Origin of the sequence: Methylobacterium sp. 092160098-2 (genome assembly GCF_028920805.1) — a bacterium.
Classification (GTDB): domain Bacteria; phylum Pseudomonadota; class Alphaproteobacteria; order Rhizobiales; family Beijerinckiaceae; genus Methylobacterium; species Methylobacterium fujisawaense.
In genome coordinates, this window is sequence record NZ_JAQPZJ010000001.1 from 5,127,501 (window position 1) to 5,237,994 (window position 110,494).

Genomic DNA, 110,494 nt, shown 5'->3' on the forward strand with positions numbered 1-110,494 from the left:
CAGGCGCGCCGCCTCGATATGGGCGCGCAGCACCCGCTCCTGCACCGCCTCGGGGGCGGCGTCGGCGTAGTGGTAATCGAGCCCGGCCTCGCCGATCCCGACGCAGCGCGGGCTGGCCGCGGCGATCTCCGCGATCGTTCCGGCGGCGACGTCCGGCTCATCGGCGGCCCCGTGGGGATGGGTGCCGATCGTGTACCAGACCTCCGGATGAGCCTCGGCGATCGCCCGGTAGGTGTCGGCCTTGGCGACCCGGGTGGCGATGGTGAGCATGCCGGTGACGCCCGCGGCCTTCGCCCGGGCGATGACCCCGGGCAGGTCGGCGGCGAAATCCGGGAAGTCGAGATGGCAGTGGCTGTCGATGAGCATCGGGTCTCGGGGCCGTCGGGCGGCAAGATTCGTCAGGCGGACGGGGTCTCGGGGCGCTCGAAGCGCGGGAAGATCGGCGCGGGGGCGGCGAGCGCCGTGCCCGGCACGAGCCGGCCCCCCTCCCCCACGGCGGCGAGGCTGCGCCGGTCGGCCGGCACCGCCAGCAGGTCGAGGAGCTTGGCGGCCGCCCCCGGCACGAAGGGCTGGGTCAGGATGCCGAAGACGCGCAACGCCTCCAGCGTCGTGTAGAGCACGGCGTTCATCCGCGCCGGGTCGGACTTGCGCAGGCGCCAGGGCTCCTGGGCGGCGAAGTAGCGGTTCGCCTCCGCCACCACGGCCCAGATCTCGGCGAGGATGCTGTGCAGCGCGAGGTCGCCCATCAGGGTGCGGGCGCGCTCCGGCAGGGCATCGACCTGGGCGAGCAGGGCGCGGTCGGCCTCGTCCAGGCTGCCCGGATCCGGCACCGCACCGTCACAGTTCTTGGCCACCATCGAGAGCGAGCGCTGGGCGAGGTTGCCGAGGTCGTTGGCGAGATCGGCGTTGATCCGGCCGATGATCGCCTCGTGGCTGTAGCTGCCGTCGCCGCCGAACGGCACCTCGCGCAGCACGAAGTAGCGCACCGGGTCGACGCCGTAGGTGTCGGCAAGCTCGAACGGGTCGAGGACGTTGCCCAGCGACTTCGACATCTTCTCGCCCTTGGAGAGCAGGAAGCCGTGGCCGAAGACGCGCTTGGGCAGGGGCAGCCCGGCCGACATCAGGAAGGCCGGCCAGTAGACCGCGTGGAACCGGACGATGTCCTTGCCGATGATGTGCAGATCCATCGGCCAGAATTTTTTTCGCGGATCGGACTCGTCGGGGAAGCCGGTGACGGTGAGATAATTGGTGAGCGCATCGACCCATACGTACATGACGTGGTTCGGATGGCCGGGCACCGGCACGCCCCAGTCGAAATTGGTGCGGCTGACCGAGAGGTCCTTGAGGCCGGAGCGCACGAAGCTCGCCACCTCGTTCCGGCGGGTGTCCGGCCCGATGAAGTCGGGCTGGTCCGCGTAGAGCTGCAGCAGCCGGTCCTGATAGGCGGAGAGCCGGAACAGGAAATTCTCCTCCTCCATCCACACGACCGGCGTGTCGGTGGCGAGGCTGCGGCGGCTGCCGTCCTCCAGGAGCCGGGTCTCGGCCTCGTCGTAATAGGCCTCGTCGCGGACCGAGTACCAGCCGGCATATTTGTCGAGGTAGATGTCGCCGTTGGCCTCCATCCGCCGCCAGATCTCCTGGGCGGCCGCGGAATGGCCGGGCTCGGTGGTGCGGATGAAGCGGTCGTAGGCGCAGTCAAGCCGGTCGGCCATCGCCTGGAACCGGGCGGCGGTGCCGTCGACATACGCGCGCGGGGTGGTGCCGGCCCGGGTCGCGGCCTGCTGGATCTTCAGCCCGTGCTCGTCGGTCCCGGTGGAGAACAGCACGTCGTAGCCGTCGAGCCGGTGGAAGCGCGCGATGGCGTCGGCGGCGATCACCTCGTAGGCATGGCCGATATGGGGCGCGCCGTTGGGGTAGGAGATCGCGGTCGAGAGGCCAAAGGTTTTTTTCAGGGGCGCCGGGGCGTTGGACGTCACGTCTGTGGTGTTCCGGATGAGCGCGGGAAGCTGCCCGCGTTGTCGCGCGACCGGAGCCGGGACGCAACCGTCGCGACCGGCAAGACCGGCGCTGCCGCGACGGCGGCCGGTCCGGGAGGCGGCCGTCGTCAACCGTCTCCGGACATGCGTTATCGTCCCCGCGCGCCGGTGGCGCCGGGGGCATGGCCCGGGAGCGAACACGAGGGACGCGGGACGCCGCGGGAACCCAGGTGTCGGCCAAAGTCGCGCGGGATCCGATCCCCGCGGCGCCCCGCGGCATCGACCGGGCGCCTGCCCCGGCCGGTGCCGTCTTTCTCGTCGCGGCGTCTCCAGCGCCCCGGTCCTGCGACTCCCTGTTAGCGGTCTCGGGCGAGGCCCAGGCACGCCGTGCCCGCACCTCCGGAACCCGCATCAGCGCCGTGGCCTTCCAGCCGCCCCCCGCCTCGTAGTGGGCGGGTCCGCAGGTCGCTCAGGGTCGGCCCAGAGGCGGGTCGGCGCGGGGGCATTTCCTCGACCCCGCCGGGCAAACTGCCGCCCGGTCTCACGCCCGCTTCCGAGACACGCCCCGCACCGGTCCGCCGCCCGGGGCGATGGCGGCTGAAAGCCACCGACGCGGGCGCCGCCCCGCCCCCGGACCCGCCCGGTCAGCCACCGGGCGGGCCCCCGAAGGACGCCCCGGGATCGCTCCCGGGACGCCGCGGACAGGTGCGGTCAGGAAGCACAAAATAGGAACATTGTCAAGGTGCGGGCGGCGCGTCCGGTCGGTGAGGCCCTGCGCCCATCGATCCGCGCGGTCATTCCGGGGCGCCGCAGACGAACCCGGACCCGGAGGGGTACGCCGGAGCCGGGCGACCTGGGACACCGTCCGTGCGAGGCCGTGCCGCCTCGGCGTGTCTGGATCCCAGGCCCCGCCGGGCGGCCCCGGGACGACGGGATGCGGCGGCCTCGCGCGGCGGCCTCTCACGGCGCCCATCGCCCGCGGCACCGCCGCGTCCGGCCCTACGCCACCTCGGCGAGGTCCCCGAACAGGGACAGCATCACCGGGCGCCGGTCGAGGTTGTAGATCGCCGCCTCCCGGGCGGCGCGGCCGAACCGGTCGGCGACCTCCACCAGGGCGGCGAGGCGGGCGGGGGGCTCGTCCCGGCGCCGGTCGATCTCGGCCGAGACGAAGCGCAGCACCGCGTCCTGGGCGGCCTCGAACCGCGCCTCCGCGTCGCGGCCCGCCAGGGTCTCGGCCAGCTTGAGCACCCGGCCCCAATCGGGCGTGCGCGCCCGCGCCAGCAGGGTCTCGATCTCGGCCACGAGGCCGGCGGTGACCGGATCGAGCATCGCCAGCGCCCGGGCGACCGAGCCCTCGCACTGGGCCAGCGCCCGGGCCAGGGCGGTCTCGTCGGGTTGCGGGAAGGGCTCGGGCAGGCCGCGCACCACCTGGGCGACCGCCTCGGGGGACAGCGGGCGCAGCATCAGGACCCGGCAACGGGAGCGGATGGTCGGGAGCAGCCGGCCGGGCTGGTGGGACAGGATCAGGAACAGCGCCCGGGGCGGGGGCTCCTCCAGGACCTTGAGCAGGGCGTTGGCGGCGTTGGCGTTGAGATCCTCGGCGCTGTCGAGGATGCAGACCCGCCAGCCGGAATCCGTGGCCGTCGAGGCGAAGAGGTCAAGGGCCCGGCGCACCATGTCGACCGAGATCTTGGTCGGCAGCGTCTTGGTGCCGGCGGTCCGGTGGCGGCGCAGGACCACCAGATTCGGGTGCGACAGGCCCGCCACCTTGCCGATGACGGCATCGTCCGCCGGCACGTCGAGGCCCGCCGGCCCGCCGCCCGCGGGATGGGCGAGCAGGCGGCGCGCGACCCGGTAGGCCAGCGTCGCCTTGCCGATGCCGGGGGCGCCGCCGATCAGCCAGGCATGGTGCAGGCGGCCCGCCGCGATCGCGGCCGCGAAGGCGTCGGCCGCCGCCCCGTGGCCGACGAGCCCGAGGGTCTCGCGCGGGCGCGGGATGCCCGACAGGTCTCCGGGCTCGACGTCGTCGGCGGCGCGGTCCACGGGTTTCATGCGAGCCTTCGCTCCTCTGGCGGTTCCGGCACCGCTGCGCTTCCGGAAGCCCACGGGCGGTGCCCAGCGCCCCCGAGAGCGCCCCTCGGAACGCCCCTGGGCCGGTCGCACCGGCCTCGCCCGGGCCTCACCGACCCACCCCGTGCCGGTCGCGCGCGGCCCGGCGTGCCGAGCCTGCGTGCCGAGAATGGGCCTCTCCGGCATTCTCGCGCGCGGAACGAAGGGCGAGCGGAGGTTCCACCGCCGACGCGCCCTGCGCCCCGTGATCGTGCGCCGGCTCGACCTTGACGGGGCAGCGCCAGGGAGCGGCGGTTTCCATCCGGACGATAGCCCGAACGGGGCACGCCGCAAACCGGCCGCGGAGCGCCGCCGCTCACACCGCATCGCCGCTTCTGCCCGTCCCCTTCGGCCGGTCGGGCAGAAGCTCGGGCAGCCGGGACGCGACGACGGCCCGGATCGCCGCCTCGACCGTGTCCGGATCGCGGGACGCGTCGATCACCGCGCAGCGCTCCGGCTCGGCCCGGGCGATCGCCAGGAAGGCCTCCCGCAGCCGGATGTGGAAGTCGAGGGCCTCGGCCTCGAACCGGTCGGCCCCCTGCCCCGTCCCGGCGCCGCGCCCGGCCGCGCGGGCGAGGCCCGCCTCGGGGGCAAGGTCGAGGATCAGGGTGAGGTCGGGCCGGGTCGGGCCGACGACGACCCGCTCCAGGGCGTCCACGATCCCGGGATCGAGGCCGCCTGCGGCGCCCTGATAGGCCCGGGTCGAGTCGATGAAGCGGTCGCACAGCACGATCTCGCCCCGGCGCAGGGCCGGACGGATCAAGCGGTCGAGGTGGTCGATCCGGGCGGCGCTGAACAGCAGGGCTTCCGCGAAGGGGCCGTAGGGCTTGGCGACGCCGTCGAGCAGGGCCGTGCGGATCTCCTCCGCCCGCGGCGAGCCGCCGGGCTCGCGCGTCACGCAGACGGCCCGGCCCGATTGCGCGCGCAGGGTCGCGGCGAGGCGGGCGATCTGGGTCGACTTGCCGGCCCCCTCCCCCCCCTCGAAGGTGAGGAAGGCGCCGCCCGCCTCCGCGGGATCCCGGAGCCGCAGCACGGTCACGCGCGCGCCGTCACGAGGGGTTGGCCGCCCCGGCAGCACCCTTGTCCGTCCCCTTGTCGCCACCCTTGTCGCCGCCCTTGCCGGCCCGGTCGAGGGCCTTGCGGACGAGGCCGGTGCCGAATTCCAGCGCCGCATCCATCGCCCGCTGCGACAGCGTGCCGGGCTCCACCGAGGCGCCGGCGTAGAGGGGCTGGTCGAGGGCGACCGTATCGCCGCGCTGGATGCGCAGGACGCCGACCCGCCGGCCCTCCTCCACGGGGGCGACGAGGGGCCCGGTATAGATCACCTTGGCGCTGACCCGGTCGCTGGAGCCGCGCGGCAGCAGGACCCGCACGGGCTTCTTCGCCACCAGCGGCACCGAGCCCGACTGGCCGCCATACACGGAGGCCTCGGCCACGGTCTCGCCCGGCGTGAAGACCTGCCGGGGCTCGAAGGCGCGGAAGCCCCATTCCATCAGCTTGCGCGACTCGGAGGCGCGGTCCCGGGCGCTCTTCAGCCCCGAGACCACCAGAACGAGCCGCTGGCCGTTCTGCACCGCCGAGCCCGTGAGCGCGTAGCCCGATTCCTCCAGGTAGCCGGTCTTGAGCCCGTCCGCGCCGATGTCGAGGGCGAGCAGCGGGTTGCGGTTCTGCTGGCGGATCTTGTTCCAGGTGAACTCCTTCTCGGAGAAGATCTTGTAGTAATCCGGGTAGGTGTCGATGATGTGCAGCGCGAGCTTGGCCATGTCCCGGGCCGTGACCTTCTGGTCGGGCGCCGCGTAGCCGGTGGCGTTGCGGAAGGTCGAGTTCGTCAGCCCGATCTCCTTGGCGCGCTGGTTCATCAGCCCCGCGAAGGCCTCCTCGGACCCGGCCATGTTCTCCGCGATGGTGATCGCCGCGTCGTTGCCCGACTGCACGATCAGGCCGCGCAGCAGGTCCGCCATCTTGATGCGGCTGTTGACCTGCGCGAACATCGACGAGCCGCCCCCGCCGGCGCCGCCGCGCTTCCACGCGTCCTCGGTGACGGTGAACTCCGTGTCCATGGAGAGGCGGCCGGATTTCAGCGCCTCGAACACGATGTCGGTGGTCATCAGCTTGGCCATGCTGGCCGGCGAGAACCGCTCGTCGGCGGCCTTCTCGAACAGGACCGAGCCGGAATCGGCGTCGATCAGGATCGCGTGCGGGGCCGCGGTCTGGAAGCTCTGTGCGGCGGCGGCGGCGAGGCCGGCGCCCAGGGCGCAGGCGGCCGCGAGGAGGGTGAGAAGGGGTCTGCGCATTACCGTTCCGTCCCACGCCTGCCGCCGGCCCGGAAGCATCCCGGCCGTATCCCAATAACAAGCGTGACCATATTACGGTTTCGGCGCCGGATCGAACGCGAAATGCCGCATCGGCGGCCGAGACCCGGCCGGGATCCGGCCGAGGCCCCGATGGCCGACGCCGCGGGCGGCGTCAGTAGATCCCGGCCAGGCGGGCGTGATGGGCGCCGGCAGGGGCGGCGATCCTGCTCGGTGACGCCTTGCCGGGCGCCGCGGACTTGGCGGGCGCTGCGGACTTGGCAGGCGCCGCGGACTTGCCGGGCGCCGCCTTGGACGGCGCGGCCGCCGCGGGCTTGGCCGGCACGGCGGCGAGGCGTGCCATGGCGAGCTTGGCCGAGGCCGGCAGCGGCGCGGAGGGCGGCGCGGAGGGGCCCTTGGCGAGCTTCGTCGGGCCGGGCGCCGGAGCCCCCCGGCCGTGGACCTCGGCGAGCGCCGGACGGGCGGCCGAGCCGGGTTTCGAGGCGATTTTCCCGGCAGCGGCATGCCCAGGCGCCTGGGGCGCTCCCTGGGCGAGGGCCGGGTTGAGACCCGCGACCTTCAGGTTGCCGGCCCCGACGCCGCCACCCTTGGCGGCGGCGGTCTGGACGGGGGCGGGCCGGAACTCCCGCACCCGCGGGGCGGTGGGCTGCACGGCCGCCGGGACCGTCACGGCGGCGGAGGCCAGCATGATCGGCGCGCGCACCGGTGCCGTCCTCTCGGGCCGCGCGGCCGGGGTCTCGGCGGGCTCCGACGCGGAATCCTGGGCGGGACGGAAGGCCAGCGGCGCCGGGGCGGAGCGCGTGTAGCGCTCCGTGTCCTCGGTCGGGCCGAGATCGGCCATCATCACGGTCGAGCGGCCGGCCGGCCGGCCGTCGGTGCGCAGGCTGGCGAGCAGCTTGCGGTCGTCGCTGCCGGCCACCGAGGCCTTGCCGACATATTCGACGCGCACATGCGCGGTGCCCTTGCGGTGGAAGCCCAGGGCGTCGGCCGCCTCCTCCGACACGTCCATGACGCGCCCGGCATGGTAGGGGCCGCGGTCGTTGACGCGCACCACCATCGAGTAGCCGTTGTCGAGGTTCGTCACCCGGGCGTAGCTCGGCAGCGGCAGGGTGGGGTGGGCGGCGGCGATCGAGTGGCGGTCGAACACCTCGCCGTTGGCGGTCATGCGGCCGTGGAAGGCCGAGCCGTACCAGGAGGCGAGCCCCTCGCGCACGTAGCCGTTCGGATTCTCCTTCGGCACGTAGGTCTGGCCGGCGACCACGTAGGGCTTGCCGGTGTAGCGGCGGCCGCCGCCCTTCGGGATCACGTCGCCCTCGTTGTAGAGGCGCGGGCTCGCCTTGACCCCGTATTTCGGGTCGATACCGTTCCCGGCGGCGAGCTTCTGCTGGGGCGAGGTGGCGCAGTTGGCGGTGGCCAGGGCCACGCCCGAGACGGCCATGAGCCGCAGGGCGAGGCGCGCCGGCCGGGGAAGCGTCGTGCGCACCATCGTGGGGGTCACCAAACTCTACGCGTGGCCGGGGCCCGAACCGGACCGGATCCGGACGCGCCAAGAGGCCCGCGGCCGGGTCCACCCAGAATTGTAGGGATCGCGTAAAGGAAGCCTGAACGTTGCCGGAGGTCGGGGTTCAGGCGCTGCGCCCGACGGTGCCGGGCGGTTCGTGCGTGATCTCAGGATCGACGCATAAATGGCTGTTCGAGAAGGGGAAAGGCGCTCCCGGAGGGCATCTCCCTCCCCGCCGCGGGGGAGGGAGGCGGAGCCGCCTGCCCTCAGCGGGACTGCGCGTCGGTCAGCTGCGCGATCGACTGGGCGCCGCGCTGCTTGAACAGCAGGTCGAGGCCCTCCAGAATCAGGGCGTGCATCTTGGTCCTCTCGGCGTAGGCGAGGTCGCGCAGCTGGTCGTAGACCGGCGGCTCCAGATAGACCGACATCTGGCGGGCCCGCTGCTTGAGCGTGGCCGCGGGCTTCGGCACCGGAGGCGCGAGGGTCAACGACACGATCTCGGCGCCCTGCGGCCGGACCGCCGGCGCGGATCGGGCGAGGGGCTTCACCTGCGGGCTCGCCGAGGCCACGATCGCCGCGAGGCTGAGCTTAGGCGGCTTGGACATGCTGACCCGTCCTCAGGGGCTGCGTGCGGCGCTCGATCCAGGACCAGAGGCGGCGGACCTCCCCGGCGGCCTGGCCCTTCGGGTTGAATTCGGTGACGCCCTGCCCGAGGCCGATCGCGTCCTGGTGGTCGGTGCGGGCGACGATGTTCACGTCGGGCAGGATGCCGAGCACCGTCAGCCCGTCCGCGGCGTCGCGGACCCGGTAGGAGCGCGGCGGGGTCTGGTTCAGCACGAAGGCGAACTTCTTCTCCAGCCGGTAGACGGCGGCCAAGGTCGGCTTGAACGCCCGCAGGTCCGCGGGGGTCGGCCGGCACGGGATGATGCACAGGTCCGCCGCGCGGATCGCCGACAGCGTGCCGGTGGAATCGACCCCCGGCGTGTCGATGAACACGTAATCGTAGGCGGATTCGCGCAGGCGCTCCATCACGGCGTCGATCTGGGTGGCGTCGATCTGCGCCACCTCGGGGCCGTCGGCGGTGCGGTGGTCGAGCCAGTCGGAGATCGTGGCCTGCCGGTCCATCTCCAGGATGCAGACCGTGTGGCCGGCTTCCCGGGCGGCCACCGCCAGGGAGATGCACAGCGTGCTCTTGCCGCTGCCGCCCTTCTGCGTGACGAAGGTGATCGCTTTCATCCTGGGCGTCCTCCAGAAGGCCCCGTGCATCCGTTCGGGCGCCCGCGACCGCCGGTCGCTGCGCCGTCTGGATCAACCTCAGGTATGGAATTTGCGGCGTGCCGCGATCCTGTGACCCAAGGATGTCCCAAGGCAGGTTGCGGCCGACATGGTTAACGACCCGTTAAGACGGCGCGTCGTTCCGAAGATCCAGGCCCAATGCGGCCACAGGCTATCCATCTAAACTTCAGGTTAAGATTCTTAGCATATAGAGAGTTAACAGCCTTTCCAGCGGCGCTCGGATACCGTAGCGTGAGCGCGGGTGAGACGAGGAGTCCGATGGGGGTGAAAACCTCAAGTTTAAAAGCGGGTGTCGCCCCGGCGCGGACTGGCGCGGCCGAAGCCCCGATCCCGCAAGCCGTTCTGGAAGCCTCCGGCGTCGTGGGCACCTGGGCCCACGATTACTGGGCGGGGCAGCTGGCGCTCTCGGCCACCTTCGCGGATCTGCTCGGCCTCGACCCCGAGGCCGCCGCCGGCGGGGTGTCCCTCGAGGTTTTCCTCGATCACACCCATCCCGAGGACCGCATCCGGATCGAGAGCTACCTGCACGCGATGGCCGAGACCGGCGGTCCGGTCGAGGCGGAGTTCCGCACCCGCGACACGCGCACCGGGATCCGCACGCTCCTGATGCGCGGCCGGATCGAGCGGGACCCCGCCGGCGGGGCGACCCGGGGGCGCGGCATCGCCATCGACCGCACCGAGGAGCAGGCCGCCAATCTCGTGCAGAGCGAGCGGGTGGTGAACCGGATGGCCGAGCACATCATCGCCCTGCGCGACCTCGCCCGCGCCCTGCACCGGCCGACCCTCACCGACCGGATCGAGCACCTGATGATCGAGATCGGCTTCGAACTCGCCCGCTTCCTGCCCGAGCCCGAGGACGAGCCCCGCCACTGAGGACGCCCGCGCCCGCCCGATTGATCGCGCCCGTCCCGGCAAGCTACGGTCCCGGCAACATTTTGCCGGGAGGACGGGGATGGCCCGCGACACGATTTACGACCGCGACCTCGACCGCGTCCCGGCCAACCACCAGCCGCTGACCCCCCTGCTCTACCTGGACCGGGCCGCGCGGGTGTTTCCCGAGCACGTGGCGGTGGTCCACGGCCCCCTGCGGCGCTCCTACCGGGACCTCTACGCCCGGGCGCGCCGCCTCGCCTCGGCGCTGGCGGCGCGCGGGATCGGCCGGGGCGACACCGTGGCGGCGCTGCTGGCCAACACTCCCGAGATGATCGAGTGCCACTACGGCGTGCCGATGACCGGGGCGGTGCTCAACACCCTCAACACCCGCCTCGACGCCGGCGCGATCCGCTTCTGCCTGGAACACGGCGAGGCCGCGGTGCTGATCACCGACCGCGAATTTTCCCGCACGGCCGCCGCGGCGCTGGAGGGGCTGGAGACCAAGCCGTTCGTGATCGACGTGGACGATCCCGAATACGACGGCCCCGGCGCCCGGCTCGGCGAGACCGACTACGAATCGTTTCTGGCCGGCGGCAACCCGGAGCACGACTGGCGTCTCCCGGACGACGAGTGGGACGCGATCGCCCTGAACTACACGTCGGGCACCACGGGCGACCCGAAGGGCGTGGTCTACCACCACCGGGGGGCGGCGCTGCTGGCGCTCGGCAACGTCATCACGGGCGGGCTCGGCCAGCACCCGGTCTATCTCTGGACCCTGCCGATGTTCCACTGCAACGGCTGGTGCTTCCCCTGGACCCTGTCGGTGGTGGCCGGCACCCATGTCTGCCTGCGCCAGGTCCGGGCGGAGGCCATGTACCGGCTGATGGACGAGCACGGGGTCACGCATCTCTGCGGGGCGCCGATCGTGATGCAGATGCTGATCAACGCCTCCGATGCCGAGCGCCGGGACCTGCACAGGCGCGTCGCGTTCTTCACCGCCGCCGCGCCGCCGCCGGAGGCGGTGCTCGCCGGCATGTCGGAGGCCGGGTTCGACGTGACCCACCTGTACGGCCTGACCGAGAGCTACGGGCCGGCGGTTGTGAATGCCTGGCACGGCGACTGGGACGCCCTCGCGGCCGACCAGCGGGCGGCCAAGAAGGCGCGCCAGGGCGTCCGCTATCCGGTGCTCGAGGCCCTCGACGTCCGCGACCCTGAGACGATGGAGCCGGTGCCCGCCGACGGGGCCACGATCGGCGAGGTGATGATGCGCGGCAACGTGGTGATGCGCGGCTACCTCAAGAATCCCGCCGCCACCCAGGCCGCCTTCAAGGGCGGCTGGTTCCGCACCGGCGACCTCGGGGTGAAGCACCCGGACGGCTACGTGCAGCTCAAGGACCGCTCGAAGGACATCATCATCTCGGGGGGCGAGAACATCTCGTCGATCGAGGTGGAGGACGCCCTGTTCAAGCACCCGGCGGTGGCCGCCGCGGCGGTGGTGGCCAAGCCCGATGCGAAATGGGGCGAGACCCCCTGCGCCTTCGTGGAGCTGAAGCCCGGCGCATCCCCCAGTGCCGACGAGCTGATCCAGTGGTGCCGGGGGCGGCTGGCCTCCTACAAGCTCCCCCGCCACGTGGTGTTCGGCGAATTGCCCAAGACCTCCACCGGCAAGGTGCAGAAGTTTATCCTGCGCGAGCGGGCCCGGCAGGAGGGGACCTGACCGGCATCCGTCAGAAGATCCCGGCGGACGGCGCTGACGCCGCCCGCTCGGACCGATCAGGCCTGCGGCGGAATCCGGCGGTCGACGCGGACCGGGACCGGCACCGCCCTGGGGGCGGACCCGGCGTCGCGGAGGTCCGCGAGGATCTGAGCGACGAAGGCCTGGAGCGACACCAGGCTGAACAGGCTGATGGCGGCGACCAGGGCGGCGGAAACCAGGGTCTTGGCGGTTGCGGGATCCACGGCTGGAGTCCTTGGCTTTGCCCCGCCGCGGGTGATCCGGGCGAGGGGCGCGCGTAGCGGCGCCGATGCGATCCCAAGGTGGGCGTGCCGCCCGCGCCGCGCCAGCACCGCCGCGGGCGCGCCTGGCATGCGCCGGGGGCCGGGCTCGGCCGCGATCCGGTTGCCGTGACGCTTCGCCCGACCCCGCCGCGGACATCGCGGGCGGGATGGTGCAGCTTTCCCGGCTGGCCGAACGTTGCGTTTCCCGCAATAAGCGCCCGCGCTGAGTGGCGCGCATCCGGGAGAGACGGCATGGCCGGCAACGGCATCGCGAACGGCGCCCGCGCGGCGCTGCTCGCCGTTCAGGGGCTGAGCCTGTCTGCCGGGCTGGCCGCCGGGTTGGCGGCGGGACTGGCCCGGGCCCAGGGCCCTGTCCCGGCCCAGCCGCCGGCGCAGGCCGCCGCCCCCCAGAGCGTGGCGCCCGCCTCCGCCCCGGCGGGACCGTCCGAGCCGGTGACGCGCGCCGGCTATTTCTACATCGGCGGCCGCTACCAGAAGCTCGGCGACAAGACCGTGATGGTCGGCCAGATGTTCGTGCAGTCGCGCAGCCCGGCCCGGATCACGCAAGCCTACCCGGTGGTGATGGTCCACGGCCTCGCCCAGACCGGCGTGAACTACCTCGCCACCGCGGATGGCCGCCCGGGCTGGGTGCAGCGCTTCGTCGAGAAGGGCTACCCGGTCTACGTGGTCGACCAGGTCGGGCGCGGGCGCTCGGGCACCAACCCGGAGGTCTACGGCCCCTACGACCGGCTCGGCACCCGCAGCCTGGAGCGCACCCACACGGCCCCGGAGGTCTACGACCTGTACCCGCAGGCCAAGCTCCACACCCGCTGGCCGGGCGGGGCGGGCGTGCCGGGCAACGCCGCCTTCGATCAGTTCTTCGCCAGCCAAGTTCCCTTCCTCGCCAACAGCCAGCAGACCGAGGAGCTGGTCGATCCCGCCCTGCTGGCCCTGCTGGAGAAGATCGGTCCGGCGATCCTGATCACCCACGGCCAGGCGGCCCTGTTCGGCTGGGCGGCCTCGGATGCGCGGCCGGACCTCGTCAAGGCGCATGTCGCCGTCGAGCCGAACGGCCCGCCCTTCTTCGACGTGCAGTTCCGCGGCGGCAAGGAGTTCTGGGAGAAGACCGGGGACGGGCGCGCCCGGGCCTACGGCCTGACCCGCATGCCGCTGACCTTCGATCCCCCGGTCAAGGCCCCCGAGGACCTGATCGTGGCGCAGCAGGCCAAAGGGTCTGACGCCAAGGGGGGCGATCCGAAGGGGGGCGACGGGCGGATCCGCTGCTGGCTGCAGGGCGAGCCCGTCCGGGCCCTGCCGAACCTCGCGAAGGTGCCGACCGTGGTGGTGACCGCGGAGGCCTCGTTCCACGCCACCTACGACGAGTGCACCATCGCCTTCCTGACCCAGGCCGGCGCCAAGCCCGACGTGGTCCGGCTGGCCGATCAGGGCCTCCACGGCAACGGCCACATGATGATGCTGGAGACGAACAGCGACGCCGTGGCGGACGTCCTGGCCGGCTGGATCGCGGGCCGCGTGAAGTAGCCCCGGGCCGCCGGGCCGCGGGCCCGGTCGCTGCACCACCGATACGTGTTGAAATGGCAACAGCCCTCGTCTTCCGCGCGAAGGCTGCTTGCGGCCGCGCCCGGCTGCCCGTAGTCCGGGGCTGGAAAGATCAAGTATTACAGTAGTTTATCACGATTCTAAACAGCGCGGCCGACACGTCGGGGGCGAATCCGGCGAACGCGGCCGGCTGCCCGCAGCGTCGCATCCGGCAAGAGATCATGAGAGCCGCCCACCCCCTCCCCGGCGCCACGGGCATCGTCCGGCGCGTCACCCTGCGCACCCTCCTCGCCGGCGCCTCCCTGGCCGTCCTGGCGTGCAGGCCGCGCCGGGCCCGGCCCGCGCGCAGGACGCCGCGCCGCGCCGCGGTGCCGCCGCGGCGCCGGCCGGCAGCAGCGTGCAGCTCGAGGAGCTCAGCGTGGAGAGCCAGGGCGGCGGCGGGCCGGCCTCCGCGGTCCGCGCCGGGGCGCCCGCGCGCGCCGTGGAGAGCCCGACCGGCCCGATCGACGGCTACGTGGCCCGGCGCTCGGCCACCGCCACCAAGACCAACACCCCGCTGATCGAGACCCCGCAATCGATCACCGTCGTGGGCCGCCAGCAGATCGACACGCAGAACGCCCAGACCCTGCAGCAGGCGACCCAGTACGTGGCCGGCACCTATGCGGGCACCTTCGGCGCGGATTCGCGCCTCGACTATTTCCAGCTGCGCGGCTTCGTGGCGAGCGATTACGGCCTCTACCGCGACGGCCTGCAGCTCCTGAACTACGGATTCGCGTATTACCGGGTCAACACCTACGGGCTGGAGCGCGTCGAGGTGCTGCGCGGCCCCGCCGCGGTGCTGTTCGGCGCCGGCAATCCCGGCGGCCTGATCAACCAGGTCACCAAGCGCCCGACCGAGACGCCGTTCGGCTCCATCGAGGTCGGCGGCGGCTCCTTCGACCAGCGCTACGCCGCCTTCGACGTCGGCGGCCCGGCGGATCGGGAGGGCCACTGGTTCACCCGCCTGACCGGCTACGCCCGCAACGGCGGCACCCAGGTCCAGGGGGCGCCGGACGACAGCTACTACATCGCCCCGGCCTTCACCTATAAGCCGGACGGCGCGACCCGGCTCACGATCCTGTCGAGCTTCCAGCGCGACAACTCCGCCGTGACCTCGAACTTCCTGCCCTATTACGGGACGGTGAAGCCGACCGCGCTGGGCCTGCGCATCCCGCGCGCGCTCAACGTCGGCGATGCCGGCTTCAACACCTTCCGGCGCGACCAGGCCTTCATCGGCTACGAGTTCGAGCACGCCTTCGACGAGACCTGGACGGTTCGCCAGAACGCCCGCTACGCCTTCGCGGAGAGCTACCAGAACTCCTATATCGGCCAGCTCGGCTACGCCGATCCGCAGCAGACGCAGCTCGCCCGCTACCTGTTCCGGGACCACGCCAAGGTCGCCCAGCTCGACGTCGACACCCAGGCCGAGGCGCAGTTCTCCGACGGCTTCTTCCGGCACGACTTCCTGATGGGCGTGGAGTACCGGAACTTCCAGATCCACGACAACCAGGCCTCGGGCTTCCCGGCCCCGAACCTGAACATCCTCGCGCCGGTCTACGGTCCGCAGACGGTCTCCGCCTCGCCGTACCTGATCAACGCCGACTCGTTCCAGCAGGTCGGGCTCTACTTCCAGGACCAGATCAAGCTCACGCCGGAGCTGAGCCTGATCCTCGGCGGCCGGCAGGACTTCGTCGACAACCGGGTCTACGACCGCCTGACGCCCGCCAACAGCAACGGCCGCAACGACAGCGCCTTCACCTACCGGGCGGCGGCGATCTACAACTTCGACTTCGGCCTCGCGCCGTACGTGATGTACTCGACCTCGTTCCAGCCGCTGATCGGCACGGACATCAACAGCCAGACCTTCAAGCCGGAGACGGGCGACCAGATCGAGGGCGGCGTCAAGTTCGAGCCGCCGGGCCAGGGCTACTTCCTGACCTTCGCGGGCTTCGACATCCACCGCAACAACGTGCTGACGCCGAACCCGGCGAACACGCTGTTCCAGAGCCAGCTCGGCGCGGTGCGCTCCACCGGCTTCGAGGCGCAGCTGGTGGCCAACCTGTTCGACGGCCTCAACGTCGTCGGCTCCTTCACGGTCTTCGGGATCAACACCGTGCGGGGCACCGTCGACCAACTCGGGCGCGTGCCGGTCAACACCCCCGAAAACCTCGCCAACCTGTTCTTCGACTACACGATTCCGACCGGCGACTGGCGCGGCTTCGGCTTCGGCGGCGGCGTGCGCTACATCGGCCGCTCCTTCGCCGACGTCGGCAACACCCTGCGCCTGCCGGACTACGTGCTGTTCGACGCGCAGGTGCACTACGATTACGAGAACTGGCGCTTCCAGGTGAACGCCACGAACCTCGCCGACCGGCGCTTCGTCTCCTCCTGCCAGGCGCAGAATTCCTGCTTCTACGGCGATGCCCGGCGGGTGCTGGCGAAGATCAGCTACAAGTGGTGAGGCGGGGCGCCCGGGTTTCACGGTCCCGGTCCGGCGCAGGCTCCGGGCGACCCGGGTTCGGTTCGCGCCGCGGATCGCCGGCCGGCGCCCCGTCCGGGCCGACGTCACCGATCCCGCTCAGGTCGGCTCCGCCCCGGTGATCGGCTGCGGCCCGGAGAGCCGGGTCGGCAGGGCGTCGATCCGCAGGGACCGGCGCAGGGCCCGGGAGAGGGCGTCGACCGCCACCGTCACCAGGGCGGTGGCGGCGATCAGCACCACGGCCACGTCGAGGCGCAGCTCCGAGATCGCCGCGTCGACGTAGAAGCCCAGCGTCGTGACCCCCAGGATGCCGAAGATCGCGCTCTCCCGCAGGATCAGCTCCCAGCGGTAGAGCAGGTAGGCCAGGAACTGGCCGTAGAGGCGCGGCACCGTCTCGTAGGCGTAGAGATCGAGGCCCCGGGGCGCGTCGGCCCGGTAGGGGATCGCGTCGGCGTGGCGGCCCATCAGGTAGGCGACGATCCCGGCATTGTGCAGCGAAAGCGCCAGGATCGCCGGCAGCATCGAGGGGCCCAGGAGCTGCAGGCCGAGATAGGCGAGCACGTATTCCGGCGTGGAGCGCACCACCACCAGCAGCACCCGCCCGAGGGGCCGCCCGATCGGTCCGGCGAAGCGCCGCGCGGTCAGCGGGAACAGGACCAGCGCCCCGAGGGCGGTGGCCACCAGCGCGATCTGCGCCAGGATCAGGGTCTGCGCGGTGCCGGGCAGGACCTGCCCGGCGAGGATCGGGCGCAGCCAGGACCAGAGCCGGACCCAGGTCTCGGGCTCGGCGAGGGCGGCGTCCCGGAGCGGCGCCGGCACGATGTCGTGGCCGAGGAAGCGCGCGAGGCTCGGGCCGATCGCCGCGCTGCCGACGGTGGGCGGCAGCGCCAGCACGGACCCGACGAGGAGGAGAGGCAGCGTCCGGGCCCGCACCCAGAGCCGCCGCGTGCCGATCAGCGCGTAGAAGATCAGGAGCAGCGCCCCGGCTTCCGCATAGCGGCCCTGGCGGAAGGCGGATTCGAAGGCAAAGCCCATGGTCGGCAGGCCGATGAAGCCGAGCACGAGGCTGGAGCGCAGGCCGCATTCCAGGCGATAGAGGGTGTAGTCGCGCATCCGCCCGGCCACCTCGGGCAGGCGGGCGTACAGGAAGGCCGAGACCGCGCCGGTGCCCGCGGGCAGGACCCGGACGGCCGCGAGGTCGGCCTCCTCGATCAGCTCGGCATAGACCTTGGCGCAGATCCCCGCATAGGGCAGCGCGATGGCGAGCACGCCGGTGGTCGCCGAGAGCCCGAAGACCTGCATCAGCAGCAGGGCCCAGAACAGCTCGTGGACGGCGCGGACGCCCGCGCAGGCGAGCCGGACCGTGCGCGAGCGGGCGAAGGGGATCGCCAGCAGCAGCCCCGTCCCGGCGCCGAGCCCGACCCCGAGCATCGCGAAGGCGACGGTGTAGACGACGCTCCAGCCCTCCACCGCGGGGAAATCGGGCCGGATCAGGCCGCCGAGGAGGCGGGCGAGGTCGGCCAAGGGGTGGAGCGTCGTGACCTGCAGGTCCGCCACCAGCAGGCCGGCGAGCGCCGCGGCCAGGAACCAGCGGCTCACCGCCGCGTAGCCGGGCCGCGGCAGGAAGGCGGGGCTGCGCATCAGGCGGCCGCGTAGAACGGGTTGAGCCGCGCCGGATCGAGGCCCGCCGACGGGGCGTCGAGGACGATCCGGCCGGCCTCCAGCACCACGATCCGGTCGGTCTGGGCGAGGGCCAGGGCCACGTCGTGCAGCGCCAGGATCAGGGTCTCGTGGCTGCGGGCCAGCTCGGTGAGGATCCGCGCGCCCTGCTGGCGGTCGAGCGCCGAGACCGGCTCGTCCCCGACCAGGATCGGCCGGCCGTTGTAGAGGGCGCGGGCCACGGAGACGCGCTGCTGCTGGCCGCCGGAGAGTTCGCCGGCCCGGGCCCAGAGCCGGTCCGCGAGCCCGACCCGGTCGAGGACCGCTTCCACCGCGGCGACGTCCGCCCGGGCCGGCCGGACCAGGGTGCGCAGGTTGTGCAGGGTCGAGCGCCGGTCGAGGCGGCCCATATAGACATTGTGGAACACCGAGAGCGGCCGCACGAGGGCGGCGGCCTGGGGCACCAGCGCCACCTGCTCGGGCGCCTGGGCGTGGATCAGGCCGATCAGGGTCGACTTGCCCGCCCCGGAGCGGCCCATCAGCGCGACGCGCTCCCCCGCCCGCACGGTCAGGTCGAGGTCCGAAAGCACCGGACGCCCGCCATAGGATGCGGAGGCGTTCCGGAGGACGATGGCCGCCCGGGCTTGCGCGCCGCTCGCCACGGACGTCAGTCCAGCAGGCCGGTGGAGCGTCCGACCGCGACGAGGGGCTCGTAGGCGGCGTTGGTCACGGGGATGAACTTCGAGCGCCCGAACGGCTCCAGGATCGCCGGGTCGGTGATGCCGACGAGTGCCCCCCGCAGCCTTTCGGTGAAGCCGGCGCCGTAGGTCTGCTCCACGTCGCCCCGCACGGTCCACTGGTAGTCGGGGAAGGCCGGGCTCTCCCAGATCACCGAGACCGCCTGTCGGTCGACCTTGCCGGCCTTCGCGTCGAGGTCCCAGACCGAGTAGTCGACGGCGCCCACCGCGAAGGCGCCGGACTGGACCAGCTGGATGGTGCGGCTGTGATCCCCCGAGAAGCCGACCCGGGCAAAGACCTGCTCGGGGCTCTGCCCCGGGAAGGCCTGCCGGATGAAATACTCGGGCATCAGCCGCCCGGAGGTCGAGGCGCGGGCGCCGAACGTGAAGGTCTTGCCCGCGATGTCCTTCGGGAAGGCCTTGTCGGGCTTCAGCCCCGTGGCGGCGTTGGCGATGAGGTAGGTCTTGAACGCCGCGTCCTCGGCGCCCTGCGCGATCGCCTGGGCGCCCGGCACGGCCTTGCGCGCCTGGACGCCCGTGAAGCCGCCGAACCACGCGAGCTGCACCTGCCCGTTGGTGAAGGCGGTGACCGCCGCCGGGTAGCTCTTCACCGGGATGTAGCGCACCGGCACGCCGAGCTTGGCCTCCAGATAGGCGGCGACCTTGCCGAAGCGCTCGACCAGGCGGCTCTCGTCCTGATCGGGGATGCCGGTGAACACGAGGGGCGGGAGCGCCTTCGGGGCTGCCGTCTCCTGCGCCCGCACCGGCCCGGCGCCGGCCAGGGCCGCCAGGGCTCCCAGGGCGAGCCGCCCCAACCATCCCGATTCCCGCTTCGATCCCCGCTTCGATCCCAGCATCGTTTCCTCGTGGCACCGTGCCCACGCACGGTGGGCTGACAATCCGGCGGACGTAGCAGAAGACGCCCGGCCCGCCAGCCTCAATCCGCGCGATTCCGGCGCCCTGCGGCGTCGGAAGCGGCCGGGCGAGACCGAATGCGATCGGCGTGCCGTAGTCCCGGTCCTGCCCGGGCCGCCTCAGGCGCCCGGCGCCACCGTGATCGCCGCCAGGGTGAGGGGCTCCGGCAGGGCGGCGTCCGGCACCGGCACGGCCCGGATCCCGGCCGGGAGCACGCCGCCGAGCAGATCCAGAAAATCCCCCGAGGCGGCGAGCTCGATCTCGGCCGCCTTGGCCCGGGTCTCGATCCGCGCCAGGGCGTTCATCGCCGGACCCAGCACCGTGTACTCGGCCCGCACCCCGTCGTCGAAGACCCCGACCAGGAGGTCGCCCGCGTGCAGGGCGACCACGACCCGCAGGGGGAACAGCCCCTCCCGGGCGCGGGACGCGTTGAGGGCGGCGATCCGGTCGCGGATCGACAGGGCGCAGGCAAGCGCCGCCCGGGCCTGGGCGTCGGGGTGGCCGACGACGAACTGCACCAGCACCGCGTCGCCGATATACTTGTCGACGAGGCCGCCCTGCTCCGCCACCGCCGCCTGGGCGGCCGCCCGGACCGCCAGCAGGGCCGTGACCATGGCCTCCGGCGGATGCTCGCGGGAGAGCCGCGAGAAGCCGCGGATGTCGAGGATCATCAGGCAGGCGTGGCGCCGGTGGATGCCGAGGCCGGAATCCCCGTCCTCGGCGGCGAGATCGAGGGCGACCGTGTCGGGCACGAAGCGGGCGAGCTGGGCCCGCTCGTGCTCCATGCGCAGGGCCCGCGCCACCGCCGCGCGCAGGCGGATCATGCCGTCGACCACCAGGAGGCCCGCCGCCATGAAGGTGGCGAGCCCGGTGAGCTGCGCGGTCGGAAACGTCTCGGCGTTCGGGAACAGGTCCGGATGCAGCAGCCCGACCAGGAAGGCCGCGCTCCAGCAGAGGGTGACCACGCCGCAGAACAGCAGGGTCTGCGCCACCCGCATGCTCAGGCCGGTCTGGAGCAGGAGCAGGAAGGCGGGCAGGCGGCTCACCGCGTCGGCGCCGAGACCGGCCCCGCCGCCGGCCAGCATGTGCTCGATGATCACGTAGACGGCGAGACCGGCGTTGAGCCCGGTGCCGGCCCAGCTGTAGACGTTGGCCGCGGGGCCGCCGCCCCGCTCCCGGAGACCGAACCAGACCGTGCCGAGGCCGTAGAAGCCGAGGATGAGCCAGTGGCTCAGGGCATGCAGCGAGCCGTCATAGGCCTGGGCCGCCATCAGCAGCACCAGCACGATCACGATCCGCAGGCCGAGCAGGCGCAGGCCGCCGCCGGCCTGCATGGCCCGCAGCACCGCCTCGTCGTCCGATCCCGGATCCGCCCGGCCCGCCGCCGGCGCCCGCATGGTCTGCAGGCCGGGAAGCGGTGGATTGCCGAAGCTGCCGGAGGCCATCAACCGCCCCGGCCGAGGCGCCGGGCCGCCGCGAAGCGGTTGAGGAAGCGCGGCTCCTTCTCGGGGGCGATCCGGACCGCGAGATGCAGGGTGCCGTCGGCCTCCGACCGGCGGTCGAGGATCTCGGCGTTCTCGTACAGCCAGTTGAGCGCCGCCCCGTCCTCCGGCGGCAGCGCCACCGCGAAGCTCGCGCGGTTGCGCCCGATCCGCGCCTCGATCCGGGCCGTCAGGGCGGCGAGCCCCTCCCCGGTGACCGCCGAGACCAGGACCGGCGCGGCGCTGTCGCGGTCGTTGCGGGCCTTGGCCTGGCCGCTGAGGTTCAGGAGCCGCGTGCGCTCGTCGTCGTCGAGGAGATCGGCCTTGTTCCAGACCTCGATGATCCGGTCCGCCGTGGTCTCGATGCCGAGCTCCCGCAGCACCTCGCCGACATCCTCGGCCTGGGCCTCGGAATCGACGTGGCTGACGTCGCGCACGTGCAGCAGCACGTCGGCCTCGATGGCGTCCTCCAGCGTCGCCCGGAAGGCGGCGATCAGGGGCGTCGGCAGGTCGGAGATGAAGCCCACCGTGTCGGACAGGATCACGGTCTCGCCGTGGGGCAGCTTGGTCGCCCGGGCGGTGGGATCGAGGGTGGCGAACAGCATGTCCTTGGCGGTGACCTCGGCCCGGGTCAAGGCGTTGAACAGGCTGGATTTTCCGGCGTTGGTATAGCCCACGAGCGCCACGATCGGATACGGAACCCGCGCCCGGCTCTGCCGATGCAGGCCGCGGGTGCGGACCACCGCGTCGAGATCGCGCTCGATCCGGGTCATGCGCTCCTGGATCATGCGCCGGTCGGCCTCGATCTGGGTCTCGCCGGGGCCGCCCAGGAAGCCGAAGCCGCCGCGCTGGCGCTCCAGGTGGGTCCAGGACCGGACGAGACGTGACTTCTGGTAGGCGAGGTGGGCGTGCTCGACCTGAAGGGTTCCCTCGCGCGTCGAGGCGCGGCGCCCGAAGATCTCCAGGATCAGCCCGGTGCGGTCGATGACCTTGGCGCCCCAGGCCTTCTCCAGGTTGCGCTGCTGCACCGGCGACAGGGCGCAGTCCATCACCACGAGGCCGATCTCCCGGGCGCGGATCAGGCCGGCGATCTCCTCGACCCGGCCCTTGCCGAGATAGGTCGAGGGCCGGATCCGCGGCAGGCTGACGGCGAGGCTCTCGACCACGTCGAGTTCGATGGCCGCGGCGAGGCCGGTGGCCTCGTCGAGGCGGGCCTCCACGGAGCGGGACGGCGCGGCGGCCCCCTGCCCGCCCCCCTGCCCGGCCCCCGAGGCGCCGCGGGCCAGATAGGGGCCGATCACCAGGGTGTGGGTCGCCGCGGCGATCTCGCCCTCGGGGGCGGCCTGCGCCTGGAGGCGGGCTTCGCCGGACGTCAGCGTCTCGCTCATGCAGCCTTTGTGACCGCCGGGAGGCCGGCGGCTTCGTTGGAGAGATCGGATCCGACAGAATGGGGATGCGGGCGACCTCAGCCAAGATGCCGGGTCAATATGCCGGGCCGGGGCGGTGGCGGATATCCGCGACGGCATCGGGAACCAGGCCGCGCGGCGGCACCGGTCCGGAGGCCGCCCTCGCCCCGGGCGACAGCCCCGGACCGGTCCCAGCTTCGGCAGCGGCCTCGGTCGGTCCGATCCGCCGGCCTCGCCCCGGGCGCCCGGGGCGACGAGCCCTCACGCCTTCTCGGCGGTCTCGTCCGGCTCGAACAGCTGCACCGGATGGCCCGGCATGATCGTGGAGATCGCGTGCTTGTAGACCAGCTGCGAATGCCCGTCCCGGCGCAGCAGCACGCAGAAATTGTCGAACCACGTCACGACGCCCTGCAGTTTGACGCCGTTGACGAGGAAGATGGTCAGGGGGATCTTGTTCTTGCGGACATGGTTGAGAAACGTGTCCTGAAGGTTCTGTGCGCGTTCGCCCGCCATCTTCTTAGCCTTCTTGTTGTCCCGGATCGCTCCGTCCGGGATGAGTCGTATGCCGCCGGCCGGATCGTCCGAACACCCGGTCCAGGGCCCATGTATACAAATACCATGACGCCGTGAAAGCGTGGGCGCAAGCAACCCCCGTTCCAGCCGATCCGTGACGGATCGGCCCCGCCCTCAACGCGCGCCCCGGCTCCGGAGCCTCACGGGCCGATGCCCAGGGACTTCAGCTTGCGGTGCAGGGCCGAGCGCTCCATGCCGATGAACTCGGCGGTGCGGGAGATGTTGCCCGAGAACCGCGCGATCTGCGCCACGAGGTATTCCCGCTCGAAGATCTCCCGGGCCTCCCGGAGCGCGAGGCTCATCAGCTTCTCGCCGCCCGCGCCCCCCGGGGTGGTCGGCACCAGGGCGCCGATCTCGGAGGGCAGCATCTCGGAGGTGACCTCCTGCTCCGGGTCGGCCTGAGTCAGGATCATCAGCCGCTCGACGTTGTTCTTGAGCTGGCGGACGTTGCCGGGCCAGTTGTGCGACTGCAGCACCGCCATGGCGTCCTCGGCGATCCGACGCTTGGGCAGGCCGGTCTGGGACGAGATGTTGTCCATGAAGAACTGGATCAGCTCGGGCACGTCCTCCCGGCGCTCCGACAGGGCCGGCACCCGGATCGGCACCACCGAGAGGCGGTGGAACAGGTCCTCGCGGAAGCGGCCCGCCGCGATCTCCTCCTGGAGGTCCCGGGAGGAGGACGAGATGATCCGCACGTCGACATGGACCCGGGTCGTGCCGCCGACCCGCTGGAAGTTCTGGTCGACGAGGACGCGCAGGATCCGGTTCTGGGTCTCGCGCGGCATGTCGGCGACCTCGTCGAGGTAGAGGGTGCCGCCATGCGCCTCCTCCAGGGCGCCGACCCGGCGGCCGCTCTCGCCCTCGACCCCGAACAGCTCCGCCTCCATGGTCTCGGGCAGGATCGCCGCCGCGTTGAGCAGCACGAAGGGGCCGTTCGCCCGGGCCGAGGCCTTGTGCAGGCTGCGCGCGGCGAGTTCCTTGCCGGAGCCCAAGGCCCCGGTGATCATCACCCGGGCGTTGGTCGGCGCCACCCGGTCGAGGGTCTGGCGCAGCTGGTTGATGGCCAGCGACGTGCCGACGATCCGGTCGGTGGCGCCGGAGCGCGCCGTCAGGTCGCGGACCTCGCGCCGGAGCCGGGAGGCTTCCAGCGCCCGCTCGGCCACGAGGATCAGCCGGTCGGCCTTGAACGGCTTCTCGATGAAGTCGTAGGCGCCCGCCTTGATGGCCGAGACCGCGGTCTCGATGTTGCCGTGGCCCGAGATCATCACCACCGGCAGGTCGGGATTGGCGGCCTTGATCAGGTCGAGCACCTGCAGGCCGTCGAGCCGGGAGCCCTGCAGCCAGATGTCGAGGAAGACGAGGTGCGGCCGGCGCGCCTCGATGGCGGCCAGCGCCTCGTCCGAGCCGCCGGCCGTGCGGCAGCGGTGGCCCTCGTCGTCCAGGATCCCGGCCACGAGGTCGCGGATGTCGGCCTCGTCGTCGACGATCAGGATATCGGCGCTCATGCGTGCATCTCCGCGATCCGGGGGGCCGTCGGTGCGGCGCCCTTCTCCTCTGTCGTGACGGGACTCGTCTCGGGGGTCTTGGGGTCGGGACCCGCGCCGGACGGTTCGGGCCCGTGCTCGCGCGGGACCCGCATCCGCACCTGGCCGCCGCGGCCGGCGGGATTGTCGTTCAGCTCGATCCCGCCGCCGTGCTCCTCCAGCACCTTGCTGACGATGGCAAGCCCCAGCCCGGTGCCGCCCTCGCGGGTGGTCATGTAGGGCTCGAGGAGCCGCTGGCGCCCCTCGGCGGGAAATCCCTTGCCGTTGTCGGTGACGGCGATCACCGCGAAGCCGTCCTCGACGGCGAGGCTCAAGGCGATCTTGCCCTTGCCGAGCTCGGCCTCCGGCACCTCGGCCACGGCCTCGACGGCGTTCTTGAGGATGTTGGTGATCACCTGGCTGAGCAGCCTGATGTCGAAGGCCGCCACGATCTTTTCGGATCCCCCGGCGCCGCTCTGGGCCGAGAAGGCGAAGTCGATATCCGGATGCGCGACCCGCATCATGAACAGGTTCTGCTTGGCGATCTCGGTGAGGTCGTTCGGCGCGATGGCGGGCTTGGGCATCCGCGCGAAGGCCGAGAACTCGTCGACCATGCGCTTGATCTCGTCCACCTGGCGCACGATCGTGGCGGTGCACTGGTCGAACACCTCCTTGTCGGCGGTGATGACCTTCCCGTACTTGCGCCGGATCCGCTCGGCCGAGAGCTGGATCGGGGTCAGCGGGTTCTTGATCTCGTGGGCGATGCGGCGCGCCACGTCGCCCCAGGCGGAGCTGCGCTGCGCCTGGACGAGGTCGGTGATGTCGTCCAGCGTCACCACCGAGCCCCGGGACGCGCCCTGCGCCTGCTCGCTCGTGACCCGCACCGTGATGGTGCGCTCGCCCCGGGAGCGCGTGAGCTGGATCTGCTGCTGCTGCAGGCTGCGCGAGCGCGCCTCGCTCTCGGCGAGCACGGGGGCGAGTTCGGGCACCGCGCGGGCCAGCGGCTGGCCGACCAGGGCGTCGCTCGGCAGATCGAGCATCCGCTCGGCGGCCGGGTTGGCGATGGTGACGAAGCCCGCCGCGTCGAGGCCGATCACCCCGGGCGAGACCCCCGACAGCACGGCCTCGGTGAACCGGCGGCGGGTGTCGATCAGGTCGCTCGCCGCGATCAGGCCGGCATGCTGGCGGCGCAGCTCCTGGGTCATCTTGTTGAAGCTCTCGCCGAGATGGGCGAGGTCGCCGCTGGTCTTCTTGGTCGGCACCTGGGCGTAGAAGTTGCCCGATGCCACCTGGTCGGCGGCGTTGATCAGCCGCCGGATCGGCGCCACGAACCGGTTGGCGAAGTTCATGCCGAACCAGACGGCCGAGAGCAGCGCGATCAGCGCGATCAGCAGGAACACCGACGCGAAGGTGATCTGGATCGAGCGGCGCAGCGAATCGTAGGTGAGATACTCGGCCGCCGCCGCCCGGGACACGCCGGGGAACTCGATGGCGAGCTGGCTCACCTCCCGCTGCACCATCAGCACGGCGTCGTCGTAGGCCGGCATGCGCAGGAGCGCGGCGAAGACCCGGCCCTCGGTGGGCAGGAGGCAGATCGGGTCGGCCGAGTTGGCCGCGTCCTCGAAGGCCGCCGCCGAGGGCAGGCGGTTCGTCTTCAGGACGTCGATCTTGGCCCGGGCCACCACCTCGGTGGGGCCGCGCATGATCTGCGCCACCGGCAGGCCGAGATTGGTCGCCCGGGTGGTCAGGAAGGTCTGGAACCAGTCCCGGTTCACGTCGAAATTCGGCCGGGCCCGGGTCAGGTCGTCGGCGAGGATGCGGATCTCCCGGGCGAGGCTCTGGCACTGGTTCTCCTGGTAGGCGTCGGCCACCTCCACGGATTTCAGCACCACGTCGCGGACCCGGTCGGTGAAGCCCAGCGACAGGCCCCGGTCGATCGTTACGGACGCCACCACGGCGAGCAGGATCGTCGGCAGGATCGCGATCAGGCTGAACAGGCCGACGATGCGGGTGTGCAGCCGCGCCACCGCGGCATTGGCCTTGCGGGCGTGCAGGAAGACCCGCGCCTCCCAGGCGATGATGACCGCCAGCCCGAGCACCAGGGCGGCGTTGATGGCGAGCAGGGTCACGCCGTAGGCCGGCGTCGGCGTCACCCGGATCACCCCGGCCAGGATCAGGAAGGTCGCCAGCGCCGAGACCAGGGCGGTGACCACCATGGCCGCGCCGATCCAGCCCGGACCGCGCGGGCCGGGCTGCAGGGATTCCGCCAGGGGCGTCCCGGACGGCGGGGGCGCGTCCGAACCCGCGGGCATACCCGCGTCCCGCTGGTCCGCGGCCTGCTGGCCAGCGGCTTCAGCCGCCCCTTGAGCCACGTCTTGGCCAGCCCCGTCGCCGGCCCTCTCGGGTGCCGGCGTGGAGCCTTCCTCTGTCCGTGGGCGTCTCAGGAACGGCATGACTGGTGCAGGGCCACAACAGTGTGGCGGAATTAATACGAATCCGGGCTTCCGGGCGGCGGATCGGCGGCGCGATCCGTCGCATGCGACCGCCACGACCACAGTCCGGACCGCGGGCCCCGGTCCCGGTGGCCGCCCGCGTCCTCCGGAGCGCGGCGCGCGGCCGGTCCAGCCACGCGCGGACTGCGGGGTGTAGGGTGGCGCGCTGGGACCGGCGGTGCCGGGGGGCCAGAAGTCGGGTGCGGCGGGTCTCGGCGTCGCCCCGGAGAGCCGGGGGCGCGGCATGCAGGCAGGGCAACGGATCAGGGTCGGTCTGATCGGCTACGGCTATTCCGGCCGGACCTTCCATGCCCCGCTCATCGGCGCCGTGGCGGAACTCGACCTCCGGCTGGTCGGCTCGAGCGCGCCCGCCCGGGTCCGGGCCGACCTGCCCGACGTGAGGGTGTCGGCGGATCCGGTCGCGGTGGCCACGGCGGAGGCCGTCGACCTCGTCGTGATCGCCACCCCGAACGACACCCACGCGCCCCTGGCGCGGGCCGCCCTGGCGGCGGGGAAGCACGTCGTGGTCGACAAGCCCTTCACCCTCGACCTCGCCGAGGCGCGCGGGCTGGCCGCCGCGGCGCGGCACGGGGGGCGGCTGCTGCGCGTCTTCCACAACCGGCGCTGGGACAGCGACTATCTCAGCGTCCGCCAAGCCGTCGCGGAGGGGCGCATCGGCCGCGTCCGGCACTTCGAATCGCACTTCGACCGGTTCCGTCCGGAGGTCCGCGACCGCTGGCGGGAGGGGTCCGGCCCGGGCAGCGGGATCTGGTACGATCTCGGTCCGCATCTGGTGGACCAGGCGCTCCGGCTCTTCGGTCTGCCCGATCGGGTGAGCGCGCATCTGGCGCGGCTCCGCCCCGGCGCGCAGGCCGACGATTGGGCCCATGCGGTGCTGGACTATCCGGGCCTGCGCGTGGTGCTGCATGCCAGCATGCTGGCCGCCGGCGGATCGCCCCGCTTCCTGGTGCACGGCGAGGCCGGCAGCCTGATCAAACACCGTCCCGACATCCAAGAGCAGCAGCTGCTGGCCGGCGTGAAGCCGGGGGCCGCCGGCTGGGGCGCGGATCCGGACGGGCTGGAGATCCACGACGCGACCGGGCGGGTGGCGCGCGCACCGGCGCTGGCCGGCGACCAGCGCGCATTCTACCGCGCCGTGGCCGGGGCGATCGCCCGCACCCCGGTCGACCAGACCGAGGCGCTGGAGGCCGTGCGGGTGATGGCCTGCCTCGAGGCGGCGCTCATGTCGGCGCGAACCGGGACCTCGGTCCGCCTGACGCGCGCGCCGGACGAGCTGGATCCCTGACCCGCAGCCCCCGACCCGCGACCCCGACCCGCGACCCCGACCCCGGCCCGCGACCTTTGCGCGCTGGCCTGCCGCCACGCCCGCCTGCCGGCATCCTGGACCTTGACCCGTCCGGCGGCGGCCCGTAACCCCGGTGGCGGAGGCGAACGGGGTCTGGTGGCCCTCCTGGTCTTCAAAACCAGCGGTACGCCAACAGCGTACGGTGGGTTCGATTCCCATCCGCTTCCGCCATTCTTCAGACTGCCTCAACCGACAAATCAGTGTTCGCCTGTATCCAGGCGACACGCGCCGAAAATTTGGCAATACTGATCTGTCGGAACTGTGGAGGGGCCGGTTCGTTTCCCGCGACCGATCCCGTGCTGGTGTCCCCGTGAAGAACCGTTCCGCCGCCACCGTCCCGTTCCCGCCGGCCCCGGCCGGCCGTGCGCGTTGAGGCCGGCCATGCTGAACAGACTCGTGACGCTCCTGCCCTCCGGCGCCCGTGAGGCGCTGCGGACCCTCGCGGCGCGCATGCCGGCACATCTGCCGGCACGCATGCCGGCAGATGTGCCGGTGCGCCCGCCGGCGCCGCAATCCGCGATCCTGCCGGATTTCGACACGCGGCCCGCCGCGATGACGCCGCTGCTTCCCCCCGCCGCCATCAACGACAATCCGCTCCAGGCCGTCCACGAGGCGGTCGAGCGGGATCTGCGCGCCAGCGGCCACCTGCGCTGAGGCCGGACCGAGAGACCCGTCGGGGTCAGCGCTTGGCCGGCGCGGGCGTCTCGGGAATCGTCCCGGGCGCGATCCAGTGGCAGGCCGTGGTGCCGCGCACGCCGGCACAATCGTAGCTCTGGCCGCCCAGTGTCACCTTGTCGACGATGCCGGTGAATTCCGTGCGCGCCAGCGCCGAGCAGCCGAGATGGTCCGCCTTGGGATCGGCCAGATGCGCCGCGGCCGCCGCCGCGCCGTCCCGCATCAGCATCCGGTAATTGGCGAGCGACGGGCAGCCGATCACCGGTGGCCCGCCCCGCCGGTCGGGGGCGCTCCTGTCGGATCCGGCGGCGCGGGGCGCCCGGGGCGCCTGCTGCGCCAGAACCTGCGCCGCGCTGAGGCTGACGGTCACCGCGACGGGGACGAGGAAAGCGAGAGGTCGGCGTGTCATGGTCCGCTCGTAGCATGACGCATCCGAGGTTGCGCATCCGGCGCGGCGCCGCGCCCGGAACCCGGCCGCCGCGCAGACCTGCGGCGGGTTCAGGGCTCGGCTGCGACCATGCAGGCTTGACCGGAGGCCCGCCATTTGCGAGCGCCGCGGAGAAACGTGAGGAGAGGCCATGGCGACGGCGATCGACAGCGACCAGAAGCTGCACCTGGTCTTCGGTGGTGAATTGCAGGATCTCGACGGGGTCCGGTTCCGGGACATCAAGGGCCTCGACATCGTCGGCATCTTCCCGGACTACGCCTCCGCCCAGGCCGCGTGGCGGGCCAAGGCCCAGGCCACCGTCGACAGCGCGCAGACGCGCTATTTCGTGGTGCACCTGCACCGCCTGCTGGAGCCGCCGGCTCCCTGAGCGCCGCCGCAGTACCTGTCGGCGGCGAGTGCTGGGCGGCCGTGAAGGCATTGTGACAGTTCCTGCCCGCTGCTAAGAGCCTCGCCCGTCATCGGATCGTTCCGGCTCCTCGGGAGACCGGTCTGGACAAGAGCGGCGGTAAGGTCCGGCCGCGAGTGAGCGGCCGCCCATGAAATCCTCGATCAAGATCATCGCCGGGAATGCCAGCCGGCCCCTGGCCGAGGCGATCGCGGCCTATCTCGAACTGCCGCTGGCCAAGTGCATGGTCCGGCGCTTCGCCGACATGGAGATCTTCGTCGAGCTTCAGGAGAACGTGCGCGGCGAGGACGTGTTCATCGTCCAGTCGACCTCGTTCCCGGCGAACGACCACCTGATGGAACTGCTGATCATGATCGACGCCGCGCGCCGATCCTCGGCCCGGCGCATCACGGCGGTGATCCCGTATTTCGGCTATGCGCGGCAGGACCGGCGCACCTCCGGCCGCACGCCGATCTCGGCCAAGCTGGTGGCGAACCTCATCACCGAGGCGGGCGCCGACCGCGTCCTGACCCTCGATCTCCATGCCGGCCAGATCCAGGGCTTCTTCGACATCCCCACCGACAACCTGTTCGCCGCCCCCGTGATGGTGCGCGACATCAAGGAGCGGCTGCCGGGCGACAACCGCATGGTGGTCTCGCCCGACGTCGGCGGCGTGGTGCGGGCGCGGGCCATCGCCAAGCGGATCGACTGCCCGCTGGCCATCGTCGACAAGCGCCGCGAGCGCCCGGGCGAGTCCGAGGTGATGAACATCATCGGCGAGGTCGAGGGCCGCTCCTGCATCCTCGTGGACGACATCGTCGATTCGGGCGGCACCCTGGTCAACGCCGCCGAGGCCCTGCTCAATGCCGGCGCCAAGGACGTCTCGGCCTACATCACCCACGGCGTGCTGTCGGGCGGCGCGGTCTCGCGCATCGCCGCCTCGCGGATGAAGGAGCTGGTGATCACCGACTCGATCCAGCCGACGCAGGCCGTCAAGCTCGCCCGCAACATCCGCGTGGCCACCATCGCGCCGCTGCTGGGCGAGGCGATCGGGCGCACGGCGACGGAATCCAGCGTCTCCAGCCTGTTCGACTGACGGATCCGCGGGGGGCTTCTGCCCCTTAGCGTTCCGGCACCCAGCCGCCCCGGTTTCCGGTCTCCGTCCCCGGCGCGGTGAGCACGAGGACCGTGCGGCCCGGCAGCGGCACGGCGGCCCCGGACTCGACGGCCGGCGTGCCGGGCGCGCGGGCGCCCGCGGGCTCGCCGGTGTCGAAGACCGGCGTCCAGGGGCCGCCCACCACCGGGGCGAGGCGGAACGGGACGGCGCCCTCCCCGGCGTTGAACAGCATCAGGAGGCGGTCGCCCGGATCGCCGTCGTTGCCGATCTGCATGCCGAACACTTGGAGCCCGTCGTCGGACCAGTGGCGGCCCTCCATCTCGGTGCCCTCGGGGGAGAGCCAGTGCACGTCGCGCAGGGGCTCGTCGGGGTCGATCAGCGCGCCGGTGAAGAAGCGCCGCCGCCGCAGGGCCGGCTGGGCGCGGCGCAGGGCCAGCAGGTTGGCGACGAAATCCGTGAGGGCGGGATCCGGATCGACGCTCCAGTCCATCCAGCTCGTCGGGTTGTCCTGGGCATAGGCGTTGTTGTTGCCGCCCTGGCTGCGGGAGCGCTCGTCGCCCATCAGCAGCATCGGCACGCCCTGGGCCAGCATCATGGTGGCCAGCATGTTGCGCTTCTGGCGGGCGCGTAGAGCCAGGATCGCCGTGTCGTCGGTGTCGCCCTCGACGCCGTAGTTGCGGCTGACGTTGTGGTTATGGCCGTCGCGGTTGTCCTCGCCGTTGGCTTCGTTATGCTTCTGCTCGTACGCCACCGTGTCGGCCAGGGTGAAGCCGTCGTGGCTGGCGATGAAGTTGACGCTGGCCAGCGGCGAGCGACGGGACGGGGCGAACACCTCCCGCGAGCCGGTCAGCCCCTGCGTGACCTTGGCGAGCGTGCCGGAATCCCCCTTCCAGAAGCCCCGCGCGGCGTCGCGGAACTTGTCGTTCCACTCGCTCCAGCCGCGCGGATAGCCGCCGAGCTGGTAGCCCCCCTCCCCGATGTCCCAGGGCTCGGCCACCATCTTCACCCGGGCGAGGACCGGATCCTGCGCCACCGCCTGGAAGAAGGCCGCCTGCGGGGTGAAGGCGAAGGGCGCGCGCCCGAGGCTCGAGGCCAGGTCGAAGCGGAAGCCCGCGATGCCGTAGGCGGTGACCCAATGGCGCAGGGAATCCAGCACGAGCTGCATCACCCGCGGATGGCTCGCGTCGAAGGTGTTGCCGCAGCCGGTGCAGTCGATGGTGCGGCGCGGGTCGGCGGGATCGAGCTTGTAGTAGCTGGCGTTGTCGATGCCGCGGAACGACAGGGTCGGGCCGGTGTGGTCCCCCTCGGCGGTGTGGTTGTAGACCACGTCGAGCCAGGTCTCGATCCCGGCGGCGTTCAGCTCCCGGATCGCCGCCTTCAGGCCGCCGAGGCCGCCCTCCCCCAGGTAGCGCGGCTCCGGGGCGAAGTAGCCCAGGGGCTGATACCCCCAGAAATTGACGAGCCCCTTCTCCACCAGGAAGCGGTCGTCCGCGAAGGCGTGGATCGGCAGCAGCTCCAGGGCGGTGACGCCGAGCCTGACGAGGTGCTCGATGATCGCCGGGTGGGCGAGCGCCCCGTAGGTGCCGCGCTCCGCCTCGGGGATGTCGGGATGGGTGCGGGTCAGCGCCTTGACGTGCGCCTCGTACACCACCGTCTCGGCCAGCGGCCGCCGCACCGGCGTGAGGGCCAGATCGGGCACCTCCGGGGCGGTGACCACGCATTTCGGCATGTAGACCGCGCTGTCGCGCCGGTCGATCCGGTCCTCGCGCCCGCCCCGGCGATGGCTGTAGAGCGCATCGTGCCAGCGGATCCGGCCGCGGATCTCCCGGGCGTAGGGGTCGAGGACGAGCTTCGAGGCGTTGAACCGGTGGCCGGACGCCGGATCCCAGGGGCCGTGCACCCGGTAGCCGTAGAGCTGGCCCGGCAGCACGCCGCGCAGGTAGCCGTGCCAGACGTCGTCGGTCCGGCAGGGCAGACGCACCGTGCGGGTCTCGTGCCGCTCCCCCGCCTCGAACAGGCAGACATCGACCGCGGTGGCGTGCTCGGAAAAGAGGGCGAAGTTGACGCCGCGCCCGTCGAAATGGGCGCCGAGCGGCGCCGGCACCCCGTCATCGACGGCGATCATGTGGGGCGTCCGGTCACACGGGGGGCTGCAGGCGGAATCAGCGGGCTGCGCCGGCTATTCGGCGGCCGCGGCGGCGGTGGGGGCCTCGCGCTCCATGGTGCGGAAATTCTCGAGCTCCGCCAGGAAGTTGCGCGCCCACCAATCGACGTCCTCGCGGGTCATGCGCTCGACCATCGGCTTCCAGCGCGCCACACGCTCGGCCTTCGGCATGTAGAGCGCGGCCCGGATCGCCTCCGCCACCTCGAACCGGTCGTAGGGGTTGATCAGCAGCGCCTCGGGCAATTGCCGGGCGGCGCCGGCGAATTTCGACAGGACCAGAACCCCCGGATCGTCCTCGGACTGGGCGACCACGTATTCCTTGGCGACGAGGTTCATGCCGTCGCGCATCGGCGTGACGAGGCCGACCCGGGCCGCCCGGTAGAGGCCCGCCAGCACCGGGCGCGGATAGGCCTTGGTGATGTACTGGATCGGCGTCCAGGCCGGGTCGCCCAGCGAGCCGTTGATCTCGCCGACCTTCTCGTTCACGTCGCGTGAGAGCTGCTCGTATTCGGGCACCTCGCTGCGGGATTTCGGCGTGATCTGGATGTAGGTGACGTTGCCGCGCTGGTCGGGATTCGAGGCGAAGAAGCTCTCCACCGCCTCCATCCGCTCGGGCACGCCCTTGGAATAGTCGAGCCGGTCGACGCCGATCAGCAGCTTGCGGGTGCGCAGGCCCGCGATGGTCTCGCGCACGACCTTGTTGGCGTTGGCCTTCTCGGCCGCCTCCTTGAAGCCCGCGACGTCGATGCCGATCGGGAAGGCGCGGATCCGCGTGCGGCGGCCATCCACCATCAGCGAGCCGCCGCCCAGCGGGATCGCCCGCTGGGTATCGACGAGGTTGCGCTGCAGGTTCTGCACGTCCGCCTCGGTCTGCAGGCCGATCAGGTCGTAATCGACGATGGCACGCAGCAGCTCGCCGCTCGCCGGCAGCGAGTTGAACACGTCGGCGGCGGGCCAGGGGATATGGTGGAAGTAGCCGATCGGGTTGTCGAGCCCGAGGCCGCGCAACTCGGCGGCGAGCGGCAGCAGGTGGTAATCGTGCACCCAGATGATGTCGTCGGGCTCCACCAGCTTGGCGAGCGCCCGCGCGAAGGTCCGGTTCACACGGCTGTAGCCGGCATAATCCGAGCGCGAGAAGGCGCCGAGCCCCAGCCGGTAATGCATGATCGGCCACAGGGCGCGGTTCGCGAAGCCGGCGTAATATTCGAGGTGGTCCTGCGGCGAGAGGTCGACGACCGCGTACTGGACCCGGCCCCGGTCGATCAGCGTCGGCTCCTCGGAGGGCTCCTCGGAGATGGTGCCGCTCCAGCCGAACCAAAGCCCCTCATAGGCCGTGAAGGCCTCCTTGACCGCGACGGCGAGGCCGCCCGCCGCCACCGCCTTGCCGCCCTCTTCCGGGATGGCGACGCGGTTCGATACGATCACAAGGCGTGCCACGCGGGTCGGCTCCGGATCAGGGGCGCGGCCGGCCGCGCCTGCATCGAGACTTCACTAACATGTCAGAACGCGCGGGGGGCCTGCGCGATCCTTTGTTGCTTGTCAGGCAACCCAAGCGTGAAGCCGGGCGCGGGTCAAGTCGAGGCCCTACCGTTCCGGGACAGGGGGGCCGCTCCGTCCCGATCGGGCGCGTTGTGCAAGCGTGGCGGTTCTGGCAGATCGTGCCTGAACGTGGAGTGAGCGGTGCCGCCCGTCCCGTCGGAGCCCGTGCGCAGATCGGAACTGTGCACCGGGACCGGAACCGGTGACAGCCGAGTCGGTTACTCAGCCATCGCGGGGCTCGCGGTCGCCGCGAGCGGCTCCGTACCCGCGCCGCGAGGAGTATTTTCGAGATGGCCGGCAACGAGTTACCGCAGGGCGCCCCCGTGGACCCGGTTGCGGATCCGCACGGCGCGGCGCCGCACACCGCCGCGGAGGAGCGTGCCCAGTGGCGCGCCCTGCAGGGTGATGTCGAGGGGCTGGCCGACGTGGCGGCCGAACGCGGCCGCGGGCTGCTCGACGCGGCCCGGCTGCAGGCCCAGACCTATGTCGAGCAGCGTAAGAGCGATGCGGCCCAGTCGGTCCACGATCTGGCCCAGACGATCCGCAATTCCGGCCGCGACCTCGGCGACAAGCCGAACGTGCGCGCCTTCTTCGACAGCGCCGCCGACGGGCTGGAGCAGCTCGGCTCTTCCATTGAACGCCGCAGCCTCGGCGACTTCTACAGCGAGGCCGAGGCCTTCGCCCGGCGCGCGCCGGTGGCGGTGGCGGTGGGGACCTTCGTGGCCGGCCTGATCGCCGCCCGCTTCATCAAGTCGTCGAGCCTGCCGCCGGAGGCGCCGGACGGCGATGCCCGCGACAGCTTCCGGGCCTGACGCCATGACCCACGGCTCCGACCCGCGCCAGACCGGCGCCTCCAGCATCCAGAGCCTCATCGGCGATGCCCTGCGGGAGACCAACGAACTCGCCCGCAAGGAGATCGCGCTGTTCCGGGCCGAGATGGCCGGCAACATCCGCCAACTCATCGTCGGCCTCGCCTGCATGGTCGGCTCGGCGGTGTTCGCCGTTGTCGCCCTGCTGGTCCTGATCGGCGCCTTCGTGAAATGGCTCGCCACCATCGTCGGGTCCGAGTGGCTCTCGGCCCTGATCGTCGGCGGCGTGCTGCTGGCCCTCGCCCTCGGGATGGCCCTGTGGGCGCGCAGCGTCCTGTCCCTCTCGACCCTGGCCCCGAAGCGCACCACGCGCCAGGTCCGCCAGGATGCCCAGGCCCTGTCGGAGCGCGTGTCCGGATGAGTACGATGAACGACCTCGAGAAGGAGATCGAGGAGAGCCGCGCCCGGCTCGACGACACGATCGACCGCATCCAGGGGCGGCTCTCGGTGCCGAACCTCGTGGACGAGATGCTGGGCAATGCCCGGCGGGTGCCGGCCCTGAACAGCACTTACGACTCGGCCCTGGAGGCGGTGCGCCGCAACCCGGTGCCGGTGCTGCTGATCGCGGCCGGCGTCGGCCTGCTGTTCAACCGGATGGCGCGCGACGCCCAGCGCCGGCGCACCGAGGTCTCGGCGGAGCGCGTGCCCACCCTGAACACCGGCGCGGCCCGCGGCTACGACCCCGACCTTCCGACCGCGCGCCCGGCCCGCGATCCGCTGGACACGACCGAGATCTGACGACCGGGCGGGGCCCGGAACGAGAAACCTCCCGCGCCCGGCCGGACGGCCGGGCAGACCGGCGCCGAAGGCGGGCTGCCGGGACCGACATTCGAGGACACCGCCATGACCGACAAGCCGGGTACCCCCGCCACCCCCTCCAGCATTCCCGAGCCGCGCCCCGGCGAGGCGCCGCCCCACGGCGCTCGGGACGGGAGCCTGCGGCCCGATCCGGCCGGTCTCGGCGACCCGCGCGGGATCCCCGGCGCGGCGGCGGGAGACTTCACGCTCCGGCCCGACCCCCGCGGGCTGCACGACCCGCTGCCGCACGGCGCCGCGCCCCTCTCGGCCGGCGGCCATTCGAGCGGCGGCGCCACCGGCGCCTCGCGGGTGGACGCCGCCTCCGCCACCGTGAAGGAAGGCGTCCAGGCGGCCGGTGACCGCGCCGCGGACCTCGCCGGACAGGCACGGCAGACGGTGTCGGACTTCGCGGACGATGTCGGCAACCGTCTCGGCGGCGCCGCCGATCAGGCCCGCGACCGCGCGGCGTCCGCCTACGACGAGGTCCGAGAGCGGGCCGGCACGCTGCGCCGGCGCAACATGCGGGCTCTGGACGACCTGACCACCCAGGGTATCGACGGGCTCAACCGCGGCCGCACCGCCGTCGAGCGCTTCGTGGACGACAATCCCCTCCTCGTCGGCGTGGTCGGCGTGGCCGCCGGCCTTCTGCTCGGCGCGCTGCTGCCGCGCACCCGCCAGGAGGATCGGAGCATCGGTCCCTGGGCCGACGAGGTCCGCGACCAGGGCCTGCGCTACGCCCGCGAGGTGACCAGCATCGGCCGCGACTTCGTCCAGACCGCCCTCGATCCGGATAACCTGAACGCGGCCGCCCGCAAGGTGGTGGATCCGGACAGCCACACGCCGCCGGAGGGCGAGCGGAAGGAGCACAATCTCTGATCCGCGTTCCGGATCGGCACCGTCGCGTTACGCCCGCACCGTCATCCCGCCGCGCGCGACGACGGTGCGGCCGAATTCCCGATCCGCCGGTCCCGGCCGGCGGATCGGATCGTCAGTCCCGGTAGAGCTCCGCATGCGCGTCCCGCAGAAGGTTCTTCTGCACCTTGCCCATGGTGTTGCGCGGCAGCTCGCTCACGAACAGGACGCGCTTGGGGCACTTGAACCGGGCGAGCCGGCCCTCCAGGGCGGCCTGTACGCCGGCCTCGTCCGGGCATCCCGGCCCCCCCACCACCACGGCGGTGACGGCCTCGCCGAAATCGGGATGGCTCAAGCCGATCACCGCGGATTCGACCACGCCCGGCAGCGCGTCGATCTCGGTCTCGACCTCCTTGGGGTAGACGTTGAAGCCGCCTGAGATGATCAGGTCCTTGCCGCGCCCGACGATGTGGACGTAGCCCCGGTCATCGACCTTGCCGAGGTCGCCGGTGATGAAGAACCCGTCGGCCCGGAACTCGGCCGCGGTTTTCTCGGGCATGCGCCAGTAGCCCAGGAACACGTTCGGGCCCTTCACCTCGATCATGCCCACCGCGTCCGGACCGAGGGCCGCGCCGGTTTCCGGATCGACCACCCGCAGGGACACGCCCGGCAGGGGGAAGCCCACCGTGCCGGCGACCCGGTCGCCCGCATAGGGGTTCGAGGTGCTCATGTTGGTCTCGGTCATGCCGTAGCGCTCGAGGATGGCGTGGCCGGTACGGGCCTGCCACGCGCGATGCGTCTCGGCGAGCAGCGGCGCCGAGCCCGACACGAACAGCCGCATGCCTCCGGCCGCCTCCGGCGTGAGGCCCGGCTCCTTGAGGAGGCGGGTGTAGAAGGTCGGCACGCCCATCAGCACGCTGGCCCGGGGCATCAGGCTCAGGATCAGCTTCGGGTCGAGGCGGGGCAGGAACAGCATGGAGCCGCCGCTCGCCAGCACCGTGTTGGTCGCCACGAACAGGCCGTGCGTGTGGAACACCGGCAGGGCGTGGATCAGCACGTCGTCGGCGGTGAAGCGCCAGAAATCGACGAGGGTCCGGGCGTTCGAGGCGAGGTTGTCGTGGGTCAGCATGGCGCCCTTGGAGCGCCCGGTCGTGCCGGAGGTGTAGAGGATCGCCGCGAGATCCTCCGGGCCCCGGGGCACGTCGGCGAAGGCGCTCCCCGCATCCCCGGCCCGGTCCGCGGCCTCGGCGGCGCTGCCGCCGCCCGCCCCGTCGAGGGTCCAGATCCGGCGCACGCCCGCGGCGGCCTCCGCCAGCGCGTCGCGCCGGCCCGGGTCGCAGACGAACACGGCGGGCTCGGCGTCGTTCAGGAAGTAGCCGATCTCCGCCGGGGTGTAGGCGGTGTTGAGCGGCAGGAACACGGCGCCGGCCCGGACCGCGCCGAGATACAGGAAGATCACCTCGGGGCTCTTCTCGACCTGCACGGCCACCCGGTCGCCGGTCTCGACGCCCGCCGCCCGCAGGGCCGCCGCGTAGGCGCCGGAGCGGGCGATCAGGTCCGCGTAGGAGTATCGGCGGCCCTCAGGGGTCTCGATCACGGTCTTGGCGGGATCGGGGACGCCGTCCCGCACCAGGGAGAAGAGGTGGTTCGTCATCGTGAGGCTAGAGCTGTCGCGGGACCTGTCTGTCTGACGCACCCATAACCGCCCGGAGGGCCTTCCGGCGAGCCCTTTCCGGTGGCGCCCCGCGGCCCGGCGGTGACAGGCGGGCCCCGACCGGCCCGGATCCTACGCCTCGGCCAGCACCACGGCCCGCGGCGGCGGCAGCTTGGCGCGCAGCTCACGGGTCACCGCCGGCGCGGCCACCACGGTGCCGAGATTGGCGTAGGTCTCGTGGTTCCGCTCGATGGCGGCGAGGTCGTAGAGGTAGTTGACCATCAGGCCGTGCGACTGGGCCAGACCCTTCTTCGAGGTGTCGCCCAGGAAGTTGATGCGGTCGAGGCGCGCGCCGTTGCCGAGGTGGAACCGGGCCACCGGGTCGAGGGGGCGGCCGCGCTCGTTCTTGGCGCGCAGGAAATAGGCCGCCGCCGCCGGGATCAGCGCCCGGCGCACCGTCTCGGCCCGGGCCTTGTCGGCCGGCCAGTTCGGGTCGTCCAGCGCCCGCAGGACCTCGACATCCTCGGGCAGCAGGCCCTGCGGGCTGTCGGCCCGGCGCTCCCGCGCCAGCCACGCGGCGAAGCCCGGCACCGGCGACAGCGTCACGAAGGTCTTGAGCGTGGGCACCTCGCGGGTGAGGTCCTCGACCACCTGCTTGATCAGGAAATTGCCGAAGGTGACGCCGGCGAGCCCCTTCTGGCAGTTCGAGATCGAGTAGAACACCGCCGTGTTGGCCGCCTGCGGCTGCAGCGGCTTGCGCTCCCGCGACAGGATCGGGGCGATGGCCGGGGCGATCTGGTCGGTGAGCGCCACCTCCACGAAGATCAGCGGCTCGTCGGCCAGCGCCGGGTGGAAGAACGCGAAGCAGCGCCGGTCCGGCGGCTCGATGCGGGCGCGCAGGTCGTCCCAGTCGGCGATGGCGTGCACCGCCTCGTAGCGGATGATCTTCTCCAGGATATGGGCCGGCGTCGTCCAGTCGATGTGGCGCAGCACCAGGAAGCCGCGGTTGAACCACGAGGCGAACAGGTGCTCGAAATCGCTGTCCAGGCTGTCGACGGCGTCCATCAGGGCGGGGTCGGCCTCGTCGCCGGCGCGCAGCGCCCGGCGCAGGTCGAACAGGTCCTCGCGCATCCGCACGAGGCTGAGCGTGCCGCCGCGGGCGAGGTTGAGGCGGCGGATCAGCTCCTGGCTGCGCGGCTCGGCGGCCTCGTGCAGGCTGCCGAGGCGGGCGCGGGAGGGGGCGGCCCGATAGGCGGCGATCGCCTCGTCGACGGCTTCGTGGTCCGCATCGAAATCGAGGGCGATGGCCCGCAGGAAGGCGTGGCGCTCCGCCTGCCCGAAGCTGGCGTAGCGATCGAGGATCAGGCGGGCAAGCGCCACCCCGGAGGCCTCGCCGCGCCGGGAGATCAGGTCCTCGCACAGCTTGACGAGGTCGCCCGCGCTGGCCCGGGAGGTCATGTCCCCGCGCCCGATGCCGATCAGGTCGCGGCCGCGCTCGCTGATGGTCTGAAGCAGGTCGCCGAAGAAGGAGATCGCCGCCATGACCCTTGCACTGACCCCCGTCGACCCGGATTCGAGACGCTTCCGGCCCCGCGACGCCGGCTCGTCGGACGGGCGCGTGCGGATCCGGCAGCCGCCGCCCACTCCGGGGCGGCTCGCTCAGCGTCCCGATCCGCCCGCCATTCTACGGCGCCGCGGCCGCCGCGACCAGAGCTTGACCGGCCCGAACGGCGCGCTCCCAGCGTGCGGGAGCGGCACGAAGGTCGTGTGACGATCCCGGGTCGGGTGCGTCAGAGCTGTTCGGCGACGGTGGCGAGGTCGGCCCGCTCCCGCCAGTCGCCGACGCCGTGCTGGCGGGCGAAGCGGAGTTCGGCGGCGCGGCGGGCGCGCTCGGGATCGCGGGCCCGCGTGATCGCCACGGAGCCGACCGTGAACGGTACCCCGAGGATCTCCTTGGCAAAGTCGATGCGGTAGTTCGGCATCCCGTACTCCCTGCTGCGGCGGTTCCGGCCCCGTTCATCCGGAACGAAACCGCCCTCCCGTTCGTAATCCGGTTCGGAACCTCTATCGGCTCGACGCCCGGTGCATGGCTTGCGGCGCCCGCTCGCGTGCGGACGGCGCCGGCTGCATCTTCCGCATATGGGGCGCCCTCGGTTCCGGTGAAGGGGCCGGGGGCGTGCCGGCAGGGATGCATCGCCGCAGCTTGCTCCACCGCACGCTCCGCCCGTATCGCTCGCGGCCCGGACCTCTCCCGCACACGGACCCGACCATGGCCCTTCCGCGGCGGCGTGCCTGCCTGCCCCCGACCCAGCCGTGACCACGACGCTCGACGCGAAGGCCCGGCTCGGCCTGACGCTGATCGCCGGCGGAGCGGTCGCCAACATCTACTACAACCAGCCGCTGCTCGGGCTGATCGTGGCGGAGTTCGGCGACCGCGCCGCCCTGTGGGTGCCGACCACGGCGCTCGTCGGCTACGGGCTCGGCATCGTCGGGCTCGTGCCCCTCGGCGATGCCCTGCCGCGCCGCACCCTGATCGTGGGGCAATGCCTCGGACTCGCCCTGGCGCTGCTGGCGGTGGGCCTGGCCCCGAACCTCGCGAGCCTCGCCCTCGCCCACCTCGCGGTCGGGGTGCTGGCCAGCGCGGCCCAGCAGGCGGTCCCGTTCGCGGCGGAACTCGCCCCGGATGCGAGCCGCGGGCGGATTGTCGGCCAGGTCATGACCGGCCTGCTCACCGGCATCCTGCTCGCCCGGACGGCGAGCGGCGTCCTGGGGGCGCATCTCGGATGGCGGCCGGTCTTCCTGGTCGCGTCCCTGCTGGCGCTCGCCATGGCGGCCATCGCCCGGGCCACCCTGCCCCACACGGTGCAGACGCACCCGCTGCGCTACCGCGCCCTGATGCTGTCGATCCTGCACCTCGCCCGCACGCAGCCGGTGCTGCGCACGGCGAGCCTGTCGCAGGCGCTGCTGTTTGCCGCCTTCAACGCCTTCTGGGCGACCCTGGCGCTGCTGGTGGAGGGGCCGCCCTTCGGACTCTCCGCCGCGGGCGCGGGGCTGTTCGGGGTGATCGGCGTCTGCGGCGCCTTCGTGGCACCCCTGTCGGGCCGCTTCACCGACCGGCGGGGCGCCAAGCCCGTGGTGCTCGGCGGCAGCCTGCTCGTGGCGCTGTCCTTCATGGTGCTCTGGGCCGGCGGGACGTGGTCGCTCGTCGCGGTGGCCCTCGGGGTGCTGCTGATCGACATCGGCATAAACGGCGCCCTCATCGCCAACCAGACGCGGGCCTACGCCCTGGTCCCCGGGGCGCGGGGCCGCATCAACACGGTCCTGTTCACGACCCTGTTCGTGTTCGGGGCGCTCGGCGCCTATGCCGGCTCGCAGGCGTTCCTGCTGGTCGGCTGGGCGGGGGTCTGCGCGGTGGGCCTCGCCTTCTCGGCGCTGGCCGTGATCGTGGCGGCGCGCGATCCGCATCCGCCCGGCGTGCGGTCTACCTGAGGACCCGCGACAGACGGCACCACGCCGCCTTCCCGGCCGGCAGGCCGAAGCGGAGGCGCTCCGGGCGATCCGCGAAGCGCCGCACCGCGATCCCGGCCGCCGCGAGCCGCCGGTAGAGGTCGGGCCCGTCGGAAAAGTCGGCGGTCCGGAACAGGCTGGTGCCCCCGACGATCCGGCCGCCGCCCCGGGCGATCATCCGGTCGAGGCGGGCCGCGTCCGCGGACCGCGCCGCCGCGGCCTGCGCGCGCCAGCCCACATCCGACAGGGCGGCGCGCCCGATCGCCAGGGCCGGGCCCGACACCGCCCAGGGTCCGAGGGCCTCGGCGATCCGGGTCGCCGTGCCGGGATCGGCCACCGCGAAGCCGAGGCGCAGGCCGGCGAGCCCGTAGGTCTTGCCGAAGGAGCGCAGCACCACGAGGCCCGGCGCCGCGTGTGGGCACAGGCTCTCCACCGGCTCCAGATCCGCGAAGGCCTCGTCGGCGATGAGCAGGCCGCCCCGCTTGCCGAGGGCCGCGGCCAGGGCCCGGCGCTCGGCCAGGGGCAGGGTCCGCCCGTCCGGGTTGTTGGGATCGACGATCACCGCCACCCGGGCCTCGCCGAGGGCATCGAGATTCCGGATCTCCGTCACCGCGTGCCCGGCGCGCGCCCAGGCGGCGGCGTGCTCGGCATAGGTGGGCCCGAGCACCGCGACGCGGGTCGGCGCCATCAGCCGGGGCAGGGTCTCGATCAGGATCTGGGTGCCGGGGGCGGGCACGACATGCGCGGCGTCCGGCGCGCCGTAGGCCGCGGCGGCCGCCGCCCGGAGCGCCCCGAGCTCGGCGGCCTCGGGCAGCCGCGTCCAGGCGCTGGTCTCCACCGGCGGCACGGGGTACGGGACCGGATTGATCCCCGTCGAGAGGTCGAGCCAGGGCTCCGGCACGTCGGGAAAGGCTTTGCGGAGTCCGCCGAGATCGCCGCCATGCGCGATCGGGGCGACCTCACGCGTGGGAACGCTCCACACCGAATGGTCCATCTGCCCGGTACGTTTGCCGACACGCTTGCCGTCCTCGCCGTCGCCCTCGGGATCGAGGCGGCGGCCGGCTATCCCGACGCGCTCTACAGGGCGGCCGGTCACCCTGTCACCTGGATCGGCCGGCTGATCGCCGCCCTGGAGCGCGGCCTCAACCGCGGCTCCGCGCGGCGGCGGCGGATCGCCGGCTGCGCCGCGCTGGCCTGCCTGCTTGCCGCGGTGGGCCTGCCGGCCCTCGCCCTCACGGTGCTGGCGGGATTGGCCGGCCCCCTCCCCGCCCTGCTCCTCCTCGGCCTGCTCTGCGCGAGCCTGCCGGCGCAGCGCAGCCTGCACCAGCACGTCGCCGCCGTGGAGAAGGCCTTGCGCACCGGCGGCCTGGAGGCCGGGCGCCGGGCGGTGGCGATGATCGTCGGGCGCGACCCCGAGCGCCTCGACGAACCGGCGGTCTGCCGCGCCGCGATCGAGAGCCTGTCGGAAAACTTCTCCGACGGGATCGTGGCGCCGGCCTTCTGGATCGGCGGCCTCGGCCTGCCGGGGGGCGCCCTCTACAAGGCGATCAACACCGCCGACAGCATGATCGGCCACCGGACGCCCCGCTACGAAGCCTTCGGCTGGGCTGCGGCGCGACTCGACGACGGGGTGAACCTGCCGGCCTCCCGGCTCGCGGGCCTGCTGATCGCCGGGGCGGCGCTCCTGCGCGGCGCCGACGCGCGGGGCGCGCTCCGGGCGATGGCCCGGGACGCGCGCCGCCACCGCTCGCCCAATGCCGGCTGGCCCGAATCCGCCATGGCCGGGGCGCTCGGCCTGCGGCTCGCGGGACCGCGGGTCTATGACGGCACCCTCGTCCCGGACGCCCATATGGGCGACGGGCGGGTCGAGGCCACGGCCGACGACATCGCCCGGGCGCTGGCGCTCTACCGGACGGCCTGCTGGCTCCAGGGCGGGCTCGTGCTGGGGCTGCTCGCCCTGTCCCTGGCGCTGGCGGGCTGACCCGTCCGCCCCGGCCGCCCCGCCCGACCGGGCCTTGGCACGGCCCGCGCTCTCGACGCATCGTGATGGGACCGGACAGGGAGACCCCGATGCGCGCGGTGTTCGTGGATGCCAACGAGACCCTGGCGGCGGTGGCCCGGCGGCTGCTGCGGCCGGACGACCCGCCCTTCGCGATCCACGCCGATCCCGGCATCGCTCCGCAGGACCTGCCCGGCCTCCTGTCCGGGGCGGAGATCGCCGTGATCGACCACACCGCCCTCCCCCGCGCGGTGGCCCGGGCCTGCGGGGGCCTGAGGCACGTGGTGTTCCTCGGCACCGGCGCCCGCAGCTCCATGGACCCGGAGGCCCTCGCGGCCGAATGCGGGATCACGGTCCACACCATCAAGGGGTACGGCGACACGGCGGTGGCCGAATGCGCCTTCGCGCTGATGTGGGCGGCGGCCCGCGGCCTGCCCGAGATGGACCGGGCGATGCGTGCCGGCACCTGGCTGCGCCGCGAGGCGGTCCAGCTCACCGGCAAGACGGTCGGCCTCGTCGGGTTCGGGGGGATCGCGGCCGAGATGGCACGTCTCTGCCGGGGCATCGGCATGCGGGTGCTCGCCTGGAACCGGACGCCCAAGGCGCATCCGGACGTGACCTTCGTGCCGCTGGAGCGGCTGCTCGCCGAGAGCGACGTGGTCTCGCTCCACCTGCTCCTGACCGACGAGACCCGCGGCTTCCTCTCGGCCGCGCGCATCGCCGCGATGAAGCCCGGCGTCCTCCTGATCAACACCGCCCGCGGAGCCCTGATCGACGAGGCCGCCCTGGTCGAGGCCCTGCGCAGCGGCCGCGTCGCGCAGGCCGGGCTCGACGTGTTCACGGTCGAGCCCCTGCCGGCGGACCACCCGCTGGTGTCCCTGCCCACCGTCACCCTCTCGGCGCATTCGGCGTTCCGGACGCCGGAGGCCAGCGACAACCTGATCGGCGCCGCCCTCGATCATTGCCGGCGGATCGCCGCCGGCTGACGGAGCCTCAGTGCTCGGTGCCCGGCATGTTCGGCCGCGGCGTGCCGCCGTGCTGGTGGATCAGGTTGGAGCGTTCCGGGCTGCCCTTGGCGTCGGCGACCTGCTTCCGGGCTGCGGCGGCCAGGAACCAGATGCCGCCGAGCGTCCCGAAGGCGAGGATCATAAGGGGAAATCCCTGGCTCATCGTGTAGTCCTCCTCGACGCTGTCCCGCGGGATGCGGTCCTGCATCATCCTGCCGGACGATCCGGCTTGAGGAAGGATAACGCACGGATCCGGCCCATGTTCAGGCCGGACGTGCCCCATTCGGCGCCGCCCGCCGCGCCGCGTCCCGGCGCAGGGCGGAGAGCACCACGAACATCAGGCCGGCGCCCACGGCGAGGCAGGCGGCCAGGAACAGCATCGGCACGAGGTCGCTCCGGGTCTGGTCGCGGATGAACGGCACCGCGTTCTGGGCGACGAAGCCGCCGAGATTGCCCACCGAGTTGATCGCCGCGATCCCGGCCGCCGCCGAGGCGCCGCGCAGGAAGGTCCCGGGCATCGACCAGAAGACCGGCTGGGCCGCGAAGGTCCCGGCGGCGGCCACGCACAGGCAGGCGAACTTCACGGCGTTGCCCGGCAGGACGACGGAGAGCGCGAGGCCCGCCGCCCCCACCAGCGCCGGCCCGACGACGTGCCAGGTCAGGGCATTGCCCTGCGCGCCCGTGCGGGCGGCGTGGCGCGGCACCCACCAGAGGGCGACGGCCGTGGCCATCCAGGGGATGATGTTGAGGAAGCCGTTGGTGAGGTTCGAGACGCCGAAGCCCTTGACCACGGTGGGGAGCCAGTAGCCCAGTCCGTAGGCGGCGAGCGGCAGGGAGACGTAGACCCCGGCGAGCATCAGCACCCGCCGGTCGAGGAGCGCCGCGAAGGGGTTGCCGTGGTCGACATGGCCGCCCTCCTCGCGCTCGGCCCGCAGGGTGCGGGCGAGCCAGTCGCGCTGCGCCTGCGACAGCCAGGGCGCCGTCTCGGGACCGTCCGGCAGGACCACCAGCACCACCGCGGCCATGAGGATCGCCGGCGCGCCGGTGGCCAGGAACACCCATTGCCAGCCCTGGAGGCCGAGGAGCCCGTCGAGGCCGAGCAGCGCGCCGCCCACCGCCGCGCCCACCGCGTTGGCCACCGCGCTGGCGATCATGAACCAGCCGATCATCCGCGCCCGGTGTCCTTGCGGGAACCACAGGGTCAGGGCGAACAGCACGCCGGGGAAAAAGCCGGCCTCCGCGGCGCCGAGCAGGAAGCGCAGCACGTAGAACATCGCCGTGCCCTGGGTGAAGCCCAGCAGGACGGTGACGATCCCCCAGGTGATCATGATCCGGGCGAACCAGATTCGGGCGCCGACCCGCTCCAGGAAGACGTTGGCCGGCACCTCGAACAGGAAGTAGCCGAGGAAGAACAGCGAGGCCCCGAGCCCGTAGGCGGTCTCGGAGAGGCCGAGGCTGCCGACCATCTCCAGCTTGGCGTAGGAGACGTTCTGCCGGTCGATATAGGCGATCAGGTAGAGCAGGCCGAGGAGCGGCATCAGCCGCAGGGTCACGGTGCGGACGGTGCTCGCGCCGAGATCCTCCCCGACGGGGGATTGCGTGGGGGGCATGGGGCGTTCCTCTGGCGCGTGCGGCCCTTCGTGGCGGGACCGGCATTACACAGAGTAATCCCTCGCGCGGCCCGCGCCTACCGGGCAAGCGCCAGGAGGCGGTCGCAGTCGACATGGGCCGCGATGTGTCGCGCGAGGCCGTCCAGCGCCGCCTCGACCCCGGCCTCGTAGCCCGGGCCGTCCGAGGCCGTCCCGAGGCGCGCGAGCCAGGCCGCCCGCTGGGCATCGTGGGCGAACAGGCCGTGCACGTAGGTGCCGGCCACGCGCCCGTCCGCCGAGACCGCCCCGTCCAGGCGCCCGTCGGCGAGGCGCAGGAGCGGCCGGGCGGCGTCGGGGCCCTCCGTCGCGCCGATATGCATCTCGTAGCCGGCAAAATGAACGCCGTCCGGCAGGCTCGTGCCGGTGACCGCCGCGAGGCGCTTCTCGGGGGTCATGACGGTGTCGACGTCGAGGAGCCCGAGGCCCGCCACCGTGCGGGGCGCGCCCTCGATCCCGTGCGGGTCGGCGAGGCTGTTGCCCAGCATCTGGTAGCCGCCGCACAGGCCGAGCACCCGCCCGCCCCGGCGGACATGGGCGCGCAGGTCGACGTCCCAGCCCTCCTGGCGAAAGGCCTCCAGGTCGTCGATCGTGGTCTTGGAGCCCGGCAGCAGCACGAGGGCGGCCTCGGCGGGGATCGGCGTGCCGGGCCGGACCAGCACCACCGACACGTTCGGCTCTGCCCGCAAGGGGTCGAGGTCGTCGAAATTGGCGATGCGCGGCAGCACCGGCACCGCCACCGTGACGGCTCCGGGCCCGCGCGACTCCGAGCCGGCGAGCCCCAGCACGTCCTCGGCCGGCAGGCGCGCGGCATCGGGGAAGTGCGGCACGAGGCCCAGAGCCGCCCAGCCGGTGCGCTCGGCGATCAGCCGCATGCCGTCGGCGAACAGGCTCGGATCGCCGCGGAAGCGGTTGACGAGGAAGCCCGCGATCAGGGCGGCGTCCTCCGGGTCGATCACCGCCTTGGTGCCGACGAGGCTCGCGATCACCCCGCCCCGGTCGATGTCGCCGACCAGCACCACCGGCGTGTCGGTGGCCCGGGCGAAGCCCATATTGGCGATGTCGCCGGCCCGCAGGTTCACCTCTGAGGCCGAGCCCGCGCCCTCGACGAGGACCAGATCCGCCTCCCCGGCGAGCCGGGAGAAGCTGTCGAGGACGGCCGACATCAGCCGGGGCTTCCAGGCCTGGTAGTCGCGCGCCTTCACGGTGGCGACCATCCGGCCCTGCACCACCACCTGGGAGCCGACCTCGCTCTGCGGCTTGAGCAGGACCGGGTTCATGTGGACGGAGGGCGCCACCCGGGCGGCCCGGGCCTGGAGGGCCTGCGCGCGGCCGATCTCGCCGCCATCGGCGGTGACGGCGGCGTTGTTCGACATGTTCTGCGGCTTGAACGGCCGGACCCTTAAGCCCCGCTCCGTGAAGGCGCGCGCCAGCCCCGCCACGAGCAACGACTTGCCGACATCGGAGCCGGTGCCCTGGATCATCAGGGCCTTTGTCCGCGGCGGGCTCAGAACTCGATCCCTTCCTGCGCCTTCACGCCGGCGGCGAAGTGGTGCTTGACGCTGCCCATCTCGGTGACGAGGTCGGCGGCCTCGATCAGGGCCGGCTTGGCGTTGCGGCCGGTGACGACCACGTGCAGGTCCGGCCGCCGCGTACGGAGGGCTTCGACGACGGCGTCGAGGTCGAGATAGTCGTAGCGCAGCGCGATGTTCAGTTCGTCGAGGACGAGCAGGCGGATCGTCGGATCGGCCATCAGGCCGGCGGCGACCTCCCAGGCGTGGCGGCAGGCGGCGATGTCCCGGGCCTTGTCCTGGGTCTCCCAGGTGAAGCCCTCGCCCAGGGTGTGCCACACGACCCGGTCGCCGAAGGCCGCCACGGCGTGGCGCTCGCCGGTATCCCAGCCGCCCTTGATGAACTGCACCATGCCGACCCGCCAGCCGCGGCCGAGCGCCCGCAGCATCAGCCCCAGCGCCGCCGTGCTCTTGCCCTTGCCCGGACCGGTATGGACGAGGAGCAGGCCCTTCTCGAGGGTCTTGGCGGCCACCTCGGCATCCTGGACGGCCTTGCGCTTCTCCATCTTGGCGCGGTGGCGGGCGTCGTCGTCGCTCATGCGGAGGCTCCTGCGGTGGGGGCTTGCGGCTTCACGACCAGCGGCAGGCCGGCCACGGTGAGCACGACCCGGTCGGCCCGGGCGGCGAGCTGCTGGTGCAGGCGGCCGGCCGCGTCGCGGAAGCGGCGGGCGAGGGCGTTGTCGGGCACGATCCCGAGCCCGACCTCGTTGCCGACCAGCACCACCGGGCCGGGCGCGCCGGCGCAGGCTGCGAGGAGGCGCGCCGTCGCAGCGTCCAGATCGGCCTCGGCGAGGATCAGGTTGGTGAGCCAGAGCGTGAGGCAATCGACCAGGACCGGCCCTTCGGACGCGGCGACCGCCTCCGGCAGGGCGAGCGGCACGTCGCGGGTGCGCCACGCCCCGGCGCGCCGGGCGCGGTGCTGGGCGATGCGCGCGACCATCTCGTCGTCGAAGGCCTGCGCGGTGGCGAGATACAGCCACGGGCCGGGGCAGGCTTCGATCAACCCCTCCGCGTAGGCGCTCTTGCCGGACCGCGCCCCGCCGAGGACGAGGGTCATGCGAGGGGGGGATTGGGGCATCCGTCCTCCATCGCCCCAACCCGGCCCGCGGTCAAACCTGGGTCCTGTGGCACCAGTGCCGCGCATGAACGGTTGCCGGGCGTCTCCGGTCCGACTATAGAACCCCGGCCTAGCCAGAGCGCCCTTCGTCTAGCGGTCCAGGACGTCGCCCTTTCACGGCGAAAACACGGGTTCGATTCCCGTAGGGCGCGCCAACAAAATCAAGCACTTAGCTGAATTTGCTGGCGCGGCTCACATTCCTGTCTCACATAGCTTGGGTTCGACGGCTGGTGTGGCTGTAGCTAGCGCGCGTCGACGAGAGAGACGTTGCTAGCGTGGCCGGCCAGGCAGTGGCGGGAACCTCGCGGTTTCACACGACCACGATGCCGCTGTCGTTGGTGGTTGGTCCCGGAGCCACGGCGGAGCCAATTGACCGAAAGATCGCATCAACGGAGTGTGGCAGCATGCCGCGCGACGTTGAGAGGCTCCGGGCAGGCGTCACGTTGAGCACCGCGAGGACCAGGGGAGTGCAATGATACGGTTTGCGACTGCGCCTCTGATCCCGAGCGCCAAGAAGGAAGAAGTTGAGTCACCGATGGCAAATGACGACACGCTCGCTAGGGCCATGGCCAACGTTAGGCACCAGCGCGAGAGCCTTGAGGCTGAGTACGAGCGCGTGAGCGGCGAGCTGACGAAGCTCCGTCTCGCTGAGCGGTCACTTGCATCTATCGTGGAAGGCACACCGCTGGACGAGCCTGCCGACGATCTGTCAACTCGTCGTCGCGCGCCAGCGAGCGTGGACCGGCCTCGTGGTAGCCGTGGCCCCCGGGGACCGCGCGCCAACTCTGCCAAGGGGCGGTTAAAGGCGCTCCTTGAGGAAGCTGGTTCTGAGGGTCTGACGCACGCCGAGATCAGCGAGCGCCTGACAGACGTGGCGGCCACCACCCTGAACACGTACCTCAGCGTGATGGCTAACAGCGGCGAATTAGAGCGGCAGGGCGATAAGTACCGGGCCGGTGCTCCGGCGGCGAGCGCAGCGGAGGAAGGCGCTGTTGAAGACGATCATGAAGACCGCGAAAAGGCTGAGGCCGCCGAGTAGCCTCGCCAGTCTTGCGCTGCTCTGTTGACAGGTTGCGCCTGCAGGACAGCGAAGGCTATGCGGGCTCGGGGGCCTGTAGCTCAATGGTTAGAGCCGACCGCTCATAACGGTCTGGTTGCAGGTTCGAGTCCTGCCGGGCCCACCATATCGAAGCCGCCGGCGTCATCTTCATCGACGAGAACGGCGAGGGGCTGCGGGTGCGACCACGGAAAGCGGCATCCGATGCAACCTAGAGCGTATTGCGTACTGACTTAGTGGAAATACGCCCTAGGTCACTCGCCCACAGGTTGCGAGGAGCGCCGATGTCCGAGAGCCCCAGCCACGTTCAAGGCTACCGCGAGACGAAGGCGGCAAAGGCTGCCGACAGGTACGATCAAGCGAACGAAGTCTGGGCGGAGGTCGAGGCGGAACGTCGAGCCGTCAACGAGCGGACAGCAAAGTTACGTGCGATGCGGCTGGCCCGCGAGAGTGAAGCGTCCTCGTAGATGAGGACGAGCCGCGTTCTGGCCGCTGCCCTCCTGCTGATCTCCTGCACTGCTGCGGCCGCCGCGTGTCAGTGCACCGGCTGCGGCTGCAAGGGCGGCCCAGGCTTCCGCGGGCCGAACGGCCGGTGCGTCAGCTACAAGCAGCTCGACAAGGTGTGGATCGCCGCCGACTTCGAAGTGCGTCTTCGAGCGCCACAAGCAAGAGTGCGAGCACGAAGGCGCGATGCCGGACGAGAAGGGCATGGAGCGCTACCGCCGTAGCATCAAAACCATCACACACTGACCGACGCCGACGCGATCTCTATCAACGAGAGCGGCCGAAGGGCAGTGCTTAGGAAAGCGCATTCGAAGCATGTCCCGACCTCAGTTCTCTGACGACAACCCCAAAGAGAACCCATGGACCGAAGACCGGCTGGGCTTCGCGCCTTTCGCCAAACGGCTGGCGGACTCGATCTTAGAGGTCGATGCCCCAAACGGCTATGTCATTGGCCTACAGGGCGCTTGGGGATCCGGAAAGTCGACCGCGCTCAATTTCGTTCAAGCCTTTATCGAAAAGCACAATGAAGAACTTGAGGAAGGCAAGAAACCGATCCACGTGATCGATTTTCGGCCATGGATTGTCTCCGGTCACCAGGACCTCATCGAGTCATTCTTCAAGATCATCACTGAGCAACTTGCGGATCAGAAGGACGCTTGGGCTAAGCGACGGAAGGCAGGGTTGCGTGCGCTGCGGAAGAACGTCGATCCGGTTGTCGATGCCGCAGCTGCCATAGGGAGCATCCTCGCTCCTGGGGTCGGAACTCTGGCCGGCATCGGGATCAAATTCGCCAGTGAGGCGGCCAAGAAAGGCGGTGCGAGTAAAATAGATGAATGGCTAGCAGAGCCTTCCCTTCAGTCTGCCTACGAAAAGCTGCGAAAGCGCATTGTCGATCAGGACGAAAAATTCCTAGTGATCATTGATGATCTTGATCGGCTCACAAAGGACGAAATTCGAACCATTATGCAAATGGTCAAGACGTTAGGGCGATTGCCTCACGTTGTATATTTGTTGGCCTATGATCGGAACATTGTTTGGCCGGCTCTTGATGATGGTCGGAAATCGGAGAAATTCGGCCCCGGATTCGCCGAGAAAATCATACAACAGGAAATCGAGCTACCTAAGCCTAGCCGAAATGCTTTACTGTCCTTGCTAGACACTGAAATAGGATTTCTAACCGGAAATATTTCACAGAGCGACAGATGGTATCGTATAGTGGTGGACGGTGTGCATAATTGGATAAGATATCCACGAGATGTTGCCAGACTTTCAAACGCTGTAAAATTTACTTGGCCGGCGATTGAAAATGAGATTGATCCGCAGGATGTGCTGGCGATGGAAGGAGTTCGCTTATTTGAGCCAGATCTATTCGATTGGATAAGGGGCAATCGAGAGTCAATATTCGGTACTGGCAACTGGGATATGGCAACGGACACGGGAAAGGCGAAAGCTGGAGACGCATTCATGTCTTTGTTTCCGATTTCCAGTCAAGAACGAAATGCGAGGCTTCTGTGCCTTTTGATCCCTTCGATGACAAAATTGTTTGAGAAAAAGCACATTTTTGCACTCAATTCAGAGACGCATGTTCGAGTTGTGAACCGGCGAGGTATTGGATCTGAGCAGGGATACGATGCCTATTTCGGTCTTCACATTCCTGATGATAGCATATCAGTCAAAATAATTGAGCGCGCGCTATCTCATCAGACTACTCGAGCAGAACAGCTAGCTATCATGCGGGGCATATTCTCTCGTGAGGCAAGTCCGAATCGACCTCCTATTGGTGAGTATTTCCAGGATTTGCGTTTTCGTTTACATGAAGCCTCACAAAACAGCGCTCCCATTAATCTGTTGGAGGCAATATTTGATTTCGGGGAGGTGATACTGAGCATTGATAAAGACGTTGGCGCGCTTATGCTTGGACCTCAGGCCAATGCATCCCTTTTGTTGTTAGAAATTTGCAAGCTCAACAGGAGTGAGGAATTTAAAGATCGACTAATCAAGTTATTCGAGTCTCGACCATCGCTCTGTTTTGCTGCTGGATTTTGGGTTTGGCGTGCCGCGGAGGCAGGTCTTATAAAAATTGATGGACATACTAGAGAAGATACTCTCGACGAAAATCTGGTTCGACAATTGCATGGCATATTATCAACGCATATCGAAGAGAGTATCGAGAGTGGAGAAATTTACAACGAACCGGTCTATTTCCATATTTCCGAAGTTTGGGCATTCAACGACAATGATAAGAAAGTTAGATCATGGATTTCGGCATCTTCATTGGCCGATGGTCGCTTTTTGGCGAAAATTTGCCGTGGCATTCTAGGGCATACTGTAGGGTCGAATCCTCGCCGGTACTCAATGCACGAGGCGCCAAAGGAAAAATTTTATGATGTTTCTCAGCTTCATACTGCTGCAGAAAAGCATGTGGACGATCCTGATCTCACAGAAGATGAGCGGTCAAGGATCAAGACGCTTCGCACAGGCTTGGCGAGTTTGTTAGCTACACGAGCAGCCGCTGAAGCTTCGGCATCATCTCCGCAGGGCGATGGCGAAGAAGACTGACCACCGTCTACCGCGGCCCAGCACGACGTCGTTGAATAGGTTGCCGGTTGTCGAAGCTCAGCTATCCTGCCCCGATGCGCACAGTCCTCGCAGCCCTCGCTCTCATCGTCGCTACCGGTGGGGCACACGCACAGAGCGCGTCGGACATTGCCGCCTGCCGGGACGTGAAGGACTCGCTGCTCCGTCTGCGGTGCTTCGACGATGTCTCGAAGCCGGCGGCTCAGGCAGCGCCCAGCGCTCCCACCGCGGCGACCAAGCCGAAGACGCCGGACTTCGCCGCCTATGCAGCCGTTCCATACCGCGGACCCATCGGACTCCCGGATTTCCGAGGCCGTGACCGCCGGCATGCCTCATATCGAACCCGCATCTTGGCCGGCGCCAGGGCCGGTCCGAACTTCGCGGGCCACCTCGCCCTTGTGCCGATCGGCTGCGGTGCCGGATGCGTGTTCGTGCCCGTGGTCGAAGTGCAGACTGGAAGGGTGTTCGACTCACCTCTCGGGGGCGAGGATCAGCTGTCGCTCGACATGAAATACCAGGTCAACAGTCGGCTGATTGCCGCTCGCTATATCGCGGATGAGCGCTGCAAGTTCGAGGAGATCGTCTGGACCGGCAGTTCGTTTCAACGAGGTGCGGTCAGGGATCTCGGCGAGCGGGAGGCGTGCTGGGCAGCAGATTAGTCCGCTCGCGGACTCTCCGTGGCGCTGCGCCGCGCGACCTACGAGACTGGCTTACCCGCGGGCAAAGATGCGCTATCGCTCGCAGATGCGCCACGCCCTTGCTGCCCTCATGCTGCTCACCGGCCCGACCCTGGCCGCCGAGCCGATCGTGGGCCGTGCATCCGTCACCGACGGCGACACGGTCGTGATCCGTGGGACCCGCATCCGCCTGCACGGCATCGATGCTCCGGAGAGCGCGCAGCTCTGTCAGGACGCGGCCGGCAAATCCTACCGCTGCGGCCAGGTAGCGGCCTTTGCCCTAGCGGACCGAATAGGCGAGGCGAACATCTCATGCGAGCCGCGCGACACCGACCAGTACGGCCGCACTGTTGCCGTGTGCCGGAAGGGCGAGGAGGACCTGAACGCCTGGATGGTGAGCCAGGGCTATGCCACAGCCTACTAGCGCTACTCCCGCGACTACGTCGGGGTCGAGACCAGCGCGAGGGCACTGAAGCGCGGCCTATGGGCCGGCACGTTTGATCCGCCTTCGGACTGGAGGCGTGCCAAGCGCGCCAGCGGCGTTGATACCCGGCCGGAGATGGAGAGGCCTCCGGCAGCCACGCCGGCGCCCATACAGGCCGCCTGCGCGATCAAGGGCAACATCTCGCGCAAGGGCGACAAGATCTACCATCTGCCCGGTACCCGAGACTACGACCGGACCGTCATTGACGCAGGCTCCGGCGAGCGAATGTTCTGCAGCGAGGACGAAGCGAAGGCGGCGGGTTGGCGGGCGCCGCGCGGCTGACCGGGTCTCTTGTCGGGGCAATTGGAGCCGCTGATCGGCCCTGTGCCGATCCCTCGAGCCCTATCCCCTGCTTACGATCACCGCGAGCCTAGACAACCACAGCGCGAGAGCGACAATCTCTGGTGGCTTGGAGATCGTCATGCGAATCGCAGTTGCCGCAGCCGCCTTCCTGGCCTTCGCTAGCTGCGCCCAGGCAGAGGAGGTCGCCTACTTCGCGATCTACTATCAGGGGGCCGACCAGATCACCTTGAACGCACAGGCGACGCCGATCCCCGTGCCTGCAGTCGGGTCCGCGATCGAGGTGTCCGATCAAGGCCGAGGGTTGCGCGGGTATGTGCGCAGCGTCTCTCACGAGGTTCAGCGGACGAGCGGCCCGGTCCCGTTCCGCTTCTACATCCTGAAAGTTGAGATTGATCCGACAGTGCCCGCAAGGGCGACAGGTCCACGCGGGTTCCGACGGTAGGACGCAGTCAGCTTAGCGCCTTCACTCCTGATCACCTGCAGCTCAGGCCGCGCCGGCCGGCCCGGGATCTGGGCGGTAATGTTCAACGTCATGACCCCTCCCTCAGGTCCGGTCGCTCAGGTCTTCCTTCGCACCGGGCTCTGAGATGCCCATGTCGGCCGTCAGGCCGCCACGGCTACGCACCCGCACGGCCGTCGCCCGAACGCCACTCCGGCGAAGACCCGTGATATCGATCTGGCCGTGGAAGCTGGCGTTCTCGAACCGCTCCGCCGCCGCGTGCATGCGGTCCGCAGCGGCCTGCATGTCGGCCCTGCTGCCGCCCCCGCTCAGGCCACCCGGCGACAGGTCAGGGATCTCTAACCCGCTGCGGGTGATCGACCGGACCGACCCGTCCGGCATCTTCATCGTGGCGTTGCCGAGGTCGAGGCCTTCCTTGCCGTCGAGGCCCTTTATGAGGCGGGGCTCGCCGTCGGGCGACTTGGCTGCGACTGGGCCGTCCTTCGGCATCGGCACCGGTGTGATCGTACCAATGCCCTGGCGCTTACCGATCTCAGCAGCGAGACCGAAGCCGGTTGCAATCTTGTATGAGGCATATCTCGATGCCACGTAGCCTCCGCCGACAATCATAGAGGCGTTGCCCGAAGCGGCCACCTGACTGATCAGGACAACCACCTGAAAGCAGGCGTAGCAACCGCCGGGTATTCATGTGCGAGGGCGTTGACCGCATTTCGCGAACGCCCGCACCATCGGAGGACAGCCTTCTGATCCTATGGATTCGCGGCTGAGTGTTCCTCCCAAGCAGCCTCATAAGCTTCCCTTAAGCCGAGCCTTGAAGCTTCTTGAGCTCAATGAGCCCCGAGCCGATCGAGTTCGGCGAGGCGATGGGAGGAATGATGGAGCCGCATCTCATTCGTGCGGCCCTAGGTTTCGGCATCGGATTTGCGCTCGGTTTTGCAGCGCGGCGCGGCCGCTTCTGCACGCTCGGTGCTCTAGAAGATGCCGTCTATGGGCAGGATACACGGCGTCTGCGCGCCTGGGCGCTGGCCATTGCCGTGGCAATGGTCGGGGTCCATGGCCTTCAATTGAACGGGCTCGAACTCCACCGAACGCTGTACGCCTCATCCCAACTCGAACTCGGCCCCTTGGTCTTCGGCGGCCTCACCTTCGGGTTCGGCATGGCACTCGTCGGCAATTGCGCCTTCGGGAATCTCCTGCGGCTCGGCGGCGGGGATCTGAAAGCTTTGGTCGCTCTCCTCGTCGCGGCCGTCTCGGCGGTGATGGCGATGCGCGGGCTCACCGCCGTCGTGCGGGTGAAAGCGATCGATCCTTTCTACGTGGCGATACCCGGCGGGCGCTTGCAACTCCTTCCGGACCTGCTCGGCGTCGGGCCACCCGCATCGATGATCCTCGCAGTCGCCTGCGCCGCCCTCCTCACGGGCTACGCCCTCGCGGATGAAGCCTTCCGGAAGGACCGGAAGCTCGCGGCGGCGGCGGTCGTCATCGGTTTGTGTGTGACCGCGGGCTGGTGGGCGACAGGTTTCGCCGGGTTCGATGCGTTCGGGACCGAGCGGCCGCTGTCGCTGAGCTTCGCCCGGCCGGTCGGCGACACCGTGCTCTTCGCGATGCTGGCCTCCGGGATGCAGGTGGATTTCGGGATCGCCTCCGTCCTGGGCGTGCTCATGGGGGCGTTCATCGAGGCGCAGCAGGCGCGGCGCTTCCGCTGGGAGGCCCCGGACGATGTGGGCGAGTTACGTCGGCACATCGTCGGCGCGTTCCTGATGGGCACCGGCGGTATCACGGCGCTGGGCTGCACCATCGGCCAGGGCGTCACCGGGATCGCGACGCTGTCCATCGGGTCGGCCATCGCCCTGGCGTCGATCGCCCTCGGGGGACGCATCGGCCTCTACTACCTGGTGGAGCGGCAGGTATGACCGCCTAGGGTTCGGGCTTCTTGCCGTCGCCGAAATTCGCGCCTTCGAGTTCCAGGAAGATCCGGTAGGCGTTGCCACGGTTGTTGGCGGCGAAGGCCGGGAGCCTGTCGTAGGCCGACCAGTCGGCGGCCCGGTATGCCACGTCGAAATCGGTCCAGGTGTCGACCGCCGCCTTCATGACCCGCCGGACATCGGCGATGTAGCCCGCCGTGAAGGCGATAGCCTTCGCCGCCTCGGTCGAAGGCTCGCCGTGACCGGGGATGATGAAGCGCGGCTTCAATCCCTCGACCTGCTTCAGGGCCGCCAGCCAGCGGTCGGTATCGACGTCGTCGCTGTTCATGTGCGGGATGCGGCCGTTCTGGACGATGTCGCCCGCGAACAGGACTCCGTCCGGCTCGACCATCATCATCATGTCGCTCGCCGAATGGGCGGGCCCGGCATAGAGCAGCACGAAGCGCTTGCCGCCGAGCGTGAGGGTCACCCGCTCGGCGAAGGTGAGGTCGGGCGGGACGATCCGCGTGTGCTCGTCGACCCAGGGGGAAAGCGCTCCCTGCCGCTGGCGCAAGCGGGCATCGGCCCGTTCGTCGGCGGTCTCGTCGTTCTCGCGGTACTCCGCAGCCCGCTCCTGGGCGATGACGACGGCGCCCGTATGGTCCTTGAACGCCTGCAATCCGTAGATGTGGTCGGCGTGGTAGTGGCTCACCACGACGTAGCGCACCGGCTTGTCCGTGACCTTCCGGATCTGCTCGAGCAGCGCCCAGCCGAGGCTCGGCGTTCCGAGGGCGTCGTACACCACCACCCCGTCATCCGTGACCACGAAGCCGCCATTCGAGGTGTTGCCCTCGTTGGCTTGGCTCGGCACGCCGGTGTTTCCGAGGCTGTAATAGACCGGTTCGCCAGGCACCTGCGCGACGGTGAGCGGCCTGCTGATCGGCGCGTAATCAGAAGCGGACGCCGACCCTGTGAGCAGGACAGCCAGGGTCAATGCGGCCCGCCGGATCATCCCTACAGGTCCTTGCAGAAGAGATGCTTCAGAAGCTCGATCACTGCGACGGCGTTCGGGTCCTTGACGCTGTAGTAGAGCGTCTGGGCCTCCCGCCGGAATGTCAGCACCCCATCCTCCCGCATCCGCGCAAGATGCTGGGACAGGGCGGACTGGCTGAGCCGGAGCTCCTCGACCAGTTGGCCGACAGACAATTCCCCGTGCACGATCAGCAGACAGGCGATCATCAGCCGGTGCTCGTTCCCGAGCAGGCGCAACAGGCGCACCGCCTCGGCGGCCTGCTCCGCGAAGGCATCCAGGGTCGTCTCGTCGATCGTCGTCGCCTGCATGGTCTCGCAAAACCGGCTTGGCCCAATCGCGTTGGGCAGGGGGAAGGTGTCACCATGGTTGCCCGAACGCGGCGCCCTGGCCAGGCGGCACACCGCCACGACACCGCGATGACCCGTATATCAGTTTTCTCTAACTTTAGTATTGACTGATAGAAGGGGGCTGGCTAGCCCTAGTGAAACGGCAGAAGCCGGTCAATTCGGGAGGAAGCCGGTGACGAACCGGGCTGACGGGCGCACGCCGCGGGGCGGAGCGCCGACGCGATCTCTTGCCCATTCCCTTGGTCGCCGGAGTTTCCTGCGCCTCGCGGCGGTCGGGGCTGGCGGGGCAGCGCTGCCCACTCTGGCCGGCGCCGGGGAAGCCGGGCCGCCGGCTGAATATCCCTGGTCGCAGAGCCTCGGGGCCGGCGTCGTGGACAAGCCCTATGGCCAGCCCGCCGCGCAGGAAGCGGGCGTGATCCGCCGCAACGTGCCCTGGCTGACGGCGGGCACCGAATCCTCGATCAGCTTCTCGCCGATCCAGGACCTGAAAGGCATTCTCACGCCCAACGGCCTGTTCTTCGAGCGCTACCATGCCGGCCGGGCCGACGTAGACGCGGAGCAGCACCGCCTGATGATCCACGGCCTCGTGGAGCGTCCGCTGCTGCTCTCCATGAGCGACATCGTCCGCTACCCGTCCGTCTCGCGCATCCACTTCATCGAGTGCCCGGCCAATGGCGGCATGGAGTGGCGCGCGGCGCAGCTCAACTCCCTCCAATTCACCCACGGCATGATCTCCTGCGCCGAATGGACCGGTGTGCCGCTCGCGACGCTGCTCGCGGAGGTCGGCGTGAAGCCCGAGGGCAAGTGGGTGATGTTCGAGGGCGCGGACGGCGCCCACATGAACCGGTCTCTGCCGCTGTCCAAGTGCCTGGACGATTGCCTCATCGCCTACGGCCAGAACGGCGAGGCGCTGCGGCCCGAGCAAGGCTACCCGCTGCGCCTCGTGGTGCCGGGCTGGGAGGGGAATGTCAGCGTCAAGTGGCTTCGCCGTATCAAGATCGGCGACCAGCCGTGGTACACCCGCGAGGAGACCTCCAAGTACACCGACCTGATGCCCGACGGAAAATCCCGGGGCTTTACTTGGAGCATCGACGCCAAATCGGTCATCACTTTTCCCTGCCCCGAGAAGCCGCTCGGCAAGCCGGGCCTCTACGAGGTGCGCGGCCTCGCCTGGACCGGCAACGGCAAGGTCAAGCGGGTCGACGTGTCGTTCGACGGCGGTGTCAACTGGCAGGCCGCCGGCCTGCATGAGCCAGTCCTGTCGAAGGCCCTGACCCGGTTCTCCCTGCCCTGGCAGTGGGACGGCAAGCCAGCCCTGCTGGAATCCCGGGTCATCGACGAGACCGGCTACGTGCAGCCGACCATCGCGGATCTGCGCAAGATCCGCGGCGTCAATTCCGTCTACCACAACAACTCGATCCAGACCTGGCAGGTGAAGCCGGATGGCAGCGTGTTCGATGTCCAGACCGCTTGAAGCCCTTCTCGCCGTCGGCGCGCTCCTCGCGCTCGCAAGCCCTGCCCTGGCCGGGGACAAGCCTCTCTACGGCTACGGCACGCACCCGACCCAGGCGCAGATCGACGCCTGGAACATCGACGTGCGCGGGCAGGACGGCCTCGGCCTTCCGGCCGGCAAGGGCAGTGTCGATCAGGGCAGCGAGATCTTCGCCGAGAAATGCGCCGCCTGTCACGGCACCTTCGGCGAGGGTGTCGACCGTTGGCCGAAGCTCGCGGGCGGCGAAGGTACCCTGAAGGCGGACCGCCCGGAGCCGACGGTGGGCAGCTACTGGCCCTTCGCGGCAACCCTCTACGACTACATCGGCCGGGCGATGCCGTTCCCGAACCCACGCAGTCTCACGCCCGACGAGGTCTACGCGCTCACCGCCTACATCCTGAACCTCAACAACCTCGTTCCCGGCGACTTCGTGGCCGACAAGGACAGTCTGCCCAAGGTCGGGATGCCCAACCACGACAACTTCACCTGGGAGGATCCGCGGCCCGACACCCGCGCCGAGCCGTGCATGAGCAACTGCCGCGATCCGAAGGCGGTCACCATCACCTCGACCGCCGAGGGCAAGACCCTGACCCCGCGCACCACGGGGCCCCTCGACGACATGCAGCCGAAATGACGTCCCCGAAGGAGGCCTCCATGCGCCGGCATCCCGTCACGGCACTCCTGGCCGCCGCCCTGATCCTCGCCCCGGCGGGAGCCGCCCTGGCGCAGGGCGATGCGGCCGAGGGGAAGGCCATCGCGTTCGACCGCGGCCGGGGCAACTGCCTGTCCTGCCACGCGATTCCCGGCGGCGACCTGCCGGGCAATATCGGTCCGTCCCTGGCGGGCCTGAAGGAGCGCTACCCGAACCGCGAGGACGTCGTCGCGATCATCCGCGACGAGACCCTGCGCAACCCGGCGACGGTGATGCCGCCGTTCGGGCGGAACCTGCTCCTCTCCGACCGGGAGATCCGGTCCGTCGTCGAGTACCTGTATTCGTACTGAAAGGGAGGCCGTCATGGCTGCCTATGACAGCAAGTTGTTCGACCGCCGCTTCGTTCTCCGGGCGGCGGGTCTCGGGAGCGTTCTGGCGGCGACCGGCTTCGGTTTCCCGCTCCGGGCTTCGGCCAGTACCGCTGCCGCCTATCCCGCCGATGCCTTCAAGCAGAAGGGCGAGGCGGACGCCGTGAAGACGCTGTTCGGGCAGGCGGCGACGGCTTCCGACAAGGTGAAGCTCGACGCTCCCGAGATCGCCGAGAACGGTGCCGTCGTGCCGGTGTCGGTCAGCACCGACCTGCCGGACGTGACCGCGATCGCTATCCTCGTCGCCGAGAACCCGAGCGCGCTGGCTGCCCTGTACAAGTTCGCGCCCGGCACGCCGCCCACCGTGGCGAGCCGCCTGAAGATGGCCAAGACCACGCCGGTCATCGCCGTCGTGGAGGCCGGAGGCAAGCTCTACAGCGCGACCAGGGAAGTGAAGGTCACGGTCGGCGGCTGCGGCGGCTGACGACGACTACACGACGGGAGGAACACAGATGCCATCAACCATCCGCGTGCGCGCGACCGCCAGCGGCGACCAGACCGATGTTCAGTCGCTCATCCAGCATCCCATGGATTCCGGCTACGTGAAGGATGCCAAGGGGGAGCTGATCCCCCCGCACTACATCGAGACCGTCACCTTCGAGCATGACGGCAAGGTGGTGCTCACCGCCTTCTGGGGGCCGGCAGTCTCCAAGGACCCGTACCTGAAGTTCAAGTTCTCCGGGGCCAAGAAGGGCGACGAACTCAAGGTCACCTGGACCGATAATCTGGGCAAGACGGATTCGTCCGTCGCCAAGATCGGATGAGTGCCCGCCACGCCCCCGCGGCCGGGCTCGCCCTGGTCCTCGGCCTCGCCGTCTGCGGCATCGCCGGGGCGCGTGCCGCCGACGCCGTCGATCCGAAGGCCGATATGAAGGCGTTCCAGGCCTATTTCTACGAGAAATTCCCGAACGTGAAGCACGCGGACTTCGTGAACGGGCCGTACTCGATGGACGAAGGCATGCGCAAGCAATGGGAGGAGAAAGAAGAGTTTCCTCCCTATGACTTCGCCGTCGAAAAGGGCAAGGAACTGTTCGAGACGCCGTTCAAGAACGGCAAGACCTTCGCCGACTGCTTTGAGAATGGCGGGATCGGCGTGCGCCAGACCTATCCGCGCTTCGACGCCAAGCTCGGCGAGGTCGTCACGCTCGAATACGCGGTCAACCGCTGTCTCACCGAGAACGGTGAGACACCCTATTCCTACGTGAAGGACGACATGGCCGCCGTGACCGCCTACATGGCGTTCACCTCGCGCGGAAAAGCCTTCGCCATCACGGTGCCGGACGATCCGCGGGCGCTCGCGGCCTACGAGGCCGGCAAGCAGTACTTCTACACCCGCCGGGGGCAGCTCAACTTCTCCTGCGCGAGCTGCCACGTCCAGAATCCCGGCCGCCGCATCCGCGCCGAGGTTCTGGCGCCGGCGCTCGGCATTACCGCGGCCCTGCCGATCTACCGCTCCGAATGGGGCGGGATGGGCACGGCGACCCGCCGCTACATGTCCTGCAACAGCCAGGTCCGCGGCACCCCGCTGGCGCCCGACGACGCGCTCTATCGCGACGTCGACTATTTCCTCTCCTTCATGAGCAACGGGCTGCCGATCTCCGGCCCCGGTGCGCGTCCGTGAGGCCCGGCATGATCTCGGCATTCGCGCGCGCGGTCCTCGTGTTGCTTCTGCTCCCGGGCTCGGCCGCCCTGGCGGCGAGCGCGCAGGAAGCGAACGACGCCTATGCAGCGGCCAAGGCGCTCTCCGACAAGGCCGCCGCCAACAAGAACCAGTGGCCCGCCACGGCGACGGCCCTCGCCGCCGCGAAGGCCGCGAGCGAGGCGGGCCGCACCGACGAGGCCCTCGCCAAGGCGAAGGAAGCCGAGGCGCTGGCCCGCGCCTCCATCGACCAGACAGAGCGGGAGAAGACCGCCTGGAAGGATGCGGTGATCCGATGACGCGCGACCTCGACGCATCGAGCCCCGGCCTGCGCCGGCGGCAACTCCTCCAGGCCGGCGGCGCCGCCCTGGCACTGCCGTTCCTCTGGCGCCGCGCCCTCGCGCAGGACACGGGCGCCGGCCTCTACGAGTTGCAGCCGTTCGGCAATGCCCGCCTCCTGCACATGACCGACACCCATGCCCAGCTGCGGCCGGTCCTGTTCAGGGAGCCGAGCGTCAATATCGGCATCGGTGCGATGCGCGGCCGCCCGCCCCACCTCGTCGGCGAGGCGTTCCTGAAGCGGTTCGGCATCGCCCCCGGCAGCCGCGAGGCCTACGCCTTCACCTATCTCGACTTCGAGGCGGGGGCGAAGCGCTACGGCCGGCTCGGCGGCTTCGCGCATCTGCGGAGCCTCGTCGGCCGGCTGCGCGCCGAGGCTCCCGGCGGCCATGCCATGCTCGTGGACGGCGGCGACCTGTGGCAGGGCAGCGGCCTCTCGAATGCGCGCAAGGGCGCCGACATGGTCGAGGCTGCCAATCTCCTGGGCATCGAGGCCATGACCGGTCACTGGGAGTTCACCTACGGGCAGGACGGGCTTCGGGCCAATCTCGACCGGTTCAAGGGCGAATTCCTGGCGCAGAACGTGTTTCTCACGGAGGAGGCGGCCTTCAACGAGGCGCCGGCCTTCGATTCCGCGTCCGGCCGGGTGTTCAAGCCGGCGACCGTGAAGGCGTTCGGCGACCGCCGCGTGGCGATCATCGGTCAGGCCTTCCCCTACGTGCCGATCGCCCATCCGAAGCGGTTCACGCCAGACTGGACCTTCGGCATCCGCGACCACGAACTCCAGGCCCTGGTGGACGACCTCCGGGGGAAGGAGAAGGTCGACGCCGTGGTGCTGCTCTCCCACAACGGCATGGATGTCGATCTGAAGCTCGCGAGCCGCGTCTCCGGTATCGACCTCATCCTCGGGGGCCACACCCACGACGCGGTGCCCGAGCCGGTCGCGGTGGAGAATTCCGGCGGCAAGACGCTGGTCTCGAATGCCGGCTCGAACGGCAAGTTCCTGGCGGTGGTCGATCTCGATCTCGCCCCGGGCTCCCTGCGGGGCATCCGCTACCGCCTGCTCCCGGTCTTCGCCGACCTTCTGAAGCCCGATGCCGAGATGGAAGCGTTGATCGCCTCCCTCGAAGCCCCGCACGCGGCCGCGTTCGGGCGGCGCGTCGCAACCGCGGACGGCCTGCTCTACCGCCGGGGCAACTTCACCGGCACGATGGACCACCTGCTCTGCGACGCCCTGCGCGGGCAGCTTGACGCGGAGATCTCCCTTTCGCCGGGCTTCCGCTGGGGCACCACGACGCTCGCCGGCGGCGAGATCACGGCCGCCGACGTGCTGGCCCAGACCGCGACGACCTATTCGGAGGTCTACGTCCAGCCGATGACCGGCGCCCAGATCCGCTCGATCCTGGAGGATGTCTGCGACAACCTCTTCAATCCGGATCCGTATTATCAGCAGGGCGGTGACATGGTCCGCGTCGGCGGCCTGAGCTATCGCTGCGAGCCCGGGGCCGAGAGCGGCAAGCGACTCTCGAACCTCACCCTCACGGGCGGCGCTCCCCTCGATCCGGCCAGAACCTACAAGGTGGCGGGCTGGGCATCGGTGAACACGCAGGAGGGCAAGCCGGTCTGGGAGGTGCTGGAGGCCCATCTCGGGCGCTCGGGCAGGGCCACCCTGTCTGCCGACAAGCCGGTCGAGGTCGGTGGCGTCGCGGGCAATCCCGGCTATGGCGGAGCGGCGTGAGCCGGTTCGGCCTCCCGCGCAGGCTGCTGCTCGGCGCAGCTCTGGCTCCGGTCGTGGCACAAGCGGCCGGGACCGTCGGCGGCGGCCCGGCGCCGGAGGTATCGGCCTTCGCCGAGCATCGCCTCGCCCTGCAGCTCTCCGAGCGCGAGCCGCACCGGCAGGACCTCGTGCTCAGCGTCGCCAACAACGTGCTCAAGGCCTACGGACCGGACAAGGTCGCCATCGAGGTGGTCGCCTTCGGCCCCGGTATCGACCTCCTGCGGGCGGAGAGCCCCCGGAGGAGCGCGGTCGACAGTCTCGTGTCGCAGGGCGTGCGCTTCGACCTGTGCCTGAACACCGTCGAGACCATCGCCCGCGAGACCGGGCAACGGCCGGCGCTCAACCCGCACGCCATCCCGGTCGAGGCTGGGGTGGTGCAACTCATGACGCTCGCCGAGGCCGGGTACATCCTGGTCCGGCCCTGACCGGGGATCCGCCATGCGACAGCCCGCCCGACGCCTGATCCTGCTCCTGCTGGCCGGGCTCGCCGCCACCCCGGTCTCAGCCGCCGAAGCGGGCAAGCAGCACCGCGTGGTGTTCCAGGTGGACACGGCCGACCCGGCCACGATGAACCTGACGCTCAACAACGCCACCAACGTCGTCGACTACTACCGCGCCAAGAACGAGGAGGTGGAGATCGACATCGTGGCCTTCGGGCCGGGCCTCGCCATGTACCGGGCCGACAAGTCCACCGTGGCCGACCGGATCGCGCATTTCGCCGATTACGGCTTCCCGTCGAAGATCCAGTTCTCGGCCTGCAACAACACGAAGACCGCCATGGAGAGGGCCGAGGGCCATCCGATCACGCTGCTGCCGCAGGCGACGATCGTCCCATCCGGTGTGGTGCAGATCATGGAGCGGCAGGAGCAGGGGTGGAGCTATGTACGGCCGTAAGGTGATTAGCCGGCGCGCGGTCTTCGTCGCCCTCGCGAGCCTGTTCCTCGTCCGCCCGGCTGCGGCCGAGGAGGCCCTCGTCACCTACAAGTCGGTCTCGCCCGACATCGCCCTCGAGATCGCCCAGGCTGCCTTGAAGCGGTGCCGGGAGGACGGGCTTCAGGTGGCGGTCGTGGTGATGGACCGGTTCGGTGCGCCGCTCGTGCTGCTGCGCGACCGCTTCGCCGGCCTGCCCTCGGCGACCACGGCCTCGTCCAAGGCCTACACCGCACTGAGCTTCCGCAGCACCACGGCGGAGTTCGCCAAAGGCATCGCGACGCAGCGCCTCGATGCCGGCCTCGGTCGGTTGCCGAACGTGGTCGCCATGGCCGGCGGCCTGCCCATAGAGGCGGGCGGGGGCATCGTCGGCGCGGTGGGCGTATCCGGCGCACCGGGGGGCGACAAGGACGATGCCTGCGCCGCCGCCGGCATCGAAGCCGTGCGGGACAGGCTGGATTTCTGAGGCGACCGGACCTTGTTGCCGTCATCGACTTTCGAAGACTTCATCCCCTCCAGAGAGTTCAATGGCAAAGCAGCGGGGCATCTTGCAGCGCTCCACCCTACACCCGCCGAAGGACTTTTCCGTTCGGATCCTTATCGTCCCATCGTCTTGAGGCGTGGCAAGGCATCGACCTTCGTTTGACGCTGACGGCGCGAAGCCGCCAACGGAGGAACCAATGCTCTCAGCAGGATGGCGCACCCTGATTGCGATGGCGTGCGCGACGAGCGTCCAAGTGATGCCGGGCTACGCTTCAGAACTCTCTGTCGACCGGTTACCGCCCTGGCAGAATGGCGCCAACAACCCCGCCCAGGACAAGGGCCTGGAATTTACGGTCAAGGAAGCCGACAACCTCGCCGACTTCCACGGCGATGTTACGAATGCTCGCCTCGTGCTCTATGTCGGCGGCAATTACTTCTTTGCCATGGCACCGCTGGTGGCGGCCTTCGAGGCGAAACACACCGATCTCAAGGGCCGCATCTATTACGAGACCATCCCGCCTGGGCTCCTCGCGCGGCAGATGAAGGCCGGCGGGCGCATTACCGTCGGCAACATGACCTGGACGGCTAAGCCCGATGCCTATTTCTCGGGGCTCATGGCCGTGAAGCGTCTGATCGAGGCCGGCGAGCTCGTCGGCCCTCCGACGATCTACGCCACGAACCAGCTCGCAATCATGGTTCCCAAGGGCAACCCGGCCGGGGTGAAGGGTCTGGCCGATCTCGCCCGGCCGGGCCTCAAGCTCGCCATGCCGAACCCAGAATTCGAAGGCGTGGCCCGCCAGATCAAGGCCGCATTAGCCAAGGCGGGCGGTGACGCACTGGTAAAGGCGGTCTACGAGACCAAGGTCGCTGACGGCACGACCCTGCTGACCAGAATGCATCACCGGCAGACGCCCGTCTGGCTGATGCACGGGCGCGCCGAGGCTGGCATGACGTGGCGCTCCGAAACAATCTTCCAGGAACAGGCTGGATTGCCGACTGGACGCGTCGACATTCCGGCCGACCAGAATGCCACGGGAATCTATGCCGGCGCGGTGGTCAAGGACGCCATCCATCCCGCCGAGGCGAAGCTCTGGCTCGACTTCCTCATGAGCGACGAGGCCAAGGCGATCTTTGCCCGCTACGGCTTCGGCGAATATCGACCCTGAGCTGCCCTGGGTCGGGAGCCACGCGCCAGAGCGCGGTTGAGCGCTTTCAAGCTCCGGTCGTCCCTGGAACAAAGTTCGTGGGCGAAGGCGTTTTCCAAGTATACCGCCTCCGACGAGCGTATCGGCCGCCTGGTCGCCGATGCCTCCGTGGCCCAGGCAAGGGTTAGCAGCCCGACGAGCGCCAGCACGGCTGTCCCAGGCATCGCGCGCCTCACTTCGCGTAATGGAAGCCAGCCTGCTGCAATTCGGGCAGCGTGCCGACGGCCCCGGGGGTGAGCACCACGCCTGGGATCAGGTGGTTCGTGAGTTCTGCCGCCAGTGCGTCGTGCGACAGCTTGTCGGGGTTGAGGTCGCGCTTGATGAGCGCGGCCGCCTGCTCCCAGATCGCGTTGTGGCAGGAAAGGAACACGACGCCCCGGGCCATCAGCGCGGGGATGGAATTGTTTTCCGGCGAGAACACGCCCGCCGGATCCTCGAAACTGGCGGCATCTGCCTGCGCCGCCTTCTTGGCCACGATCAGCGTGTTGATTGCGAAGGCCTCGCCAGCGAGCTTCGTCAGTTGATACTTGTCCCACGTCGCCTGGTCGTAGAGGGCAATGTTGGCCGAGCCGTGCGTTGCCGAAGCCGCCAGGAAATCGGGGTGTCGGAACGACCAGACCTGATTGTTCAGGGCGTTGCGCATCAGGTTGAGCCAGGGCCCGCCGATCTCGGTGTTGTCCCAGACCTGCCGCGGGCCGCCCCGGTAGGCAATCACCGCCGACAGGGCCTCGTGATCCCAGAGGTCGGGCCGGTCAAGGATCATTGGAACGGACTTGAATTCGCGACGCCGCGGCGCCTTCGCTAAGCACTCCGAGAGCGCGCCCAAGGTCCGCGCCCCCTCCGGCGATTCGGCGGCGCCGGCTGTCGTGGCGGAACGGGCTTCGGCAAGCCCCGCCGCGAGACCGGCACCGAGGGCAAAAAGCGTGCGGCGTTCAGGATTCATCTTAGTCCCTCCTGTCTGACCCCGACGACGGATCAGCGCGCCACCGTCCCAGCGGGCGAGGACTGGGCGCCGAGCGTCACGCCGTCCACGGTCTGCCCGTAGAAATCGTAGGGGCTGTCGTGATGGGCGGCGCGCGTTGCGGCGAGGTCGCCGGTGAAGCGTGGGTCCTGCGGGCGCTCGCGGCTGTCGATGTAGGCCGCCACGTCCCAGGCTTCGGCATCGGTCAGGCTGTTGCCCTGGCCGAGGGGCATGTTGGTCTTGATGAAGCCCGCCGCGTTGACGACGGAACTCATCCCCGCACCCCAGTTGTAGGACCTGCCGCCCCAGAGTGGCGGGAAGACGATCGTCCCGTCAGAACTCGCTTGGCCCGCGCCGTTCTCCCCGTGGCACAGTGCGCATTTCGCAGCGTAGACCTCCCGGCCGTGGGGGATGTCGAGGCCTTTCGGCTTGGTCAGCTTCGGATAGCCTTGGCCCGGAAGCTTCACCCCCACGGGAGCGCCGTGGGCGAGGAAGGCGGCGTAGCTTTCCAGCGCGACCAGAACGGGATCGCCGAGCGGCGGCGCCTTGCCGTTCATGCTGTAGCGGAAGCAGCCCTGAAGCCGCTCGGCGAAGGTGTTCACGTGCCGGTTCTTGGCGCGATAGGCCGGATACGTCACGTAGGCGGCCCAGAGAGGGGCCGAGTGGCCGAGACGGCCTCGGTCAAGGTGGCAGTTCGTGCAACGCAAATCGTTGCCCACGAAGGCTGGAGCCTGGTCGCGCGTATCGTGGAAAATGTGCTCGCCGAGCCGGATGACCTTGCCGAGGTCGTCATCGGGGATCGCCGAATCCGCCGGCGGTACGAACGGGGGGACAGCCCCCTCTCGATCGGCCCCTGCCGCGCCGATCTGCGGCAAGGCCAAGGTAAGTCCGAGGGCCAGGACAGTCGCCAGCGACGCCGCGCCGTGTCTCGTGAGGCTCATCGGCTGTCTCCGACCTGTGAAGCCGGTAGGGCGGCGTAATAGGCGGACACGGCCGCCCCGTCCTGGTCGCTGAGCTTGTCGGCGATCCCCTTCATCAGCCCGAGCGGATCGTTGTGGCGTGTTCCGGTCTTCCAGGCGGAGAGTTGTGCCATGAGGTAGGCGGCCGGCTGGCTGGCAAGCGCAGGGAAGGCGGCGCCGACGCCCTGTCCCGCCGGACCATGGCATTGTCCGCAGGCGGGTACTCCTCGCGACCAATCGCCCGTCTCCGCCAGATTTCGGCCGCGGGAAGATATGGCTCCGTCCGGGGCAGAGGCCTCGGCCGCCTTCGGTGCGGGGAGCCCGGCGTAGTAGGCGGCGACCGCCCGTCGCTCGTCCGACGTCAGGGCCTGGGCGATGGCGCCCATCGTCTCGTTCTCCCGGCTACCGTCGCCGAAACTGTCGAGTTCGTGCGTGAGATAGCCGACAGAGAGGCCGGCGAGGCGGGGAAAGCCACCTTCGATGCTCCCGCCCCCGTCATCCCCGTGACACGCGGCACAGGCGGGTGCGCCGGTCTGCGTGCCGTTCCGCGCGATCTCGCCGCCGTCGATGGCGCAAGCTGGACTGGCAGCGAGAAGGACCATCAGCCCTCCGAGAGCGATGCGGGCTTTCCCGCCTTTCAGTCCCATCGACCCCTCCCGCGTCTTCGGTTTTACTTTCCGGCCAGGTCGGAAGACATCTCGCCAGCCTCACCGCTCCGCTTAAGCCAAGCTTAAGACGGCCTGATAGCGTCGTCTTGAGGCAATACCTATGCGCTCCTCGTCGTGGAAGACGATCCGATCCTGGAGAACGGGCTGACCTTCGGCGGAACACCCGCCGACTGCGTGGGCAGATGCGACGAGGCGGCCGCTGCTTTGGCGACCTGCGGCAGCCAGCCACCTTCGCCGCGGGCCGATGACATCCGACCGGTCGCTTGGCAGGGAGAGGCCCATCTCTGCAACCCCGTGCGACCGACCCCTTCAGGATACCGCTGGCAGCACCCCAGGACCCAGGTGCCCGCACTCGCCTCGCGATGGTCGAATCCTGACGCGCATGGCGCACGGGGACTACACCTGGGTCATCCCCGTCCCTCTCCTCACTTAAGCGTCACTTAAGCTTGCAGGCCGAGCCCCGTTCGACGTCTCGGCGCTTCGGCGACCAGCCCTCCCGGTCACCCGGCTGAGCGGTGGCTGTCGCGACCCGATGATAAGGCGTTCCAGGGGTGAATTCCATGCTGCCTCCGAACCGGCGACAGACTTTGCGGCTGGCCCTCGGTGCCGTGGTGGGGTCCCTCATCGTCGATGCCTCTGCCTGGGCGGACGACTTCTGGTACGACCTGCATGGCGACGATGGCGGCCCGGTCCGGAACGCCAGATTGCCCGGCGAGCTGACCGGTGAGCTCGCCGGCCTTCCGAGTATCATCTGGGCCGGCTCGCGCGACGACGCGTTGACGCTCTACGAATTCTATGACGACAACTGTCCTTATTGCCGCGGCGCCGCCAAAGACATCGACCGGATTCTACGTCAGACTCCCGATCTTCGTCTGGGATTGATCAACAACGCTGTCCTCTCGCCCCGCTCGGTCGAGTCGGCGAAGGTCGCGTTGGCGATGCTCAGCCTCAAGGGATCGAGCCTGGCATACGCGCTCCAGCAACGGCTGATGGCGATGTCGGGACCCGCCGACGGCGAACGCGCGCTGCGGATCGGCGTCGAGCTCGGCCTGGATCGCGAGCTGCTTCGTCAGCGGGCTGAGAGCGCCGAGGTCAAGGCGATGCTCAACCGGCAGATGCAGTCCGCCGCCGATCTGGGCCTGTCGGCAACCCCGGCCTTCGTGCTCGGGAACAGCGGGATCACCGGCTATCCGGGACCGAAATCGCTTTCCAAGATCATCACCGCGGGGCGCGTCTGCGGCGAGCCGGTTTGCTGAACTATTCCTCGCCTACAACGCCCCACCTTGCGACATCCGCACACCCGTCGAAGGACCTGATCATGAAATGCAACTTAGCCGCCTGCGCAATGGCCTGCATCCATCTTGTCGTCACGATCCCGCTTTCTACCCCAGTCCTCGCACAGGATCTCAATGCCAGCGTGCTGCATATCGACGTTCCCGTGAAGGTCAGGGACAGTCGCGTGGCCTTCAACATGGACCATCTCGCGTTCAGCGGCGATCAGTCGATTGGACTAACATACATGCAACTGATGCTGAAAAACTATCGAGCGTCCGGGGCGAAACTGGAGATCATAGCCGTCTTCCACGGGGCAATCGGGTACCTCTTGCTGGATGATGCGGCCTACAACAAGTCTCGGAAGACCAACCGGGGCAATCCGTACAAGGACGAGATCCTGGATCTGCAGAAGCAGGGTGTTCGATTCGAGGAATGCGGCCAGACGGCCCGGAACAACGGGTGGGTGAATGCCGACCTTATTCCCGGCGTGCTGGTCAATTCGGGCGCCAACCTTCGGCTGGTGCAGCTGCAGCAAGACGGCTTCGCCGAAATCCATCCTTGATCAGTGAGCTCCAGGCGACGTGAACGCGATCTCACTCGGCCCGTTGGTCCTTGACCCTGAACGTCTCGCGGTTGTGGCCGGCATCGGCGCGTACCTGGCGGCCGCGTCGGTCCTCGCTCCGCGGTTCGGCCGGGGATTGTATGCCTGGGCGGCGTGGACCGTGGTCGCGGCCCTCGCAACCGCGCGGCTCGGCTATGTTTGGGAGAACTGGCCGTCCTTCGCGCCAGCGCCCTGGCGTGCGCTGGCGGTGTGGCAAGGCGGCTTTCAGCCCGGCGCCGGGCTTCTCGGGCTCGCGCCGGTCAGCGCCATCTACCTGCGTTCGTTGCGTTCCGTGGCGGCCGGCACAGCGGCCGCCGGTGGCGGACTACTCGTCTGGCGGGTGATCAGCCTTCTCACCGCGGCGACGCTCGGCCAAGCCGCGCCCGACACGCTGTTCGAGCAGCTCGAAGGGGAGCCGCTCGCCATCAGCGACCTGCGCGGCCGTCCTGCGGTCGTCAACATCTGGGCGACGTGGTGCCCCCCGTGCCGGAGCGAGATGCCGTCGCTCGCTCAGGCCGCCGCCGCCGAGTCGGCGGTCGCCTTCGTCTTCGTCAACCAGGGCGAAAGCGCCGACCGGGTTCGCGCGTACCTCGCCGCGAGCAAGCTCTCGCTCGCGCATGTGCTTCTGGACAGGGGCATGGAGGTTCCTCGCCATTACGGCACCCGCGGCATCCCGCTGACCCTGTTCCTGCGTGCCGACGGGACCCTCGCGGATATGCATACGGGGGCGATCTCCGATGACGCGCTCGCGGCGGGAATCGCGCGGCTGCTGAAAAGGCCCCGATAGCGTGGCCGTACCGAAGCGCGCACTCGCGATGAGCCGGATGTGGGGACGAGACGCCAGGCTGCGTTGGGTTGGCGCGATCCTGCTGACCGCCGCCCCCGCCTGTGCCGGCGATACCCTGACCGGAGCCGCGAAGGTTCTGGACGGGGACACGCTTGAGCTGCAGGGCCGCCGCATCGATCTGTATGGCATCGACGCCCCCGAGGCCGAACAGGTCTGCGCGCGGGCCGATGGCAGCCAATACCGGTGCGGGCAGACAGCGGCCGGCGCGCTTCGGCAGCGGATCGGAACGACACCGGTGTCCTGCACGCCGCAGGGCGGTGCTACGCAGGACCGACTGACGGCGGTCTGCCACGTTGGCGAGACCGACCTCTCGGCGTGGATGGTGGCGCAGGGGCATGCGCTCGCGCTCCGCGACGTCACCGGGGCTTATGCGGCGACGGAAGGCGTCGCGTGGGGCCTGCGGGTCGGCCTGTGGGCCGGCGTCTTCGACGAGCCAGCCAGCTGGCGGCGGTCCCACCGTCGGGCGGAGCCGATAGAAGGTGGCGAGCGATAAGGTGGTGGCGCGCCTCAACGCGGATCGCCTGCCGAACAGGGCCTGCGCCTGGCGAGATCGGCGCTGGCGGGCTCCGGCAGGTCGAGAAGGCGCCGCAGGGTAAGGGGCCTGACCCTCAGCAAGCGCGCGGCCGCGGGCAGGTTGTTCTCGACGCCCCGCAAGGTTGCGTGCGCGTGCAGGCGGGCCGCTTCCGCTAGGCTCGTCACGCTAGGCAGCGGCGCCGAGCCATACCCTGTCCGTACCAGGGTATCGATCTCGTCGGCCGAAACCGGTTGGGTCAGGAACTCGTCGGCACCTGCCTTGATGCAGGCGACGGCGCCTGACAACGAGGCGATATGCGACAGGAGGATGATCCGAATGTCCGGACTGAGTGCGCGAAGGGCGCGAACTGCGCAGGCGGCTTCTCCCGCGAGACTGCTGTAGTCCAGGACCGCCGCCGAAGGGATCGGGGCCGATAGGTCGTCGAGGGTCTCGGGAAGCCTCTCATAGGTCGTGACGGGATACCCGCGCGATTGGAGAGCCTCGGCGAGCATCATCGCCCCTTGTCTGTCGGCATTGACGAGAAGCAGGGCGCCGGGAAGTACCGCGTCACGTCTTGTTTCGGCTGGATCCATCGGCGCCTTCTTCGTTCTCTGTTCAGCCAGGAAGCGCGACATCCCCTTCGCGTCAGCCCTCGGTCGGGAGCATCGACGGGTATGCGAGGCACCGGGCGCCGGTCCCTCGCGTCGCCGCTCAGGCCGCGCACGGCGACACATTCCCACTATGTCCTTCATCAGGGCTCTCTCCGTCGCAAGCGAGGGAAACGCGAGGCGCCCCAGTGACGTGGAGCATGCAGCCCGGGGCGCCGCTCTGGATTGCCTCGACTGCGAGGGAGAGCAGCTTCAGGCAGCTTCCTCGGCCTTGCGGGGCTTCGCCAGCCACTCGCGGCCCTTCAACATGGCCTTCCAGTAGATCGGCGGCAGCATCCGCTCCTTCAGGAACCACGCCAAATGGCTCGGCTTCGTCCCGTCGATCAGCCATGCGGGGAAGCTCGGCATCAGCTTGCCTCCGTAGCCGAACTCGGCGAGCACTACCCGCCCGCGCTCAACGGTGAGAGGACAGGACCCATAGCCGTCATAGATGGCGGCAGGAGCGCGACCGTCGAGGGTGGCGAGCAGGTTCTCTGCCACAACCGGCGCCTGCTTGCGCACCGCGGCCGCCGTCTTCGCGTTCGGAGCCGAGCAGGCGTCGCCCAAGCCGAAGATATTGCCAAATCGACGGTGACGGAGAGTGCCGGGATCGACCTCGACCCAGCCGGCCGAATCCGCCAGTTCGCTCTCTCGAATGATGCCTGGCGCCCGCTGAGGCGGACAGACGTGCAGCATCTTGAAATCGCGCTCGACGATACGGAGAGTGCCGTCGGCATCCTTCGTGGAGAATCGGGCTCGCTTGGCCTCACCATCTACCGCCGTCAGGGTCGATGTCAGGTTCAGATCGATCCCATAGCGCTCGATGTAGCGCATGAGGGACGGTACGAAGTGCTCGACCCCGAACAGGGTGGCGCCGGCAGAATGGAACTCCACATCGATGTCTTCGAGGCGGCCAGCTCGGCGCCAGCGGTCGCAGGACAGATACATGGCCTTCTGGGGAGCGCCCGCGCACTTGATCGGCATCGGCGGCTGCGTGAACAAGGCCCGGCCTCCACGAAGGTCTCGCACTAGCCGGTCGGTATAGGGAGCCAAATCAAACGCATAGTTCGACGTGACACCGTTCTGGCCCAAGGTGTCCCGCAGGCCCTCAATCCCATCCCAGTTGAGTTCGATGCCTGGCGCGACCACGAGGGCGTCATAGCCAATGCGCGTTCCGTCCGTCAGGCTGAGCCGGTTCAGCGCCGGCTCAAACCCGGCAACCGCCGCTTGATGCCACTTGGCGCCAGTAGGAAGGGTCGATGCCATCGCCCGAGCAGTCTTGGCTTGGTCGAAAATGCCGCCGCCGACCAAGGTCCAGCCAGGCTGATAGTAGTGGGTGTCACGCGGCTCGATCACGGTGACGTTGAGATCGGGTCGGCGCCGAAGCAGGCTCGCGGCAGTCGCAAGGCCGCCAGCACCACCGCCAACGATGACGACAGTGGCAATGGTGAGGGGCAGGGTCATAGGAAGTGATCCATTTGGATGAACGAAGCACCGCTCACGCTTGGGTGCGCTTCGGCTCGACGCAGATGGGCGGGTGACTGACGCTATTCCTCTTCACGCAGCGAGAGGCGGCCCGGCTTGCCCGAGCGGTCACCTGATTCGAGGACAGCAGGCTCTTAGGGCGGCCAGAGTTTCCTTCGCGAGGTTCAGGCGGTTGGCTCGCCGTGAAGGGCACTCGTCGAGGGGCGTTCGTTCTCCTTTCGAGCTACCAGGGGCAATAGAGCGTCGCTGGCCTTATATGTTAGATTACTCTAAATAAGTCAATGCTAATTTATGGGACATGCCCGCGTGGATGCCGTGACGCCCTCCGACCTGCTGCACCTCCAAGACAAGACGGCCGATGCGGCGCGGCTGCTGCGCCTGCTCGCCAACGAGAAGCGCCTACTCATCCTCTGCCTGCTGATCGCGCGCGGCGAGATGGACGTGACGAGTCTCGCCGAGGCGGTTGACCTCAGCCAGTCGGCCCTGTCGCAGCATCTCGCCAAGCTTCGCGAAGACGGGCTCGTGGCGTTCCGGCGCGAGGGCCAGACGCTGTACTACCGGCTGGAGGATCCCCGGGCCGCGCGCGTGCTCGCGACGTTGAAGGACATCTTCTGTCCGGACCTCGGCTGAGTGCGCTCAGCCGCGAAGGATCTCCGCTTCGAGCCCCGGCCGGTCAGAGCGATTGCGAAGATGAAGGCTCAGCCCGCTCCGGCGGGACGCCATCTCCACGATGGCCAGCCCGAGACCGCTCCCCGTCGCACTCTTGTGGCGTCCCCGGAAGAAGCGCTTCGTCACGTGCGGCAGTTCCTCGTCCGGAATGCCGGGACCCTCGTCACGCACGAAGACGCCTCCACCCGCCGGCCGCCGTCCCCACTCGATCGTCCCGGTCTCCATGTGCTGCACGGCATTCTCGTGCAGGTTTCGGACAGCCAGGCGCAGGCTCTCCGGGTCGGCGCGCATCGTGAAGCCCCGCAGCTCGGGATCGATGACGGTCCGGATGCCGGGCGGCGTCCGCATGGTCCTCACGGTCTCGGCGACCAGCGCGCCCAGCTCGACATCCGTCAGCGGCCGGGCTTCCGTGGCGGCGTCGAGCCGGGCGGCGTCGAGGAGCTGGCGCACGAGGTGCGTGCTCCGGTCCACCGCTGCCATGATCTGGCGGAGCGCGGCCCGCGTGACGTCCGGGTCCTTGGCCGCCAGCGCCACCTGGGCCTGGGTCTTGAGGCCGGTCAGCGGCGTACGCAGCTCGTGCGCCGCGAAGGCTGTCACGTCCCGCTCGTGACGACGGGCCGCTTCGACCTTGAGGAACAACCCGTTGAGGGCGGCCGCCAGCGGGCGCACCTCGGCCGGCGCCCGTGCGGCGTCGATGGGGCTCATGTCGTCGGCGTCCCGTGCCGCCAGGTTTCGGGCCATCAGCCGCAAGGGGCGGAGGCCACGCCCCAGGCTCACCCAGATCAGCAAGCCGAGCAGAGGGACGATGAGGAGGGCCGGCGCGAGCAGGCCCATGATGAGGTCCGTGACGAGGCGCTCACGCAAGCCGAGGCGGTCGCCCACCATGACGCGGACCCCGTTCTCGGGCTCCTCGACGGTGAAGACCCGCCAGGTCTCGCCATCCACCTCGCGCTCTGAGAAGCCCGCCGGCGCATCGCTCAGGCGCCGCTCGGGGGCGCCGCTAGACCGTGCCACCATCCGACCGTCGATGGACCAGATCTGGCAGGAGAGCTGCCGTTCGTAGGACATCGGGGCCTGGAACGTGCGCGGTGTCCCGTCCGAATCCGGGCCGCCCACCGCACCGACCAGCGAGCTGACCATGCGCGCGGCTTCCTGGAGGCGGTTGTCGAGAACTCGTTCCACCTCGCGCCGGGAGCCCAGGTAGATCCACGCCATGGCGCTCAGCCAGATCAGGCCGGTCGCGAGCAGGAGGATGGCGAAGAGCCTGACGCGCAGCGACATCATGCGACGGCCCTCATGCGATAGCCGAGGCCGCGAACCGTCTCGATGGCGTGTTTGCCGATCTTGGCGCGCAGGTTGTGGATGTGGACCTCGACCGCGTTGCTCTCGATCTCCTCCTGCCAGCCGTAGAGCCGGTCCTCCAGTTCGGACTTCGAGCGCAGCACGCTCGGCCGTTCCATGAGGGCCGCCAGCACCATGAACTCGCGCCGGGAGACGGTGACCGTCGCCCCGTCGACCGTGACGGTCAGGGTGCCGGGGTCGAGCCTAATGCCGCCGTGCTCCAGGCTCGCCGCCGCTCGTCCCGAGGCCCGCCGCACGACGGCGCGGATCCGGGCGGAGAGCTCGTCGAGATCGAAGGGCTTGCTGAGGTAGTCGTCAGCTCCACCATCGAGCCCCGCGATCCGGTCCGCCACGGCGTCCCGGGCCGTCAGCAGGAGGACGGGTGTTCGGTCACCGCGGCCGCGCAGGCTGCGCAGCACGTCCAGGCCGGAACCGTCCGGCAGCATCAGGTCCAGGACAACGGCACCGAACCGGCTCGCCGCGAGGGCGGCATCGGCGTCGGCGCACGTGGCGACGCAGTCGACCGTCGCGCCGCTCATGGCGAGGCCGGCCCGGAGGCCGTCCGAGATGATGTGGTCGTCCTCGACGACGAGAATGCGCATGCATGTCTCCCTGGCTGTCCGGCACCCTCCGAGCTTGGCTTAAGCCTGGCTTAAGCTGCGCTTCCGACCCGCGGCGGACCGATCCGATCCCGGACCCCGCCCGCTCATGCCGAACCTTTTCGCCCACATTGGTCTCGCCATCCTCGTCTGGACAGTCGCGGCCCTCTGGTCGCCGGGGCAGTGTCAGGAACAGTCCGCCCGGCGGACGCCTTTCACTCTCACCGCCACCCGCGACGCTGACCTCTCGCTCCGCCTGCATTGGACCATTCCTCCCGGCACTTACCTCTACCGGGACAAGATCGGGGCAGAAGCCAGGGCCGGCCTTGAGCTTCCCGTCAGCACCGCGCCGGGCGAGACCAAGGACGATCCGAATTTCGGGCCCACGGAAGTCTATCACGGCTCGGCCGAGGCCATCGTGCCCGGCGCGGCGCTCGCCAGCCTGCGGGAGGTTCGGGTCACCTTCCAGGGCTGCGCCGAGCGGGGCATCTGCTACCCGCCGGTCACAAAGCGACTGGACCTCGCCGCCCTTGCAAACGCCGATGCACCCTCAGGCGGCGAAGCCGTCCGTGCCGCCGAGCCTCCCGGCGGGACGGCCACGACGGCCTCGCGCCCGGGCGTCTTTCCCGCCGGACCTGCCATCTTCCTCGTCGGCAACCTGACCGGCGTCCTAATGGGGATGTTCGGGCTCGGCCTCCTCCTGGCGTTCACCCCCTGCGTGCTGCCGATGGTGCCGATCCTGTCGGGCATGCTGGTCCGCTCCGGCCAAGCGCTCACGCCAGGGCGGGGGCTCGTGTTGTCCGGGAGCTACGTCCTCGCCATGGCGGTAGCCTATGCTAGCCTCGGCGTCGCGGCGGCATGGCTGGGTCGCAACCTGCAGGTCGCCCTCCAGACACCCCCGGCCCTCGGCCTCATGGCCGCCGCTTTCGCCGCACTCGCCCTGTCGATGTTCGGTCTATTCGACCTCCAGGCACCGCGCTGGTGGCGGGACCGGTTCGGCGCCGCTCCGGCGGCGGAGGGAGGATCGGTCGTGGGCGCCGCGCTTCTCGGCTTCAGCTCGGCCCTCGTCGTCGGGCCTTGCGTGACGCCTCCGCTCGCGGCCGCGCTCCTGTACGTCGCCCAGACCGGCGACGTCCTGCGCGGCGCGCTGGCCCTCTTCGCCCTCGGCCTCGGGATGGGCGCCCCGCTGATGCTCGTCGGCACGTTCGGCGCCGGCATCCTGCCGCGATCCGGCCCGTGGCTGGTGCGGGCCAAGCACGCGTTCGGCTTCGTCTTCCTGGCGCTGGCGGTCTCGCTGATCACCCGTCTGCTGCCGGACGGACTGTCGCTCCTGCCCTGGGGGGCGCTCGCCATCGGCTTCGGGCTGTCGGTCGCCGCGATGGCGACGGGCGGCATCCCGGCGCGTATCGGCAGAACGGCGGGGATCGCGGCCGTCGCTTACGGCTGCGCCCTGATCGTCGGCGCCGCGGCTGGCGGGACCGACCCCCTGCGGCCGTTCGCCGGCTTCGGCTCGCCGCAGGTGGACCGGGCCATCGCGGCCCGCACGGTGTCCTCCGTGCCCGCGTTCGAGACCGCCCTCCAGGCCGCACGCGCCGAGGGGAAGCCGGTGCTCGTGGAGTTCGCCGCCGACTGGTGCACCGTCTGCAGGACGAATGAGCGGACGGTCCTGGCCGATGCCGGAATCCGTGAGAGGCTCAAGGCCGTCTCGGTCATCCGGGCCGATGTCACCCGCGACGACGCCGACACGCGTGCCCTGATGCGGCGCTTCGAAGTCGTCGGACCGCCGACCCTCATCCTGATGCGCCCCGACGGTGGCGAGGTGCGGGAGGGTCGCACCGAGGGCGAGCTCACGGTCGAGGCCCTGACCCGTCGCCTCGCCCTGGTCGGCGCCTGAGCCAGCCCCCTTCGACAACCCCACGGAGACCGTCATGGACCGCAGGACCCTGCTCGCCCTTCTGCCCGCTGCCGCGCTCGCGCCGACCCTTCTGGCACCGCCGGGGATGAGCCAAGCCCTCGCCGAAGGCATCGACGCGAATGCCATCCTCAACGACCCCGAGGCGCCTGTCTCCGGCAACGCGAAGGGCGACCTGACCATCGTCGCCTTCCTCGATTACAATTGCCCGTTCTGCAAGAAGTCCGAGCCCGACCTCCTCCGGCTGGTGAAAGCGGACGGACGGATCCGCCTCGTCCACAAGGACTGGCCGATCCTCGGAGATGCCTCCGTCTACGGTGCCCAGCTCGCCCTCGCGGCGAAGTACCAGGGCCGCTACGACGCGGTGCACCGGGCGCTCATGGCCATTCCGGGCCATAAGATCCCGAAGGAGCGGATGCTGGAAGCCGTGTCCGCCGCGGGCGTCGACATGGCCCGCCTGGACGAGGACCGGAAATCCCATCACGCTGAGATCGCCGCTCTGCTCCAGCGCAACCTGGACCAGGCCGATGCTCTCGGCCTGCAGGGCACGCCGGTCTTCCTGATCGGCCCGCTGAAGGTGGCCGCGGCGCTCGACTATGACGGATTCAAGCAGGCTGTGACCCAGGCGCGCGCCAGGGGCCGCTCGTGATGCGGCGGCCCTTGCGTCTCCCGGCATTGATTGCGCTCGCCGCGGCGCTCGGCGCCTGCACGGCCTCGATGGGGGCGCCAGCCCGTATCGCCGGGGCCGGGCCACGCATCGCGCCGGATGCCGTGCGCCGGTACGCGACGATCACGGACGAGCCGTTCCCGGTCGAGGCGGTCGATCCGCGCGACCTCAAGGCCCGCAACGTCCGTCAGATGGTCGACTTCCCCACGAAGGAGCCGCCCGGCACTCTCGTGGTCGATCCCTACAGGCGGTTCCTCTACCTCGTCCTGGAGGGCGGCAAGGCGATGCGCTACGGGGTCGGCGTCGGCAAGGCGGGTTTCGAATTCACCGGCGAGGCGACAATCGCCCGCAAGGCCGCCTGGCCGCGCTGGACGCCGACGCCCGACATGATCCGCCGGGACCCGGAACGGAATCGGCGCTGGGCCGGCGGCATGCCGGGCGGGGATAGGAACCCCCTCGGAGCCCGGGCGCTCTACCTGTTCAAGGACGGCAAGGACACGCTCTACCGCATCCACGGCACCACGGAGCCATGGAGCATCGGCGAGGCGGTCTCCTCCGGGTGCATCCGCATGCTGAACCAGGACGTCATCGACCTGCATCGGCGCGTGCCCATCGGCACGAAAGTCGTGGTGCTCGGGTCGCGGGGCACCCCCGACGCCGCGCGCCGGGACGGGCCGGAGACGACGGGCAGCGTCGGCGGCGGCACGTCCGCCGGACCGGAGCCGGAGGACGGATTCGATCACGCGCGGCTCGACAGCCTGTCCGCCGGCCACCCGAAGGCTCCGGAGCCACAGACCGACGACGGAGAGCCCGACGACGACCGTCGTTAGGAGCCGAATGCGCGCGGTCCTGCTCGCGACCTCGGAGCGGGCGCCGCCCCGGCCGGCTCGGCAGCGCCGGCCGGGTACTACGCGGACCAGAAGTGGTCTACCACAGCGGTGGGAGAGGGCCCCGACAGCACCGCCTACTTAAGGCGCCTGCTCGGCAATCTGCGCAACCATGTGGAGGCCGTAGGCAAGGAGCATGTCGACATACGCGTGGTGAGCCTCGGCGACGGGGTCGCGCTCCTCCAGTCTGCCGTGGACAACAAGGATCTTGCCGGACGCATCGATGCCCTCCGGGCCGCGGGCGTCAGGTTCCTGGTCTGCGCCAACACGTTGAGGGAACGGAAGATCGACCGCGGCGCTCTCTACGGCGTGAGCGAGGACGATATCGTGCCGAGCGGCGTCGCCGAGTTGGCGCGCCTGCAGGGCATGGGGTTCGACTACATCCACCCTTAGCTCGGCGAGAGGGCGAGGCCGTTCCGGCGTCCTACCATCAGAGCCTGGCCGCCATGAGCGCGTGACCCGCCCGAGTGTCGTGGTCGCCCGGGCCCGGTCCGATGGGACCGAAATCGCCCCGGAGCGCCTTCAGAGCGTTGCGCTCGACCTCAATCTCGCGGGCCGTGCGGAAGCCGAGCCGCCGAAGCACCGGCAAGGGCGGGCACCAGCCCTGAACGGCGTGCTGGAGCAGGAACGCTGTCACCGCCAGCGGCAGGGCGAGCCAGCGCCGGTCGGCGGTCATGCCCAGCACGGTTCCGGTGAGCGCCAGCGTCGCGGCATTGGCCTCCAGTGTCCGCTCGATGTCCCACTCCGCGTCGAGCTCGCGTATCCGGCGACCGATGGCCTGCGGGTGCTCGGCATGCCAGCGGACACTGGCATTGAGGTCGGCGGCGATGCGCTGGTTGTCGTGCGCGCCTGTGTGAAGCGGGACCCGCTTCGCCGTTCCGGGGATCATTGGCCATCTCCCTCTTGACGTTAGATTAGAAATATCTAATTAAGCATCATCTAATTCTGCTGCGGTTGAGTGCGGGGGGGGGCACCCGTCCAACGACAACCGCGGAAGTGGCCTGAGGATCATGCGGCGCCGACGGGTTTGCCGCTGCCGCAGCTCGGGAGAGATCACCATGGACGGCTTCACGCCACTCAGCGCTACCCTCGGCGGCCTCATGATCGGCGCCTCCGCAGCCGTGTTCCTGCTCCTCAACGGACGCGTGGCCGGCATCAGCGGCATCCTCGGTGGGCTGCTCGCCCGGCCGTCACGAGAGACCGGCTGGCGGATCGCCTTTCTGGCCGGCTTGGTCCTGGCGCCGCTGCTCTATGCCGGCCTGGGAGGCAGCCTGCCGCCGGTGACGGTCGCCACCTCGTTCCCGCTCCTAGTGTTCGCGGGCCTGCTCGTCGGGTTCGGCGCGCGCCTTGGGGCCGGCTGCACCAGCGGCCATGGCGTCTGCGGCATCGGTCGCGGCTCACCCCGCTCCCTCGTCGCGACGGGCACCTTCATGGCCGTCGCCATCCTGACCGTCCTCGTCACGCGTCGCCTGCTCGGAGCCTGAGCCATGGCCAAGATCGCCTCCGCCTTTGCCGTCGGCCTGCTATTCGGGCTCGGCCTGCTCGTCTCCGGCATGGCTAACCCGGCCAAGGTCCTCGCTTTCCTCGACGTGACCGGACGTTGGGACCCGAGCCTTGCCCTCGTCATGGCGGGCGCCGTCGCGGTCTCGGCCGCTGGCTACTTGATCGCGAGGCGCAGGCGCCGGCCGCTGCTTGCGCCACGGTTGGAGATCCCGACCCGGCGCGATCTCGATCCGCGCCTGATCACCGGTGCCGCGATCTTCGGTGTGGGCTGGGGTCTTGCCGGCCTCTGCCCCGGGCCGGCGCTGACCATCCTCACGGTCGTTCCAGCCCAGGCCGCCACTTTCGTGGCCGCCATGGTCGTCGGCATGCTGCTGTTCCGCCTTGTGCCCTCGGCGGCCTCGAAGTCCTCGGCGGTGCAAGGAGCGGACGCGTGATGCCCAACTTGCTGACATCCGGTCTCGCGACGGGCTCGGGCGCTGTCGTCGGCGTGATCCTCGGCCTCGTTGGCGGAGGGGGCTCGATCCTGGCAGTTCCGCTCCTGACCTACGTGGTCGGGGTGAGCTCGCCTCACGTGGCCATCGGCACGAGCGCCCTGGCGGTTTCGGCCAGTGCGGCGGGCAACCTCGTCCCGCATTGGCGCGCCGGGATGGTGAAGGGGCGGTGCGCGGCGGTGTTCTCGCTCGCCGGTGTCCTTGGTGCGCTCGCCGGCTCGGCGGCGGCCAAGGCGGTCGATGGGCAGAGCTTGCTGGCCCTGTTCGGGGTCGTGATGCTCGTCGTCGGAGGTATGATGCTGCGCAAGCGGCGCGGCGCGGGCGATCCGGACGTGCGCCTGACCAAGCAGAGCGCCCCGGTGCTCCTGCCCTGGCTGCTCGGCATCGGCTTCGCCGTGGGCCTGTTCTCCGGCTTCTTCGGCATCGGCGGAGGGTTCCTGATCGTGCCGGGCCTGATGCTGGCGACGGCCATGCCCCTGCCGATGGCCATCGGCACCTCGCTGGTTGCGGTCAGCGCCTTCGGCGCCGCCACCGCGGCCAGCTACGCCGCCTCCGGCCTGATCGACTGGCCACTCGCCGGCCTGTTCATCCTCGGAGGCATGCTCGGCGGCGTCGCGGGCGCCCGCCTCGGCAAGCGCCTCGCCGCGCACAAGCGCGCCCTGACCATCACCTTCGCCGGCCTCGTCATCCTGGTCGGCCTCTATGTCGTCGCCCGCGGAGCGCTACCGCTCCTCGGCGCGACGACCTGAACCCAGACGGAGGAGATTCATGTCGGACCAGACCACCCCGCCCTTGCGCGGACGGCCCATCGTGACGGGCTTCTACGATGAGCCGACCGGCAGCATCCAGTACGTCGTCGCGGATCCCGACACGAAGCGCTGCGCCATCATCGACCCGGTGCTCGACTTCGACCCGAAGTCCGGCGCGACCGCCACCCGGTCCGCCGACACGCTGCTCGCCCATATCGAACGTGAGGGCTACGCGCTGGAGTGGATCCTCGACACGCACCCGCACGCCGACCACTTCTCGGCGGCGGGCTACCTGCACGACAGGACCGGTGTCCCGACCGCCATCGGCGAGAAGGTCGTCGCGGTGCAGCGGCTCTGGAAGGGGCTCTACAACCTGCCCGACACGTTCCGAACGGACGGCTCGCAGTGGTCGCGCCTCTTCGCCGACGGCGAGCGCTTCCGGATCGGCAACCTCGACGTCGAGGTGATGTTCACGCCGGGCCACACCCTGGCCTCCATCGCCTACCGGGTGGGGGACGCCGCCTTCATCCACGATACCGTGTTCATGCCCGACAGCGGCACGGCGCGGGCGGACTTCCCGGGCGGCGACGCGCACGTGCTCTGGCGCAGCATCCAGCGCATCATGGCTCTGCCGGACGAGACGCGACTGTTCACCGGACACGACTATCGCCCGGGCGGGCGCGCGGCCGCTTGGGAGAGCACCGTCGCGCGGCAGCGAGCCGAGAACAAGCACCTGACGGAGACGGGCACCGAGGAGGCGTTCGTGCGGATGCGCGAGGCGCGCGACCGTGAGCTGCCGATGCCCAAGCTCATCCTGCCTTCGCTGCAGGTCAACATCAGGGGCGGCCGCCTGCCCGAACCCGAGGCGAACGGGAAGCGCTACCTGAAGATCCCGCTCGATGCGCTCGGTGAGGCGGCCTGGGGCGAGTGAAGGGGAGAACACGGCGATGAAGAGCGCGAAGGACTTGGTGGCAGAGGCGAGCCGCGAAATCGAGACCCTCTCGGCGGACGAGGCGGTGAAGCGGCTGGGCGATGCGGATACGATCTTTGTCGATGTTCGTGAGGGCGAGGAGGTGCGGAAGTCCGGCAAGGTGAAGGGGGCGGTGCACGTGCCGCGCGGCTTCCTGGAGTTCCAGGTTGATCCGTCGAGCCCGACGCATAAGGCCGAGTTCAGCGCGGGCAAGCGGCTGGTGCTGTACTGCGGCTCGGGCAACCGCTCCGCGTTGGCGGCCAAGACCCTGAAGGAGATGGGCGTCGAGCACGTGGCGCATGTCGACGGGGGTTTCCCGACCCTGGAAAAGGCCGGCGCCGATGTAGAGCACGTTTGAGCTTTTTGATCTCGTAGTAGCTACAGGATGCAGAGTGGCACGGCCCTGACCGACACACTACCCCTAGCGACTTTTGCGAGATCCGCCTCGCGTCCGCGGGACAGCCTGCCCGCTCCTTCAGGAAGCTGGTTCGCCGGGCTGGGTGCAGTCGCCGGGTTGGGGGCTCTGGCGGCATCGTCCTGCTGCGCCCTGCCGGTGGCGCTCGCCGGTCTCGGCCCAACGGGGGCCGTATTCGGCGGGTTGGCGATGTTGGCGAGCATCCGACCGATCCTGCTCGGCGGGGCCGCACTGGCCCTGCTCGTGGGCTGGGGGCTGTTCCTGCGTCGCCGGGCAACGGTCTGCGCCATGGCTGGCCCATGTACCAGCACCGGACCATCACGGCGCACGGCTGCCCTACTCGGGATCGGGACGGCGCTGGTTGCCCTGGCGCTTGTGTGGGAACCCTACCTTGAGCCGATGGTGCTCAAGGCCATACGGTAAGGCGAATGCAGCTTCAGTCCACTCTCACATGCCCGCACTGCGGCCATCAGGCGACGGAGACGATGCCGACCGACGCCTGCCAGTTCTTTCACGAGTGCATCGGCTGCGCCACGCTCCTGCGCCCGAATGCAGGCGACTGCTGCGTCTTCTGCTCCTTCGGTGACGTACCCTGCCCACCGATCCAAGAGGCCCGCGAGAGCGGTCAGCCTGCCTCCTGCTGCTCAAGGTCATAGCGACCAGCCCAGCCGAACATAGCTGCTTCCCACCCGCGGCAGCCGATCAGCATGGTCCGGTTTGGGTATGCCTTAGGGATCCGTGAACAGTCTGGGCGGCTAAACCGTTGCGGGAGCAGCCACGTTGGACAGCAGCCTGCCGCTGTCTTGGCTAACAGGGTTCGTGTGACCATGAGCCGACCGCCTTCGATCCGCGCTCGCATCCTCACCGTTCTTGCCGACGAGCCTATGAGCACTTTGCAGCTCGCCAAGAGGGTGGGCATCACCACGCGGCGGCGAGGTGAGGTCGTTAAACTGGCGTGCGTCGTTCTGGAGGATGAAGGTCTGATCGAGCGAGTGGAGGGCCGATGTCATCCGAAGTGGCGTAGGCCGATCCGCTCGACAGCCGAAATGTCCCTGAACACGGCCTGTCCGCCGTCATCGAGCTGGATGGCGCCAATCCTCGACGAGCGCTTAGCACGCGAGCTGGTCCGGGGGCTCGTACAGTCAGCTCTCGCCCGAGGGGTAGATCCAGCCACACGCCTTCGAGAGTTCAGCACGCTGCAGCAGGCCACGATCGCGATGTCGCGAGATCCTACGCTTGCCAGGACCGCCGAGCAGCTCGTCCAAGCAATCGATCTAACCCTGCAGGAGCTAGCCTCAGTAAAGTCGTAGGAGCGTTCAACGAGGGCAGGGTGTTCAAGCCTTTGCTACGCCACCAACGATGGCGTTCAGCCAGGGTGCCAGCAGCGTCGCCAGAACCGGCGGCAGGTTGCTCGTGTCCAACAAATCCACCGCTGTCTTCCTGTCACCCTCATCCATGCGGCAACAACGCGGGATGTTCTCCGTCCTCGACACGCGCGCCGATATGTCAGACAGCACCGAGGTCCGCAGCTGAGCTCGTGAGGGCATAAGCTCGACGCCGTCAGCGCCTCGGATCGGACAGAATGTCCGAACGCTCCGCGACCGGCAATTTTGTCTGGACACCGCGCGAGAGCCCGCGCTGCTGCGCCGTGGTGTACCCCAGGGGTGGCCGCCCGGTGAGACCGCTGGGGGTTGTGTTGCGCGAACCCAGGATGCACCACCCGATATCCCGATCGCGATCAGGACCGAGCGCTGCACGGATCGGCGGGAATATGCGACCAAAACCGAGTTACGAGTGACATTCCTAGCGACCGTATCATGCTATGCAACGCTCGTTGCACAGAGTGATATGGGTATAGAATGACCCACGCGATGACCCACGCCCGCTTCATCGCCTACCTGCGGGTCAGCACCGATCGCCAGGGACGATCCGGCCTCGGCCTGGAGGCGCAGCGCGCGGCGGTGACCGACTTCCTCAACGGCGGCGCCTGGACGCTGATCGCCGAGGTGGTCGAGGTCGAGAGCGGCGCCCACAGTGATCGACCGGAACTCGCTCGCGCCCTGGCGCTGTGCCGCGCGCACCGCGCCGTCCTAGTGGTGGCCAAACTCGACCGCCTGGCCCGCGATGCACACTTCCTCCTGGGCCTGCAAAAGTCTGGCGTCGACTTCATCGCCTGTGACATGCCCTCGGCCAACCGGATGACCGTGGGCATCATGGCCGTGGTCGCCGAGGAGGAGCGACGGATGATCTCTGCCCGCACGAAGGCTGCGCTGGCCGCCGCCAAGGCCCGCGGTCGCGTGCTCGGTGGCTTCCGAGGGCGAGCCGGCACCGCCGCGGACACGGCCAAAGCCCGTACCGCCCTCAGACGCAACGCCGACTCGCGGGCCGAGGTCTTGATGCCGATCCTGGCGCGCCTCGATCCCGACGGCACGGCATCGCTGAATGCTCTGGCGCGAGCGCTGGCGGCCGAAAACGTGCCGACGCCGAGCGGGCGCGGAGCGTGGACGCCGACAGCCGTGGCGCGCCTGCGGGCGCGCCTCACGCCCGCGTTGCATGGGCAGGCCACGTCGTGACCTGATCCAGCGGCGTCGCCGCCGCTAGCCGCGCCCGCTCCGTCCTCACGCGGGATGCGATCGACCCCAGGTCAGTCGAATAGGCCGCCGACCGGCGGCTCGTCCTCAACAGCTTCCGCGATCTCGGCCTCGAGCTGCGCCAGGTGAGCGCGAAACCTCGCCCGCAGTGCATCGAGCTCGGCCTGATCCGGCGTCGGCGCTGAGGGCGCCTCCTGCATGATTGTGTCGAGCCATTGCCGAGCCTCGCGCGCGTGGCGCCCGTGCGCTCGATCGCGCCTGCTGCCTGGTTTGTGCGTGTGCCGCCACGCCTCCAGCCGCGCCAGCTCGGCCGCGGTCATAGCGGCGATCTCAGCGCGCCGCTGCCGGCGTTTGCGGGCCTTGTGGGCGTCACTGCGCGGCTTGCCGGTCGGGAGGCCGTTCGGGAAGCCCGGCGTGTGCCAGCCAGCCGGTCCGTCACCGCGCGGGGTGGCGCCGCCGTGCAACTTGCACCTCGTCCGTCCTTTCGCCGGGATCCGCCGGCACGGCTCGCCGGTCGACTTCGCTTTCGCACCGCAGATCGGGTGCAGGTGACGCTCAGCGTTGAATCGTCGGATCGCCGCGACCGCGATGGCGCGGAACTCGGCCGACCGGCGCCACAGGTGCGGTTTTCCGGATGTGCGCCCGGCGGCCGGACGCCGTTTCACGATAGGACTCCGTGCGGTAACGAACAGGAGCGTCCACACCCCCTGATCTCGGTGCGGACCGTGTCGACATTGTCGCTCGCGCGCCACGAGAAAGATCGAGGAGATCGGCAGACGAAGCCGGTAGGGTGGTGATATTTATTTATGTCTCTGGGGACTTGGTAGCTCGCGCACGCAAGCGACAATGTCGACACATCGGGCTTCGGTGCGCCGGAGAACGATCCCGAACGTGGCCTAGACATCGTCCGGCGCGCTCCGTTGCGCTTGGACGGCGGCCTCGATCTTTGCTCGCTTGGCCGCGCGTTCCGCTTTCTCGCGGACGGCCCGCTCGCTGAACCGCCGATGCACGTCCGGATTGACCTTCCATTCACCGGGGCCAGTCGACCCTGGCGGTGCCGGCCGCGACACCTCAACCCAGGCCGCTTCCTCTAAGTCGCGCACCGCCGCGACAATAGCCTGCCGGTCCTTGCGCAGCTCCCGGTAAGCCCGTTCGACGTCGCGCGGTGTGAAGCGCTCCATCTCCGGATGCGCGAGGATCCAGCCGGCGATCCAGCGCGCCGCCGTCGTGCGCTCCTGCGGCTCGGAATTGACCCGGTAGAAGTGCCAAGCATGCTTGAGCAGGAATAGGGCGAACCGGCCCGCTTTGCGCATCGTGTCGGCCGTGACTTCCGCATCGACGGGCACTCCGCCGGCGAGGCTCCAGGTCTCCAGCGCGTGGAAGACGAGCGTGATCCGAGGCAGGAGCTTGCCCCACTTCGAGATGTGGCCTTCCCACGCGGCCGATGCGCCCGGAAGATGGGCTTGCCGCCGGATTAGCGCGTCCACTCGATCCATGACCACGTGCGCCGCGTCCGACAGCCGAACGGTGCCCCCGGACATTTTGTCTATCCCCGCCAAGGTCTGGATCGCGCTCGCGTACTCGGCCAGGGCGCCCAGGTCGGGCGCACGGTCGACGAAACGGCGCTCCACGCCGTCCCAGAGCACGAAGAGCGTGCGCTGCCCCAATCCGTCGACGCCGAGGTTCCGGAACAAAGGTCCGATCCGATCGGGCTGTGACGATGACAGCAGACCCATCAACGCGGAGTCGGCTCGTATCGGCTTGGCCTCCGAGACGCGGTCGAGGATGATGCTTCCGCCGTCGAAAAATTGCAGCGCACGGCCGCGATCCCCGTCGCCGTTGCGCTTGTACGCTCCGAAATTCAGGAATGAGACGTACTCGTCCACCGCCCGCATCAGGCCCCGCGGGTTTTGCTGATGCAGGCGGATCTGCTGTTCGGGCGTCACGTCGTCGATCATGGTGCGGCGCCAGGGCGGAGGCGGACCGATCGGCGTCGTCTTATCCTTCCTGCTCGCGGCCTTCCTGGCCTCGTAGGCCCGATGCTCGCGCTCACTCACCTCCATGAGCCGGTGGTCGACCGCTCTCAGGGGCTTCAATGCGCTGCTGATCGTTGGGGATTTTGCACATCCCGGCGGCCCGACCAGCACGGTCCACAGCGCTGCGGGCTCGGTGTAGGTCGGATCATGGCGCCGCGGCTGGATCTGTAAGGCGTTGCCGAGCGCGCCGCCGGCCACCGTCACGGCAGCGGCGGCGGCGAACATCATCGGTACGCCGATCCGGCCTGCCTCCGTGCGCGCGTACATCTCGATCACGTCCGGCAGGCTGCCGGGGGGCGGTGTCGACAGATCGGCCGGATCATCGTCGCCGAAGATGTCCGCCGGGCCGCCGTGATCCTCGGTAATTTCCTTGACGCTCGCTGCGGCGTCATCCTCGATCGGCTCGAAGAAGTCCCCGGGTTGTGCGTCCGGCTTGACCCGGGCCAGAGCGTTCGCGACGGTCTTGCGCAGGTAGTACTCGGCCCGTCCATCGTCGCGGGCCTCGGCTTCCGCCTCGAACTTCTCCGGTGAATACGCCGCAACGATCGCGGCCACATCGGCTGGATCCGAGATGCCGGCCTGGATCACCGCGGCGGCGACGGCGTAGTCTCGCGCCGAGCGATCGCCCTGCACCGCTTCTGCTGCCAAGCATTTGTCGAGCTGAGGGCGCGCTGCTCGCGCACGCGTCAGCCGCTCCACCAACTCCGAATCCAACCGCTCCGGGGCTCCGACCGCCTCCCACGCAGCCGAGAGATCGAACTCGAGCTTGGCGGCGGATGCTGCTCTGGCGGTGATCGGAGGTGCCAGAATGGCGAGATGGTCGAGCGTGTGCAGGCGCCGCGGGTCGTACACCTTGCCTTGCACCGGGGCGGGCACGCGCTTGCGCGCCCGCTTCTTCGCGTTCGGCAGGTTGACGGTCCCGGGCATGCGGAACAGGTGCGAGACGTCGTGGGTGTTGTCGCCGCCGTTGAGCAGCGCGAAGCCGCGCGCCTGTGCCTCCGCGGCCGCGATAGTCTGCGGCGTGGCGGGCAGCGATTCCCGCAGCAGCCACACTCCCTGATAGCCGCCGCCGCTGTCGATGACGGCGCTGGCCTCCTGGCGTTGGCGCCAGTCAAGCGCCTGATGCCACAGCCTTTCCCGCTCCTTGCTCAGGCCGCCATCGTCGGCGGTGGGGTCGAAGTGCGGATCGCAATCAATGGCGACGCCGCGGATGCGTGCAATATCCGCCTTGCACACGCGGCCATGCTTGCCCTGCTGTTGCTCCCGAGGGACCGGCTCGTTCAGGGTGAAGTAGAGATTGTGCTTGGCCTGGCGCGCCTCGATCCACCGGCTCAGCGCATCGCGCTCGGCCGGCAGCGCGAAGGTCGCCCCGTGGCAGCCGCCTGACTCTGGATCGATCGCCGCGACCGCGAGAAGTCCGGACCCAATCAGCGCGATGAGGAAGGCGACGGCCGCTTCCGTGTCCCAGGCCGGCAGAGCCGGCGCAGACATTTGGTCTGGTGCGGTCACAGCGGGCGCGGGTGCCTGGCTACCAACCATTGGCAGGTGGCCGCTGCCGCTCTCCGGAATGCTTGCGTCCATGATGAAGGTCCGGCGAGCGTTGTGTGGTCGGCGCCCGGCCCGATGGCAGCGGAGACGAGGCGGCGACTTCCTACGGGTGGATGGTGCCGCGCTCGGGCGCGGCGTGTACGGCGTGCTGCTGGAGCTGTGGCTCTCGCCAGATCACGACCTCGATCGACCAGTGGTCGATCGCGACGGTCGAGCCCTGAGCGCCCGGCTCCTCACCGAAGTGCGATGCGAGCTGCCTCGGATCGCTTCGCCCGCGCCGCAGCGCCGCGGGTCCCTGGCCGCCACGGTTCAGCGTTCTCGACAAGGGTGAGGACACCCGCGGTCTCGACGACAACCCGACCAGCGAGGCGCCGGAGCGTGAGCCGGCCATCGGAAGCGAGGCGGTAGATCGTGCTGCGCGACAGTCCGGTCACCTCGGCCGCCACATCCATCCGCAGATGGGGGCGCTTCTGCCAGGGGATGGCGTCTGGGCGCTCGCGGTGCTTCGCGGTTGGACGTGCCATGCTACAGCCTGCCTCTGTCTGATATGTCTGACGACAAAGAGACACGGCTTTGCAGAGGCGTCACGACGGGGTTAAAAACAAATACCTATCTTATTGCGTGATCAGCATAATCAGTCGAAAGTCCATCTGCTATCTTTCCGGCGCTCCTGCCGCTTACGTGCCTCGCTGCGATCCCGGCGCAGCCGCCGCTTCACAGTCTCTTTCTTGATCTCACTCCCTGCCGCCTCTTCCGCCAGCTGCTTCGCGAAACCGGCTTTGCGGAAGCCGATCTCCATCTGGATGAAGCGCAAGATCATCGGCTTCAGCGCCACAGGCGGGCGCCCACGCCTCTCGGGCTTCCGAACCGGGGGATCGCCGGACCGGCTCGTTTCCGGATCGTAGGATCGGCTTCCAGGAGGCCGGCCGCGGAGCTTGCCGGCCTTTGTCCACTTTTTCTTGGCCCGCTGCCGCTCCGTCACGCCGCGGCTCCGTCGACAGGCTGCAGCGTGGCGACTGGGCTCGGTGCCAGGGGCGTGACGGCTCGACGGGCGATCTCCTCCGTCGCTTCGACGATGTAGGCGGAGTAGTGGTCCTCGATCATCTGCACGCTGGTGTCGTGCAGCGCCGCGACGAGCCTCACCGGTACGCCGGCGCTCAGCGCCCGCACGATCGAGCTGTGGCGCAGGCACAGCATGACCGTCCCAGGAGGCACCTCGGCGCGGGTCCGAGCCCTGTCCCATAGGCGCAAGGCCGCCGAGGCTGTGGCCCACGGCCCCCGGTCGACCCGTTCCCAAGAAACGGGCCCGACTTGCCGATGACGCCAATGGAGCAGGAGCGGCTCGTGCCCGCGCCGTCCGGCAAGGACGGGCTGCAACCGCTCGATCACGTCGGCGCCAACCGGCACAGCAATCGGCGTCGGGCGCTTACCAGCGCGGCCCTTGTTCGAGGGCGGCACCATGATCCGGCCACGCGCGGTCTGCACGTCGCCGACAGTGATTCGCGCGACCTGCGAGTGGCGAGCCCCTGTGGCTGCCATGACCAGTACGAGCCGCCCGAAATCGCCGGTGTCGTCGACAGCGAAGGCTGCGTCGACGAGGCGTCGGATCTCGGCGTCGGGCAGGATCTGCTTGCGCGCACTCGACCCTGCTGAGATCGCTTTCGTGCCGGTGCGGATCTCGGCGGCGAGCGTGGCCGGCAGCACGCGACGGTGGTGTTCCGCAGCTGCATTGAGCGCAGCGCGCAAGTCGTTCAGCAGCCGGTTGACGGTGGTGGGTTGCAACTCGCCCGATAGGCGCTGTCGCCAAGCCCGGATGATGCCCGCGTTGAGCTTCGCGAGGTGCGTGTCGGCGAAGGACTCGTCGGCGAGGACATGCTTGCCGAGGCGTTTCTCGGCGTCCCGTCCTGCCGCGGACGCGCGCGCCGAACGGGCGGCGACGTAGGCTTCGATGGCCGTGCGGACGCTTGGGACCTCGGTGTCACCCCCCTCCCCTTCGCCGTCGAGACGACGTACCTGAGCGCGCGCCCATTCGATGGCTGCCGTCACCGCAGCTGGGTACGAGAGGGCGTCTGGATCCGATCCAGGGTCGTCAGCCTGGGCGAGGCGTTGCTCGACGCGGTTCCCATCGATCACCAGCTTGACGATCCAAGCGCCGGGCCCGCGCGCAGGTTTGCGGTAGCCCAGGCTGACGCCGCCCCGGCCTCCCGAGACACCTTGCCAGCGTGGGTTCTTGGCCGGCGCAAGCCGGGCACGCTTAGCTACGCTGTCGAAGCTGCTAGGCTTTGCCATCGATCGGTCTCACACAGCGTCTCACACAGACGGTCAGGCCAACTATGTTAGCAGGAGACGAAAAAAGCGAGTGCCTAGAGAGAACTATGGAGTGCGCTTTTGTCCGCTTTGTCTCGTGGTTGCCCTTTCACGGCGAAAACACGGGTTCGATTCCCGTAGGGCGCGCCAGCACATTCAAGCCCGTAGCTGAAGGTGCTGGTGCGGCTCACATGGCTGTTTCACACCGTTCGCTCAGACCGTGCCAGGCCATGGATGCCAGCCCATGGACCCGCGAGTGATGCCCGTTCGGCACGTGAGGGGCGTACGCGGCCCGCTCGGAGGCTGACCGTCCCGTGGTGGTGCGCCTCCAGCGTGGCGTGCCGCCCGCGGAAGGGGCCTCAGTCCACGGCGAGCGGGCGCCGACGGGCCGGACCACATGCCCCACGCGTCTCAGCCGGGGGGCCGGATCGCCGGGTTGAAGAGCCGCAGGGAGCGGCCGGCCCCGCGGGAAGAGGCCGACGACCCCGCTCACGGGGGCATCGCCAGCATCCGGACCGCCAGGGCGACCATCATCACGCTCTCGGTCAGCGCGACGAAGCCGGGCGGCACCGTGCTCGCCCCGCCGGCGCAGGCGCACTCGATGTCGCGCCCTTCGAGGTCGACCGCCTTGAACACCGCGTTGGCCGGCACGGAGGTCGGCATGTTCGGGCGTGGGCCGCCTTGCCGAGACGGCGCTGCAGGTCGTCGATGAAGGTCCGGGGCGTCGGTTTGACCGGGGGCTCGTCCTTGAGGCGTTCGGCCTCATCGCGGGCCGTGAGCCTGCGGTCCTCGACCGCGAAGCCCCCGCATTCGCGCAGGTCCTCGGCCTTCAGGCCGGAGGGACAGAGGCGCTCGGAGGGGGCCATGCGGTGGAGCGTGGCCTTGCGGGCGGCATGCATCGGTTGCCCCTGGACAGGCGCGGGTGGAATCGGGACGCGGGCCGGGCGCCCCTGTCGGCGGCCCGGCCCCGGCGGCGACTACCGGCCGTGCCGCTTCAGCCACGCCTCCATGTCGGCGATCTCCGTGGTCTGGTCGGCGATGATCTTCCGGGCCATCGCCTGCGTGGCGGGGTCCCGGGCGTATTTCAGCGCGACCTCGGCCATGGCGACCGCGCCCTTGTGGTGCGGGATCATGTGCGTGCGGAAGTCGACGTCGGGGTCGCCGGTGTAGGGGACGTCCATGTCCCTCATCATCGTCTGGTCGGCGGCCTTGAACGCCCGGGTCGAGGCGTCGTCCTTCGGGTCCGGCTTCATCGATCCCCTCCCCTGGCCGGACATGGAACCGTGGTCGTGCAGGCCCTGTGCGCGGGCGGTGCCGGCGAGGCCTGCGGTCAGCAGGGCGGCGGCGAGGAGGGTCCGGGCGACGGTCATGGAAGAGATCCCTTCGGTGGTCGGTTCAGTTGAACTTGCCGCTGACGGTGGCCCCGTCCGGGGCGGCGAGCTGCACGGCGCCCTTCGGGCGGTCGCCGAGCGCCGCCGGGGCCTTCCCGGTCAGGCGGTTGCCGTCGGCCGGCTCCAGCGGCACGCGGGCGGGCTTGCCGCCGGCCACGAGGATGGCCGTGCCCCTGAAACCCGCGACAGGGACCGGCGCCTGCGTGCCGTCCGACACGTAGACGTCGACGGTCTCGCCCCGGGTGACGAGTTCGACGTGGAAGTCGCCGGCGTCGGCGACGCGCCCGCCGTGCCGGCCCGCAGTCTCGTGGGCGTCGGCGGCGGTTGCGGCCAGCAGGCCGGCGGCAAGGGTCAGGCTCGTTCGGATCATGCGCGTGTCTCCTCGGGGGTCAGTACGCCTCGGCCGGGCGCGGGGGCGTGCCCGACGGCGATGGGTGGGCCGGGGCTTCGGCGTGGAGGGCGCGCAGCCGTTCCAGCGACGTGCGGCCGAAGCGCAGGAACAGGACGGGGGTCAGGACGGTGTCGAGCAGCGTCGCGCTGACGAGGCCGCCGAATATCGTCACCGCCACCGGGTGCAGGATCTCCTTGCCGGGGCTCGCCGCATCGTAGAGTAGCGGCACCAGCGCGACGCCCGCCGAGAGCGCCGTCATCAGCACGGGGGTCAGCCGCTCCAGGCTGCCGCGCACCGCGAGGTCGGGCCCGAACGGCACGCCCTCGTGCAGCGACAGGTTCAGGTAGTGGCTGATCTTCAGGATGCCGTTGCGCGCGACGATCCCGGTCAGCGTGATGAAGCCGATCATCGACGCCACCGAGAGCGGCTGGCCCACGAGCCAGAGGGCGGCCACCGAGCCGATGAGCGCCAGCGGGACGTTGCCCATGATGATCAGGGCGAGGGCGGCCGAGCGGTAGCGGCTGAACAGGATGGCGAAGACCAGGGCCAGGGACAGCGCGGAAAGCGCCGCGATGGTCCGGCTCGCCTCCTCCTGCGCCTGGAAGGTGCCCTCCAGGCTGGTGAAGAAGCCGGGCGGCAGCGGCTCCTTGGCCACGGCCTCGCGGATGGCCGCCACGACGGTCGCCATGTCGCTTGCGCCGTCGGTGTTGGCCTGGACGACGATGCGGCGGCGGGCGTTCTCGCGCAGGATCTGGTTCGGCCCGTCCGTCTCGCGGATGTCGGCCACCTGCCGCGCCGGCACCCAGCCCGACGGTGTCTCCAGGAGGAGATCGCCCAGCCCCGCGGTCGTCCGCCGGTCCTCGGACAGGCGCAGCACCACGTCGAAGCGGCGCACGCCATCCACGATCGTCGAGACCACCCGCCCGTTCGACAGGCGGCTGATCTGCTCGACGATTGCGGCCGGCTGAACCCCGTAGAGGGCCGCCCGGGTATAGTCGACCCGCACCTCCAGCTGCGGGATGCGCACCTGCCGCTCGACCTGCAGGTCGGCGAGGCCCGGAATCGCCGCCAGCCGGTCGCGCAGGGCGTTGGCCACCCGGCGCAGGCCGTCGAGGTCGTCGCCGAACACCTTCAGGGCGATCTCGGCGCGGACGCCCGAGAGCATGTGGTCGAGCCGGTGCGCGATCGGCTGGCCGACATTCACCGCCACCGGCAGGGCGGCGAGGCGTCCGCGGATGTCGGCGACGAGCGCCTCCTTCGGACGCGCGGCGTCCGCGTCGAGGGCGACCTCGATCTCGGAGGCGTGGACCCCCTCGGCGTGCTCGTCGAGTTCGGCGCGGCCGGTCCTGCGGCCCACCGCCTTCACGCCCCGGATGTCGAGGAGCAGCCGCTCGGCGATGAGCCCGACCCGGTCGCTCTCGGCGAGGGAGATGCCCGGGCGGAACGTCATGTTGACCGTGAAGGAGCCCTCGTTGAACGGCGGCAGGAAGGCCCGGGGCAGGTTCCAGGCGGCCACGCTCGCGGCCGCCACCGCCACGGCGACGGCGCCGACGAGCCGGCCCTGGTGCCGGAAGGCGGCCCCCAGCAGGGCGGCGTTGGCCCGCTTGAGCAGGGCCAGGAAGCGGCTGTCGTGTTGCTCCAGGTTCCTGAGCCCCGGCAGCAGCAGGGAGGCCAGCACCGGGGTCAGGGTGATGGAGGTGAGCAGGCTCGCCAGGATGGAGATGATGTAGGCCTGCCCCAGGGGGGCGAAGAGCCGGCCCTCGATGCCCGACAGCGCGAAGAGCGGGACGAAGACCAGGATGATGATCAGCGTCGCGTAGACGATGCCGGACCGGACCTCGTTCGAGGCCTCCACCACCACCTGGAACACGCTCTTCGGGTTGCCGGCCTTCCGGTTCTCGCCGAGCCGGCGAAAAATGTTCTCGACGTCGACCACCGCGTCGTCGACGAGTTCGCCGATGGCGATGGCGAGGCCGCCGAGCGTCATCGTGTTGATGGAGAGCCCGAACAGGTGGAACACCGCGGCGGTCGTCAGCACCGAGACCGGGATGGCGAGCAGCGAGATGGCCGTGGTCCGGACGTTCAGCAGGAAGGCGAACAGCACCACCGCCACCACCAGTACCGCCTCGACGAGGACGCCCTCGACGTTGCGGATCGAGGTCTCGATGAAGTCGGCCTGCCGGAACAGGATCCGGTCGGCCCGGATGCCGGCCGGCAGCGTCGGCGCCATCTCCTTCAGGGCGGTCTCGATCCTGCGGGTGAGCCGCACCGTATCGACGTCGGGCTGCTTCTCCACCGAGACGATGACCGCGGGCTTGGCCATGTACCCGGCGTCGCCGCGCTTCACCTTCGCGGCGAAGGAGACCTCGGCAACCTGGCGCAGGGATACGGGCGCGTCGTTGACCGTCGCGACCACGAGGTTGCGCAGGTCGTCGAGGCTCAGGGTGCGGCCGATGTTCCGGATCAGGTACTCGCGGGCGTTCTGGTCGGTGAAGCCTCCGCCGGCATTCGTGCCGAACTGCGCGAGCGCGGTCTCCAGCTGCGCGTTGGTCACCCCGAGCGCGCGCATGGCGGCCGGGTTCGGGCCGATCCGGAACTGGCGCACCTCACCGCCGATGGGGATGACCTGCGCGACGCCCGGAATGGTCAGCAGCCGCGGCCGCAGGGTGAAGTCCGCGACCTCGCGCACCTGCATCGGGCTCGCCGTCGCGCTCGTGACCGCCACCAGCAGGATCTGGCCCATGATGGAGGAGATGGGGGCCATCACCGGGGTCACGCCCCGGGGCAGCTGGTTCTGCACCAGCGCCAGACGCTCCGCGACCTGCTGGCGATTCCGGTAGATGTCGGTGCCCCAGTCGAACTCGACATAGGTGATGGACAGCCCCACGCCCGAGACCGAGCGCACCCGGGTGACGCCCGGGAGTCCGTTCATCCGGGTCTCGATGGGGTAGGTGACGAGCTGCTCGACCTCCTGGGGGGCGTACCCCTCCGCCTCCGTCATGAGGGTGACGGTCGGCTTGTTGAGATCGGGGAAGACGTCGACCGGCAGCTTGGTGGCGGCGAAGGCGCCGTACAGCACCAGCGCCGCGGCGAGCGCGAGGACGAGCAGGCGGTTGCGGACCGACTGGCCGACGAGGACGGTGAACATCGCGGGCCTCCTCAGCGCACTTGGTCGAGGAGTTCGGCACCCTGGGTCACGACCCGCCGGCCGGGCCCCATCCCCTCGGCGACCAGCACGCGGCCGCCGTCGAGCGGCTCGACGCGCACCGGCCGCGCCTCGAAGCGCTCGGCGCTGGTGTGCTCGTAGACGACGTCCTGCCCGTTGCCGGTCCGCACGACCGCCGCGCGCGGCAGGGCCAAGCCCGCCTGCTCGCGGTCCGTCGCGGCGAGCACGGTGACGAACTGCCCGACGCGCAGGCCCGACGCGTCGCCCTGGACCGCGAACTGGACCGGGATGGCCTGGTTGCGGTCGGCGAGCCCCGAGCCCTGGTAGGCGAGCGTCAGGAGCCGGCCGTCGGCGAGCCGCGCCGTGGCGTCCTGCGCCGCCGTGAGGGCATCGAAACTCAGCGCCTCGACCCAGAGGCGGTTCGGGTCGACGATCTGGAAGACCATCTGCCCGGGGCTCGCCATCTGCCCGGCGACCGCCGCGGCCTGCGCGACCACGCCATCCACCGGGGAAACCAGCGGCTCGGGCTCCCGGCGGATCCGGTCGAGGGCCGCGCGCCGGTCCTGCAGGCCCTTGAACTCGGCCAGGGCGTCGTCGAGCTGGGTCTGGGCCACCGCCCCCGTCAGGGCGAGACGCCTGTAGCGGTCGACCCGGCGCTCGACGATGGAGATCTGCTGGTCGAGGTCGCCCTGCGTCTGGCGCATGTCGGAGAGGTCGACGGCCTGGATCGGCGGGGTGACGGTGGCCAGCACCTCGCCCCGGCGCACCCGGGTGCCGAGGCGGGGAAACAGCCCCGAGGCCGGAGGCGAGAGGCGGCCGCCGACCGAGGATTGCACGACGCCGCTCGCGTTCGGATCCGGGATGATGCGGCCGGGGAGTTCCACCGCGCGGTGGAACCGGCCCTGCTCGGTCATCGTCGTGCGCAGAACCAGCAACCGCTGGGTGGGCTTGGGCACGAAGACGGAGCCGTCGGGCAGGCGCTGGGCGAGATCGGAGGTTCCGGAGGGGCGCGGCTCGGTCAGGGCGGCACCCTGCACGGCCGGGCCGTGGTCCTCGTCGCCATGCGCGAAGGCGGCCGTGCCGAGGACGAGGGTGATGCCGATGGCGAGCAACGCCACCGCCGGGACGCTGCGGCGCCCGCGCGCGAGCCCGGTCACCAGCATGCCGAGCAGGAAGGCGACGACGACCGCGCCGACCAGGGTCGGATCCTTCTGCCCGAGGCGCGCGCGAACCCCCTGGGCGACCTCGGACACGCGCGACAGGGCGGCCCGCCCCGGTGACGGCTCGGCGGGCGCCGCGGCCGCGCGGCCGGAGGGGTCCGGCACGGCGACCGCGACGGTCAGGACGTCGACGTCCCCGCCCGCCGTGACGGTGGCGACGAATTCGTGCCGGCCGGGCGCCGACATCCACGGGGCCGTGAGCGCGTAGCCGCCCTCCGGCGTGGCGGTCGCGGTCTTCGGGCCGTCCGGCGTCTCGACATCGATGGTCGCGCCGGTCACCGGCTCGTTCGTCCGGAAGCGGTCGAGGAACAGCGTCAGGGTGCCGTCGCGCGGGACGGCGACCAGTTCGAAGGTCTCCGAGAGGGCCTCGCCGCGGGGGGCGATGGTCTTCGAGACGGGCGGCGGGGCCGCGCCGTGGTCATGGCCCTCGTGGGCGAGCGCGGATCCCGCCAGGACGGCGGCAAGCGGCGCCATCGCGCCCAGGGCGGCGGCAAGACGGGTCGACATGGAAACGGTATTCCTCGCGGTGGGGATGCCGGGCGCGGCCGTTCGCGGGCGCAACTCGGGCGTCGCGCGCCTCGGGCGCGCCTCATCTCAGGCGAGGGTTCGTGGGGGTTTGGGCAGGGTCTCGGGGGCGGTGCCGACGCGGCCGGAGACGTCCCCCGGGATCAGCGTGCCGGTCCGGAACAGGGACGGGACGAGGGCGTCGGACCCGGACAGGACGCCGGTCGCGCAGCAGGACATCGTCCCGCAGCAGCGGGTCTTGCAACCGGGCCGGCAACACGCGTCCCCGGTCGGCGCGATGTACGCCGCCTCGACGGCCGTGGTGACGACCTTGGACCACGTGGGCGCCGCGGCGCGAACCGTCGGCTTCGCCGCCACCGCCACCGCCACCGCCGCCTTCGGCTGTGGCTGCGCCGCGGCCATGTGGCGGCCGTGGCCCCCATGGCCGCCATGACCCCCATGGCCCTCGTGGGCCTGGGCGGCGGACGGCGCGACGTAGGCGATGATCGCGAGGATCATCGCCGCCATCAGGCGCGCGATCTGCCGGTCGAAGCACATGGAATCAGGATTACACCGGTTCGGGTGGCGGGACCATGTCGGGCATGGGACGTCCATGCACAGCGCAGGTTGGGTTGGCGGCCCGAAGCATCAGGCCGCCGCGAGCATCGGCTCGGCCGGATAGCCGGCGGCGACGAGGACCCGGGCGATCCGCTCGGCCGGAGCCGAGGCGTTCGACACGGTGACGCGCTTCGCACCGAGGTCGACCTCGACATGGGCGCCGGGATCGATGGCTTGAACGGCGCGGGTCACGGATTCGGCGCAGCCACCGCAGCCCATCCTGTCGACCTTGAAGCGGACCATGACGTTCTCCTTCGGATGCCGTCCCGACGAGATGGGGCTTCCCACCGTTGGAAGGTCAAGCCCCCGGGATCGTCGGGCCTCGGCGTGCCGGCGGGCCTCGGCGTGACGGCGTAGACCGGTGGCCGGTCCCGGGCCGTTGTCGGCCGTTTTGCCGATGACCTTGCCGGGGGGCGATCCCCGGCGGGACCGGGGCGAGACAGGCCTGCGCGGGTGGCTTGTACCGGTCCCTCGATCCCGATACCGACATGCGACACCGCAGGATGGCGCCGCGATCCCGACGGATGCGACCGCAGGGCGCGGCGGGCTTCGCGGGGGCGCCGTCGGAGGCCGTCCGATGCGGGACGCCGCTCGCGAACGCATGGCCGGCCGTCCCCCCGCCGGCACGACGGAGCGAGGCCGCCCATGACCGAAGCCCCCGCGTCCGCCGAGGCGCGGCGTACCGATCCCGCCTCGGCGGGCGCGTCCGGCTCCGCCGGGGAGGTATTCCGCGCCTTCTTCAAGCTCGGCCTGACCTCGTTCGGCGGCCCGGTCGCGCATCTCGGCTATTTCCGCGACGAGTTGGTCATCCGGCGCCGGTGGCTGGACGAGCGTGGCTATGCCGACCTCGTGGCGCTGTGCCAGTTCCTGCCCGGGCCGGCGTCAAGCCAGGTCGGGTTCTCGCTCGGGGTCCTGCGCGGCGGGCTTCTCGGCGGGCTCGCGGCCTGGACGGCCTTCACCCTGCCCTCCGCGCTGCTGCTTCTGGCCTTCGCCTCCGGCGCCGGCGCCCTGTCCGGCCCGGTGGCCGAGGGCGCGATCCACGGGCTCAAGCTGGTCGCCGTCGCGGTGGTCGCGCAGGCGGTCTGGGGCATGGCCCGCGCGCTGGCGCCGGATCGGCCGCGCGCCGGCATCGCGGTGGCGGCGCTGTTCCTCACTGTGTTCGTCGCCGGGTCGGTCGGTCAGGTCGGGGCCATCGCGCTCGGTGCCCTCGCCGGCCTCGTGCTCTGCCGGCTGCCGCCGCAGGAGCAGGCCGGGCTTCTCGCCTTCCCGGTGTCCCGACGGGCCGGCGCAATCGGCCTGGTCGCCTTCGCGCTGCTCCTCGTCGTCCCTCACCTGCTGGCCGCCAGTCTGCAATCCCAGGCTCTGGCGCTGTTCGATGCCTTCTACCGCTCCGGGGCTCTGGTGTTCGGCGGCGGCCACGTGGTCCTTCCGCTGCTGCAGGCCGAGGTGGTCGCCCCGGGCTGGGTCGGCCCCGGCACCTTCCTCGCCGGCTACGGGGCCGCCCAGGCCGTGCCCGGGCCGCTGTTCACCTTCGCGGCCTATCTCGGAGCCGTCGCCGGACCGGCACCCCACGGCGTGGTCGGTGCGGCCATCGCGCTGGTCGCGATCTTTCTGCCCGGTCTGCTGCTGGTCTACGGCATGCTGCCCTACTGGGACGCGCTCCGGACGCGACCGCTGGCCCAGGCGGCCATGCGCGGGACCAACGCGGCGGTGGTCGGAATCCTCGGCTCCGCGCTCTACGATCCCGTCTGGACCAGCGCGGTCGGGAACGCGCGCGACTACGCGGTGGCCGTGCTCGCCTTCGGGCTCCTGACCGTCGGCCGGACGCCGCCCTGGATGGTCGTCGCACTCACGGCCCTGGGCGGCGTCGCCCTGGCCCTGCTCTGACGGATCGCTGTCGAGGCCTCGGGCAGCCGTGCGCGATCCGGCCGCCTGCTGAGACCTTCCGGGGGAATCGCCTGCCATGCCCGAGCCCGTCCGTTTCCGGCCGTGCGATAGGCTGTCAGCCCTGGGCCGGAAGGTCGAGGCCGCCGCCGGCGTTTCAGACCCGGCAGTCGTCGCTCACCCGACCGATGTCTCGACCGATGTCCCGGACTGGGCCGCCTGCGCCGCGGCGGCGTGGCGGAGGCCGTCCCAGCCGAGCCAGCCGGTGTAGAGGCCGACCAGCACGATCAGCGCCGCCGAGGCGTACGGCGCCCGGCGTGCGAACGCGCCGAACCCGGACCAGCGGCCGGCCACGTGCCGCACGCTCAAGGCCGCGACGACGCCGGCCGAGACCATCGTGAGCGCCAGCCCGATGCTGAAGCAGGCGACCAGCGCGAAGCCGAGGCTCAACTGCTTGAGCTGGATGCACAGCAGCAGCACCGTGATGGCGGCTGGGCACGGGATGAGCCCGCCGGTCAGGCCGAACAGCACGATCTGCCCCGTGGTCACGGTGCGGCCCTGGAAGCGGCGGCGGATGTCCTCCGCATGCGCCCTGGCATGGGCGTCGTCCTCGTCGCCGAGGTTCATATGATCGTGGTCGTGGTCGTGCTCCGCGAAGGCGACCTCGTGCATCTCCGACCCGGCCGGGCCGTCGAGGCGGACACGCGCCGTGAACGCGTGGGGCTCGGGGATCTCGTCCCGGCTCTCCAGGAAGCCTTCGCGCGCGACGAATCCGAACGCCTGCCGGGCGCCATCCGGGCGCACCGTCTCGACCGTGACGGCCGCGGGGACCGGCAACGATCCGCCCTCGGCCCGCAGGCGCCAGCGCGGCGGCACGCCGTCCTCGAACACCTCCAGCGTCAGCGCACCGTCGCGCGTGACGATGGGCCGATGCGCGTCAGGGTGGTGATGGTCGTGCGCGTGATGCTGCTCGCGCCAGGTCCGCCACGCCATCCAGAACGCGACGCCGAGGATGAGGGCGGCCGAGGCGAGCTGGAAATACGGCTCGGCGGCCTCGCCGCCCCATTCCCGGCCGAGGTACTGGCCGCCCAGCGCGATGGTCCAGACCACCGCCGTGTGGGAGAGCGTCGCCGCCAGCCCGAGCAGGACCGCCTGCAGGACCGTGCCGCGCACGGCGATGATGAACGCCGCCATCATGGTCTTCGCGTGACCGGGCTCCAGGCCGTGGAGGGCGCCCAGCAGGATCGCGCTCGGCACGAACAGCCAGGCATGGGCGGTCCCCTGCTGCAGCAGGTCGGCGAACGGCGTCATGGGGCGGCCTTCATTTGAGGTAGGTCCGGACCACCTCGATCAGCTCGGCGGCGCCCCGGGCGCGCTCGGCGTCCGGTTCCGCGTCCGGGTTCACGACGTGGTGACGGATGTGGTCTTCCATCAGCTCGGCGGTCAGGCCGTTGATGGCCCCGCGCATCGAGGCGACCAGCATCAGGACGTCGGCGCAGCCGAGTTCGGCCTCCAGGGCCCGCTCGACGGCTTCCGCCTGTCCCTTGATCCGGCGCACCCGCGCCAGGAGCTTGGCCTTTTCCTTGACCGTGTGGGCCATCGCGGGCTTCCTCGTCGTAGTGACGTATAGGGGGGTACCCTATATGTGTCCAGCGGCGGACGGGCCGCCTGGCGTACGGAGCCCTAACATGAAGACGGACGACCCCTGCATCGGGGTTTGCCAGTGGGACGGGCGGACCGGCTGGTGCCTCGGATGCGGCCGCACGGTCCCGGAGATCCGCGCGTGGCGGAAGATGACGCCCTACCGGAAGACCGCTCTCGTTCGCGACCTGCCGCGGCGGATACGGCAGATCGCCGCCGTACAGGCCCAAGCCGGTCCCGACAGGACCTGACGTGGCGCGTGGACGGCAGCGTGCGCCCGGGCGCAGCTTGGCGCCGGCGGCGCCCGCACGGCTCGGCCGCCTCAAGCCGGGACGGTAGGAGGTCGAGACGGCGCCGGCCCGCCGCGTGGTCAGAGACCGGCGCCTCCGGCCCGTGTCGCCGGTTTGCCGCACGCACGGCGCATGCGAACACGCGCCCATGCTCACCTATCCCGCCTTCGCCGCGGCCGCCTTGGCCGAGATCGCCGGTTGCTTCGCCTTCTGGGCGTGGCTGCGCCTCGACAGATCCCCGTGGTGGCTCGTCCCGGGGATGGCCTCGCTGGCGCTGTTCGCCTCCCTGCTGACCGTCGTGGAGAGCGGGGCGGCGGGACGCGCCTATGCGGCCTACGGCGGCATCTACGTCGTCGCGGCCATCCTGTGGCTCTGGGGCTTCGAAGGCCACCGGCCCGACCGCTGGGACATCGCCGGCGGCCTCGTATGCGTGCTCGGCAGCGCCCTCATCCTGTTCGGGCCGCGGGGCGCCTGAGCCTCCGCCGACCGCGCCGGACCGTCGTTCGGTCCGGGGCGGTCCGGGGCGGTCCGTTCCGTCGGCGAAGTCGTGGTTGGGGGGATGGGGGCCCCGTTCATCGAAGAACGACCTGTCCTCGTCGCGGCGCGGGTGGTGATGCCGGCCGACGTCGACGTGGTCGTGCGGCCGCCGGTCGCCGGAGCCGCCCGCGGAGGATTGGGCGTCTGGCGCCAGGGCGAAGAGGCGTCGTCTCCTGTCGGGTCTCTCCCGATGCCGGCCGAGCCAGGCTGTCGCGACGGCGTTGAGCCGCGACGGACGGTGACATTCCGCACTCCGTCGGCCGGACCGGCGACCTGACCGCCCGGCGTTTCGCCCCCGCGTCTTGTGGCCCGACGCCCGAATCGCCCATAAGGAGCACGATGAAGTCGGCGGGACGCCAGCGAGCCTTCGGGGCCTGGACGGGGTGGTGGGCGACCGTCGCCCGCGCGCTCGCGCTCGTCCTGGCGCTGGCCGTCGCTCTCCCGACCGCCGGCCTCGCCGAGGACCTGGCGTATCATCAGGGCCATCCGGGCCACGACCGGACGGAGCTGGTCATGGCGTCGGACCTGACGCCGGCCTCGGCCCGGGCGGCGGATCCCGGCATCGCCTGCCACGTCCATTGCGGCTGCCACGTGGCCATGCCGTCGGACGGCCTCGCCCCCGTTCCGCCCGCCCTGCCGTCCCGACCCTGCTACGCCCCGGTCGACGCGGCGCGCGCCTCGATCTCCCCCGACCGCCTGCCGCGTCCGCCGCGCGCCTGAGGTGACGCCGCGACGGCGCGCGTCCTGAACCCCGGGTCCGAGGCCCCGGGGCCGCTTCCTCACGTCATCGCAACGGGACCGGCCCGGAAGCCGCCACGGCACCGGCGCCCCGACGAGCAGGCATCATGCGCATTCTCCTGACCGCGGCCCTGGTGGCCGCCGGCGTCCTCGTGGGCGCCGCCGTTCCCGCCGTGTCCGGCTTCGTTCGCGGCCTCCTCGCCGCGGCCGGGTTGCCGCCGGCCCTCCACACCTTCGCCGCCGGGCCTGGCCCCGCATCGCCGGGCGAGCCCCGCCACGAAGCGGGCGGCGGCCACGACCACGGCAAGGCCGCCGCCCCCAAGGCGGGCGCAGGCCACGCTCACGGAGCGCACGAGCCTTCCGAGGCCGAGGGCGCGGAGGGGCACGTCACGATGACCGCCGAGCAGATCGAGAACCAGGACATCAAGGTGGCCAAGGCGGAAGGCGGCCTGCTGTCGAGGCACATCCTCGTCCCCGGCACGATCACGCCGGACACGGACCGGATCGCCCGCGTCCCGGTCCGCGTCGTCGGCACGGTGTCCGAGATGCGCAAGCGCCTCGGCGACGACGTGCGGAAGGGGGACGTCGTCGCCGTCCTCGACAGCCGCGAGGTCGCCGACGCCAAGAGCGAGTACCTCACCGCCATGGTCCAGTCCGACCTCCAGAAGGTCAATTTCGAGCGCCAGCAGAGGCTGCTGGCATCCGCGGCGGCATCCCAGGCGGCGTTCGACAACGCCAAGGCCGTGTTCCAGGAGAACCAGCTCCGCGTCGACCTCGCCCGCCAGAAGCTCTCGGCGCTCGGCCTGAACGCCGCCGAGGTCGCCGCCGCGCAGAAACGCGACGAGGCGACGCCCAACGCCTCGACCCTGCGCCAGTACGAGCTGCGGGCGCCCATCTCCGGCCGCATCGTCGAGCGCAAGGTCGACGTGGGCACCGCCGTCGGCAAGGAGGGCGACCCGGCCGACGTCTACACCGTGGCCGACCTCTCGACCGTCTGGATCGAGCTCGCGGTGCCGACCTCGGACCTCGACGAGGTCCGGGAAGGCGCCCGGGTCACCGTGAACCGCGGCGGCCGCAGCGTGCAGGGGAAGGTGGTGTTCGTCAGCCCGCTGCTGAACGCCGACACCCGGTCCGCCCGGGTGGTGGTCTCGCTGCCCAACCAGGACATGGCCTGGCGTCCGGGGACCTACGTCACGGCCGAGGTCGAGACCGAGACGGATCGAGTGCCCGTCCGGGTGACCAAGGCCGCGCTCCAGACCGTCGAGGGCAAGCGCGTCGTCTTCGTGCGCACCGACGAGGGCTTCGAGAAGCGCGAGGTCGAGCTCGGGCGCGTGGACGACGACGCCTACGAGGTGGTCTCCGGCCTCAGGGCCGGCGAGGACATCGCGGTCGCCAATACCTTCCTCCTCAAGGCCGAGCTCGGGAAGAGCGAAGCCGGCCACGACCATTGAGGGGCCGAGACATGATCAGCCGCATCCTCGACGTCTCGGTCCGCCAGCGCTGGCTCGTGCTGCTGCTGTCGCTGCTCGCCGCCGGCTTCGGCGGCTACGCGGTGACGCAGCTGCCCATCGATGCGGTCCCGGACATCACCAACAACCAAGTGCAGATCAACACGACCGCGCCCTCGCTCGCGCCGGTCGATATCGAGAAGCAGGCCACCTACCCGGTCGAGACCGCCCTCGCCGGCATCAAGGGGCTCGAATACACCCGCTCGCTCTCGCGCAACGGCTTCTCGCAGGTCACCGCCGTCTTCGCCGAGACGCTCGACATCTACTTCGCCCGCCAGCAGGTGGCCGAGCGCCTCGCCCAGGTGAGGCGGGACCTGCCCCCCGGGGCAGAGCCCGCCATGGGCCCGATCTCCACGGGCCTCGGCGAGATCTACATGTGGTCGATCCACTACGCGAAGCCCGGCGAGCGAACGCTCTCGAAGGCGGGCGCGCCGGGCTGGCAGCCCGACGGAAGCTACCTGACCCCCGAGGGCCAGCGCCTCAGGACGGCGCTGGAGCAGACCGCGTACCTGCGCACGGTTCAGGACTGGATCATCCGGCCCCAGATCAAGACCGTGCCCGGCGTGGCCGGCGTCGACGGGATCGGCGGCTTCGAGAAGCAGTACCACGTCCAGCCCGACCCCGATAAGCTCGCCTCCCTCGACCTGTCCTTCTCGGACGTCGCCCGGGCGCTGGAGGCGAACAACGCCAACCAGGGCGCCCGCTACCTGGAGGATAACGGCGAGGGCTACGTCGTGCGCGCCGCCGGACGCCTCGAGGACATGGACGACATCGGCAACGTCGTGGTCGCGACCCGCGGCGGCGTGCCGGTCCGGATCCGGGACATCGCCGAGGTCCGCATCGGGCGCGACCTGCGCACCGGCTCGGGCAGCGAGGACGGCCAGGAGGTCGTCATCGGCACCGCCCTGATGCTGATCGGCGAGAACAGCCGCACGGTGGCCGCCGCGGTCGACGCCAAGATGGACCAGATCCGCAGGAGCCTGCCCCCCGGCGTCGCGGTCCAGACCGTCCTCGACCGGACCCGTCTCGTCGAGGCGACGGTGAGGACGGTGGTGAAGAACCTGTCCGAGGGCGCGGCCCTCGTCATCGTCATCCTGTTCCTGCTGCTCGGCAACATCCGGGCGGCCGTCATCACGGCGCTGGTCATCCCGGTGGCGATGCTGATGACGCTGACCGGGATGGTCGAGGCGAAGATCTCGGCGAACCTGATGTCGCTCGGCGCCCTCGACTTCGGCCTCATCGTCGACGGGGCGGTGATCATCACCGAGAACGCCCTGCGCCATCTCGCCGAGAAGCAACACGCCCTCGGGCGGGCCCTCGAGACCGAGGAGCGCCTTCAGACGGTGCGGGCGTCGGCCGAGGAGATGATCAAGCCGTCCCTCTACGGGCAAGCCATCATCATCCTGGTCTACGTGCCGCTCCTGACCTTCACCGGGGTCGAGGGCAAGATGTTCGCGCCGATGGCGCTGACCGTCATCATCGCGCTGGTCTCGGCCTTCATCCTGTCGCTGACCTTCGTGCCGGCGCTGATCGCCATCGTCATCACCGGCACGGTCACCGAGAAGGACAACCTCATCATCCGGGCGCTGAAGGCGGCCTACCGGCCGGTGCTCGGGGCGGCGGTGCGCGGTCCCCTCGCCTTTCTCGGGGCGGCCCTGTTGCTGCTGGTCGGGGCGGGCGTCCTGTTCACCCGGCTCGGGACCGAGTTCATCCCGCAACTCGACGAGAAGAGCATCGCGCTCAACGCCACCCGCATCCCCTCGACCTCGTTGACCCAGTCGCAGGCGATGCAGCTCAAGGTCGAGCAGGTGGTCTCCAAGTTCCCGCAGGTCGCCTACGTGTTCTCGAAGACCGGCACGGCGGAGGTCGCCTCCGATCCGATGCCGCCGAACTCCTCCGACACCTTCGTCATGCTCAGACCGCAGGAGGCGTGGCCGGACCCGAGCCTGTCGAAGGCCGACCTGCAGGCGCAGATCGAGACGGCGGTGGGGGCGCTCGCCGGCAACGTCTACGAGTTCTCGCAGCCGATC

At 70.2% G+C, this 110,494-nt stretch carries 112 protein-coding genes, 4 tRNA genes and 1 pseudogene (2 of these 117 only partly in view); 63 read left to right on the forward strand and 54 right to left on the reverse strand.

Translation table 11 applies throughout. The features are described from left to right. The 8 genes from PQI07_RS24135 to PQI07_RS24170 form a co-directional block, all read right to left on the reverse strand. Positions 1-366, reverse strand: the start of a protein-coding gene (locus tag PQI07_RS24135) for a TatD family hydrolase (protein ID WP_179698577.1). It extends 438 nt beyond the left edge of the window; only the first 366 of its 804 coding nucleotides appear in the window; the start codon lies at positions 364-366; the stop codon falls past the left edge of the window. A 32-nt stretch (positions 367-398) separates the two neighbouring features. Beyond that, positions 399-1,976 (reverse strand): methionine--tRNA ligase, encoded by a 1,578-nt coding sequence (metG, locus tag PQI07_RS24140; RefSeq protein ID WP_179698576.1) that lies wholly within the window; start codon positions 1,974-1,976, stop codon positions 399-401. A gap of 999 nt (positions 1,977-2,975) precedes the next feature. Then, entirely contained in the window at positions 2,976-4,028 is a 1,053-nt protein-coding gene (locus PQI07_RS24145) for a DNA polymerase III subunit delta' (RefSeq protein ID WP_179698575.1), read from the reverse strand. 373 nt (positions 4,029-4,401) lie between these two features. Continuing rightward, the gene (gene tmk / locus PQI07_RS24150) at positions 4,402-5,124 is read right to left on the reverse strand and encodes a dTMP kinase (protein WP_182592904.1); all 723 of its coding nucleotides are present in this window, start codon (positions 5,122-5,124) and stop codon (positions 4,402-4,404) included. A 10-nt stretch (positions 5,125-5,134) separates the two neighbouring features. Then, positions 5,135-6,379, reverse strand: a complete 1,245-nt coding sequence (locus PQI07_RS24155) for a D-alanyl-D-alanine carboxypeptidase family protein (protein WP_043354561.1) — start codon at positions 6,377-6,379, stop codon at positions 5,135-5,137. Positions 6,380-6,551: 172 nt separating this feature from the next. Continuing rightward, the gene (locus PQI07_RS24160) at positions 6,552-7,883 is read right to left on the reverse strand and encodes a septal ring lytic transglycosylase RlpA family protein (protein WP_043761076.1); all 1,332 of its coding nucleotides are present in this window, start codon (positions 7,881-7,883) and stop codon (positions 6,552-6,554) included. 281 nt (positions 7,884-8,164) lie between these two features. Further along, positions 8,165-8,503 (reverse strand): ribbon-helix-helix domain-containing protein, encoded by a 339-nt coding sequence (locus tag PQI07_RS24165; protein WP_043354543.1) that lies wholly within the window; start codon positions 8,501-8,503, stop codon positions 8,165-8,167. Continuing rightward, the gene (locus PQI07_RS24170) at positions 8,487-9,134 is read right to left on the reverse strand and encodes a ParA family protein (RefSeq protein WP_274927564.1); all 648 of its coding nucleotides are present in this window, start codon (positions 9,132-9,134) and stop codon (positions 8,487-8,489) included. Before PQI07_RS24170 ends, PQI07_RS24165 begins: the two co-directional genes overlap by 17 nt. 318 nt (positions 9,135-9,452) lie before the next feature. Here PQI07_RS24170 and PQI07_RS24175 point away from each other — a divergent pair, with 318 nt between their 5' ends. Both PQI07_RS24175 and PQI07_RS24180 read left to right on the forward strand, forming a co-directional pair. Beyond that, positions 9,453-10,067 carry a PAS domain-containing protein gene (locus tag PQI07_RS24175; protein ID WP_051044948.1) on the forward strand — a complete coding sequence of 205 codons (615 nt, stop codon included), beginning with the start codon at positions 9,453-9,455 and terminating at the stop codon, positions 10,065-10,067. Positions 10,068-10,146: 79 nt separating this feature from the next. Then, entirely contained in the window at positions 10,147-11,784 is a 1,638-nt protein-coding gene (locus PQI07_RS24180; RefSeq protein ID WP_274927565.1) for an acyl-CoA synthetase, read from the forward strand. 56 nt (positions 11,785-11,840) lie between these two features. Here PQI07_RS24180 and PQI07_RS24185 read toward each other — a convergent pair whose 3' ends face one another. Then, positions 11,841-12,026: a hypothetical protein gene (locus PQI07_RS24185; protein WP_043354537.1), complete on the reverse strand. Its 186-nt coding sequence runs from the start codon at positions 12,024-12,026 to the stop codon at positions 11,841-11,843. 291 nt (positions 12,027-12,317) lie between these two features. On the opposite strand from PQI07_RS24185, the gene PQI07_RS24190 reads away from it, so the two are divergent. Then, positions 12,318-13,607 carry an alpha/beta hydrolase gene (locus PQI07_RS24190; RefSeq protein ID WP_274927566.1) on the forward strand — a complete coding sequence of 430 codons (1,290 nt, stop codon included), beginning with the start codon at positions 12,318-12,320 and terminating at the stop codon, positions 13,605-13,607. 334 nt (positions 13,608-13,941) lie between these two features. Further along, positions 13,942-16,125 carry a TonB-dependent siderophore receptor gene (locus PQI07_RS24195; protein WP_446720969.1) on the forward strand — a complete coding sequence of 728 codons (2,184 nt, stop codon included), beginning with the start codon at positions 13,942-13,944 and terminating at the stop codon, positions 16,123-16,125. Positions 16,126-16,242: 117 nt separating this feature from the next. On the opposite strand, the gene PQI07_RS24200 is transcribed toward PQI07_RS24195, so the two are convergent. The 8 genes from PQI07_RS24200 to PQI07_RS24235 all read right to left on the reverse strand — a co-directional run bounded on the left by PQI07_RS24200 (position 16,243) and on the right by PQI07_RS24235 (position 26,749). Next, positions 16,243-17,784 carry a PhnE/PtxC family ABC transporter permease gene (locus PQI07_RS24200; protein WP_052083592.1) on the reverse strand — a complete coding sequence of 514 codons (1,542 nt, stop codon included), beginning with the start codon at positions 17,782-17,784 and terminating at the stop codon, positions 16,243-16,245. Further along, positions 17,784-18,464: an ATP-binding cassette domain-containing protein gene (locus tag PQI07_RS24205; RefSeq protein ID WP_274927567.1), complete on the reverse strand. Its 681-nt coding sequence runs from the start codon at positions 18,462-18,464 to the stop codon at positions 17,784-17,786. Before PQI07_RS24205 ends, PQI07_RS24200 begins: the two co-directional genes overlap by 1 nt. A gap of 5 nt (positions 18,465-18,469) precedes the next feature. Further along, on the reverse strand, positions 18,470-19,396 hold the full coding sequence (locus PQI07_RS24210; protein ID WP_051976367.1) for a putative selenate ABC transporter substrate-binding protein: 927 nt from the start codon (positions 19,394-19,396) through the stop codon (positions 18,470-18,472). 177 nt (positions 19,397-19,573) lie between these two features. Beyond that, the gene (locus PQI07_RS24215; RefSeq protein WP_043389442.1) at positions 19,574-20,899 is read right to left on the reverse strand and encodes an adenylate/guanylate cyclase domain-containing protein; all 1,326 of its coding nucleotides are present in this window, start codon (positions 20,897-20,899) and stop codon (positions 19,574-19,576) included. Next, entirely contained in the window at positions 20,899-22,323 is a 1,425-nt protein-coding gene (gene hflX, locus PQI07_RS24220) for a GTPase HflX (protein ID WP_043389440.1), read from the reverse strand. The genes PQI07_RS24215 and hflX overlap by 1 nt, the downstream gene beginning before the upstream one ends. Before the next feature lie 279 nt (positions 22,324-22,602). Next, positions 22,603-22,854, reverse strand: coding sequence for an RNA chaperone Hfq (gene hfq, locus PQI07_RS24225; protein WP_007563033.1), 252 nt, complete (start codon positions 22,852-22,854; stop codon positions 22,603-22,605). 200 nt (positions 22,855-23,054) lie between these two features. Next, on the reverse strand, positions 23,055-24,419 hold the full coding sequence (ntrX, locus tag PQI07_RS24230; protein ID WP_274927568.1) for a nitrogen assimilation response regulator NtrX: 1,365 nt from the start codon (positions 24,417-24,419) through the stop codon (positions 23,055-23,057). Beyond that, positions 24,416-26,749, reverse strand: a complete 2,334-nt coding sequence (locus tag PQI07_RS24235) for a sensor histidine kinase NtrY-like (protein ID WP_446720970.1) — start codon at positions 26,747-26,749, stop codon at positions 24,416-24,418. Before PQI07_RS24235 ends, ntrX begins: the two co-directional genes overlap by 4 nt. A gap of 358 nt (positions 26,750-27,107) precedes the next feature. On the opposite strand from PQI07_RS24235, the gene PQI07_RS24240 reads away from it, so the two are divergent. The 3 genes from PQI07_RS24240 (at position 27,108) to PQI07_RS24250 (ending at position 28,949) form a co-directional block, all read left to right on the forward strand. Then, entirely contained in the window at positions 27,108-28,235 is a 1,128-nt protein-coding gene (locus PQI07_RS24240; protein WP_274927570.1) for an oxidoreductase, read from the forward strand. Between the two features lie 138 nt (positions 28,236-28,373). Further along, positions 28,374-28,466, forward strand: a tRNA-Sec gene (locus PQI07_RS24245). 210 nt (positions 28,467-28,676) lie between these two features. Further along, entirely contained in the window at positions 28,677-28,949 is a 273-nt protein-coding gene (locus PQI07_RS24250) for a hypothetical protein (protein ID WP_043356670.1), read from the forward strand. A gap of 25 nt (positions 28,950-28,974) precedes the next feature. Here PQI07_RS24250 and PQI07_RS24255 read toward each other — a convergent pair whose 3' ends face one another. Then, the gene (locus PQI07_RS24255; RefSeq protein ID WP_043389428.1) at positions 28,975-29,379 is read right to left on the reverse strand and encodes a hypothetical protein; all 405 of its coding nucleotides are present in this window, start codon (positions 29,377-29,379) and stop codon (positions 28,975-28,977) included. A gap of 169 nt (positions 29,380-29,548) precedes the next feature. On the opposite strand from PQI07_RS24255, the gene PQI07_RS24260 reads away from it, so the two are divergent. Both PQI07_RS24260 and PQI07_RS24265 read left to right on the forward strand, forming a co-directional pair. Next, positions 29,549-29,785, forward strand: a complete 237-nt coding sequence (locus PQI07_RS24260; protein WP_043356667.1) for a DUF4170 domain-containing protein — start codon at positions 29,549-29,551, stop codon at positions 29,783-29,785. Between the two features lie 169 nt (positions 29,786-29,954). Further along, positions 29,955-30,899 (forward strand): ribose-phosphate pyrophosphokinase, encoded by a 945-nt coding sequence (locus PQI07_RS24265; protein ID WP_043356665.1) that lies wholly within the window; start codon positions 29,955-29,957, stop codon positions 30,897-30,899. 25 nt (positions 30,900-30,924) lie between these two features. On the opposite strand, the gene glgX is transcribed toward PQI07_RS24265, so the two are convergent. Together glgX and PQI07_RS24275 are read right to left on the reverse strand one after the other, a co-directional pair. Next, positions 30,925-33,045, reverse strand: a complete 2,121-nt coding sequence (glgX, locus tag PQI07_RS24270; protein WP_043356664.1) for a glycogen debranching protein GlgX — start codon at positions 33,043-33,045, stop codon at positions 30,925-30,927. Positions 33,046-33,099: 54 nt separating this feature from the next. Next, the gene (locus PQI07_RS24275; protein ID WP_043389425.1) at positions 33,100-34,521 is read right to left on the reverse strand and encodes an alpha,alpha-trehalose-phosphate synthase (UDP-forming); all 1,422 of its coding nucleotides are present in this window, start codon (positions 34,519-34,521) and stop codon (positions 33,100-33,102) included. Positions 34,522-34,913: 392 nt separating this feature from the next. Between PQI07_RS24275 and PQI07_RS24280 the strand changes: the two genes are divergently transcribed. The 4 genes from PQI07_RS24280 to PQI07_RS24295 all read left to right on the forward strand — a co-directional run bounded on the left by PQI07_RS24280 (position 34,914) and on the right by PQI07_RS24295 (position 37,166). Beyond that, positions 34,914-35,435, forward strand: a complete 522-nt coding sequence (locus PQI07_RS24280; RefSeq protein WP_043352818.1) for a hypothetical protein — start codon at positions 34,914-34,916, stop codon at positions 35,433-35,435. 4 nt (positions 35,436-35,439) lie between these two features. Continuing rightward, the gene (locus PQI07_RS24285) at positions 35,440-35,853 is read left to right on the forward strand and encodes a phage holin family protein (RefSeq protein WP_043389422.1); all 414 of its coding nucleotides are present in this window, start codon (positions 35,440-35,442) and stop codon (positions 35,851-35,853) included. A 5-nt stretch (positions 35,854-35,858) separates the two neighbouring features. Next, the gene (locus PQI07_RS24290; protein WP_170861816.1) at positions 35,859-36,230 is read left to right on the forward strand and encodes a DUF3618 domain-containing protein; all 372 of its coding nucleotides are present in this window, start codon (positions 35,859-35,861) and stop codon (positions 36,228-36,230) included. Between the two features lie 105 nt (positions 36,231-36,335). Then, the gene (locus tag PQI07_RS24295; RefSeq protein ID WP_043352824.1) at positions 36,336-37,166 is read left to right on the forward strand and encodes a hypothetical protein; all 831 of its coding nucleotides are present in this window, start codon (positions 36,336-36,338) and stop codon (positions 37,164-37,166) included. Between the two features lie 112 nt (positions 37,167-37,278). Here PQI07_RS24295 and PQI07_RS24300 read toward each other — a convergent pair whose 3' ends face one another. Then, positions 37,279-38,796, reverse strand: a complete 1,518-nt coding sequence (locus tag PQI07_RS24300; RefSeq protein ID WP_043389413.1) for a malonate--CoA ligase — start codon at positions 38,794-38,796, stop codon at positions 37,279-37,281. 132 nt (positions 38,797-38,928) lie between these two features. Next, complete coding sequence (locus PQI07_RS24305; protein WP_043389412.1) at positions 38,929-40,338, reverse strand: malonyl-CoA decarboxylase; 1,410 nt, start codon at positions 40,336-40,338, stop codon at positions 38,929-38,931. On the opposite strand from PQI07_RS24305, the gene PQI07_RS24310 reads away from it, so the two are divergent. Then, positions 40,337-40,567, forward strand: a complete 231-nt coding sequence (locus tag PQI07_RS24310; protein WP_274927571.1) for a hypothetical protein — start codon at positions 40,337-40,339, stop codon at positions 40,565-40,567. The genes PQI07_RS24305 and PQI07_RS24310 overlap by 2 nt on opposite strands. Before the next feature lie 19 nt (positions 40,568-40,586). On the opposite strand, the gene PQI07_RS24315 is transcribed toward PQI07_RS24310, so the two are convergent. Beyond that, positions 40,587-40,778, reverse strand: coding sequence for a hypothetical protein (locus tag PQI07_RS24315; RefSeq protein ID WP_043352836.1), 192 nt, complete (start codon positions 40,776-40,778; stop codon positions 40,587-40,589). A gap of 331 nt (positions 40,779-41,109) precedes the next feature. Between PQI07_RS24315 and PQI07_RS24320 the strand changes: the two genes are divergently transcribed. Continuing rightward, entirely contained in the window at positions 41,110-42,285 is a 1,176-nt protein-coding gene (locus PQI07_RS24320; RefSeq protein WP_043389410.1) for an MFS transporter, read from the forward strand. Here PQI07_RS24320 and cobD read toward each other — a convergent pair. Then, positions 42,278-43,297: a threonine-phosphate decarboxylase CobD gene (gene cobD / locus PQI07_RS24325; RefSeq protein WP_274927572.1), complete on the reverse strand. Its 1,020-nt coding sequence runs from the start codon at positions 43,295-43,297 to the stop codon at positions 42,278-42,280. The genes PQI07_RS24320 and cobD overlap by 8 nt on opposite strands. On the opposite strand from cobD, the gene cbiB reads away from it, so the two are divergent. Then, positions 43,289-44,284: an adenosylcobinamide-phosphate synthase CbiB gene (gene cbiB / locus PQI07_RS24330; protein WP_043389409.1), complete on the forward strand. Its 996-nt coding sequence runs from the start codon at positions 43,289-43,291 to the stop codon at positions 44,282-44,284. The two genes, cobD and cbiB, sit on opposite strands and share 9 nt — an antisense overlap. 89 nt (positions 44,285-44,373) lie before the next feature. Continuing rightward, positions 44,374-45,288 (forward strand): NAD(P)-dependent oxidoreductase, encoded by a 915-nt coding sequence (locus PQI07_RS24335; RefSeq protein WP_274927573.1) that lies wholly within the window; start codon positions 44,374-44,376, stop codon positions 45,286-45,288. 7 nt (positions 45,289-45,295) lie between these two features. On the opposite strand, the gene PQI07_RS24340 is transcribed toward PQI07_RS24335, so the two are convergent. The 5 genes from PQI07_RS24340 to cobU all read right to left on the reverse strand — a co-directional run bounded on the left by PQI07_RS24340 (position 45,296) and on the right by cobU (position 49,604). Beyond that, positions 45,296-45,520 (reverse strand): hypothetical protein, encoded by a 225-nt coding sequence (locus PQI07_RS24340; protein ID WP_043389407.1) that lies wholly within the window; start codon positions 45,518-45,520, stop codon positions 45,296-45,298. 52 nt (positions 45,521-45,572) lie between these two features. Beyond that, on the reverse strand, positions 45,573-46,919 hold the full coding sequence (locus tag PQI07_RS24345; protein ID WP_043355965.1) for an MFS transporter: 1,347 nt from the start codon (positions 46,917-46,919) through the stop codon (positions 45,573-45,575). A 77-nt stretch (positions 46,920-46,996) separates the two neighbouring features. Then, positions 46,997-48,439, reverse strand: a complete 1,443-nt coding sequence (locus PQI07_RS24350; RefSeq protein WP_043389398.1) for a cobyric acid synthase — start codon at positions 48,437-48,439, stop codon at positions 46,997-46,999. A gap of 23 nt (positions 48,440-48,462) precedes the next feature. Next, a complete protein-coding gene (gene cobO / locus PQI07_RS24355) occupies positions 48,463-49,065 on the reverse strand; it encodes a cob(I)yrinic acid a,c-diamide adenosyltransferase (RefSeq protein ID WP_043389395.1) in 603 nt (200 codons plus the stop codon). Then, positions 49,062-49,604 (reverse strand): bifunctional adenosylcobinamide kinase/adenosylcobinamide-phosphate guanylyltransferase, encoded by a 543-nt coding sequence (cobU, locus tag PQI07_RS24360; RefSeq protein ID WP_170861817.1) that lies wholly within the window; start codon positions 49,602-49,604, stop codon positions 49,062-49,064. The genes cobO and cobU overlap by 4 nt, the downstream gene beginning before the upstream one ends. Before the next feature lie 118 nt (positions 49,605-49,722). Here cobU and PQI07_RS24365 point away from each other — a divergent pair. From PQI07_RS24365 to PQI07_RS24400, 8 genes are all read left to right on the forward strand, one after another. After that, positions 49,723-49,798: transfer RNA gene (locus tag PQI07_RS24365), tRNA-Glu, on the forward strand. A gap of 380 nt (positions 49,799-50,178) precedes the next feature. Further along, positions 50,179-50,682 (forward strand): hypothetical protein, encoded by a 504-nt coding sequence (locus PQI07_RS24370; protein WP_274927574.1) that lies wholly within the window; start codon positions 50,179-50,181, stop codon positions 50,680-50,682. Between the two features lie 69 nt (positions 50,683-50,751). Continuing rightward, positions 50,752-50,827: transfer RNA gene (locus PQI07_RS24375), tRNA-Ile, on the forward strand. 157 nt (positions 50,828-50,984) lie between these two features. Continuing rightward, positions 50,985-51,167: a hypothetical protein gene (locus tag PQI07_RS24380; protein ID WP_007562733.1), complete on the forward strand. Its 183-nt coding sequence runs from the start codon at positions 50,985-50,987 to the stop codon at positions 51,165-51,167. A gap of 352 nt (positions 51,168-51,519) precedes the next feature. Next, positions 51,520-53,763 carry a KAP family P-loop NTPase fold protein gene (locus PQI07_RS24385; protein WP_007562729.1) on the forward strand — a complete coding sequence of 748 codons (2,244 nt, stop codon included), beginning with the start codon at positions 51,520-51,522 and terminating at the stop codon, positions 53,761-53,763. 47 nt (positions 53,764-53,810) lie between these two features. Next, entirely contained in the window at positions 53,811-54,440 is a 630-nt protein-coding gene (locus PQI07_RS24390) for a hypothetical protein (protein WP_128754990.1), read from the forward strand. A gap of 67 nt (positions 54,441-54,507) precedes the next feature. Then, positions 54,508-54,882: a thermonuclease family protein gene (locus PQI07_RS24395; RefSeq protein ID WP_274927575.1), complete on the forward strand. Its 375-nt coding sequence runs from the start codon at positions 54,508-54,510 to the stop codon at positions 54,880-54,882. Between the two features lie 135 nt (positions 54,883-55,017). Beyond that, the gene (locus PQI07_RS24400; protein ID WP_274927576.1) at positions 55,018-55,224 is read left to right on the forward strand and encodes a sunset domain-containing protein; all 207 of its coding nucleotides are present in this window, start codon (positions 55,018-55,020) and stop codon (positions 55,222-55,224) included. 565 nt (positions 55,225-55,789) lie between these two features. Here the strand turns inward: PQI07_RS24400 and PQI07_RS24405 are convergent. Continuing rightward, positions 55,790-56,359: a hypothetical protein gene (locus tag PQI07_RS24405; RefSeq protein WP_128754989.1), complete on the reverse strand. Its 570-nt coding sequence runs from the start codon at positions 56,357-56,359 to the stop codon at positions 55,790-55,792. Positions 56,360-56,580: 221 nt separating this feature from the next. Between PQI07_RS24405 and PQI07_RS24410 the strand changes: the two genes are divergently transcribed. Beyond that, complete coding sequence (locus PQI07_RS24410; RefSeq protein WP_274927764.1) at positions 56,581-57,618, forward strand: YeeE/YedE family protein; 1,038 nt, start codon at positions 56,581-56,583, stop codon at positions 57,616-57,618. Between the two features lie 4 nt (positions 57,619-57,622). On the opposite strand, the gene PQI07_RS24415 is transcribed toward PQI07_RS24410, so the two are convergent. Together PQI07_RS24415 and PQI07_RS24420 are read right to left on the reverse strand one after the other, a co-directional pair. After that, positions 57,623-58,621: an MBL fold metallo-hydrolase gene (locus tag PQI07_RS24415; RefSeq protein ID WP_274927577.1), complete on the reverse strand. Its 999-nt coding sequence runs from the start codon at positions 58,619-58,621 to the stop codon at positions 57,623-57,625. Between the two features lie 2 nt (positions 58,622-58,623). Next, positions 58,624-58,950, reverse strand: coding sequence for an ArsR/SmtB family transcription factor (locus PQI07_RS24420; RefSeq protein ID WP_274927578.1), 327 nt, complete (start codon positions 58,948-58,950; stop codon positions 58,624-58,626). 295 nt (positions 58,951-59,245) lie between these two features. On the opposite strand from PQI07_RS24420, the gene soxC reads away from it, so the two are divergent. The 12 genes from soxC (at position 59,246) to PQI07_RS24480 (ending at position 67,895) form a co-directional block, all read left to right on the forward strand. Further along, complete coding sequence (gene soxC, locus PQI07_RS24425) at positions 59,246-60,463, forward strand: sulfite dehydrogenase (protein WP_446720984.1); 1,218 nt, start codon at positions 59,246-59,248, stop codon at positions 60,461-60,463. Continuing rightward, on the forward strand, positions 60,447-61,115 hold the full coding sequence (locus PQI07_RS24430; protein WP_274927579.1) for a c-type cytochrome: 669 nt from the start codon (positions 60,447-60,449) through the stop codon (positions 61,113-61,115). The genes soxC and PQI07_RS24430 overlap by 17 nt, the downstream gene beginning before the upstream one ends. A 20-nt stretch (positions 61,116-61,135) precedes the next feature. After that, positions 61,136-61,483 (forward strand): sulfur oxidation c-type cytochrome SoxX, encoded by a 348-nt coding sequence (soxX, locus tag PQI07_RS24435; protein ID WP_007562708.1) that lies wholly within the window; start codon positions 61,136-61,138, stop codon positions 61,481-61,483. A 13-nt stretch (positions 61,484-61,496) separates the two neighbouring features. Continuing rightward, complete coding sequence (gene soxY / locus PQI07_RS24440; protein ID WP_274927580.1) at positions 61,497-61,985, forward strand: thiosulfate oxidation carrier protein SoxY; 489 nt, start codon at positions 61,497-61,499, stop codon at positions 61,983-61,985. Between the two features lie 28 nt (positions 61,986-62,013). After that, the gene (gene soxZ, locus PQI07_RS24445; RefSeq protein WP_007562704.1) at positions 62,014-62,325 is read left to right on the forward strand and encodes a thiosulfate oxidation carrier complex protein SoxZ; all 312 of its coding nucleotides are present in this window, start codon (positions 62,014-62,016) and stop codon (positions 62,323-62,325) included. Further along, positions 62,322-63,182, forward strand: coding sequence for a sulfur oxidation c-type cytochrome SoxA (soxA, locus tag PQI07_RS24450; protein ID WP_274927581.1), 861 nt, complete (start codon positions 62,322-62,324; stop codon positions 63,180-63,182). The genes soxZ and soxA overlap by 4 nt, the downstream gene beginning before the upstream one ends. Positions 63,183-63,190: 8 nt before the next feature. Next, entirely contained in the window at positions 63,191-63,499 is a 309-nt protein-coding gene (locus PQI07_RS24455; protein ID WP_274927582.1) for a hypothetical protein, read from the forward strand. Then, a complete protein-coding gene (soxB, locus tag PQI07_RS24460; protein WP_274927583.1) occupies positions 63,496-65,277 on the forward strand; it encodes a thiosulfohydrolase SoxB in 1,782 nt (593 codons plus the stop codon). The genes PQI07_RS24455 and soxB overlap by 4 nt, the downstream gene beginning before the upstream one ends. Beyond that, entirely contained in the window at positions 65,274-65,741 is a 468-nt protein-coding gene (locus tag PQI07_RS24465; RefSeq protein WP_274927584.1) for a DsrE family protein, read from the forward strand. Before soxB ends, PQI07_RS24465 begins: the two co-directional genes overlap by 4 nt. A 13-nt stretch (positions 65,742-65,754) precedes the next feature. Then, the gene (locus PQI07_RS24470; protein WP_274927585.1) at positions 65,755-66,210 is read left to right on the forward strand and encodes a DsrE family protein; all 456 of its coding nucleotides are present in this window, start codon (positions 65,755-65,757) and stop codon (positions 66,208-66,210) included. Further along, positions 66,197-66,712: a GlcG/HbpS family heme-binding protein gene (locus PQI07_RS24475; protein WP_274927586.1), complete on the forward strand. Its 516-nt coding sequence runs from the start codon at positions 66,197-66,199 to the stop codon at positions 66,710-66,712. The genes PQI07_RS24470 and PQI07_RS24475 overlap by 14 nt, the downstream gene beginning before the upstream one ends. A gap of 274 nt (positions 66,713-66,986) precedes the next feature. Further along, positions 66,987-67,895, forward strand: a complete 909-nt coding sequence (locus PQI07_RS24480; protein WP_274927766.1) for a molybdate ABC transporter substrate-binding protein — start codon at positions 66,987-66,989, stop codon at positions 67,893-67,895. 211 nt (positions 67,896-68,106) lie between these two features. Here the strand turns inward: PQI07_RS24480 and tetH are convergent, their stop codons facing one another. Genes tetH through PQI07_RS24495 form a run of 3 tightly spaced genes read right to left on the reverse strand, consistent with a single transcriptional unit; the run spans position 68,107 to position 70,456 of the window. Next, positions 68,107-68,877, reverse strand: a complete 771-nt coding sequence (gene tetH, locus PQI07_RS24485; RefSeq protein ID WP_274927587.1) for a thiosulfate dehydrogenase — start codon at positions 68,875-68,877, stop codon at positions 68,107-68,109. 32 nt (positions 68,878-68,909) lie between these two features. Continuing rightward, positions 68,910-69,836 carry a c-type cytochrome gene (locus PQI07_RS24490; protein ID WP_274927588.1) on the reverse strand — a complete coding sequence of 309 codons (927 nt, stop codon included), beginning with the start codon at positions 69,834-69,836 and terminating at the stop codon, positions 68,910-68,912. Continuing rightward, positions 69,833-70,456, reverse strand: a complete 624-nt coding sequence (locus tag PQI07_RS24495) for a c-type cytochrome (RefSeq protein ID WP_274927589.1) — start codon at positions 70,454-70,456, stop codon at positions 69,833-69,835. The genes PQI07_RS24490 and PQI07_RS24495 overlap by 4 nt, the downstream gene beginning before the upstream one ends. Before the next feature lie 626 nt (positions 70,457-71,082). On the opposite strand from PQI07_RS24495, the gene PQI07_RS24500 reads away from it, so the two are divergent. The 4 genes from PQI07_RS24500 to PQI07_RS24515 all read left to right on the forward strand — a co-directional run bounded on the left by PQI07_RS24500 (position 71,083) and on the right by PQI07_RS24515 (position 73,738). Continuing rightward, positions 71,083-71,778, forward strand: coding sequence for a DsbA family protein (locus PQI07_RS24500; protein WP_274927590.1), 696 nt, complete (start codon positions 71,083-71,085; stop codon positions 71,776-71,778). 62 nt (positions 71,779-71,840) lie between these two features. Then, entirely contained in the window at positions 71,841-72,359 is a 519-nt protein-coding gene (locus PQI07_RS24505; RefSeq protein WP_274927591.1) for a DsrE family protein, read from the forward strand. 73 nt (positions 72,360-72,432) lie between these two features. Further along, on the forward strand, positions 72,433-73,185 hold the full coding sequence (locus PQI07_RS24510; RefSeq protein WP_274927592.1) for a TlpA family protein disulfide reductase: 753 nt from the start codon (positions 72,433-72,435) through the stop codon (positions 73,183-73,185). 1 nt (position 73,186) lies between these two features. Beyond that, complete coding sequence (locus PQI07_RS24515) at positions 73,187-73,738, forward strand: thermonuclease family protein (protein ID WP_274927593.1); 552 nt, start codon at positions 73,187-73,189, stop codon at positions 73,736-73,738. Between the two features lie 14 nt (positions 73,739-73,752). On the opposite strand, the gene PQI07_RS24520 is transcribed toward PQI07_RS24515, so the two are convergent. Both PQI07_RS24520 and PQI07_RS24525 read right to left on the reverse strand, forming a co-directional pair. Beyond that, entirely contained in the window at positions 73,753-74,394 is a 642-nt protein-coding gene (locus tag PQI07_RS24520; RefSeq protein WP_274927594.1) for a response regulator, read from the reverse strand. 225 nt (positions 74,395-74,619) lie between these two features. Further along, the gene (locus tag PQI07_RS24525; protein ID WP_342462644.1) at positions 74,620-75,870 is read right to left on the reverse strand and encodes an NAD(P)/FAD-dependent oxidoreductase; all 1,251 of its coding nucleotides are present in this window, start codon (positions 75,868-75,870) and stop codon (positions 74,620-74,622) included. A gap of 327 nt (positions 75,871-76,197) precedes the next feature. Here PQI07_RS24525 and PQI07_RS24530 point away from each other — a divergent pair, with 327 nt between their 5' ends. Beyond that, positions 76,198-76,521 (forward strand): ArsR/SmtB family transcription factor, encoded by a 324-nt coding sequence (locus tag PQI07_RS24530; protein WP_274927595.1) that lies wholly within the window; start codon positions 76,198-76,200, stop codon positions 76,519-76,521. Positions 76,522-76,527: 6 nt separating this feature from the next. Here the strand turns inward: PQI07_RS24530 and PQI07_RS24535 are convergent, their stop codons facing one another. Together PQI07_RS24535 and PQI07_RS24540 are read right to left on the reverse strand one after the other, a co-directional pair. Then, on the reverse strand, positions 76,528-77,844 hold the full coding sequence (locus tag PQI07_RS24535; RefSeq protein ID WP_274927596.1) for an ATP-binding protein: 1,317 nt from the start codon (positions 77,842-77,844) through the stop codon (positions 76,528-76,530). Then, on the reverse strand, positions 77,841-78,503 hold the full coding sequence (locus PQI07_RS24540; protein ID WP_007562664.1) for a response regulator: 663 nt from the start codon (positions 78,501-78,503) through the stop codon (positions 77,841-77,843). Before PQI07_RS24540 ends, PQI07_RS24535 begins: the two co-directional genes overlap by 4 nt. 106 nt (positions 78,504-78,609) lie before the next feature. Here PQI07_RS24540 and dsbD point away from each other — a divergent pair, with 106 nt between their 5' ends. The 4 genes and pseudogenes from dsbD to PQI07_RS24560 all read left to right on the forward strand — a co-directional run bounded on the left by dsbD (position 78,610) and on the right by PQI07_RS24560 (position 82,359). Beyond that, positions 78,610-80,394, forward strand: a complete 1,785-nt coding sequence (gene dsbD, locus PQI07_RS24545; RefSeq protein ID WP_274927597.1) for a protein-disulfide reductase DsbD — start codon at positions 78,610-78,612, stop codon at positions 80,392-80,394. Between the two features lie 34 nt (positions 80,395-80,428). After that, positions 80,429-81,061: a DsbA family protein gene (locus PQI07_RS24550; RefSeq protein ID WP_274927598.1), complete on the forward strand. Its 633-nt coding sequence runs from the start codon at positions 80,429-80,431 to the stop codon at positions 81,059-81,061. After that, positions 81,061-81,909, forward strand: a complete 849-nt coding sequence (locus PQI07_RS24555; protein ID WP_274927599.1) for a L,D-transpeptidase — start codon at positions 81,061-81,063, stop codon at positions 81,907-81,909. Before PQI07_RS24550 ends, PQI07_RS24555 begins: the two co-directional genes overlap by 1 nt. 7 nt (positions 81,910-81,916) lie before the next feature. Then, positions 81,917-82,359, forward strand: a pseudogene (locus tag PQI07_RS24560) (DsrE family protein). A 37-nt stretch (positions 82,360-82,396) separates the two neighbouring features. Here PQI07_RS24560 and PQI07_RS24565 read toward each other — a convergent pair. Further along, entirely contained in the window at positions 82,397-82,855 is a 459-nt protein-coding gene (locus tag PQI07_RS24565) for a DUF2892 domain-containing protein (protein WP_007562657.1), read from the reverse strand. A 169-nt stretch (positions 82,856-83,024) separates the two neighbouring features. Here PQI07_RS24565 and PQI07_RS24570 point away from each other — a divergent pair, with 169 nt between their 5' ends. The 9 genes from PQI07_RS24570 (at position 83,025) to PQI07_RS24610 (ending at position 88,667) form a co-directional block, all read left to right on the forward strand. Continuing rightward, positions 83,025-83,450: a YeeE/YedE family protein gene (locus PQI07_RS24570; protein WP_274927600.1), complete on the forward strand. Its 426-nt coding sequence runs from the start codon at positions 83,025-83,027 to the stop codon at positions 83,448-83,450. Positions 83,451-83,453: 3 nt separating this feature from the next. After that, positions 83,454-83,903, forward strand: coding sequence for a DUF6691 family protein (locus tag PQI07_RS24575; protein WP_053609869.1), 450 nt, complete (start codon positions 83,454-83,456; stop codon positions 83,901-83,903). Beyond that, entirely contained in the window at positions 83,903-84,709 is an 807-nt protein-coding gene (locus tag PQI07_RS24580) for a sulfite exporter TauE/SafE family protein (protein ID WP_274927601.1), read from the forward strand. The genes PQI07_RS24575 and PQI07_RS24580 overlap by 1 nt, the downstream gene beginning before the upstream one ends. A 19-nt stretch (positions 84,710-84,728) precedes the next feature. Further along, a complete protein-coding gene (locus PQI07_RS24585) occupies positions 84,729-85,640 on the forward strand; it encodes an MBL fold metallo-hydrolase (protein ID WP_274927602.1) in 912 nt (303 codons plus the stop codon). A gap of 16 nt (positions 85,641-85,656) precedes the next feature. Continuing rightward, positions 85,657-86,037 (forward strand): rhodanese-like domain-containing protein, encoded by a 381-nt coding sequence (locus PQI07_RS24590; RefSeq protein ID WP_274927603.1) that lies wholly within the window; start codon positions 85,657-85,659, stop codon positions 86,035-86,037. A gap of 27 nt (positions 86,038-86,064) precedes the next feature. Then, complete coding sequence (locus tag PQI07_RS24595; RefSeq protein WP_274927604.1) at positions 86,065-86,517, forward strand: mercuric transporter MerT family protein; 453 nt, start codon at positions 86,065-86,067, stop codon at positions 86,515-86,517. 5 nt (positions 86,518-86,522) lie between these two features. Then, entirely contained in the window at positions 86,523-86,750 is a 228-nt protein-coding gene (locus PQI07_RS24600) for a GDCCVxC domain-containing (seleno)protein (protein WP_274927605.1), read from the forward strand. Positions 86,751-87,453: 703 nt separating this feature from the next. Continuing rightward, positions 87,454-87,627 (forward strand): hypothetical protein, encoded by a 174-nt coding sequence (locus PQI07_RS24605; protein WP_274927606.1) that lies wholly within the window; start codon positions 87,454-87,456, stop codon positions 87,625-87,627. A 338-nt stretch (positions 87,628-87,965) separates the two neighbouring features. After that, entirely contained in the window at positions 87,966-88,667 is a 702-nt protein-coding gene (locus PQI07_RS24610) for a recombinase family protein (RefSeq protein WP_274927607.1), read from the forward strand. A gap of 71 nt (positions 88,668-88,738) precedes the next feature. On the opposite strand, the gene PQI07_RS24615 is transcribed toward PQI07_RS24610, so the two are convergent. From PQI07_RS24615 to PQI07_RS24635, 5 genes are all read right to left on the reverse strand, one after another. Next, positions 88,739-89,350, reverse strand: a complete 612-nt coding sequence (locus PQI07_RS24615; protein ID WP_274927608.1) for an HGGxSTG domain-containing protein — start codon at positions 89,348-89,350, stop codon at positions 88,739-88,741. Positions 89,351-89,581: 231 nt separating this feature from the next. Continuing rightward, positions 89,582-92,302, reverse strand: a complete 2,721-nt coding sequence (locus PQI07_RS24620; protein WP_274927609.1) for a DUF3987 domain-containing protein — start codon at positions 92,300-92,302, stop codon at positions 89,582-89,584. Positions 92,303-92,372: 70 nt separating this feature from the next. Next, complete coding sequence (locus PQI07_RS24625) at positions 92,373-92,606, reverse strand: hypothetical protein (RefSeq protein WP_274927610.1); 234 nt, start codon at positions 92,604-92,606, stop codon at positions 92,373-92,375. A 297-nt stretch (positions 92,607-92,903) separates the two neighbouring features. Continuing rightward, positions 92,904-93,104: a hypothetical protein gene (locus PQI07_RS24630; RefSeq protein ID WP_274927611.1), complete on the reverse strand. Its 201-nt coding sequence runs from the start codon at positions 93,102-93,104 to the stop codon at positions 92,904-92,906. A gap of 143 nt (positions 93,105-93,247) precedes the next feature. Further along, complete coding sequence (locus tag PQI07_RS24635; protein WP_274927612.1) at positions 93,248-94,558, reverse strand: tyrosine-type recombinase/integrase; 1,311 nt, start codon at positions 94,556-94,558, stop codon at positions 93,248-93,250. Between the two features lie 93 nt (positions 94,559-94,651). On the opposite strand from PQI07_RS24635, the gene PQI07_RS24640 reads away from it, so the two are divergent. Further along, a tRNA-OTHER gene (locus PQI07_RS24640) sits at positions 94,652-94,726 on the forward strand. 339 nt (positions 94,727-95,065) lie between these two features. Here the strand turns inward: PQI07_RS24640 and PQI07_RS37740 are convergent. From PQI07_RS37740 to PQI07_RS24675, 7 genes are all read right to left on the reverse strand, one after another. Further along, a complete protein-coding gene (locus PQI07_RS37740; RefSeq protein ID WP_306307448.1) occupies positions 95,066-95,239 on the reverse strand; it encodes a hypothetical protein in 174 nt (57 codons plus the stop codon). Between the two features lie 314 nt (positions 95,240-95,553). Continuing rightward, positions 95,554-95,946 (reverse strand): CopM family metallochaperone, encoded by a 393-nt coding sequence (copM, locus tag PQI07_RS24650; protein ID WP_043389390.1) that lies wholly within the window; start codon positions 95,944-95,946, stop codon positions 95,554-95,556. A 25-nt stretch (positions 95,947-95,971) separates the two neighbouring features. Then, positions 95,972-96,337 carry a hypothetical protein gene (locus PQI07_RS24655; protein WP_053611260.1) on the reverse strand — a complete coding sequence of 122 codons (366 nt, stop codon included), beginning with the start codon at positions 96,335-96,337 and terminating at the stop codon, positions 95,972-95,974. A gap of 19 nt (positions 96,338-96,356) precedes the next feature. After that, entirely contained in the window at positions 96,357-99,506 is a 3,150-nt protein-coding gene (locus PQI07_RS24660; RefSeq protein WP_274927613.1) for an efflux RND transporter permease subunit, read from the reverse strand. A gap of 11 nt (positions 99,507-99,517) precedes the next feature. Next, a complete protein-coding gene (locus PQI07_RS24665) occupies positions 99,518-101,251 on the reverse strand; it encodes an efflux RND transporter periplasmic adaptor subunit (RefSeq protein ID WP_043756626.1) in 1,734 nt (577 codons plus the stop codon). Positions 101,252-101,338: 87 nt separating this feature from the next. Next, positions 101,339-101,776: a hypothetical protein gene (locus PQI07_RS24670; RefSeq protein WP_342462645.1), complete on the reverse strand. Its 438-nt coding sequence runs from the start codon at positions 101,774-101,776 to the stop codon at positions 101,339-101,341. A gap of 120 nt (positions 101,777-101,896) precedes the next feature. Further along, a complete protein-coding gene (locus tag PQI07_RS24675; protein WP_043389375.1) occupies positions 101,897-102,109 on the reverse strand; it encodes a heavy-metal-associated domain-containing protein in 213 nt (70 codons plus the stop codon). A 402-nt stretch (positions 102,110-102,511) separates the two neighbouring features. On the opposite strand from PQI07_RS24675, the gene chrA reads away from it, so the two are divergent. Beyond that, complete coding sequence (gene chrA / locus PQI07_RS24680) at positions 102,512-103,753, forward strand: chromate efflux transporter (protein WP_274927615.1); 1,242 nt, start codon at positions 102,512-102,514, stop codon at positions 103,751-103,753. 174 nt (positions 103,754-103,927) lie between these two features. Here the strand turns inward: chrA and PQI07_RS24685 are convergent, their stop codons facing one another. Next, entirely contained in the window at positions 103,928-105,061 is a 1,134-nt protein-coding gene (locus PQI07_RS24685) for a nickel/cobalt efflux transporter (RefSeq protein ID WP_053611257.1), read from the reverse strand. A gap of 10 nt (positions 105,062-105,071) precedes the next feature. Next, positions 105,072-105,350: a metal/formaldehyde-sensitive transcriptional repressor gene (locus PQI07_RS24690; protein WP_043389372.1), complete on the reverse strand. Its 279-nt coding sequence runs from the start codon at positions 105,348-105,350 to the stop codon at positions 105,072-105,074. A gap of 88 nt (positions 105,351-105,438) precedes the next feature. Here PQI07_RS24690 and PQI07_RS24695 point away from each other — a divergent pair, with 88 nt between their 5' ends. The 5 genes from PQI07_RS24695 to PQI07_RS24715 all read left to right on the forward strand — a co-directional run. After that, positions 105,439-105,642 (forward strand): DUF1289 domain-containing protein, encoded by a 204-nt coding sequence (locus PQI07_RS24695; protein WP_043756617.1) that lies wholly within the window; start codon positions 105,439-105,441, stop codon positions 105,640-105,642. 187 nt (positions 105,643-105,829) lie between these two features. Next, the gene (locus PQI07_RS24700) at positions 105,830-106,156 is read left to right on the forward strand and encodes a YnfA family protein (RefSeq protein WP_043356634.1); all 327 of its coding nucleotides are present in this window, start codon (positions 105,830-105,832) and stop codon (positions 106,154-106,156) included. 401 nt (positions 106,157-106,557) lie between these two features. Further along, complete coding sequence (locus tag PQI07_RS24705) at positions 106,558-106,938, forward strand: hypothetical protein (RefSeq protein WP_043356631.1); 381 nt, start codon at positions 106,558-106,560, stop codon at positions 106,936-106,938. Positions 106,939-107,063: 125 nt separating this feature from the next. After that, positions 107,064-108,407 carry an efflux RND transporter periplasmic adaptor subunit gene (locus PQI07_RS24710; protein WP_274927616.1) on the forward strand — a complete coding sequence of 448 codons (1,344 nt, stop codon included), beginning with the start codon at positions 107,064-107,066 and terminating at the stop codon, positions 108,405-108,407. An 11-nt stretch (positions 108,408-108,418) separates the two neighbouring features. Beyond that, positions 108,419-110,494: the 5' portion of an efflux RND transporter permease subunit gene (locus PQI07_RS24715; protein WP_274927617.1), read on the forward strand. 1,173 nt of this gene lie beyond the right edge of the window; the window shows 2,076 of its 3,249 coding nt (coding positions 1-2,076); its start codon is at positions 108,419-108,421; its stop codon lies off the right edge, out of view.

Excerpts from the sequence above, each read along its gene's own strand:
- PQI07_RS24350 (WP_043389398.1), bottom strand. The coding sequence starts at position 48,439 with ATGATCCAGGGCACCGGCTCCGATGTCGGCAAGTCGTTGCTCGTGGCG.
- PQI07_RS24475 (WP_274927586.1), top strand. The coding sequence starts at position 66,197 with ATGTACGGCCGTAAGGTGATTAGCCGGCGCGCGGTCTTCGTCGCCCTC.
- PQI07_RS24250 (WP_043356670.1), top strand. The coding sequence starts at position 28,677 with ATGCTGAACAGACTCGTGACGCTCCTGCCCTCCGGCGCCCGTGAGGCG.
- PQI07_RS24340 (WP_043389407.1), bottom strand. The coding sequence starts at position 45,520 with ATGATGCAGGACCGCATCCCGCGGGACAGCGTCGAGGAGGACTACACG.
- PQI07_RS24555 (WP_274927599.1), top strand. The coding sequence starts at position 81,061 with ATGCGGCGGCCCTTGCGTCTCCCGGCATTGATTGCGCTCGCCGCGGCG.
- PQI07_RS24280 (WP_043352818.1), top strand. The coding sequence starts at position 34,914 with ATGGCCGGCAACGAGTTACCGCAGGGCGCCCCCGTGGACCCGGTTGCG.
- PQI07_RS24415 (WP_274927577.1), bottom strand. The coding sequence starts at position 58,621 with ATGATCCGGCGGGCCGCATTGACCCTGGCTGTCCTGCTCACAGGGTCG.
- PQI07_RS24705 (WP_043356631.1), top strand. The coding sequence starts at position 106,558 with ATGAAGTCGGCGGGACGCCAGCGAGCCTTCGGGGCCTGGACGGGGTGG.
- PQI07_RS24525 (WP_342462644.1), bottom strand. The coding sequence starts at position 75,870 with ATGACCCTGCCCCTCACCATTGCCACTGTCGTCATCGTTGGCGGTGGT.
- PQI07_RS24395 (WP_274927575.1), top strand. The coding sequence starts at position 54,508 with ATGCGCTATCGCTCGCAGATGCGCCACGCCCTTGCTGCCCTCATGCTG.
- PQI07_RS24285 (WP_043389422.1), top strand. The coding sequence starts at position 35,440 with ATGACCCACGGCTCCGACCCGCGCCAGACCGGCGCCTCCAGCATCCAG.
- PQI07_RS24670 (WP_342462645.1), bottom strand. The coding sequence starts at position 101,776 with ATGGCGGCGATGATCCTCGCGATCATCGCCTACGTCGCGCCGTCCGCC.
- PQI07_RS24695 (WP_043756617.1), top strand. The coding sequence starts at position 105,439 with ATGAAGACGGACGACCCCTGCATCGGGGTTTGCCAGTGGGACGGGCGG.
- PQI07_RS24570 (WP_274927600.1), top strand. The coding sequence starts at position 83,025 with ATGGACGGCTTCACGCCACTCAGCGCTACCCTCGGCGGCCTCATGATC.
- PQI07_RS24260 (WP_043356667.1), top strand. The coding sequence starts at position 29,549 with ATGGCGACGGCGATCGACAGCGACCAGAAGCTGCACCTGGTCTTCGGT.
- PQI07_RS24345 (WP_043355965.1), bottom strand. The coding sequence starts at position 46,919 with ATGCCCCCCACGCAATCCCCCGTCGGGGAGGATCTCGGCGCGAGCACC.
- cobO (WP_043389395.1), bottom strand. The coding sequence starts at position 49,065 with ATGAGCGACGACGACGCCCGCCACCGCGCCAAGATGGAGAAGCGCAAG.
- PQI07_RS24505 (WP_274927591.1), top strand. The coding sequence starts at position 71,841 with ATGAAATGCAACTTAGCCGCCTGCGCAATGGCCTGCATCCATCTTGTC.
- PQI07_RS24300 (WP_043389413.1), bottom strand. The coding sequence starts at position 38,796 with ATGACGAACCACCTCTTCTCCCTGGTGCGGGACGGCGTCCCCGATCCC.
- PQI07_RS24370 (WP_274927574.1), top strand. The coding sequence starts at position 50,179 with ATGGCAAATGACGACACGCTCGCTAGGGCCATGGCCAACGTTAGGCAC.
- cobD (WP_274927572.1), bottom strand. The coding sequence starts at position 43,297 with ATGGACCATTCGGTGTGGAGCGTTCCCACGCGTGAGGTCGCCCCGATC.
- cobU (WP_170861817.1), bottom strand. The coding sequence starts at position 49,604 with ATGCCCCAATCCCCCCCTCGCATGACCCTCGTCCTCGGCGGGGCGCGG.
- PQI07_RS24165 (WP_043354543.1), bottom strand. The coding sequence starts at position 8,503 with ATGTCCAAGCCGCCTAAGCTCAGCCTCGCGGCGATCGTGGCCTCGGCG.
- PQI07_RS24190 (WP_274927566.1), top strand. The coding sequence starts at position 12,318 with ATGGCCGGCAACGGCATCGCGAACGGCGCCCGCGCGGCGCTGCTCGCC.
- PQI07_RS24155 (WP_043354561.1), bottom strand. The coding sequence starts at position 6,379 with ATGCGCAGACCCCTTCTCACCCTCCTCGCGGCCGCCTGCGCCCTGGGC.
- glgX (WP_043356664.1), bottom strand. The coding sequence starts at position 33,045 with ATGATCGCCGTCGATGACGGGGTGCCGGCGCCGCTCGGCGCCCATTTC.
- soxX (WP_007562708.1), top strand. The coding sequence starts at position 61,136 with ATGCGCCGGCATCCCGTCACGGCACTCCTGGCCGCCGCCCTGATCCTC.
- PQI07_RS24665 (WP_043756626.1), bottom strand. The coding sequence starts at position 101,251 with ATGTCGACCCGTCTTGCCGCCGCCCTGGGCGCGATGGCGCCGCTTGCC.
- PQI07_RS24180 (WP_274927565.1), top strand. The coding sequence starts at position 10,147 with ATGGCCCGCGACACGATTTACGACCGCGACCTCGACCGCGTCCCGGCC.
- PQI07_RS24700 (WP_043356634.1), top strand. The coding sequence starts at position 105,830 with ATGCTCACCTATCCCGCCTTCGCCGCGGCCGCCTTGGCCGAGATCGCC.
- PQI07_RS24175 (WP_051044948.1), top strand. The coding sequence starts at position 9,453 with ATGGGGGTGAAAACCTCAAGTTTAAAAGCGGGTGTCGCCCCGGCGCGG.
- PQI07_RS24675 (WP_043389375.1), bottom strand. The coding sequence starts at position 102,109 with ATGGTCCGCTTCAAGGTCGACAGGATGGGCTGCGGTGGCTGCGCCGAA.
- PQI07_RS24295 (WP_043352824.1), top strand. The coding sequence starts at position 36,336 with ATGACCGACAAGCCGGGTACCCCCGCCACCCCCTCCAGCATTCCCGAG.
- PQI07_RS24145 (WP_179698575.1), bottom strand. The coding sequence starts at position 4,028 with ATGAAACCCGTGGACCGCGCCGCCGACGACGTCGAGCCCGGAGACCTG.
- PQI07_RS24520 (WP_274927594.1), bottom strand. The coding sequence starts at position 74,394 with ATGTCGCGCTTCCTGGCTGAACAGAGAACGAAGAAGGCGCCGATGGAT.
- PQI07_RS24580 (WP_274927601.1), top strand. The coding sequence starts at position 83,903 with ATGCCCAACTTGCTGACATCCGGTCTCGCGACGGGCTCGGGCGCTGTC.
- PQI07_RS24620 (WP_274927609.1), bottom strand. The coding sequence starts at position 92,302 with ATGGACGCAAGCATTCCGGAGAGCGGCAGCGGCCACCTGCCAATGGTT.
- PQI07_RS24265 (WP_043356665.1), top strand. The coding sequence starts at position 29,955 with ATGAAATCCTCGATCAAGATCATCGCCGGGAATGCCAGCCGGCCCCTG.
- PQI07_RS24550 (WP_274927598.1), top strand. The coding sequence starts at position 80,429 with ATGGACCGCAGGACCCTGCTCGCCCTTCTGCCCGCTGCCGCGCTCGCG.
- PQI07_RS24565 (WP_007562657.1), bottom strand. The coding sequence starts at position 82,855 with ATGATCCCCGGAACGGCGAAGCGGGTCCCGCTTCACACAGGCGCGCAC.
- PQI07_RS24420 (WP_274927578.1), bottom strand. The coding sequence starts at position 58,950 with ATGCAGGCGACGACGATCGACGAGACGACCCTGGATGCCTTCGCGGAG.
- PQI07_RS24315 (WP_043352836.1), bottom strand. The coding sequence starts at position 40,778 with ATGCCGAACTACCGCATCGACTTTGCCAAGGAGATCCTCGGGGTACCG.
- PQI07_RS24200 (WP_052083592.1), bottom strand. The coding sequence starts at position 17,784 with ATGCGCAGCCCCGCCTTCCTGCCGCGGCCCGGCTACGCGGCGGTGAGC.
- PQI07_RS24540 (WP_007562664.1), bottom strand. The coding sequence starts at position 78,503 with ATGCGCATTCTCGTCGTCGAGGACGACCACATCATCTCGGACGGCCTC.
- PQI07_RS24305 (WP_043389412.1), bottom strand. The coding sequence starts at position 40,338 with ATGGCGGCGATCTCCTTCTTCGGCGACCTGCTTCAGACCATCAGCGAG.
- PQI07_RS24430 (WP_274927579.1), top strand. The coding sequence starts at position 60,447 with ATGTCCAGACCGCTTGAAGCCCTTCTCGCCGTCGGCGCGCTCCTCGCG.
- PQI07_RS24160 (WP_043761076.1), bottom strand. The coding sequence starts at position 7,883 with ATGGTGCGCACGACGCTTCCCCGGCCGGCGCGCCTCGCCCTGCGGCTC.
- PQI07_RS24455 (WP_274927582.1), top strand. The coding sequence starts at position 63,191 with ATGATCTCGGCATTCGCGCGCGCGGTCCTCGTGTTGCTTCTGCTCCCG.
- PQI07_RS24480 (WP_274927766.1), top strand. The coding sequence starts at position 66,987 with ATGCCGGGCTACGCTTCAGAACTCTCTGTCGACCGGTTACCGCCCTGG.
- PQI07_RS24290 (WP_170861816.1), top strand. The coding sequence starts at position 35,859 with ATGAACGACCTCGAGAAGGAGATCGAGGAGAGCCGCGCCCGGCTCGAC.
- PQI07_RS24535 (WP_274927596.1), bottom strand. The coding sequence starts at position 77,844 with ATGATGTCGCTGCGCGTCAGGCTCTTCGCCATCCTCCTGCTCGCGACC.
- PQI07_RS24635 (WP_274927612.1), bottom strand. The coding sequence starts at position 94,558 with ATGGCAAAGCCTAGCAGCTTCGACAGCGTAGCTAAGCGTGCCCGGCTT.
- ntrX (WP_274927568.1), bottom strand. The coding sequence starts at position 24,419 with ATGAGCGCCGATATCCTGATCGTCGACGACGAGGCCGACATCCGCGAC.
- copM (WP_043389390.1), bottom strand. The coding sequence starts at position 95,946 with ATGACCGTCGCCCGGACCCTCCTCGCCGCCGCCCTGCTGACCGCAGGC.
- PQI07_RS37740 (WP_306307448.1), bottom strand. The coding sequence starts at position 95,239 with ATGCCGACCTCCGTGCCGGCCAACGCGGTGTTCAAGGCGGTCGACCTC.
- soxZ (WP_007562704.1), top strand. The coding sequence starts at position 62,014 with ATGCCATCAACCATCCGCGTGCGCGCGACCGCCAGCGGCGACCAGACC.
- hflX (WP_043389440.1), bottom strand. The coding sequence starts at position 22,323 with ATGAGCGAGACGCTGACGTCCGGCGAAGCCCGCCTCCAGGCGCAGGCC.
- PQI07_RS24490 (WP_274927588.1), bottom strand. The coding sequence starts at position 69,836 with ATGAGCCTCACGAGACACGGCGCGGCGTCGCTGGCGACTGTCCTGGCC.
- cbiB (WP_043389409.1), top strand. The coding sequence starts at position 43,289 with ATGGTCCATCTGCCCGGTACGTTTGCCGACACGCTTGCCGTCCTCGCC.
- dsbD (WP_274927597.1), top strand. The coding sequence starts at position 78,610 with ATGCCGAACCTTTTCGCCCACATTGGTCTCGCCATCCTCGTCTGGACA.
- PQI07_RS24235 (WP_446720970.1), bottom strand. The coding sequence starts at position 26,749 with ATGCCCGCGGGTTCGGACGCGCCCCCGCCGTCCGGGACGCCCCTGGCG.
- PQI07_RS24385 (WP_007562729.1), top strand. The coding sequence starts at position 51,520 with ATGTCCCGACCTCAGTTCTCTGACGACAACCCCAAAGAGAACCCATGG.
- PQI07_RS24605 (WP_274927606.1), top strand. The coding sequence starts at position 87,454 with ATGGCGTTCAGCCAGGGTGCCAGCAGCGTCGCCAGAACCGGCGGCAGG.
- PQI07_RS24380 (WP_007562733.1), top strand. The coding sequence starts at position 50,985 with ATGTCCGAGAGCCCCAGCCACGTTCAAGGCTACCGCGAGACGAAGGCG.
- PQI07_RS24660 (WP_274927613.1), bottom strand. The coding sequence starts at position 99,506 with ATGTTCACCGTCCTCGTCGGCCAGTCGGTCCGCAACCGCCTGCTCGTC.
- hfq (WP_007563033.1), bottom strand. The coding sequence starts at position 22,854 with ATGGCGGGCGAACGCGCACAGAACCTTCAGGACACGTTTCTCAACCAT.
- PQI07_RS24170 (WP_274927564.1), bottom strand. The coding sequence starts at position 9,134 with ATGAAAGCGATCACCTTCGTCACGCAGAAGGGCGGCAGCGGCAAGAGC.
- soxY (WP_274927580.1), top strand. The coding sequence starts at position 61,497 with ATGGCTGCCTATGACAGCAAGTTGTTCGACCGCCGCTTCGTTCTCCGG.
- PQI07_RS24255 (WP_043389428.1), bottom strand. The coding sequence starts at position 29,379 with ATGACACGCCGACCTCTCGCTTTCCTCGTCCCCGTCGCGGTGACCGTC.
- PQI07_RS24210 (WP_051976367.1), bottom strand. The coding sequence starts at position 19,396 with ATGCTGGGATCGAAGCGGGGATCGAAGCGGGAATCGGGATGGTTGGGG.
- PQI07_RS24655 (WP_053611260.1), bottom strand. The coding sequence starts at position 96,337 with ATGATCCGAACGAGCCTGACCCTTGCCGCCGGCCTGCTGGCCGCAACC.
- PQI07_RS24400 (WP_274927576.1), top strand. The coding sequence starts at position 55,018 with ATGGAGAGGCCTCCGGCAGCCACGCCGGCGCCCATACAGGCCGCCTGC.
- PQI07_RS24585 (WP_274927602.1), top strand. The coding sequence starts at position 84,729 with ATGTCGGACCAGACCACCCCGCCCTTGCGCGGACGGCCCATCGTGACG.
- PQI07_RS24410 (WP_274927764.1), top strand. The coding sequence starts at position 56,581 with ATGGAGCCGCATCTCATTCGTGCGGCCCTAGGTTTCGGCATCGGATTT.
- PQI07_RS24600 (WP_274927605.1), top strand. The coding sequence starts at position 86,523 with ATGCAGCTTCAGTCCACTCTCACATGCCCGCACTGCGGCCATCAGGCG.
- PQI07_RS24335 (WP_274927573.1), top strand. The coding sequence starts at position 44,374 with ATGCGCGCGGTGTTCGTGGATGCCAACGAGACCCTGGCGGCGGTGGCC.
- PQI07_RS24500 (WP_274927590.1), top strand. The coding sequence starts at position 71,083 with ATGCTGCCTCCGAACCGGCGACAGACTTTGCGGCTGGCCCTCGGTGCC.
- PQI07_RS24470 (WP_274927585.1), top strand. The coding sequence starts at position 65,755 with ATGCGACAGCCCGCCCGACGCCTGATCCTGCTCCTGCTGGCCGGGCTC.
- soxA (WP_274927581.1), top strand. The coding sequence starts at position 62,322 with ATGAGTGCCCGCCACGCCCCCGCGGCCGGGCTCGCCCTGGTCCTCGGC.
- PQI07_RS24215 (WP_043389442.1), bottom strand. The coding sequence starts at position 20,899 with ATGGCCTCCGGCAGCTTCGGCAATCCACCGCTTCCCGGCCTGCAGACC.
- PQI07_RS24685 (WP_053611257.1), bottom strand. The coding sequence starts at position 105,061 with ATGACGCCGTTCGCCGACCTGCTGCAGCAGGGGACCGCCCATGCCTGG.
- PQI07_RS24310 (WP_274927571.1), top strand. The coding sequence starts at position 40,337 with ATGACCCTTGCACTGACCCCCGTCGACCCGGATTCGAGACGCTTCCGG.
- PQI07_RS24610 (WP_274927607.1), top strand. The coding sequence starts at position 87,966 with ATGACCCACGCCCGCTTCATCGCCTACCTGCGGGTCAGCACCGATCGC.
- PQI07_RS24590 (WP_274927603.1), top strand. The coding sequence starts at position 85,657 with ATGAAGAGCGCGAAGGACTTGGTGGCAGAGGCGAGCCGCGAAATCGAG.
- PQI07_RS24690 (WP_043389372.1), bottom strand. The coding sequence starts at position 105,350 with ATGGCCCACACGGTCAAGGAAAAGGCCAAGCTCCTGGCGCGGGTGCGC.
- PQI07_RS24710 (WP_274927616.1), top strand. The coding sequence starts at position 107,064 with ATGCGCATTCTCCTGACCGCGGCCCTGGTGGCCGCCGGCGTCCTCGTG.
- PQI07_RS24595 (WP_274927604.1), top strand. The coding sequence starts at position 86,065 with ATGCAGAGTGGCACGGCCCTGACCGACACACTACCCCTAGCGACTTTT.
- soxB (WP_274927583.1), top strand. The coding sequence starts at position 63,496 with ATGACGCGCGACCTCGACGCATCGAGCCCCGGCCTGCGCCGGCGGCAA.
- PQI07_RS24495 (WP_274927589.1), bottom strand. The coding sequence starts at position 70,456 with ATGGTCCTTCTCGCTGCCAGTCCAGCTTGCGCCATCGACGGCGGCGAG.
- PQI07_RS24575 (WP_053609869.1), top strand. The coding sequence starts at position 83,454 with ATGGCCAAGATCGCCTCCGCCTTTGCCGTCGGCCTGCTATTCGGGCTC.
- chrA (WP_274927615.1), top strand. The coding sequence starts at position 102,512 with ATGACCGAAGCCCCCGCGTCCGCCGAGGCGCGGCGTACCGATCCCGCC.
- tetH (WP_274927587.1), bottom strand. The coding sequence starts at position 68,877 with ATGAATCCTGAACGCCGCACGCTTTTTGCCCTCGGTGCCGGTCTCGCG.